This is a genomic window from Streptacidiphilus sp. MAP5-3 (assembly GCF_041262505.1).
Taxonomy (GTDB): domain Bacteria; phylum Actinomycetota; class Actinomycetes; order Streptomycetales; family Streptomycetaceae; genus Streptacidiphilus.
The window spans coordinates 57,672-173,014 of sequence record NZ_JBGCCL010000003.1 but is presented as its reverse complement, the minus strand read 5'-3'; the positions used below and the strand labels follow the sequence as shown (position 1 = coordinate 173,014).

84 protein-coding genes (2 of these 84 cut by a window edge) are annotated in these 115,343 nt (G+C 69.5%); 59 read left to right on the top strand and 25 right to left on the bottom strand.

The genetic code is table 11. The features are described 5' to 3' along the window. Both ABH928_RS07100 and ABH928_RS07095 read left to right on the top strand, forming a co-directional pair. Positions 1-580, top strand: partial view of an N-acetylglucosamine kinase gene (locus ABH928_RS07100; RefSeq protein WP_370063263.1) — the 3' portion only. The gene continues 509 nt to the left of window position 1, outside the view; 580 of the gene's 1,089 nt are visible here — the last part of the coding sequence; its start codon lies beyond the left edge, outside the window; its stop codon occupies positions 578-580. A gap of 98 nt (positions 581-678) precedes the next feature. After that, positions 679-1,647: an alpha/beta hydrolase gene (locus tag ABH928_RS07095; RefSeq protein WP_370063261.1), complete on the top strand. Its 969-nt coding sequence runs from the start codon at positions 679-681 to the stop codon at positions 1,645-1,647. A gap of 67 nt (positions 1,648-1,714) precedes the next feature. On the opposite strand, the gene ABH928_RS07090 is transcribed toward ABH928_RS07095, so the two are convergent. Both ABH928_RS07090 and ABH928_RS07085 read right to left on the bottom strand, forming a co-directional pair. Then, on the bottom strand, positions 1,715-2,302 hold the full coding sequence (locus ABH928_RS07090) for a Uma2 family endonuclease (protein ID WP_370063259.1): 588 nt from the start codon (positions 2,300-2,302) through the stop codon (positions 1,715-1,717). A 96-nt stretch (positions 2,303-2,398) separates the two neighbouring features. After that, positions 2,399-2,773, bottom strand: coding sequence for a cupin domain-containing protein (locus ABH928_RS07085; RefSeq protein ID WP_370063257.1), 375 nt, complete (start codon positions 2,771-2,773; stop codon positions 2,399-2,401). A gap of 86 nt (positions 2,774-2,859) precedes the next feature. Here ABH928_RS07085 and ABH928_RS07080 point away from each other — a divergent pair, with 86 nt between their 5' ends. The 14 genes from ABH928_RS07080 (at position 2,860) to ABH928_RS07015 (ending at position 22,283) form a co-directional block, all read left to right on the top strand. After that, a complete protein-coding gene (locus ABH928_RS07080) occupies positions 2,860-3,315 on the top strand; it encodes a MarR family winged helix-turn-helix transcriptional regulator (protein WP_370063255.1) in 456 nt (151 codons plus the stop codon). Between the two features lie 266 nt (positions 3,316-3,581). Further along, the gene (locus ABH928_RS07075; protein ID WP_370063253.1) at positions 3,582-4,901 is read left to right on the top strand and encodes a hypothetical protein; all 1,320 of its coding nucleotides are present in this window, start codon (positions 3,582-3,584) and stop codon (positions 4,899-4,901) included. Between the two features lie 14 nt (positions 4,902-4,915). After that, positions 4,916-5,956, top strand: coding sequence for a glutamate ABC transporter substrate-binding protein (locus tag ABH928_RS07070; protein ID WP_370063251.1), 1,041 nt, complete (start codon positions 4,916-4,918; stop codon positions 5,954-5,956). Further along, positions 5,953-6,090: a hypothetical protein gene (locus tag ABH928_RS07065; RefSeq protein WP_370063249.1), complete on the top strand. Its 138-nt coding sequence runs from the start codon at positions 5,953-5,955 to the stop codon at positions 6,088-6,090. Before ABH928_RS07070 ends, ABH928_RS07065 begins: the two co-directional genes overlap by 4 nt. A gap of 41 nt (positions 6,091-6,131) precedes the next feature. Further along, positions 6,132-7,499 carry a hypothetical protein gene (locus ABH928_RS07060; protein ID WP_370063247.1) on the top strand — a complete coding sequence of 456 codons (1,368 nt, stop codon included), beginning with the start codon at positions 6,132-6,134 and terminating at the stop codon, positions 7,497-7,499. Between the two features lie 21 nt (positions 7,500-7,520). Further along, on the top strand, positions 7,521-7,658 hold the full coding sequence (locus ABH928_RS07055) for a hypothetical protein (RefSeq protein WP_370063245.1): 138 nt from the start codon (positions 7,521-7,523) through the stop codon (positions 7,656-7,658). Next, positions 7,655-10,297, top strand: coding sequence for a tetratricopeptide repeat protein (locus ABH928_RS07050; protein ID WP_370063243.1), 2,643 nt, complete (start codon positions 7,655-7,657; stop codon positions 10,295-10,297). The genes ABH928_RS07055 and ABH928_RS07050 overlap by 4 nt, the downstream gene beginning before the upstream one ends. Positions 10,298-10,307: 10 nt before the next feature. Continuing rightward, entirely contained in the window at positions 10,308-11,759 is a 1,452-nt protein-coding gene (locus ABH928_RS07045) for a PP2C family serine/threonine-protein phosphatase (protein ID WP_370063241.1), read from the top strand. 4 nt (positions 11,760-11,763) lie between these two features. Beyond that, positions 11,764-13,086, top strand: coding sequence for a VWA domain-containing protein (locus ABH928_RS07040; protein ID WP_370063239.1), 1,323 nt, complete (start codon positions 11,764-11,766; stop codon positions 13,084-13,086). Positions 13,087-13,169: 83 nt separating this feature from the next. Then, positions 13,170-14,240 (top strand): FHA domain-containing protein, encoded by a 1,071-nt coding sequence (locus ABH928_RS07035; protein WP_370063237.1) that lies wholly within the window; start codon positions 13,170-13,172, stop codon positions 14,238-14,240. Positions 14,241-14,383: 143 nt separating this feature from the next. Beyond that, positions 14,384-14,785 (top strand): globin, encoded by a 402-nt coding sequence (locus ABH928_RS07030; protein WP_370063235.1) that lies wholly within the window; start codon positions 14,384-14,386, stop codon positions 14,783-14,785. Between the two features lie 180 nt (positions 14,786-14,965). Continuing rightward, a complete protein-coding gene (locus tag ABH928_RS07025; RefSeq protein WP_370063233.1) occupies positions 14,966-18,478 on the top strand; it encodes an FtsX-like permease family protein in 3,513 nt (1,170 codons plus the stop codon). Then, complete coding sequence (locus tag ABH928_RS07020; protein ID WP_370063231.1) at positions 18,478-21,324, top strand: FtsX-like permease family protein; 2,847 nt, start codon at positions 18,478-18,480, stop codon at positions 21,322-21,324. Before ABH928_RS07025 ends, ABH928_RS07020 begins: the two co-directional genes overlap by 1 nt. Continuing rightward, positions 21,321-22,283, top strand: coding sequence for an ABC transporter ATP-binding protein (locus ABH928_RS07015; RefSeq protein WP_370063229.1), 963 nt, complete (start codon positions 21,321-21,323; stop codon positions 22,281-22,283). The genes ABH928_RS07020 and ABH928_RS07015 overlap by 4 nt, the downstream gene beginning before the upstream one ends. Positions 22,284-22,529: 246 nt before the next feature. Here ABH928_RS07015 and ABH928_RS07010 read toward each other — a convergent pair whose 3' ends face one another. Next, entirely contained in the window at positions 22,530-23,732 is a 1,203-nt protein-coding gene (locus ABH928_RS07010) for a dihydrofolate reductase family protein (RefSeq protein WP_370063227.1), read from the bottom strand. Between the two features lie 223 nt (positions 23,733-23,955). Here ABH928_RS07010 and ABH928_RS07005 point away from each other — a divergent pair, with 223 nt between their 5' ends. From ABH928_RS07005 to ABH928_RS06990, 4 genes are all read left to right on the top strand, one after another. Further along, positions 23,956-27,342 (top strand): efflux RND transporter permease subunit, encoded by a 3,387-nt coding sequence (locus ABH928_RS07005; RefSeq protein ID WP_370063225.1) that lies wholly within the window; start codon positions 23,956-23,958, stop codon positions 27,340-27,342. A 62-nt stretch (positions 27,343-27,404) separates the two neighbouring features. Then, positions 27,405-27,848 carry a hypothetical protein gene (locus ABH928_RS07000; RefSeq protein ID WP_370063223.1) on the top strand — a complete coding sequence of 148 codons (444 nt, stop codon included), beginning with the start codon at positions 27,405-27,407 and terminating at the stop codon, positions 27,846-27,848. Between the two features lie 2 nt (positions 27,849-27,850). Further along, positions 27,851-31,156 (top strand): efflux RND transporter permease subunit, encoded by a 3,306-nt coding sequence (locus ABH928_RS06995; protein WP_370063221.1) that lies wholly within the window; start codon positions 27,851-27,853, stop codon positions 31,154-31,156. A 76-nt stretch (positions 31,157-31,232) separates the two neighbouring features. Further along, positions 31,233-31,973 (top strand): methyltransferase domain-containing protein, encoded by a 741-nt coding sequence (locus tag ABH928_RS06990; protein WP_370063219.1) that lies wholly within the window; start codon positions 31,233-31,235, stop codon positions 31,971-31,973. 8 nt (positions 31,974-31,981) lie between these two features. On the opposite strand, the gene ABH928_RS06985 is transcribed toward ABH928_RS06990, so the two are convergent. The 4 genes from ABH928_RS06985 to ABH928_RS06970 are packed head-to-tail and all read right to left on the bottom strand — an operon-like array spanning position 31,982 to position 35,601. Next, positions 31,982-32,926 (bottom strand): SDR family oxidoreductase, encoded by a 945-nt coding sequence (locus tag ABH928_RS06985; protein ID WP_370063217.1) that lies wholly within the window; start codon positions 32,924-32,926, stop codon positions 31,982-31,984. 1 nt (position 32,927) lies between these two features. Next, positions 32,928-33,761, bottom strand: a complete 834-nt coding sequence (locus tag ABH928_RS06980; RefSeq protein ID WP_370063215.1) for an SDR family oxidoreductase — start codon at positions 33,759-33,761, stop codon at positions 32,928-32,930. A gap of 37 nt (positions 33,762-33,798) precedes the next feature. Further along, positions 33,799-34,956, bottom strand: a complete 1,158-nt coding sequence (locus ABH928_RS06975; RefSeq protein ID WP_370063213.1) for an acetyl-CoA C-acetyltransferase — start codon at positions 34,954-34,956, stop codon at positions 33,799-33,801. Positions 34,957-34,998: 42 nt separating this feature from the next. After that, the gene (locus ABH928_RS06970) at positions 34,999-35,601 is read right to left on the bottom strand and encodes a TetR/AcrR family transcriptional regulator (RefSeq protein WP_370063789.1); all 603 of its coding nucleotides are present in this window, start codon (positions 35,599-35,601) and stop codon (positions 34,999-35,001) included. A 236-nt stretch (positions 35,602-35,837) separates the two neighbouring features. Between ABH928_RS06970 and ABH928_RS06965 the strand changes: the two genes are divergently transcribed. The 8 genes from ABH928_RS06965 (at position 35,838) to ABH928_RS06930 (ending at position 42,390) form a co-directional block, all read left to right on the top strand. Then, positions 35,838-36,770, top strand: coding sequence for an enoyl-CoA hydratase (locus ABH928_RS06965; protein WP_370063211.1), 933 nt, complete (start codon positions 35,838-35,840; stop codon positions 36,768-36,770). Beyond that, entirely contained in the window at positions 36,770-37,906 is a 1,137-nt protein-coding gene (locus ABH928_RS06960; RefSeq protein ID WP_370063209.1) for an acyl-CoA dehydrogenase family protein, read from the top strand. Before ABH928_RS06965 ends, ABH928_RS06960 begins: the two co-directional genes overlap by 1 nt. 2 nt (positions 37,907-37,908) lie before the next feature. Beyond that, the gene (locus ABH928_RS06955; protein WP_370063207.1) at positions 37,909-38,928 is read left to right on the top strand and encodes an acyl-CoA dehydrogenase family protein; all 1,020 of its coding nucleotides are present in this window, start codon (positions 37,909-37,911) and stop codon (positions 38,926-38,928) included. 59 nt (positions 38,929-38,987) lie between these two features. Then, a complete protein-coding gene (locus ABH928_RS06950) occupies positions 38,988-39,743 on the top strand; it encodes a glucose 1-dehydrogenase (protein WP_370063787.1) in 756 nt (251 codons plus the stop codon). Beyond that, a complete protein-coding gene (locus ABH928_RS06945; RefSeq protein WP_370063205.1) occupies positions 39,740-40,738 on the top strand; it encodes an alpha/beta hydrolase in 999 nt (332 codons plus the stop codon). The genes ABH928_RS06950 and ABH928_RS06945 overlap by 4 nt, the downstream gene beginning before the upstream one ends. A 279-nt stretch (positions 40,739-41,017) precedes the next feature. Beyond that, on the top strand, positions 41,018-41,185 hold the full coding sequence (locus ABH928_RS06940; protein ID WP_370063204.1) for a hypothetical protein: 168 nt from the start codon (positions 41,018-41,020) through the stop codon (positions 41,183-41,185). Continuing rightward, positions 41,182-41,913 (top strand): hypothetical protein, encoded by a 732-nt coding sequence (locus tag ABH928_RS06935; RefSeq protein WP_370063202.1) that lies wholly within the window; start codon positions 41,182-41,184, stop codon positions 41,911-41,913. The genes ABH928_RS06940 and ABH928_RS06935 overlap by 4 nt, the downstream gene beginning before the upstream one ends. A gap of 84 nt (positions 41,914-41,997) precedes the next feature. Beyond that, on the top strand, positions 41,998-42,390 hold the full coding sequence (locus ABH928_RS06930) for an RNA-binding S4 domain-containing protein (protein ID WP_370063200.1): 393 nt from the start codon (positions 41,998-42,000) through the stop codon (positions 42,388-42,390). 60 nt (positions 42,391-42,450) lie between these two features. Here ABH928_RS06930 and ABH928_RS06925 read toward each other — a convergent pair whose 3' ends face one another. Further along, a complete protein-coding gene (locus ABH928_RS06925; RefSeq protein ID WP_370063198.1) occupies positions 42,451-43,320 on the bottom strand; it encodes an SAM-dependent methyltransferase in 870 nt (289 codons plus the stop codon). A 128-nt stretch (positions 43,321-43,448) separates the two neighbouring features. Here ABH928_RS06925 and ABH928_RS06920 point away from each other — a divergent pair, with 128 nt between their 5' ends. Next, the gene (locus ABH928_RS06920) at positions 43,449-43,835 is read left to right on the top strand and encodes an MmcQ/YjbR family DNA-binding protein (RefSeq protein WP_370063196.1); all 387 of its coding nucleotides are present in this window, start codon (positions 43,449-43,451) and stop codon (positions 43,833-43,835) included. 162 nt (positions 43,836-43,997) lie between these two features. Then, positions 43,998-44,744: an AIM24 family protein gene (locus tag ABH928_RS06915; protein ID WP_370063194.1), complete on the top strand. Its 747-nt coding sequence runs from the start codon at positions 43,998-44,000 to the stop codon at positions 44,742-44,744. 128 nt (positions 44,745-44,872) lie between these two features. Here the strand turns inward: ABH928_RS06915 and ABH928_RS06910 are convergent, their stop codons facing one another. Next, complete coding sequence (locus ABH928_RS06910; protein WP_370063192.1) at positions 44,873-46,582, bottom strand: glycosyl hydrolase family 8; 1,710 nt, start codon at positions 46,580-46,582, stop codon at positions 44,873-44,875. Between the two features lie 239 nt (positions 46,583-46,821). Between ABH928_RS06910 and ABH928_RS06905 the strand changes: the two genes are divergently transcribed. The 5 genes from ABH928_RS06905 to egtD all read left to right on the top strand — a co-directional run bounded on the left by ABH928_RS06905 (position 46,822) and on the right by egtD (position 53,623). Next, on the top strand, positions 46,822-47,691 hold the full coding sequence (locus ABH928_RS06905; RefSeq protein ID WP_370063190.1) for a RimK family alpha-L-glutamate ligase: 870 nt from the start codon (positions 46,822-46,824) through the stop codon (positions 47,689-47,691). Further along, on the top strand, positions 47,688-48,404 hold the full coding sequence (locus ABH928_RS06900; protein WP_370063188.1) for a 4'-phosphopantetheinyl transferase superfamily protein: 717 nt from the start codon (positions 47,688-47,690) through the stop codon (positions 48,402-48,404). The genes ABH928_RS06905 and ABH928_RS06900 overlap by 4 nt, the downstream gene beginning before the upstream one ends. A gap of 379 nt (positions 48,405-48,783) precedes the next feature. Then, entirely contained in the window at positions 48,784-50,208 is a 1,425-nt protein-coding gene (gene egtA / locus ABH928_RS06895) for an ergothioneine biosynthesis glutamate--cysteine ligase EgtA (RefSeq protein WP_370063186.1), read from the top strand. Further along, the gene (egtB, locus tag ABH928_RS06890; protein WP_370063184.1) at positions 50,205-51,740 is read left to right on the top strand and encodes an ergothioneine biosynthesis protein EgtB; all 1,536 of its coding nucleotides are present in this window, start codon (positions 50,205-50,207) and stop codon (positions 51,738-51,740) included. Before egtA ends, egtB begins: the two co-directional genes overlap by 4 nt. A gap of 893 nt (positions 51,741-52,633) precedes the next feature. Next, positions 52,634-53,623: an L-histidine N(alpha)-methyltransferase gene (gene egtD / locus ABH928_RS06885; RefSeq protein ID WP_370063785.1), complete on the top strand. Its 990-nt coding sequence runs from the start codon at positions 52,634-52,636 to the stop codon at positions 53,621-53,623. 861 nt (positions 53,624-54,484) lie between these two features. Here the strand turns inward: egtD and ABH928_RS06880 are convergent. Both ABH928_RS06880 and ABH928_RS06875 read right to left on the bottom strand, forming a co-directional pair. Next, complete coding sequence (locus tag ABH928_RS06880) at positions 54,485-55,438, bottom strand: WD40 repeat domain-containing protein (protein ID WP_370063182.1); 954 nt, start codon at positions 55,436-55,438, stop codon at positions 54,485-54,487. A gap of 272 nt (positions 55,439-55,710) precedes the next feature. Next, complete coding sequence (locus ABH928_RS06875) at positions 55,711-62,469, bottom strand: RHS repeat-associated core domain-containing protein (protein WP_370063782.1); 6,759 nt, start codon at positions 62,467-62,469, stop codon at positions 55,711-55,713. Positions 62,470-62,966: 497 nt separating this feature from the next. On the opposite strand from ABH928_RS06875, the gene ABH928_RS06870 reads away from it, so the two are divergent. The 3 genes from ABH928_RS06870 to ABH928_RS06860 all read left to right on the top strand — a co-directional run bounded on the left by ABH928_RS06870 (position 62,967) and on the right by ABH928_RS06860 (position 70,116). Beyond that, positions 62,967-67,751, top strand: a complete 4,785-nt coding sequence (locus ABH928_RS06870) for a hypothetical protein (RefSeq protein WP_370063180.1) — start codon at positions 62,967-62,969, stop codon at positions 67,749-67,751. A 308-nt stretch (positions 67,752-68,059) separates the two neighbouring features. Continuing rightward, positions 68,060-68,206 carry a hypothetical protein gene (locus ABH928_RS06865; RefSeq protein ID WP_370063178.1) on the top strand — a complete coding sequence of 49 codons (147 nt, stop codon included), beginning with the start codon at positions 68,060-68,062 and terminating at the stop codon, positions 68,204-68,206. An 842-nt stretch (positions 68,207-69,048) separates the two neighbouring features. After that, on the top strand, positions 69,049-70,116 hold the full coding sequence (locus tag ABH928_RS06860; RefSeq protein ID WP_370063176.1) for a hypothetical protein: 1,068 nt from the start codon (positions 69,049-69,051) through the stop codon (positions 70,114-70,116). Positions 70,117-70,154: 38 nt separating this feature from the next. Here the strand turns inward: ABH928_RS06860 and ABH928_RS06855 are convergent, their stop codons facing one another. The 6 genes from ABH928_RS06855 to ABH928_RS06830 form a co-directional block, all read right to left on the bottom strand. Then, on the bottom strand, positions 70,155-71,588 hold the full coding sequence (locus ABH928_RS06855; RefSeq protein ID WP_370063174.1) for a CBS domain-containing protein: 1,434 nt from the start codon (positions 71,586-71,588) through the stop codon (positions 70,155-70,157). Positions 71,589-71,674: 86 nt separating this feature from the next. Beyond that, entirely contained in the window at positions 71,675-74,005 is a 2,331-nt protein-coding gene (locus ABH928_RS06850) for a UvrD-helicase domain-containing protein (protein ID WP_370063172.1), read from the bottom strand. Next, entirely contained in the window at positions 74,002-80,739 is a 6,738-nt protein-coding gene (locus ABH928_RS06845) for a DEAD/DEAH box helicase (RefSeq protein WP_370063170.1), read from the bottom strand. The genes ABH928_RS06850 and ABH928_RS06845 overlap by 4 nt, the downstream gene beginning before the upstream one ends. Further along, entirely contained in the window at positions 80,736-86,192 is a 5,457-nt protein-coding gene (locus tag ABH928_RS06840) for a hypothetical protein (RefSeq protein WP_370063168.1), read from the bottom strand. Before ABH928_RS06840 ends, ABH928_RS06845 begins: the two co-directional genes overlap by 4 nt. Beyond that, entirely contained in the window at positions 86,189-89,296 is a 3,108-nt protein-coding gene (locus ABH928_RS06835) for a DEAD/DEAH box helicase (protein WP_370063166.1), read from the bottom strand. Before ABH928_RS06835 ends, ABH928_RS06840 begins: the two co-directional genes overlap by 4 nt. Positions 89,297-89,385: 89 nt before the next feature. Next, positions 89,386-90,600: a serine/threonine-protein kinase gene (locus tag ABH928_RS06830; protein WP_370063164.1), complete on the bottom strand. Its 1,215-nt coding sequence runs from the start codon at positions 90,598-90,600 to the stop codon at positions 89,386-89,388. Positions 90,601-91,038: 438 nt separating this feature from the next. Between ABH928_RS06830 and ABH928_RS06825 the strand changes: the two genes are divergently transcribed. After that, entirely contained in the window at positions 91,039-91,851 is an 813-nt protein-coding gene (locus ABH928_RS06825; RefSeq protein WP_370063162.1) for a serine hydrolase, read from the top strand. Between the two features lie 39 nt (positions 91,852-91,890). Further along, positions 91,891-92,844, top strand: a complete 954-nt coding sequence (locus ABH928_RS06820; RefSeq protein ID WP_370063160.1) for a hypothetical protein — start codon at positions 91,891-91,893, stop codon at positions 92,842-92,844. Between the two features lie 52 nt (positions 92,845-92,896). Here the strand turns inward: ABH928_RS06820 and ABH928_RS06815 are convergent, their stop codons facing one another. Further along, complete coding sequence (locus tag ABH928_RS06815) at positions 92,897-93,661, bottom strand: GntR family transcriptional regulator (protein ID WP_370063158.1); 765 nt, start codon at positions 93,659-93,661, stop codon at positions 92,897-92,899. A gap of 144 nt (positions 93,662-93,805) precedes the next feature. On the opposite strand from ABH928_RS06815, the gene ABH928_RS06810 reads away from it, so the two are divergent. Continuing rightward, the gene (locus ABH928_RS06810; protein ID WP_370063156.1) at positions 93,806-94,603 is read left to right on the top strand and encodes an ATP-binding protein; all 798 of its coding nucleotides are present in this window, start codon (positions 93,806-93,808) and stop codon (positions 94,601-94,603) included. A gap of 66 nt (positions 94,604-94,669) precedes the next feature. On the opposite strand, the gene ABH928_RS06805 is transcribed toward ABH928_RS06810, so the two are convergent. The 5 genes from ABH928_RS06805 to ABH928_RS06785 all read right to left on the bottom strand — a co-directional run bounded on the left by ABH928_RS06805 (position 94,670) and on the right by ABH928_RS06785 (position 98,933). Further along, the gene (locus tag ABH928_RS06805; protein WP_370063154.1) at positions 94,670-96,013 is read right to left on the bottom strand and encodes a YrhB domain-containing protein; all 1,344 of its coding nucleotides are present in this window, start codon (positions 96,011-96,013) and stop codon (positions 94,670-94,672) included. Then, the gene (locus ABH928_RS06800; RefSeq protein WP_370063152.1) at positions 95,983-96,288 is read right to left on the bottom strand and encodes a YrhB domain-containing protein; all 306 of its coding nucleotides are present in this window, start codon (positions 96,286-96,288) and stop codon (positions 95,983-95,985) included. Before ABH928_RS06800 ends, ABH928_RS06805 begins: the two co-directional genes overlap by 31 nt. Before the next feature lie 61 nt (positions 96,289-96,349). Beyond that, positions 96,350-97,945 (bottom strand): putative T7SS-secreted protein, encoded by a 1,596-nt coding sequence (locus tag ABH928_RS06795; protein ID WP_370063150.1) that lies wholly within the window; start codon positions 97,943-97,945, stop codon positions 96,350-96,352. Next, positions 97,942-98,508 (bottom strand): hypothetical protein, encoded by a 567-nt coding sequence (locus ABH928_RS06790; protein ID WP_370063148.1) that lies wholly within the window; start codon positions 98,506-98,508, stop codon positions 97,942-97,944. The genes ABH928_RS06795 and ABH928_RS06790 overlap by 4 nt, the downstream gene beginning before the upstream one ends. Next, the gene (locus tag ABH928_RS06785; RefSeq protein WP_370063146.1) at positions 98,505-98,933 is read right to left on the bottom strand and encodes an SseB family protein; all 429 of its coding nucleotides are present in this window, start codon (positions 98,931-98,933) and stop codon (positions 98,505-98,507) included. Before ABH928_RS06785 ends, ABH928_RS06790 begins: the two co-directional genes overlap by 4 nt. A 248-nt stretch (positions 98,934-99,181) precedes the next feature. Here ABH928_RS06785 and ABH928_RS06780 point away from each other — a divergent pair, with 248 nt between their 5' ends. The 7 genes from ABH928_RS06780 to ABH928_RS06750 all read left to right on the top strand — a co-directional run bounded on the left by ABH928_RS06780 (position 99,182) and on the right by ABH928_RS06750 (position 105,924). Next, positions 99,182-99,577 (top strand): hypothetical protein, encoded by a 396-nt coding sequence (locus tag ABH928_RS06780; RefSeq protein ID WP_370063144.1) that lies wholly within the window; start codon positions 99,182-99,184, stop codon positions 99,575-99,577. 5 nt (positions 99,578-99,582) lie between these two features. Next, positions 99,583-101,223, top strand: a complete 1,641-nt coding sequence (locus ABH928_RS06775) for an alpha/beta hydrolase (protein WP_370063142.1) — start codon at positions 99,583-99,585, stop codon at positions 101,221-101,223. Next, positions 101,220-101,798: a hypothetical protein gene (locus ABH928_RS06770; RefSeq protein ID WP_370063140.1), complete on the top strand. Its 579-nt coding sequence runs from the start codon at positions 101,220-101,222 to the stop codon at positions 101,796-101,798. Before ABH928_RS06775 ends, ABH928_RS06770 begins: the two co-directional genes overlap by 4 nt. An 11-nt stretch (positions 101,799-101,809) precedes the next feature. After that, a complete protein-coding gene (locus tag ABH928_RS06765) occupies positions 101,810-102,133 on the top strand; it encodes a hypothetical protein (RefSeq protein WP_370063138.1) in 324 nt (107 codons plus the stop codon). Positions 102,134-103,901: 1,768 nt separating this feature from the next. Further along, positions 103,902-104,951 carry a type VII secretion-associated serine protease mycosin gene (mycP, locus tag ABH928_RS06760; RefSeq protein WP_370063136.1) on the top strand — a complete coding sequence of 350 codons (1,050 nt, stop codon included), beginning with the start codon at positions 103,902-103,904 and terminating at the stop codon, positions 104,949-104,951. Continuing rightward, a complete protein-coding gene (locus tag ABH928_RS06755; RefSeq protein ID WP_370063134.1) occupies positions 104,951-105,388 on the top strand; it encodes a hypothetical protein in 438 nt (145 codons plus the stop codon). The genes mycP and ABH928_RS06755 overlap by 1 nt, the downstream gene beginning before the upstream one ends. Before the next feature lie 236 nt (positions 105,389-105,624). After that, positions 105,625-105,924, top strand: coding sequence for a hypothetical protein (locus ABH928_RS06750; protein WP_370063132.1), 300 nt, complete (start codon positions 105,625-105,627; stop codon positions 105,922-105,924). Positions 105,925-106,063: 139 nt separating this feature from the next. Here ABH928_RS06750 and ABH928_RS06745 read toward each other — a convergent pair whose 3' ends face one another. Together ABH928_RS06745 and ABH928_RS06740 are read right to left on the bottom strand one after the other, a co-directional pair. Further along, entirely contained in the window at positions 106,064-106,345 is a 282-nt protein-coding gene (locus ABH928_RS06745) for a hypothetical protein (RefSeq protein WP_370063130.1), read from the bottom strand. 300 nt (positions 106,346-106,645) lie between these two features. After that, entirely contained in the window at positions 106,646-107,095 is a 450-nt protein-coding gene (locus ABH928_RS06740) for a hypothetical protein (RefSeq protein ID WP_370063128.1), read from the bottom strand. 178 nt (positions 107,096-107,273) lie between these two features. Here ABH928_RS06740 and ABH928_RS06735 point away from each other — a divergent pair, with 178 nt between their 5' ends. The 11 genes from ABH928_RS06735 to ABH928_RS06685 form a co-directional block, all read left to right on the top strand. Beyond that, positions 107,274-107,858, top strand: coding sequence for a hypothetical protein (locus ABH928_RS06735; protein WP_370063126.1), 585 nt, complete (start codon positions 107,274-107,276; stop codon positions 107,856-107,858). 307 nt (positions 107,859-108,165) lie between these two features. Then, on the top strand, positions 108,166-108,720 hold the full coding sequence (locus ABH928_RS06730; RefSeq protein ID WP_370063124.1) for a hypothetical protein: 555 nt from the start codon (positions 108,166-108,168) through the stop codon (positions 108,718-108,720). Positions 108,721-109,010: 290 nt separating this feature from the next. Beyond that, complete coding sequence (locus ABH928_RS06725; protein WP_370063122.1) at positions 109,011-109,607, top strand: hypothetical protein; 597 nt, start codon at positions 109,011-109,013, stop codon at positions 109,605-109,607. 83 nt (positions 109,608-109,690) lie between these two features. Next, positions 109,691-110,389 (top strand): SAF domain-containing protein, encoded by a 699-nt coding sequence (locus tag ABH928_RS06720; RefSeq protein ID WP_370063120.1) that lies wholly within the window; start codon positions 109,691-109,693, stop codon positions 110,387-110,389. Between the two features lie 6 nt (positions 110,390-110,395). Next, positions 110,396-111,208: a hypothetical protein gene (locus ABH928_RS06715; protein ID WP_370063118.1), complete on the top strand. Its 813-nt coding sequence runs from the start codon at positions 110,396-110,398 to the stop codon at positions 111,206-111,208. A gap of 241 nt (positions 111,209-111,449) precedes the next feature. Next, the gene (locus ABH928_RS06710; RefSeq protein WP_370063116.1) at positions 111,450-112,631 is read left to right on the top strand and encodes a CpaF family protein; all 1,182 of its coding nucleotides are present in this window, start codon (positions 111,450-111,452) and stop codon (positions 112,629-112,631) included. Continuing rightward, positions 112,628-113,521 (top strand): type II secretion system F family protein, encoded by an 894-nt coding sequence (locus ABH928_RS06705; protein WP_370063114.1) that lies wholly within the window; start codon positions 112,628-112,630, stop codon positions 113,519-113,521. The genes ABH928_RS06710 and ABH928_RS06705 overlap by 4 nt, the downstream gene beginning before the upstream one ends. Then, positions 113,518-114,429 carry a type II secretion system F family protein gene (locus ABH928_RS06700; RefSeq protein WP_370063112.1) on the top strand — a complete coding sequence of 304 codons (912 nt, stop codon included), beginning with the start codon at positions 113,518-113,520 and terminating at the stop codon, positions 114,427-114,429. The genes ABH928_RS06705 and ABH928_RS06700 overlap by 4 nt, the downstream gene beginning before the upstream one ends. Positions 114,430-114,474: 45 nt before the next feature. After that, positions 114,475-114,711, top strand: coding sequence for a hypothetical protein (locus tag ABH928_RS06695; RefSeq protein ID WP_370063110.1), 237 nt, complete (start codon positions 114,475-114,477; stop codon positions 114,709-114,711). A 43-nt stretch (positions 114,712-114,754) separates the two neighbouring features. Continuing rightward, positions 114,755-115,186, top strand: a complete 432-nt coding sequence (locus ABH928_RS06690) for a TadE/TadG family type IV pilus assembly protein (protein WP_370063108.1) — start codon at positions 114,755-114,757, stop codon at positions 115,184-115,186. A gap of 7 nt (positions 115,187-115,193) precedes the next feature. Continuing rightward, positions 115,194-115,343 carry the 5' end (the start) of a TadE/TadG family type IV pilus assembly protein gene (locus tag ABH928_RS06685; RefSeq protein WP_370063106.1) on the top strand. The gene runs 291 nt beyond the window's last position, so the window shows 150 of its 441 coding nt (coding positions 1-150); the start codon lies at positions 115,194-115,196; the stop codon falls past the right edge of the window.

The window sequence follows — 115,343 nt, the reverse complement described above, 5'->3', positions numbered from 1 at the left end:
CCGGACGGCGCGGTTTCCCGCGCTCGGCCAGATCACCGGGGACTGGGGCGGAGGCGGGGGCATCTCGCTTGAGGTGATGTGGTCCTCCGTCCGTGCGGAGGACGGCCGCGGCGCGGCCACCACGCTGGCGGCGGCGGTCGCGGACCACTTCGGCCTCGACAGCGCCGGCGCGGTCGCAGAGGCGGTCCACCTCGGCGAGCTACCGGAGGGCCGCCTGCACGAACTGGTCCCGGTCCTCTTCCGCTGCGCGGAGGCGGGCGACGCGATCGCCCTGGAGCTGGTCCACCGCCAGGCGGAGGAGATCACCACACTGGCGGGCGTCGCCCTGCAACGCCTGGACCTGCTGGACACCCCGGCCGACGTCGTCCTCGGCGGCGGTGTGCTGGCGGCGAGACAGCCGCTGCTGCTGGACGCCGTCGCGGAACTCCTGGCAGTGCGGGCGCCGTTGGCACGGCCACGCGTGGTCACCACCCCACCGGTGGTGGGCGCGGCGCTCCTGGGACTGGACCACTTGGCCGCAGCGCAGTTGGGCGGCGGTCCTGCGGCGCAGGCGAAGCTGCGGGCAGCGTACGGCGAATAACTGGTGCCCCGCCCGCTCGGGGCGCCAGGCCCTAAATCCCTTGCGGCGCCGAGAACGGGACAACTACCGTGCCCGGCGATCGACAACTGCCAAGGGGGATGACCGTGCCCGTACCGTTCGACGCCGAGCTGCAGCGCGTCTACGACGCCATCATGGCGGAGGAGGAGCCGCCGATCAGCGTCGAACGGCTGGCGGACATCCGCGCCGAGGACACGGCCGGGGTGCCGTCTCACGAGGCGCTGAGCCGCGACGGCCGATTCGCCGTCACCGAGCGGACGGTGCCGGGACTGCCCGGCGATCCCGAGATCGCGCTGCTGATCTGCACGCCGGTCGACTCACCCGCGTCGCGGCCGGTGCTCTACTACAGCCACGGCGGCGGCACCTTCTGCGGTGACCACCGCATCGCCCTCGATCCGATGCTCGACACGGCCGAGCTGCTCGGCGCAACACTGGTCTCGGTCCGCTACCGGCTGACGCCCGAGCACCCGCACCCCGCGCCGATCGACGACGTCTACGCCGGCCTGCTGTGGACGGCGGAGCACGCGGCCGAGCTCGGGATCGACCCGGAGCGGATCGTCGTCGCCGGCCCGAGCGCCGGTGGCGGCCTCAGCGCCGCACTCGCCCTGACCGTGCGGGACAAGGGCGGCCCGCGACTGCGCGGCCAGCTGCTGATGAGCCCGATGCTCGACGACCACAACGACAGCGCCTCAGTGCGGCAGATGGACGGCCTCGACATCTGGGACCGCAGCGACAACGGGTTCGGCTGGGACAGCCTGCTCGGCAGCGCCTGCGGTGGCCCGGACGTCTCCCCGTACGCCGCGCCCGCCCGCGCCACGGACCTGTCCGGGCTGCCGCCCGCCTTCATCGACGCCGGCTCCGCCGAGTGCCTGCGCGACGAGGCCGTCACCTACGCCACCCGCATCTGGGCGGCCGACGGCGAGGCCGAGCTGCACGTCTGGACGGGCGGCTTCCACTGCTTCGACCGGGTCGTGCCCGACGCCGGGATCAGCCGCGCCGCCCGCGAGGCCCGCCACTCCTGGCTGCGCCGCGTCCTGGCCACCGGCTGAGGCCTGCATCAGACGTGCGCGGGTTGCCAGGACTCCCCTGCAACCCGCGCCGGGCGCGGCCGAGAACCTACCGGCGTCCCTTCTCCCCGTAGCGCGGCAGCCCGGTCGTGTCGATGGTGGCGAGGTCGCCGATCCGGATCACGTCCCCGTAGGGATAGGACGTCCGGAGCAGGTACTCGGGCCCCTGGCCCTTGGAGCCGACCTCGGTGGCGTACAAGCAGGTGCCGTCGCGCGGATCGACGATCAGATAGTGCTCGATGCCCATGGCCGCGTAGTCGGCCATCTTCCTGACGTAGTCGTTGTCGGGATTGGACCGGGAGACGATCTCGACGGCCAGGACGAGCTCGCGCGCGTCGACTGCATCCTCGTCGGTGTCGAACGCGGCACGTGGAGCCACCATGATGTCCGGCATGCGCAGCTTGCCGAGGCTGGCGTCATCGGTGTCGGTGTTCTCGACGGCCAGGAGCGGTTCGGGCAGTTGGGCGTCGAGCTGCCGGACCACGTCCTTGGCAGCGAGCCCGTGCTTGGGCACGGGCGACATCATCATGACGATCTCGCCACCGCTGATCTCGGAGCGGACCTCGCGCGGCAGGCCGTTGAACAACTCGGCGCGCATCTCCCTCAGGTGTCGGTAGATGGCGTCCTGGTGACTCATGGAGCCGCTCCTTCGGTCACAACGCCCCGGCCGTCGTCGTCTCCTCCATCCTATGCGGGCGTACTCGCGTCAACCGGGGCACCGGGCCGGGCGGGCTCAGTTCGCCCACGGCGGCGCGAGCCGGGAGCCGTCGGGCAGGACGGCCTCCAGGCCGACCGACGTGCAGGTCCACATCGCCGCCGGGGCGTCGCCCTCGTTGTCGACGCAGAGTGTGCTGCCCGCGTTGACGATCAGGACGTCGCCGGGCGCGAGCTCCGCGCGCTCGCCGTCGAGGGTGACGGTCAGGCGGCCGGCGAGCAGGTGGACGATCTCCTCCTTGGTGACGGTGTGGGCGGTTCCGGCCGTCCCGGCGGGGATCTCACCGCGCCAGGCGGCGAGCTCCTTGGCGCCGGTGGACGGGTTGGCGTACCCCAGGAAGCGGGCGCCGTGGATCTCGTGGGGCTGGGCCTCGGCGCTGCGGATAACGGGCATGACAGGTTCCTTTCTGCAGAGATAGACAAGTGGCTTGTCCATTGCGATACAGACAAGCTACTTGTCCATTGCGCTAAGGTCAACCCATGGACAGCAGCAGCGACGCGACCAGCCTCACCTTCTCCGCACTCGTGCTCGCCCTCGCGGGCGAGCTCGTGGAGGGCATCCACCAGCGGGTGGTCGACGCGGGGTTCGAGGATCTGCGGCCGACGCACGGCTTCGCCTTCGCGCGGATCTCGCACGGCGGCGCCACCACCGCCGACCTCGCGGCGCACCTCGGGGTGACCAAGCAGGCCGCCGCCCAACTCGTCGAGGAACTGGTGAAGAAGGGGTACGTCGAGCGCCACCCGCACCCCACCGACGCCCGCGCGCGGCTGCTGCAGCTGACCGAGCGCGGCTGGGCCTGCACCCGCGCCGCGGACGCCGCGGCCGTCGCCGCCGTCGCACCCTGGCGGGAGACCCTCGGCGCGGAGCGATTCGCCGACCTGACCAGGGATCTGGCGGCGCTCAACCCCAAAGGCCCGATTCGTCCTGCTTGGTGACACCCGATCCGATGATCCCACCCTGCTGACGACTTGTGTCACAGGTCTGCCGCGAAAGCCCAAGATCGCAGCATCAGGGGTGTGCCGGTCGGAGTGGGCGGCCATACTGCTTGCGATACAAGCACAGGCTAGAGGCACAGACAGAGGCACAGCCGTCGGCGGACCGTCCCTAGGCGGATCACGAGGCGCCCAGGGGGAAGGGGGACGCGCACAGTATGGCCACCACGCTGCAGGAACGACCCGTCCAAGGCCGGACCCAAGGCCCGATGCAAGGCCCACCCCAGGGCCGGAGAGTGCGGGAGCGGGCGACCGCCGTGCTGACCGGCACGCCGCCGAGGCGCCTGCGGTCCGGCGCGGTCGGACTGGCGCTGCTCGCGCTGTTGTTCGGCGTGCTGACGGTCTGGCAGGTGGACTCGCGGACCACCGCCGCCGACAACGTCGTCAACCACAGCCAGCCGCTCAGTGACGACGCCGCGCAGATCTTCCGGTCGCTCGCCGACGCCGACACCACCGCCGCGACCGGCTTCCTGCAGGCGGGGGCCGAGACCGCGACCGTGCGCGACCAGTACAACGCCGACATCGCCACCGCGTCCAAGCTGCTCACCCAGGCCGCCGCGCAGACCGATCCGAACGATCCCGGCCAGCAGTGGATCCAGCAGCTCAACACCCAGCTCCCGGTCTACGCGGGCCTGGTGGAGACGGCCAAGGCGGACGACCGGCAGGGCCTGCCGCTCGGCGGCGCGTACCTGCGGTACGGGTCCGGCCAGATGCAGGGTCAGATGCTGCTGGAGGCCCAGAACCTCTACAACGCCGAGACCGCACGGCTGCACGCGGACTACGCGGACGCCCGCTCGCTGCCCTGGGCCGCGCTCGGCCTCGGGGTGGTGCTGCTGATCCTGCTGGTCCGCGCGCAGGTGCTGCTCTACCGGCGGACCAACCGGGTCTTCAACATCGGGCTGGTGCTGGGCACCGCGTGCGCGACGGTCGCGCTGCTGTGGCTGGCGGCCGGTCAGAGCGTCGCCGCGTCATACCTCTCCGACAGCGACACCCAGGGCGCCGCGCCGCTCCAGGTGCTGAACGAGGCGGGCATCGAGGCGCTCAAGTGCCGTGGCGCGGAGAACCTCAACCTGGTGGCCCGTGGCTCGACCACCGTCTACGAGGACACCTGGGAGAAGGAGAGCGCGGCCCTCGGCAACGCGAACGCGACCAGCGGCTACCTCCCCACCGCCCGCAGCATGACCACGGGTGACGCGGTGGCCCAGCAGTCGCTGACCGCCGCACTGAGCGACTGGCACACCTGGCAGTCGCGGCACGACACCGCCTACACCGCCAACCAGGCGGGCGACTACCAGACGGCGCTGAACGACACCATCGGCACCGGGAGCACCACCATCAACGCCTCGTTCACCGCGCTGGAGAGCAGCCTCAACAGTGCCGCCACGCACGAGCAGGCGCAGTTCACCAGCCTCGCCGACGACGGCCGCAACGCCACCACCCTGCTCGCGCCGGGCGCGGGTCTGCTGGCGGTGCTGGCGGCGGTCGGCGCGGTGGCGGGCATCAACCGACGCGTGGCCGAGTACCGGTAGGGAGGAGAGCAGTGATGAGAACCACCGACCGACCGCGCGCCGGACAGGCGTTGCGTACCGGGCAGGCGTTGCGTACCCGACAGGCGTTGCGCATCCTCCGGCGTCCCGGGGTCTGGGCCGCGACCGTGGCGCTGCTGCTGGGCGGCTTCGCCTTCGCGGGCAGCTCGGCGGCGGAGACAGGCGGGCTGCCCGCCGACGCACCCGTGCTCGTCGCCCACGCGCCCGCCCACACCCCGGCGGACACGAGCAGCGGCTGCGACCAGCAGGCCAGCCAGACGCCGAGCACCTCGGACAGCGGCCCTGACATCCAGAAGATCCTGCAGCGCGGCAAGTTGGTCGTCGGCATCGACACCAACAGCTACCTTTGGGGCTTCCGCGACCCGAAGTCGGGTCAGCTGGAGGGCTTCGACATCGATCTCGTGCACGCCATCGCCCAGGCGCTGTTCGGCGACCCGAACGCGGTCGACTTCCTGGCCGTGCCGACGGACCAGCGGATCAACGCCCTGGAGAGCGGCGAGGTCGACATGGTGGTGCGCGCCATGACCATCACCTGCGACCGCGAGCAGCAGGTCTCCTTCTCCGCGCCGTACTTCACCACCGGTCAGCAGCTGATCGTGCCGGGCACCTCCCAGGTGACCGGGTTCGACGCCTCGCTGAAGGGCCAGCGGGTCTGCACCGCCACCGGCTCGACCGGAGAGGCGCAGCTGCAGGCGAGCCCGTACAAGTCGCAGGAGGTGCCGGTCGCCAACCAGCTGGACTGCCTGGTGCTGATGCAGCTGGGCCAGGTCGACGCGACCATCACCGACGGCGCGCTGGCGGCGGGTCAGGCCGCGCAGGACCCGACGCTGAAGCTGCCGGGCGCACTGCTGGACACCGAGTACTACGGCGTCGCCGTCAAACACGGTGCCTGGGACCTGGTCGCCCGGGTCAACGCGGTGATCCAGTCCTACGAGTCGAGCGGCGGCTGGCAGGCGAGTTACCAGCACTGGCTCAAGCAGGGCACCTCGAAGGACGGCACGCCGCCCGTGGCGCACTGGGTCAACGAGCAACCGTGAGCAGCCGTCGCCGAAACCGGCTCACCGCAGCGCTGACCACCGCGCTGACCTGCGAGGACAGGCACACCCGTAGCGAAGACGTCAAGGAATCGACAAAGACCGGCCCCGACTCCCCGACGGCGATCCGCATCTGACAATCTGACCACTGGCACGACCCACAGGGAGACAAGCAAGCATGGCGTTGACCGGACCAGGCGGTCCCGTGATGACCCGCGAGGAGGTGGACCGCGCACTCGCCCGACTCGGCACCGAGCGCGAGGCCGTCGAAGCCTCCCTGCTGGCACTGCAGGACCACCCGGGTCGACGTCTGCTCGAGGGCGCGGAGCTCACCGGCCGTACCCGGGAGCGGTGGGAGGCCGCCGCACCGGGCCTGCAACTGCTGTGGACCTGCTTCGACACCTACTCCGAGGCGTTGGCCGCCGCCCGCGCGGTCCGCTCCCGGCGCAACCGGCCCAGCCAGTCCGAGCTGATCGAGCTGACCGAGCTGCTGCGCGGCAGCGGGGTCACCGTCTCCGGCAGCCAACTGCCGGCCACGGCAGGCTCGCTGACGGGCGGGGCACGGCTCAGCGAACAGGTCAGCCTGGGCGAGCTGGTGGCCCGGATGAACGACTGGTACGCCCGGATCATCGAGGTCGCCTCGGCCGCCGACGCGGTCTGGTCGGCGCTGCCCGCCCGGATCGACCTGCTGCTGGCCGAACTCGGCCGGGTGCAGGCGCTGGCCGGCTCGGTCGGCGTCCACGCCGGCGAGCACCCGGCCGGTGACGCGCTGCACAAGATCGGCAAGGAACTCGCCGCGCTCCGCAGCGAGGTGGTCACCGACCCGCTCGCCTTCTGGACGCCGCGTCCGGCGGCCATGTCCGCGCCCGGCCGCGAGCCGGTCGGCGGGACGGTGGAGACCGGCCGCTACGACCGGGCCGCGCGGACCGTCGACGACATCCGGCTCGAACTCACCGACCTGCTCCGGCTCCGCGACGACGCGGACGAACGGCTGGAGCGCGTCGGCGAGACCCTGGCCCGCGCCGACGCCACCCTGGCCGAGGCGCGCCGGGCCCGTGGCGAGGTGCTCGCGAAGATCGCCGCCACCGAGGTGCCGACGGTGCCGGGACCGGCCAGCGCGATGCGCGAACGGCTGGCCCAGGCCGACCAGTTGCGCCAGCACGGGCAGTGGCACCGGCTGGCGCCGCTGCTGGACACCCTGGAGTCCGCCTCGCTGCGCGAGCTGGAACGCGCCAGGGAGTCGCTCACCGCGGTGACCGCCCCGCTGGCGGTCCGCGCGGAGCTGCGCGGTCGGCTGGACGCCTACAAGGCGATGGCCGCCCGGCGCGGGATGTCCGAGGACCCGGAGCTGATCGAGCGTTACGACCAGGCCCGGCGGATGCTCTGGAGCGCACCCTGCGACCTGCGCGCCGCCGACTACGCGGTGCAGCGCTACCAACAGGCGCTGCACACGGCCCACCAGCAGGCGTCCCAACAGCAGGCGCCCCAGCAGCACGCCGCGCCGCCCGGCGGCGGGCCGGTGGACGGACGGCCCTACGGTGCCTGACAGTCCATGAGGGTAGACAGGGTGAGTACGCACCACCACGCGCAGTACGCCCAGTACGAACAGCGCACACAGCTCGACACGTTCGACAAGCTCAACACGTTCGACAAGTGGAACCAGACGACTTTTGCGGCCCAGACCGCAGGGGGATGGCGGGGATGAACGCGGTACCGTGCACACGGCCGGACTGCACCGGCTCGGGAGTCATCGACGCGGACGGCTACTGCACCGAGTGCGGGCTGGCCCCGCTCCCGGTAGCGACCGGCGTCGGCGGCCGGGCGGGTGGCTCGACGGGCGCCGCGCCCGCATCGGGAGCCGCCGCAGCGTCCGCTGCCCAGGCCCCGGGTGGACCGGGCGCGCCCTGCGTGCGGCCGGACTGCACCGGAACGGGCGTCATCGACGACGACGGCTACTGCAACGAGTGCGGCCTCGCGCCGATGCCGGTCGGGACCGCGCCCATCCCGCCGCAGCACGGCTCGGGCGGCTCCGGCAACACCTCGCGCAGCACCAGCACGTCCCGCAGCTCGCGCAGTTCCCGTTCGATGTCCGGACGTTCACGGTCCAGCCGGACCGGGCGCGGAGGCTCCGTCTCGGTGCGCAGCACCCGCAGCACCAGCCAGGGCACCCGGGGCGCGCTCGGGGCCGGGCTGGTCACCGTGCCGCCGATCCCGCGTCCGGACCCGCGGACGGCGGTGCTGCAGAACCCGGAGGTCCCGGAGCGCAAGCGGTTCTGCAGCAAGTGCGAGTCCCCGGTGGGCCGTTCCCGCAACGGCACGCCGGGGCGTACCGACGGCTTCTGCGCCAAGTGCGGCACCGAGTACTCGTTCACCCCGAAGCTCTTCGCCGGTGACCTGGTCGGCGGCCAGTACGAGGTGCTCGGCTGCCTCGCGCACGGCGGTCTGGGCTGGATCTACCTCGGCATCGACCGGCGCGTCAACGACCGCTGGATCGTGCTGAAGGGCCTGCTGGACACCGGTGACGAGGAGGCGCTGGCGGTCGCCATCGCCGAGCGCCGCTACCTGGCCGAGGTGGACCACCCGAACCTGGTCCGCATCATCAACTTCGTCGAGCACCCGGACGCGCGCAAGGGCACCCGTGACGGCTACATCGTCATGGAGTACGTCGGCGGCAAGTCGCTCAAGGACATCGCCGACGCCCGCCGTACGCCCGACGGCCGCCGCGAGCCGCTGCCGGTCGAACAGGCCATGGCCTACGCACTGGAGGCGCTGCCCGCGCTCGGCTACCTGCACAGCCGGGGCCTGATCTACTGCGACTTCAAGCTGGACAACGTGATCCAGTCCGAGGACCAGCTGAAGATCATCGACATGGGCGCGGTCCGCCGCCAGGACGACGACGGCGCGATCTACGGCACCATCGGCTACCAGGCCCCGGAGATAGCCACGGACGGCGTCTCCCCCGCGTCCGACCTCTACACGGTCGCGCGGGCGCTGGCGGTCATGTCCTTCGACTTCCAGGGCTACTCCACCGTCTACCGCGACTCGCTCCCGGGGCCGGAGGAGGTCGAGGTCTTCGACCGCTACGAGTCGTACTACCGGCTGCTGGTCCGCGCGACCGACGCCGACCCGGGCCGTCGGTTCGCCTCCGCGCAGGAGATGGCCGAGCAGCTGACCGGCGTGCTGCGCGAGGTGCTGGCGCTCCAGGACGGCAAGGCGCGTCCGGCGCTGTCCACCCTGTTCGGCCCGGAACTGCGGGTCGTGGACACCGAGTTGCTCCATGCCGAGCTGGGCGCGCCGGACTCGCTGCGCGGCGGGCGGAAGCGCAAGGGCGCAGCGGCGCTCCCGGCCGCCGCCGTGGCAAACCCGGTTGCCAACCCGGCCGCCGCGCCGCAGGTGCTGCCGCTGGACACCCGGGCGGCGGCGCTGGCGCTGCCGGTGCCGCGGATCGACCCCGGCGACCCCAACGCCGGTTTCCTGGCCGCGCTGATGGCGACCGCCCCGGCCGAGGTGCTGGCCGCCCTGCAGACCGCGCCGGTCAACTCCGTCGAGCTGCGGCTGCGCGGCCTGCGCACGCTGATCGAGGTGGGCGACCTGACGGCTGTGCAGACCGCGCTGGCCGAGCTGTTCGTGGACTTCCCCGACGACTGGCGGGTCGTCTGGTACCGGGGTCTGGCCGCGCTGGTCGCCTCCGCCCAGCCCAACGGCCCCGAGGCACGGGCCGCCCTGCAGACGGCGGCCGAGGCCTTCGACGCGGTCTACGACGCCTTCCCCGGCGAGGCCGCACCCAAGCTGGCGCTCGGCGTCTGCGCCGAGGCGCTCGGTGAGCGCGAGGACGCGGCCGAGTTCTACCGGCTGGTCTGGACGACCGACCGCGCCTACGTCAGCGCGGCGTTCGGGCTGGGCCGGGTGCTGCTCGCGTCCGGCGACCGGACCGGGGCGGTGGCCGCCCTGGAGTCGGTGCCCGAGGCGTCCACGCACTACGTCGCCGCGCGCGTCGCCTCGGTCCGGGCCCGGCTGCGCGACCGCGCGGCGCAGGAACCGCTCCGCGAGGACCTGGACGCGTGCTCCCGCCAGCTGACCGGGCTGGGCCTCGACGCGCGCCGCCGCGAGGAGTTGACCGTCGAGGTGCTGGGCAAGGCACTCGGCTGGGTCCTCGCGGGACGACCCGACGGTCCGGCCGCCGCCGGGCCGGTGAACCTGCTGGGCCACTCCGCCGAGGAGCGCGACCTGCGCTTCGCGCTGGAGCAGTCCTACCGGGTTCTGGCACGACTGTCCGACAGCGCCGACCAGCGCATCGCATGGGTGGAGCGGGCCAACCGCACCCGCCCCAGGACCTGGGTGTGAGAGATCAGGCATGGACCAACTGACGCTTTCCTGCCCGCGCTGCGCCCAACCGGTCGCCGAGGGCGACCTGTTCTGCGAGGAGTGCGGCGCGGACCTCGTCGCCGCGCGCTCCGGCGCCGGTGACCCGCGCGCGGCGGTAGCCGCTCCGTCGGCTCCGGCGGCCGTCCCCGCTCCCGCCCCGGCGCCCGCTGCCGCGTGGCCGGTCGCGCCCCTGGGCGCGGACGAGCAGGGACCCGAGCACTGGGACGACCTCAAGACCGGGCACGGCGCCGACGACTTCGCCCTGGGCGGATCCGGCGTATCCGGCCCGGCGACGGCCCCGGCCACCGCCGGGCCCACGACCGCCGGTACCGGTCAGACCGGCGACTTCGTGCTCGCCGCGCCGCTGCTGGCCACCGAGCTGCCCGACGCCTCCGCCGAGGACGACGGCGTGCCCGCCGGGCCGCCCCACCCCGCCGCCGAGCCGCGCGTCGGCACGCCCGTGGTGCCGGACACCCGGCTCTGCGTCGGCTGCGGGGCGCAGCGGATCGACAACGACGGCTACTGCGAGCTGTGCGGTCGCGCGCAGCCGCGTCCGAGGGACCATCAGGAGCGGGCGCTGGCCAGCGTCTGCGGCGTCAGCGACCGGGGCCACCGGCACCACCGCAACGAGGACGCCTTCGCGGTCGCCGCGACCTCGCGTCCGGGCGGCGGGTCCGCCGTGGTCGCCGTGGTCTGCGACGGCGTCTCCTCGGCGACCCGGCCTGACGAGGCGTCACAGGCCGCCGCCGACTGCGCCAGTGAGTCGCTGCTGGAGCAACTGGAGTCCGGCGCGGCACCGGAGACGGCCATGCACACGGCCATCCTCGCCGCCGCCGAGCGGGTGGACCGGCTGGCCGAGGAGTTCGAGCGCGAGCCCAGCCGCAACTCCCCGGCCTGCACCATCGTCAGCGCGATCGCCACGGACGGCCAGGTGACCCTCGGCTGGGTCGGCGACAGTCGCGGCTACTGGTTCCCCGACGACCGGTCCCGCTCGGTCCGGCTCACCGTGGACGACTCCTGGGCCACCCGGATGGTCTCCGCCGGACTGATGTCCGAGGCGGAGGCCTTCGCCGACCCGCGCGCCCACGCGATCACCGGCTGGCTCGGCGCGGACGCCGTCGAGGTCGAGCCGCACACCCTGAGCTTCGCCCCCGACGCCCCGGGCGTCGTGCTGATCTGCACCGACGGCCTGTGGAACTACTCCGAGGCCGCACCCGACCTGGCCAAGATCGTCCCGCCGGACGCGCGGACGCGTCCGCTGGAGGCGGCGCAGACCCTGGTCCGCTACGCCTGCGACCGGGGCGGCCACGACAACGTGACCGTCGCGGTGCTGCCGCTACAGCCCGCACCGCACCCCGAGGTCGAACCGGACCACGCTCCGACGCTGGTCCCCGGAAGCCTTGACGCACCCACCATTCAGCTACGCGAGGGGGAGAGCTGACGCCATGCCCGCCAACTTCACCAAGTCCGACCTTCCGCAGTTCTCCGTCGACATCTTCCAGAACGAGTACCTGGCGCAGGGCGCGAACGAGGTCAACGCCATCGTCACGGTGACCTCCACCGGCGGCGCGGTCGGCGGCGGCCCTGTCGACGCCCCGGACGCGGCCGTGGTCATCGCCGTCGACTGCTCGGGCTCGATGGACTACCCGCCGACCAAGATCCGCAACGCCCGTGAGGCGACCGCCGCCGCGATCGACGCGGTCCGCGACGGCGTCTGCTTCGCGGTGGTCGCCGGGACGCACGAGGCCAAGGAGGTCTACCCGGGCGGCGGGCAGCTCGCGGTGTCCAGCCCGGGCACCCGCGAGGAGGCCAAGCAGTCGCTGCGCCGCCTCACCCCCGGCGGCGGCACCGCCATCGGCACCTGGCTGACCAAGGCCGACCAGGTCTTCTCCACCCGCCCTGACATCTCCATCCGCCACGCCATCCTGCTGACCGACGGCCGCAACGAGCACGAGAAGCCGGAGCAGCTGCAGCGCACCCTGAACCGGGTGCAGGGCAGGTTCACCGCGGACTGCCGTGGCGTCGGAACCGACTGGGAGGTCGAGGAGCTGCGCCGGATCTCCTCCGCGCTGCTCGGCACCGTCGACATCGTCGCCGACCCGTCCGGCCTGGCCGAGGACTTCCGGTCGATGATGGAGAACGCCATGGGCAAGGCCCTGGCCGACGTGGCGCTGCGGGTCTGGACGCCCGCGAACGCGCAGGTCAAGTTCGTCAAGCAGGTCGCCCCGACCGTCGAGGACCTGACCGGCCGCCGCAAGGAGGCCGGTCCGCGCGCCGGCGACTACCCCACCGGCTCGTGGGGCGACGAGAGCCGCGACTACCACGTCTGCATCGAGGTGCCCCCCGCGGGCGTCGGCGACGAGATGCTGGCGGGCCGGATCAGCCTGGTCGTGCCGCAGGCCGACGGCAGCTCCGAGGTGCTGTCCCAGGGTCTCGTCAAGGCGGTCTGGACGGACGACCTCAACGCCTCCACCAAGATCAACCCGCAGGTGGCCCACTACACCGGCCAGGCGGAGCTCGCCGGGGCGATCCAGGAGGGTCTGGAGGCCCACCGGCGCGGCGACCTGGACAGTGCCACGGCCAAGTTGGGCAAGGCGGTCCAGCTCGCCGCCGAGTCCGGCAACGAGGACACCTTCAGGCTGTTGTCCAAGGTCGTGGACGTGGTCGACGCGAAGGAAGGTACCGTTCGCTTCCGTAAGAACGTGACCGAGGAGGACTCGATGACCCTCGAGACCCGCTCAACGAAGACCGTCAGGGTGAAGAAGTAGCGTTACCCGAGACGGAGAGCGTCCGCTCCCCACCACCTCCTTCGAGCCAGACCTACGAGCCAGACCCTGAGGGGGCTCCCGTAATGCCCATCTGCCCGCACGGCCACCAGTCGCAGACCGCCGACTACTGCGACTACTGCGGCATGCCCATGGGCGCGCCGCCGGCCCCGCACCCGATGCCGGGCGGACAGCCGGGCCCGGGCCCGGGCGTGCCGACGCCGACGGCCGGGTTGCCGATGTGCCCGATCTGCTCCACCCCGCGCACCGGCCAGTACTGCGAGGAGTGCGGCTACAACTGGGACCTGGCGCCGGTGGGCGGCGGTGGCGGGATGCAGCCGCCGCCCCTGCCCACGCCCGAGCCGCAGCCGCGGGTGACGCCCCAGCCGCCGTACCCCGGGGCGCACGTCCCCGGGCTGCAGGTCCCCGGGCCGCAGGTGACGAACCAGCCGCCGTACCCCGGGCCGCAGGTGACGGCTCCTCCGGTCCCGCAGCAGCCGCTCCCGACGCCCCCGGTCCAGGGCACGCCGATGGCGCCGCCGCCCGAGGGCCGGCCCGGTGGTGGTTTCGGCGGCGGCTACGGCAACTACGTGACCGGTGACACCAGCGGTGGTGCGGGTACGGAGTACTTCCTCGCCCCGCCGCAGGGCCCTGGCCAGCCGGGTCAGCCGGGTCAGCCGGATCCGGACTACGGGCATCCGCAGCCCGGCCCCGGCGCTGCTCCGGTGGCCGCGCCGCCTGCCCGGCGCGGCACCTGGATCGCGGTGGTCACCGCCGACCGCGAGTACTTCGGCGACATGATGGCCCGCAGCGGACCGGAGGCGGGCGGCCTCTACTTCCCGCCGTTCTCGCCCGAGCGCCGGGTGCCGATGACCGGGCAGGGCCAGCTCCGCATCGGCCGCCGCAGCCACCAGCGCGGTACGGTCCCGGAGATCGACCTCTCCATCGCACCGGAGGACCCGGGCGCGTCCCACCAGCACGCGCTGCTCCAGGAGCAGCCGGACGGCAGCTGGGTGGTCATCGACCAGGACTCCACCAACGGCACCACCCTCAACGGCGCGGCGGAGTCGCTGTCGCCGTTCGTCCCGGTCGAGCTCCACGACGGCGACCGGATCCACGTCGGCGCCTGGACGACGATCACCGTCCACTGCGCCTGAGTCCGCTGCGTCTGAGGCCGGCGTGCCTGAGCCTGCCGCCCGGGGCCCTTCGACCGGCCCCGGGCGGCGGCGGTGTGCGCGGTCTCGGTCCGGCTGTTCCGTTGGGACGACACGTGACGGTGCCGGTCTGAGAGGATGGACAGGTGGAGATCAGACGAGGCACGCTTTCGACCGAGACCTTCTACGAGCAGGTCGGCGGGGAGCCGACGTTCCGTCGTCTGGTCCGCCGGTTCTACGCCGGTGTCGCCGAGGACCCGATCCTCCGCCCGATGTACCCGGAGCAGGACCTCGGTCCCGCCGAGGAGCGGCTGGTCCTCTTCCTGATGCAGTACTGGGGTGGCCCGACCACCTACAGCGAGGAGCGCGGTCACCCGCGGCTGCGGATGCGGCATGCGCCGTTCACCGTGGACCGCGCCGCGCACGACGCGTGGCTGTCGCACATGCGCGAGGCCGTCACCGAGCTGGGCCTCAGCCCGGAGCACGAGCAGCAGTTGTGGGACTACCTCACCTACGCCGCCAAGTCGATGATCAACACCCCGGAGTAAGTGACCGCCCAGGCGGCCGCGTCAGTGCCCGGGTACGTGCGCGGGCGAGCGGCCGGGTGAGCGGCCAGATAGGTGATCGTGCACCGTCACGCCCACCTCTTCCGTCACCACTGCCACGCGTGACAGGATCGCCCGCGAACATCCGGGGATCAGGTCGTGCACGGAGGCGGGGGACAGCGCGTGGGGGGCTTCGTTCTGCGTCGGCTGCGTGCGCACCGACTGCTGGTCGTCGCCGCGCTGCTGACCATCCTGCTGACCGCCGCCGCCGTCTCCACCCTCGCGGCCTTCAGCCCGGCCGTCGCCGCGGCGGGCGTCCAACGTGCCTTCCAGGTCACCGACCGGAGCCAGACGCCGCTCGTGATGACGGAGTCCACCGGCCGGTCCGGTCTCGACTCCGCGCGCTCCGCGGCGACCGCGACCGCGCACTCCGCGTTTCCCCAGCTTCCGGTCACGCTGGGGCAGTTGGCCGTCTCCGACTCCTACGGCCTGCCGCTGCGGCACGGCCAGAACGCGCAGACCGCCGACCTGACCCTGCTGGCGGACCTCGATCCGTCACGGGTGCGGCTGGTCTCCGGCGCCTGGCCGACGGCCGTCGGCGTCGGCGCTCCCGCCGGTGCTCGCGCCACAGCCGCCGTCGACGTCGCGGTGCCGACGGCGGCCGTGGCGCGACTCGGCGGCGTCGGCACCGTACTGGACCTGACGGACCGTTACACCAGTCACTCGCAGCTGCTCCGCATCGTCGGCGTCTACCTGCCCAGGGCCACCACCGACCCGTACTGGCGGCTCGACCCCCTGGCCGGGCACGGGCTGCAGCCCGGCAGCACCGGCACCAACACCCTCTACGGCCCGCTGCTGGTCCCGGGCAGTGACTTCGCCGGTGGCGCGGTGCCGCAGCAGTCGGTCACCTTCGAGGCCACCGCCGACTTCGGCCGGATCACGGTCGGCCAGCTCGACGCCGTGTCGCGGGCGACCGCAGCCGCCGTCGCCGCGTCCAGCGGCAGCGGGGGCGCAAGCCCGCTGCAGACGACCAGTCAGCTGCCGCAGCTGATCACCCAGGTCCAAAGCGGGCTGCTGGTCGCCCGCGCCGCGCTGCTGGTGGTCTCGCTGCAACTGCTGCTGCTGGCCGCGATGACGCTGCTGCTGGCGGCACGGCTGCTCGCGGAGGAGCGGGAGACGGAGAACGCGCTGCTGCGCGCCCGGGGCGCGGCGCCGCGACGGATCGTGCTGCTGGCAGCGGCCGAGGGGCTGGTCCTCGCTGTCCCCGCCGCCGTCTGCGCACCGCTGCTGAGCGGACCGCTGCTGCGGCTGGTGGACCTGAGCGGCCCGATGCGCCGCGCCGGACTCGACCTGACCGCACCGCCACTCACCTCGGTCTGGTGGGCCGCCGGCCTTGCGGCGCTGGTCGGCGCACTGCTGGTGACCGCGCCGACGCTGGCCCGCTACCGGAGCTTCACCGAGGCCGGCCCGTTGGCGGCCCAGCGCACCCGGCGCGGCGCGCTCCCCGGCGTGCTGCGCGGCGGAGCGGACCTGGCGCTGCTGGCGCTGGCCCTGCTCGGCTATCTGCAGCTGCGGCACTACGGCGACAGCCCCACCGGGTCCGGAGTGATCACCGCGTCGGCCTCGGGCGTCGCGGGCATCGACCCGGTGCTGGTGGCCGCGCCCACGCTGGCCCTCGCGGCCGGGGCGGTGCTGACGCTACGGGTACTGCCGCTGCTCAGCCGCCTCGGTGAGCGGCTGGCCACCCGGGGCCGGGGGCTGCCCGCCGCACTGACGGGCTGGCAGCTGGCCCGGCGTCCGCAGCGCGGGGCAGGACCGGTGCTTTCGCTGGCCCTGGCCACCGCCATCGGCGTGCTTGCGCTCGGGCAGAACAGCAGCTGGCTCCAGTCGCAGAACGACCAGGCCGCCTTCCAGACCGGCGCCGACCTGCGGGTCACCGGCGAGCTGGCCCCCGGCTTCGGCCAGGGCGGCGAACTCGCCGCGCAGCCGGGCGTCTCGGCGGCGCTGCCGGTCCAGCGGGAGACGTTGGCCATGGCCAACGGCAAGATCGCCGAGCTGCTGGCGCTCGACGCCAGGAGCGAGACCGGCCGACTCCCGCTGCGTGCCGACCTGATCGCAGGACCGAAGGGCGCCGACGCCGGCGACCTGCTGCGCTCGCTCCCCGATCCGGCCGTGCCCGCCGACCGGGGAGGCGTCCAACTTCCGGGCCGACCACAGATGTTGACGCTGACCCTGCGGCTCACCACCCGCTCCGGCTCCGCGCAGATCACCCGGGGGCAGGGCCCCGACCCGGTGAGCGTCGACCTGACCGACGGGACCGGCGTGGTCTGGAACTTCCCGCTCGGCTCGGCCCCCGAGGACGGCGTCGCGCACAGCTACACGCTGGACCTGGCCGGTGCGGCGGGCAGCGGCAGTCCGGCGTACCCGCTCACGCTCAGCGGCCTCTCGATCAGCATGCCCTGGGACCTGGACGGCCCCACCTACGACCCGACCGCCACCCCGGGGAACGCCGACAGCTCCGGGCCGCCGCAGGCCCAGGGCCGGACCGTCACCGCCGCCCTGCTCTCGGTCGGCACCGACGCCGGACCGGCGAACTTCCCGTCAGGGCTGGTCTGGCGCAGCCAGGTGGACTGGGGTCTGTCCGGCCTCTACGACCCCTCGCTCTGGTGCAGCCAGGGGGCGGTGCGGACGGCGGCGCCGACCACCGCCGTCCCCGTCCAAGCGACCGTGGCGGGCGGAGTCTGCCGAGGCCTGGTGGTCGAGCAGATCGGCGCGACGCCGACCGCTCAGGTGTCGCTGACGCCGGCTCCGGCCCCGGGCTCGGGCTCGGGCTCTGGCTCGGGCGGGCCGTTGGCCGCCGTGGTCGACCAGCAGTTCCTGACGGCCACGCAGAGCCGGATCGGCTCGGTGGTCGCGCTGCCCGCCGACCTGCCGGGGCTGCGGATCCGGGTGGTCGGTGTGGTCTCCAGCCTCCCCGGCACCGGCAGTGCGGCCGAGCAGGGCCTCGGCGGGTCCGGCGGCTACGGCGCCTCCGACAGCGCGGACGACGCCGGGGCCGTCCTGGTCGACCTGCCCTCCTACGACCACCGTTACCTCGACTCCGGTCCCAACGGCACGGTGTCCGCCGACCCGCAGCCGACCGAGTGGTGGCTGGCCGCCGCGCCCGGCGCCTCGGGGCGGGTCGCCGCCGAGCTGCGCGCGCGTCCCGACACCGGACAGGTCTTCGCCCGGGACGAGGTGGTCGCGGCCGAGTTGGGCGACCCGCTCGGCAGCGGGCCGCAGGCCGCCCTCTTCGGGACGCTGGCCCTGTCGATCGTGCTCTCCGCGATCGGCTTCGGCGTGGACGCGGCGGGCGCCACCCGACGCCGCGCGGGCGAGTTCGCGCTGCTGAGCGCCCTCGGACTCCGCCGCCGCGCGATGGCACGGGCGACGGCGGTCGAACTGGCGCTGCCCGTGGCGCTGGGCGTCGGCGTCGGCCTGCTGCTCGGCGAGTTGCTCACCCGGCTGATCGTGCCGCTGCTGGTACTCACCCCGGCGGCGACCCGGCCCACCCCGCCGGTCCAGGTGTCGGTGCCAGGAGGCTCGTTGCTGCTGCTGACCGCTTCGATCGCGGCGGTGCCACTGCTGGTGGCCGTCCTGGCCGGGCTCCGCGGCGGGGACCCCGCCCGCCGCCTGCGCGGATCGGAGGAGTCGTGATGCGGTCCTCGGTCCCGTGGCTGTGGCCCCGGTTGCGTCACCGTCCCGCCGCCACGGTGTGGACGGGGGTACTGGTGGCCGCGCTGGTCTTCCTGACCACCGCGCTGCCGCTGACGCTCGCCCGCTACCAGGACACCGCGCTCGACACGACGCTGCGTCAGGCACCGGTCACCGGCCGGTCGGTGGAGGCCTCGCCCCCCGAGGGCGTGGGCATCGGGATCGTCCCCGGCGAGACCGCGCAGACCACCGTCGGCCCGGCCGGCGGAGCGGCCATGCAGGCGGCCATGGCGACCGCAGCCGACCAGGTCGAGGCACAGATCGGCGCACCGCTGCGGATCGACACGTCCCAGGTCAGCTGGGGCATCCAGGCGGTCCAGCACGCGGGCAACGAGACCGGCGCGGCTGTCTCGGCCCCACCCGGCCAGTCCCCCGGCCCCGCGCCGGACGGCGTTCCGCCGCATCTGTCGGTGGTCTGGCAGCCGACCGGTCAACTGACCCTGATGACAGGACGGTTGCCCGCTGCTCCCGCCGGGGCCGGTGCGGGCAGCCTGGAGGTGGCTGTCAGCCAGGCGACCGCGCGGACCATGGGCTGGCACGTCGGCACCCGGCTGCTCGTCCCGGTGCCCTCCGTCTACCGGGGCCAGGAGCAGCTCACCGTCGTCGGGACCTTCCGCGACCCGACCGCAGCGGAGTCCCGACTCCCGTACTGGGCGGGCGCGTCGCTGCTCGGCGCTCCCTCCCTGTACAGCATCCCCGCCCCGGGCCAGACCCTGCACTACTGGGAGGCGGAGGTCCTGGTCGCGCCGGGCGCGGTACGGGCGCTGCCGCAGATCGCGCCGCCCGAGCCCTACTGGTGGTTCCCGGTGGCCTCCGGGTCGCTGAACGCCGGTCAGGTCGGCCCGGCGCTGGACATGCTGGCCTCGCTCACCAACGGCGACCGCGCCTCCACCCTGCTGACCACCGACGATCCCGTCTCCAGCGGTCTCACGGTCCAGTCGGACCTGACCGGGCTGCTCACCCAGTTCAGCGCCCAACGCGACGCGCTGGAACCGGTGGTGACCATCGGCGTCGCCGGAACCGCCGGGACGGCCGCGGCGGTGCTGCTGATGGTCTTCGGTCTCGCCACCGAACGCCGGACCGCCGAACTGGCCCTGCTCCGGGCCCGGGGAGCGGGACTGCGGCTGCTCTTCGGGCGCCTGACCGTCGAGAGCGCCGCCGCCACCGTTCCGGGCGCGCTGGTCGGGATCGGCGCGGCGCTGCTGCTCCTGCCCAGCCGGGTCTGGGCTACCGCCCTCGGCTACGGCCTGGCCGTCCTGCTTGCGGCCACGCTCGCCGGACCGCTGCGCATGCTGGCCCGTCACCGTGGCCTGCGACCGGCCCGGACGGACCTGCGGACGGATCTGGTGCGGGCCAGGCCCTCGCGGCGAAGGACGGTCGTCGAGCTGTTCCTGCTGGTGCTGACGGTCGCGGCCGTGGTCGCGCTGCGCAGCCGGGGGCTGGCCCCGACCGGCGGCGGGCTGGATCCGCTGACCGCCGTGGCCCCGGTACTGCTGGGGCTGACCGGCGCGCTGCTGCTCGTCCGCTGCTACCCGCTGCCGTTGCGCCTGGCCGCCCGCCCGGTGACCCGCCGGTCCGGCGCGGTGGGCTTCCTGGGCCTGGCCCGTGCGGGACGAGGAGGCGCGACCGGCAGCCTGCTGCCGCTGCTCGCCCTGCTGTTGGCGCTGACCACCACGGTCTTCGGCGCCACGGTGCTGAGCGGCGTCACCGAGCGCCGCGCCGCGCTCACCACGCAGCTGGTCGGCGCGGACGTCCGCGTCGACGCGGTCGGGTCCGGCGTCCCCGCGCAACTCGCCACGGCGCTGCAGCGGCTGCCCGGAGTCCGAGCCGGGACGGGCGTGCTGACGGACCCGCTGGCCCAGCTCGGCACCGGCCAGACGGTCGTCCCGCTGGGCCTGGCCGACCCCGCCTCCTACGCCAGGGTGTCGGCGTCGATCGGCCTCGGGCCCTTCGTTCCGTCGCTGCTGACCGCCCGCACCGCCGGAACAGGCAGTGCGGGCGCGGTCCCGGTGCTGGCCTCGCCCGGAGCGGCGGCCGAGATCGGCTCGGCGCCCACCACGCTCACCAGCCTGTTCGGCACGATGCGGATCCGGCTGGCCGGGGTGCTGCCGTCCACGCCGTTCACGCCCGGCGGGGACTTCGTGATCGCCGCCCAGAGCCCGGCCCTCGCCGCCGTGCACTGGTCCTCCGCCGCCGCGGCCACCCCGAGCGCCGTGCTGCTGACCGGACCGGTGCAATCCTCCGCCGTCAAGGCGCTGATCGCCGCCTCCGGGGCGCAGAGCCAGGTCGACGTGCTGGACCGGAGCGACGCCGAGGCCTCGCTGGACGCGCAGCCGCTGCCGTCCGGCGCCGTCTCCCTCTACCAGGCGGCGGCGCTGGCCGCGACGCTGCTGGCGCTGCTGGCGGTGGTGCTGGCGCTGCTCCAGGCCGCGCCGGAGCGGGCCGCGCTGCTGGCCCGGCTGCGCACGATGGGTCTGCGCCCGCGGCAGGGCTACGCGCTGATCCTGACCGAGACGCTGCCGATGCTGCTCCTGGCCGCCGTCGCCGGATCGGCGCTCGGGGCGGCGTCGGTGCCGCTGCTCGGCTCCGCCGTGGACCTGGGCCCGCTGGTCGGCTCCCTGGACGGAACGGCGGCGGTCACCCACGCGAGCCCGGCGCTCCAGCTGCTGCCGGTCGTGCTTCCGGCGGCCGTACTGCTGGTCCTGGCCGTCGCGGTGGTGCTGGCCGAGGCGGCGGTGATCGGACGACGCCAGATCGGCGTCCAACTGAGGGCAGGTGACGAGGCATGAGTACCGGGATGGATGACCTCACGCTGGACGAGCTGCGCCGTCAGGTGGCCGGTGACCAGGGCCGTCCCCGGTTCGGCCAGGACGCGCTGATCGTCTGCGAGCGCGTGGTCCGGATCTACCAGGCCGAGGGCGTCGAGGTACAGGCGCTCCAGGGCCTGGATCTGACCGTCGCCAAGGGTGAGTTGATGGCCCTGGTCGGCGCGTCCGGCAGCGGCAAGTCGACGCTGCTGCAGATCCTGGCCGGCCTCGACGTCCCGACGGCGGGCAAGGCGCGGGTCGGCGAGAGCGACCTGCTCGCCATGGACGCGAAGGCACGGCTGCGCTACCGCCGCGAGGTGGTCGGCTTCGTCTGGCAGCAGACCGCACGCAACCTGCTGCCGTTTCTGACTGCACGTCAGAACGTGCAGCTGCCGATGCAGTTGGCCGGAACGCACAGATCCGGCGGGCGGCGGGCTGCGCGGGCACGTGCGGTGGAGCTGCTGGAGCTGCTCGGCGTCGCCGAGTGCCGCGACCGCCGACCACACCAGATGTCCGGCGGCCAGCAGCAGCGCGTCGCGATCGCGGTGGCCCTGGCCAACCGCCCCGACGTGCTCCTTGCGGACGAGCCGACGGGCGAGCTGGACTCCGAGACCGGCGCGCTGATCTTCGACGCCTTCCGCACGGTGAACGCCGAGCTCGGCGCGACGGTGGTGATCGTCACCCACGACCCGATGGTCGCCGGCGAGGTCCGCAGGACCGTCGCGGTCCGCGACGGCCGCGCCGCGACGGAGGTGCTGCGTCGCACGGCGACCGAGGCGGACGGCACCGAGACGGTCACCGAGCACGAGTACGCGATGCTGGACAGCGCGGGGCGCGTGCAGTTTCCCCGGCAGTTCCTGGAGGCTCTCGGGATGGAACACCGGGTGGAACTCCTGCTGGAACGGGACCACATCCAGGTCCGGCCGGAGGAGAGCCAATGATCAAAGGGCCAGTTGCAAACGTCTAGGGGCGCGGGGCTCTGCTGATCTCCGGCCCCGCCGCGTGGGCGCGACAAGGTGCCTGTTGGCTGCGGCAGGTGGTTGCACTATCCAGGGGCGCGGGGAACTGCGCGACAAGCCACCCACACAGGTGGAGCACGGAACGCGCAGGGCCATCCGCATGTCAGTGGTTACTCGCGCAGTTCCCCGCGCCCCTGGACGTTTGCAACTGGCCCTTCTGTAAAAGATTCAGGAAACGAGGTGGGCGTTCACCGCCCGCGCCTCAGCGGCAAGCTCGGGCAGTTCCAGCACCGTCGCGCCCGCGGCGGCAAGCAGTTCGACCCCCTGGCAGTCCGCGACGAACAGCGCGGGCTCCCGCCACGCCAGCACCACGCGTCCCACCCCCGCCGCGCGGATCAGCTCGGCGCACGGGGACGGGCGGGACGCGCGGACCGAGCACGGTTCCAGCGTCGAGTAGATCGTCGCCGTCCGCAGTCGCGGATCCGAAGCGTCCAGCTTCCCCAGCGCCGACTCCTCCGCGTGGACTTTGTCGTCGCCGCCCTCGCGCGAGAAGCCCGGGGCCAGCTCCGTGCCGTCGGCGGCGACGACGATCGCGCCGACCGAGTACGCCGTCTCCGAGCGCGGACAGCTGTGCGAGAGCTCGATCGCCCGCCGCATCCAGGCGATGTCGTCCCGCGTCACCACGTCCGCGTCGCTGCGCCGGGCGGCGTAGCGCAGCACCACGATGTCGCCGCCCAGCACCTCCGTGCCGAGCAGGGTCATCCGGCGCAAGGTGTCCTGCGGGAACACGACGCCCGCACGGGGCGGAGCGAAGCGCGGCGCCTCGGCGTCGCCGACGAAGAACGGGGCGACGGCGAGCTGGATCTCGTCGACCAGTCCCGCCGTCAGGAACAGCGACTGGATCGCGCCGCCGCCCTCGACCATCAGCCGCCGGACGCCCCGTTCCGCCAGCGCGTCCAGGACGCGCGCAGGGTCCAGCTCCGGGCCGGTGCCGAGGACCTCCGCCCGCGCGCCGAGCTGCGTGCGCAGCGCCGGGGCCGCCGCGTCCGGGGCGAGGACGAGCTTGTCGCCGCCGCTCTGCCACAGGCGCAGCTCCGGGTCGAGGCCGCCGTGGCCGACCAGGGCCACCTTGAGCGGGTGCTCCGGCAGCCCGCGCCCCTGCCGCGCGCCACGGCGCTCGGCGGAACGGACCTCCAGGCGTGGGTCGTCCGCACGCAGGGTGCCCGCGCCGACGAGGATCGCGTCGCCCGCCGCGCGCAGCTCGTCCACCCGGTCGAAGTCCTCCGGGGAGGAGAGCAGCAGCCGTTCAGGTGACGTGTCGTCGATATGGCCGTCGACGGACATCGCCGCGCTGACCAGGACGTGCGGCCGGCGCGCGGGACGGTCGCCCGGCGCCCCTGCGGTGGCCGCTGCGGCGGACTCGGTGTTCATGACCTGCTCCAACGACCGATGCGGCCCCGGTAATCCCCGGCCACCGTCCGTGCTCGGCCGAACGTGGGTTGTTACGTGTGGCGCACACCTTCATCGGGGACGTTCGGCAGGTCACCCGCCCGACGAGCGTCGTCATGTCGCACCACGCAGTCATACGAGCACATGACATGACCAATCGTCAGCCGGATGCCGTCGCAGAGGACCGACCGAACGGGGGCCGTACGTGCGTTGGCTGATCTCGTCGAGCCTGCGGCTCGCCGCCGTGGTCGTGGTCGCTGCCCTGGTCGTGATGGCCCTGGGCATCGGCTCGCTGCGCCATGCCGCAGTGGACACGCTGCCGGAGTTCCTCCCACCCCAGGTCCAGGTACAGACCGCAGCGGTGGGCCTGTCCACCAACGAGGTGGAACAGCTGATCACCGTGCCGATGGAGGACCAGCTCAACGGGGTGGCCTTCCTGGACCACATGCGCTCCCAGTCGGTCCCCGGCCTGTCCACGATCCAGCTGACCTTCAAGCCGGGCACCGACGTCTACCAGGCCCGTCAGCTGGTCCAGGAGCGGGTCACCCAGGGCCCGGCCGTGGTCAACGTCGGCACGCCGCCGGTGATGATCCAGCCGCTCTCCGCCGAGTCGCGGGCCATGATGATCGGGCTCTCGTCCACCTCGGTCAGCCCGCTCAACCTGTCCACGCTGGCGCGTTGGCGGATCCGCCCACGGCTGCTGGCCGTGCCGGGCGTCGCCAACGTCACCATCTGGGGCCAGCGCGACCAGCAGCTCCAGGTCCTGGTCGACCCCGCGAAGCTGCACGCCCACGGAGCGACGCTCACCCAGGTCATCAACACCGCCAGCGACGCGATGTGGACCTCGCCGCTGACCTTCGTCGAGGCCTCGACGCCGGGCGCGGACGGCTTCGTCGACACACCCAACCAGCGCCTGTCCGTCCAGCACATCCTGCCCATCTCCACCCCGCAGCAGCTGGGCCGGGTCCCGCTGGAGGTGGACACCGGCATCAGCAAGCTGAAGCTGGGCGACATCACCACCGTGGTCGAGGACCATCCGGCGCTGGCCGGTGACGCGGTGCTCACCACGCAGGCCGGAGCCGGGACCGGGTTCCTGCTGGTGGTGGAGAAGTTCCCCGGCGCCAACACCCTGGCCGTGGACCGCGGCGTGCGGCAGGCCATGTCCGAGCTCTCGCCGGGCCTGTCCGGCGTCACCGTGGACACGCAGGTCTACCGGCCGGCCTCCTACCTCGACTCCGCCCTGCGCAACCTCGGCTGGGCCGCGGTGGCCGGGCTGGTCCTGCTGATGCTCTGGCTCGGACTGGTCTGGCGCTCCTGGCGGGTCGCCGTGGTGGCGTTCGTCGCCATCGGGCTGCCGCTGGTCGTCGCCGCCTGGGTGCTCGAACTGCGCGGCGAGACGTTCAGCCTGCTGACCCTGTCCGGGCTGGCCGTCGCCCTGGCCGTCGTGGTGGACGACGCGGTCTCCGCCGTCGCCGCGCTGCGGACAGGGCTCGACACCGCCGGAGCCGACGCCGCTGTGCCCGATACCGACGGGCGCGACGGGCGGGCGCACGCGATCACCGAGGCGCTGCTCGGTGTGCGGCGGCCGCTCGGCTTCGCGCTGGCGGTGATCCTGCTGGCGGGCGTGCCGCTGCTGCTCGTGCCCGGCAGCAACGGCGAGCTGACCCGGCCGATGCTCTTTACCTACCTGCTCACCGTCGTCGCCGCCACGGCGGTCGCGCTGACGGTCACCCCGGCGCTCAGCCTCCTGCTGCTGCGCCGCACGCCCGAGCAGCGCGGGGCGCCTCCCGTGGTGCGCTGGATCCACACCGGATACGACCGGGTCGGCCCCGCCCTCGCGGGCAAGCGCGGTGCGGCCGTCGGTCTGGCCGTGGTGCTCGGGCTGGCCGCGCTGGCGATCATTCCGCAGTTCGGCTCCGGCGGACTGCTGCCGGTGCTGCAGGACCGCACCCTGATCGTCCAGTGGAGCGCCGCGCCCGGCACCTCACTGCCCGCGATGCGCCAGGTCACCCAGACCGCCGGGGCCGAGCTGCAGCAGGTCGGCGGCGTCACCGACGTCGCCAGTGACATCGGCCAGGCGCTGATGGGCGACCAGATCGTCGACGTCGACACGGCCCAGACCTGGATCACCGTCTCCGGCAACGCCTCCCTGGAGCGCGCCAGGGACGCGATCCAGACGGTGCTCGGCCACTACCCGTCGCTCAGGCACCAGTTGCTCACGTACTCGCAGAGCGCCGTGGCCCAGGCCCCGCGCTCGGACACCGGCCCCGGCGGCTCCGCGCCGCTCACCGTCCGGCTCTACGGCACCGACTGGACCACCCTCAGCACGGAGGCGCAGAGGCTGGCGGGCGTCGTCGACCGCGTCCCCGGGGTCAGCGGGGCGACGTTCCGCACGCCCATCCAGGAGCCGTCGATCCTGATCGACACCAATGTGGACAACGCCGCCAAGTACGGCCTCAAGCCGGGCGACGTGCGGCGCGCGACGGCGGTGCTGATCTCCGGCATCCCGGTCGGCAGCTACTACCAGCAGCAGCAGATCTTCGACGTCGCGGTGTGGAGCGTCCCGACGGTCCGGGCCAACCTCGGCGACATCCAGAACCTGTTGCTGGACACCCCGAGCGGCGGCACGGTCCCGCTCAAGGACGTCGCCTCGGTCACCATCGCGCCGGCCCCCAAGGAGATCGACCACGACCAGGCGTCCCGCTACCTGGACATCACCGCGAACGTCCACGGCCAGGACCTGGGCACCACGGTGTCCCGGGTGCAGAACGCGGTGCAGGGCGTCGCGCTGCCGCTCGGCTACCACGCCGAGGCGTCCAGCGGGCTGAGCGAGCAGCAGAACGGCGCACTGCGGATCATCCTGGTCGCCCTCGGCTGCCTGATCGGCACGCTGCTGCTGTTCCAGGCCGCTTTCCGGAACTGGAGCCGGGCCGCGCTGCTGCTCCTCTCGCTTCCGCTGTCGCTGGCCGGTGGTGCGCTGACCGCGCTGTTCGCGGGCCGGACGCTGACGACGGGCACGCTGATCGGGTTTCTCGGCGTCTTCGCCTTCGCGGTCCGGGGCGGGCTTCTGGTGCTGCGCCGCGCCCAGCAGTTGGACGGCCAGGGCCGCCTCGAGCCGGCCCTGGCCGCGGCCCGGGAGGCCTCGGTGCCGCTGGTCGCCTCGGCGGTCGGGCTGATCCTGCTGGTGCTGCCGTTCACGGTGCGCGGGGACGTCGCCGGGACCGAGCTGGTCCGCCCGCTGTCGCTGGTGCTGATCGGCGGCGTGATCACCGCAACCGTGGTGACACTCCTGCTGCTGCCGGCCTTCGCGGGTCGGGGCCGCCGCGACGAGGTCGGCCTGCCGCCCGGCGGCGGCTTCGGCGGGAGCTTCGGCGGCGCGACCCCGGCCGTGGCCGGTACGGGGCAAGCGGGTGCCGGGCAGACAGGCACGGGCTACAGCAACGGGTCGGACGGCCGGAGCGCGACCGCGCTGGGTGGCCGACCCGGTGACGGATCCGGTGGCTTGCCCGGTGACGGATCCGGCGAGGGCAGAGTCGACCGATCCGGCGCGGAACCCGACGGTCCGCAGGGCACGGAAGGCAAGCGGCGGTGACCGCCCGAACGGTGATCAGCCGTCAGGTCCGGACGCACCAGGCGCGGACATCCCGTAGCCGCGTGTTGGCCGCGGTCGGATGCGCCGTGCTGAGCTTCGCCCTCGCCGCGTGCGGGCCCAAGAACGACCCCCCCGCCGAACCCGACCCCGCCTCCCTGGCGCCCGCGCCGTCCATGCCCGGCGTGACCACCGCGAACAACGTCCACCGGGTCGTGCTGACCCCGCTGGCGGCGCGGCAGATCGGCGTGCGGACCGTGCCGGTGCAGGCGGCGAGCGGCGGCAAGGGCGAGCAGGTCCCGATCACGGCGGTGGTCTACGACCCGGAGGGCGTCCCCTGGGTCTACGTCCCCGACGGGAAGCTGACCTACCTGCGCCGGCCCATCACCGTCCAGGGCTACGACGGCGACACGGTCGTGCTGTCCACCGGTCCGGCCGTGGGCACCCCGGTGGCCGTGCAGGGAGTCGCCGAGCTGCTCGGCACCGAGTACGGCGTGGGGGAGGAGTAGTCGTGGCGCGCACCGCACAACCGCAGACGGCGGGCGGCCGGGGGCCGCGCGGCGGCGTGATGCGGGCGATCGTGGCCTGGAGCCTGAACTTCAGGTTCCTGGTCGTCGCCGCGGCGGTCGCACTGATGACCGTCGGCATCGCCACCATGCCCAGCACGCCGATGGACGTGTTCCCCGAGTTCGCTCCCCCGCAGGTGGAGATCCAGACCGACAGCATCGGTCTGTCCACCTCGGACGTGGAGAGCCTGGTCACCGTGCCGCTCGAGTACGCCATGAACGGGATGCCCGGCCTCACCCAGCTGCGCTCCACCTCGGTGCCGCAGCTGTCGGACATCGTGATGGTCTTCTCCCCGAACACCGACCTGCTGCACGCCCGGCAGCTGGTGCAGGAGCGGCTGACCAACGTCCGGCCCTCGCTGCCCTCCTGGGCCAGCCCGCCGGTCATCCTGGCCCCGGTCTCCGCCACCGCGCGCGCGGTCCAGATCGGCATGACCGCCAGCGGCAACGGGCCCAACGGCAAGCCGCTGACGCCGATGGACCTGTACCAGCAGGCCTACTGGACCGTCCGGCCGCGGCTGATGCACGTGGACGGGGTCGCCGACGTGTCGATCTGGAACGACCGCTCGGAGACGTTCCAGGTCCAGGTGGACCCGGCCAAGATGGCGGCGCAGAAGGTCACCCTGGACAACGTCGAACGGACCACCGCCGACGCCCTGGACTCCGGCGCGCTGCAGTTCTCCAACGGCGCGGTGGTCGGCTCGGGAGGCTTCCTCGACGGCATGCCGCAACTGCCGAACCAGCGGCTCTCGATCGTGCACCAGCTCGCCGTGCAGTCCCCCGCCGACCTCGCCAGGATCCCGCTGGAGGACCAGGCTGCCAACGGCCAGAACCTGCCGCTGAGTCAGATCGGCACCGTCACCGAGGGCTACATGCCGCTGATCGGCGACGCCATCATCAACGGCCAGCCGGGCATCCTGCTCGTGGTCGAGAAGTTGCCCTGGGGCAACACGCTCAAGGTCACCGCGGGCGTCGACCAGGCGCTGAAGGCCCTGCAGCCCGGCATGCACGGCATCACCTTCGACGCGCACATCTTCCGGCCGGCCGACTTCATCAACGACTCCATCCACAACCTGCTGGACTCGCTGCTGCTGGGCTTCGTGCTGGTCGTGGTGATCCTGGTGCTCTTCCTCTTCGAGTGGCGGGTCGCGCTGATCAGTCTGATCACCATCCCGCTCTCGCTGACGGCGGCGGTGCTGGTGCTGCGGGCGCTCGGGACCACCGTCAACACCATGGTGCTGGCCGGTCTGATCATCGCCCTCGGCGCGGTCGTCGACGACGCGATCATCGACGTCGAGAACATCCTGCGCCGACTGCGCATCGCCCGGCACACGGTTGCCGAGGGCGGCCAGGCGCCGTCGACCGCGCAGATCATCCTGCGCGCCTCGATCGAGGTCCGCAGTCCGATCGTCTACGCCACCCTGATCATCGTCGCCGCTGCCGTCCCGATCTTCATGCTCCAGGGTCTGACGGCGGCGTTCTTCCGTCCGTTGGCCTTCGCCTACACACTCGCCATCCTCGCCTCCATGGCCGTCGCCCTGACGGTCACCCCGGCGCTGACGCTGATCATGCTGCGCCGGGCGCCGCTCAAGCGGTTCCAGTCGCCGCTGGTGCGGTGGCTGCGGCGCTGGTACGGCCGGTTTCTGCGGCGGATCATGGCCAGGCCGCGCGCCGCCTACGCGGTCTTCGCCGCCGTGGTCGTCTGCGGTGCGCTGATCGCCCCGCAGTTGGGCCAGTCGCTCTTCCCCACCTTCCAGCAGCGCGACCTGCTGATCCACTGGGACTCCATCCCCGGCACCTCCGACCAGGAGGTCATCCGGACCACCACCCAGCTCTACAACCAGCTCAAGGCGATTCCCGGCGTCGAGGACTTCGGCACGCACATCGGCCGTGCCCCGCAGGGTGAGGAGATCGTCGGCATCGACGCGGCCGAGACCTGGATCCACATCTCGCCGAACGTCGACTACAACGCGACGCTGGACAAGGTCCGCGCCGTGGTCGACAGCTACCCGGGCCTCTACCGGGATGTCGAGACCTACCTCAACGAGCGCATCGAGGAGGTGCTCAGCGGCTCCAAGGAGGCCATCACCGTCCGCGTCTACGGCCAGGACCTGACGCAGATGCGGACTACGGCCCAGTCGGTGCTGACCCGGGTCGCCTCCGTCCCCGGCGTGGTCGACCCACACATGGACCTCTCCGTCGACACCCCGCAGGTCAACGTGGAGGTGAACCTGGCCAAGGCCGCGCAGTACGGGCTCAAGCCCGGCGATGTCCGCCGCCAGGCGGCGACGATTGTGGCCGGGACGGAGGTGGGCAACGTCTTCGAGGACAACCACGTCTACGGCGTGGACGTGTGGAGCATCCCGTCCGCGCGCAACAACGCAGGCGCGATCAGCAACATGCAGTTGGACACCCCGGGCGGCGGCCACGTCCGCCTCGGCGACCTGGCCGCGGTCAGCTTCGGGCCCGACCCCTACCAGATCACCCGTCAGGACAGCTCCCGCTACATCGACGTGGGCGCCAACGTCCAGGGCCGCGACCTGGGCACGGTGGTCAACGACATCCAGGGGAAGCTGAAGTCGGTCACCGTCCCGCAGGGTTCGCACTACTCGCTGCTCGGCGAGTACCAGGAGCGCCAGCAGGCGCAGAACAGCCTGCTGACCACCGCGCTGCTGGCGGGGGTGGCGATCCTGTTGCTGCTGCAACTCTCCTTCGGCTCCTGGCGGCTGGCCGCGCTGCTCTTCGTGACCCTGCCGATGGCGTTGATCGGCGGCCTGATCGCGATCTGGTTCGGCGGCGCGCAGGTCACCATCGGTGCGCTGGTCGGCTTCTTCACGGTCTTCGGCATCGCCGCCCGCAACGGCATTCTGATGATCAACCACTGCCAGCACCTGGAACGCGAGGAGGGCATGGAGTTCGGCCCCGACCTCGTGGTGCGCGGCGCGAGCGAACGGCTCGCCCCGATCCTGATGACCTCGCTGGCGACGGCCCTGGCCCTGGTCCCGCTGGTCGTCGCGGGCAACCAGCCCGGCCGGGAGATCGAGTACCCGCTGGCCGTCGTCATCCTCGGCGGTCTGGTGAGCTCGACGCTGCTGACGCTGTTCGTGGTCCCGTCGCTCTACCTGCGCTTCGGACGGCGCGGGCGCCCGGACCGGCCGGCAGCGCCGACCGCCGCTCCGGGGACATCACCGGGAGGGTCACCGGGGGCCTCGCCGGGAGGGTCCCCTGGGGCGTCCCCGGCAGCCCCGTAGGAGCAGGGTGAGGGTTTCGCCCGGTCGGCCTTTCGGGCGGGAACGCTTGGTTCTGGGCCGCGCCTACAAGACCAGGATGCTGGACGAACTGGACGCGCGCCCCGGCCAGACCGTGGTCGACCTCGGCTGCGGCCCCGGCACCGACCTGGACGCCCTGGCCGACGCGGTCGTCGACGGCGGGTCCGGGGCCGAGGGCGCGGGGGTCGGGAGCACGGCGGTCGGGAGTGTTGTGGTCAGGGGCGCGGTGGTCGGGGTGGACCACGACCAGGCCGCGGTCGCCAAGGCGCGGGAGCGCACGGCCGGACGGCCCGGCGTGACCGTCCAGCAGGCGGACCTCCACCATCTGCCGCTGCCCGACGGCTTCGCCGACCGGGCCCGGACCGATCGGGTCCTCCAGCACGTCGCCGACCCCGCGCAGGCGCTGCGCGAGATGCGCCGCGTGCTGCGTCCCGGCGGGCGGATCGTGCTGGGCGAGCCGGACTGGGCGACGCTGGCCGTCGACCACCCCGAGAGCGAACTCTCCGACGCCTACACGCGGTTCGTCAGCACCCAGGTGGTGCGGAACGGCCGGATCGGTCGGCAGCTCCCCCGGCTGGCCGTCGAGGCCGGGTTCCGCGTGCCCGCCGTCCTGCCGGTCACCCCGGTCTTCCGGGACGTGCGCGAGGCCGACGCGATCCTGGGCTTGGAACGCACCACCCGACGGGCCGTCACCGCGGGGTACTTCACCGAGGACGAGGCGCAGCGCTGGCTCGACCACCTGACCCGCGGCCCGTTCCTGGCCACGGTGACCTTCCAGATCGTCGTCGGAGCCCGCTGAGCGTGCTCTTACCGTGCGCCGTAGGCGGGGAGCGGTAGCTGCGACAGGGCGAGCAGCTTCAGCGTCGCGTCGCCCGCCTCGGACGGCGTCCAGCGCGCGCCCCAGTCGACCGTCGGGCCGGGACGCCAGCCGTCCATGACGGTGATCCGCCCGCCCTCGACCTCGAAGACCCGGCCGGTCACACCCTCGGACGCGTCCGCGCCCAGCCAGACGACCAGCGGCGAAACGTTCTCCGGCGCCATCGCGTCGAAGTCGCCCTCCCCCGGAGTGGCCATCATGTCGGCGAAGGTGTGCTCCGTCATCCGGGTCCGGGCGGCGGGCGCGATGGCGTTGACGGCCACGCCGTAGCGGCCCATCTCCGCCGCCGCGACGAGGGTGAGGCCGAGGATCCCGGCCTTGGCCGCGCTGTAGTTGCCCTGTCCGACGGAGCCCAACAGGCCTGCCCCCGAGCTGGTGTTGACCACGCGGGCGACAACCTCCCTGCCGGTCTTGGCCTCTGCACGCCACCACGCCGCCGCGTACTTCAACGGCAGGAAATGGCCCTTGAGATGGACCCGCATCACCGCGTCCCAGTCGTCCTCGTCGAGGTTGACCAGCATCCGGTCGCGCAGGAAGCCGGCGTTGTTGACCAGGGTGTCTATTCGCCCGAAGGTGTCGACCGCCGCCGCGATCAGCGACTCGGCACCCGCCGAGGTGGCGATGTCACCGCCGTGGGCGATCGCCTCGCCGCCCGCCTCGCGGATCTCGGCCGCCACCTGCTCGGCGGGCGAAATCGCACGTCCCTCCGTGCGTCCGTCCATGCCCCCGTCCGTGCCTCCGTTCAGCCCGACGCCGAGGTCGTTGACGACGACCTTGGCCCCCTCTGCGGCGAAGGCCAACGCGTGTGCCCGACCGAGCCCGCGACCCGCTCCGGTGACCACGACGACCCGGCCCGCAACCAGTCCTGATGTCACGTCATATCTCCTTTGTCGTTTCGCGAGTGACAGTGGCTTTGCCCTCAGCCGCCTGTGTATCGGCCGTGTTCACCGTCGCGGCGTCCAGGAACGCGGGGCGTTCGCCGCCGCCGTGGACGTGCAGGGTCGCGCCCGTGACGTAGGCGGCGCGGTCCGAGGCCAGGAAGACGCAGGCGTCCCCGACCTCGTCGGGCTGAGCCAGGCGGCCGAGCGGGACCGTCCGGCCCACGGCGGCGACGCCCTCCTCGTCGCCGTAGTGCAGGTGCGCCAACTCGGTCTGCACCAGGCCCAGTACGAGGGTGTTCACTCGGACCTCCGGGGCCCACTCGACGGCCATGGACGCCGCCAGGTTCGCCAGCCCCGCCTTCGCCGCCCCGTAGGCGGCCGAGCCCGGTGACGGACGAGTGCCACTGACACTGCCGACCATGACCACCGATCCGCGACTGCGCCGCAGCAGCGGCCGGGCGGCGAGCGAAACCGTCAGCGGGACCAGCAGGTTGAGCTCGATCACGCGCGCGTGCCGGGCCGCGTCGCCGTCGTCGAGCAGCCGGAACGGCGTCCCTCCCGCGTTGTTGACCAAGAGGTCGAGCCGTCCGAACCGCGACGCGACGGTGTCGAAGAACGCTGTCACCGCCGCCTGATCACGCAGGTCCACCGGTACGTACTCGGCCCTGCGCCCCTCGGCGTCGACCACCGGCGCGACCGGCGGTCTGCGGGCGCAGACCAGGACCTCCGCTCCTGCCTGCAGCAACGCCCTTGCGATGCCCGCACCGACGCCGCGCGTCCCGCCGGTGACGACGGCGACGTGACCGGCCAGATCCACCGTGATGCTCAAGCGATCCCCTCCCCGCGACACCTGCAGCCGACTCCGACTACAGCCTCTCGATGATCGTCACGTTCGCCTGGCCGCCGCCCTCGCACATGGTCTGCAGACCGTAGCGGCCGCCGGTGCGCTCCAACTCGTGCAGCAGCGTCGTCATCAGCTTCACCCCGGTGGCACCCAGCGGGTGGCCCAGGGCGATCGCACCGCCGTTCACGTTGACGCGGGCCGGGTCCGCTCCCGTCTCCTTGAGCCAGGCCAGCACCACCGGGGCGAAGGCCTCGTTGATCTCCACCAGGTCGATGTCGTCCATCGACATGCCCGTCTTCTTCAACGCGTACGCCGTCGCCGGGATCGGCGCGGAGAGCATCCGGATCGGGTCCTCACCGCGCACCGAGAGGTGGTGGATCCGGGCGCGAGGGGTCAGCCCGTGCTCGCGGACCGCCCGCTCGGAGGCGATCAGCATCGCCGCCGCGCCGTCGGAGACCTGCGAGGAGCAGGCCGCCGTGATCGTGCCCTCCGGCAGGACCGGGGCCAGCGTGGCCATCTTCTCCAGCGTCGTGTCGCGACGCGGGCCCTCGTCCGTCGTCACCGCACCGAGCGGGACCAACTCCCGCTCGAAACGGCCCTCGTCGATCGCCCGGACCGCGCGCTGGTGCGAGCGGAGAGCGAACCGCTCCATGTCCTCGCGGGTGATGCCCCACTTCTTCGCGATCAGCTGGGCGCCGTGGAACTGGTTGACCGGAGCGTCACCATAACGGGCCTGCCAGCCCTGGCTGCCCAGGAACGGACCCTCCGTCAGCCCCAGCGGCTCCCCTGCTTGACGGCTGGCGAAGGCGATGGGTATCTGGCTCATGTTCTGCACCCCGCCGGCCACCACGAGGTCCTGCGTACCGGACATGACGCCCTGCGTCGCGAAGTGCACCGCCTGCTGCGAGGAACCGCACTGCCGGTCGACGGTGACACCGGGCACCTCCTCCGGCAGCCCGGCCGCCAGCCAGCAGGTGCGGGCGATGTCGCCCGCCTGCGGACCGACCGCGTCGAGGCAGCCGAAGACGACGTCCTCAACGGCCGCCGGGTCGACGTCGCTGCGACTCATCAGGGCGGACAGCACGTGTGCGCCGAGATCGGCGGGGTGGACGGCCGCCAGGCCGCCGTTACGGCGTCCGACGGGGGTGCGCAGCGCATCGATGATGTAGGCCTCGGCCATGACGGCAGCTCCTCGGGCAGGTAGCGAGGTTCAGCCGACGGATCAGTCGGCTGATGGACCACCCCGTGCGGCGATGCCGTCCAGCACCATCGAAAGGTACTGCCGGGCGATCTCCTCGGGGCTGTGGTGACCTCCGGGGCGGTACCAGGACGCCGCGACCCAGACGGTGTCGCGGACGAATCGGTAGGTGAGCCGGATGTCGAGGTCGGCGCGGAAGATCTGGGCCTCCACGCCGCGTTCCAGCGTGCGCAACCAGGCCTTCTCGAACTTCTGCTGCGAGTCGGCGAGGAAGGCGAACCGTGGCTGGGGCGCCAGGTGTTTGGACTCCTTCTGGTAGATCGCGACGGCGGCACGGTGCCGGTCGATCTCCCGGAAGGACTCGGTGACCAGGGCCGCCAAGGTCTCCCTCGGGCCCAGATCGGATTCCAGTACGGCGTCGTAGCCTGCCCAGAGTTCGTCCAGGAAGGCAGCGAGGATCTCCTCCAGCATCGACTCCTTGGAGTCGAAGTGGTAGTAGAGGCTGCCGGCGAGCATGCCGGCCTGATCGGCGATCTTGCGGACGGTGGTGGCGTCGTAACCCTGCTCGGCGAAGACCTCGGCGGCAGTGTCCAGCAACTCCCGCCGCCTCGCCGGTGAGGCACTCACGTCCTGCTTCTTCGTGGACTTGCTGGTCGGCTTGTCGGTCGGCTTGCTCGGCGACTTGTCGGTCGACTTCTTGGTGGACCTGCTTGTGGTCCTGTTCGTACTCGGCACCGTCTCATTCTCGCCTCACCGCCCGGCCGAGCTCCCAGGGCTCGGCGTAGAGCCCTCGGAGCAACCTGTCGACGTCTGTCATGCGGGTACGTTAACCTACCAAACACTTGTTAGGGAAGGAGCCACTGATGCCCGCCACCCGAACTGATGACCAGCAAGATCCGGTTGACGCCTCAGGACCGGAACGGCCCGACACCGCCCGGCCGGCCGACGCGCCGCCCGCGGAGCAGGTCGTCCTCTACGACCGCCGCGGCCCGGTCGCCTACGTCACCATGAACCGCCCGCGCTACCGCAACGCACAGAACTCGGCGATGACCTACGCCCTCGACGCCGCCTTCTACCGCGCCGCCGAGGACGGCGACGTCAAGGTCGTGGTCCTGGGCGGCGCGGGCGACCACTTCTCGGCGGGCCACGACATCGGGACGCCGGGCCGCGACGCCCATCTCCCGTTCGAGCGCCGCGCCGGGCTCTGGTGGGACCACTCCGACAAGCAGGGCGCCGAGTCCCGCTACGCCCGCGAGTCCGAGGTCTACCTCGGCATGTGCCGCCGCTGGCGCGAGCTGCCCAAACCCGTCGTCGCGTCGGTGCAAGGAGCCTGCGTCGCAGGCGGGTTGATGCTGGCCTGGGTCTGCGACCTGATCGTCGCCGCCGACGACGCCTTCTTCGCCGACCCGGTCGTGCGGATGGGCATCCCCGGCGTCGAGTACTTCGCCCACCCCTGGGTGATGCCGCCCCGGATCGCCAAGGAGTTCCTCTTCACCGGCGACCGCATGAGCGCCCAGCGCGCCCATGAGATCAGCATGGTCAACCGCGTCGTCCCCCGTGCCGAACTCGCCGACCGCACCCGCGAACTCGCCGAGCAGATCGCCGAGATGCCCCGCCTGGGCCTCGCCCTCACCAAACGCGCCGTCAACCAGGCGGAGGACCTCCAGGGCCTGCACGCCGGCATGGACTCGGTCTTCGGTCTGCACCACCTCGCGCACGCCCACAACGCGGAGGTCGCCACCGACTCGCTCGGCGGCATGGACATCGCCTCGATGAAGAAGAAGGCCGGCGCCTAGTGGACCTGCGACACTCCCCCGAGGTCGAGGCCTTCCGCGCCGAGGCCCGCGCCTGGCTGCGCGCCCACGTCCCGACCGTCCCGCTGCCGTCCCTGGAGACCCGCGAGGGCTTCGCCGCCCACCACACGTGGGAGGCCGAACTCCACGCCGACGGCTGGTCGGTGGTCTCCTGGCCGCAGGAGTTCGGCGGTCGTGGCCTCGACATCATGCACTGGCTGGTCCTCGAGGAGGAGTACTACGCCGCCGGTGCGCCGGGTCGGGTCTCCCAGAACGGCATCAACCTGCTCGCCCCCACCCTCTTCGACCACGGCACGGCCGAGCAGCGGGCCCGCGTCCTGCCCGCCATGGCCAGCGGACAGACCATCTGGGCGCAGGCCTGGTCCGAGCCCGAGTCCGGCTCCGACCTGGCGTCACTGCGCTCCGTCGCCGAACGGACCGACGGCGGCTGGCTGCTCAGCGGCCAGAAGACCTGGTCCTCCCGGGCCGCCTTCGCGGACCGCGCGTTCGGCCTCTTCCGCAGCGAACCGGGCCTGCCCAAACCGCACCAGGGCCTCACCTACCTGATGTTCGATCTTCGCGCACCGGGTGTGACGGTCCGTCCGATCGGGCGGCTGGACGGCAAACCGGCCTTCGCCGAGCTCTTCCTCGACCAGGTCTTCGTCCCCGACGAGGACGTCATCGGCGCTCCGGGTCAGGGCTGGCGCGTCGCGATGAGCACAGCGGGCAACGAGCGCGGCCTGACGCTCCGCTCCCCCGGCCGGTTCCTCGCCTCCGCGCAGCGGCTGGCCGCGCTGTGGCGGGAGAGCGGCGATCCGGAGCTCGCACCGCGCGTCGCGGACGCGCTGATCGGCGCCCGCGCCTACCAGCTTTTCACCTACGCCAACGCCTCACGCTTCGCCGCAGGCGCGGAGATCGGCGCGGAGTCCAGCCTCAACAAGGTCTTCTGGTCCGAGTTCGACATCGCCCTGCACGAGACCGCACTCGACCTGCTCGGCCCCGAGGCCGAACTGGCCTCCGGGCCTTGGGCGGAGAGCTGGGTCTTCTCCCTGGCCGGGCCGATCTACGCAGGGACCAACGAGATCCAGCGCGACATCATCGCCGAGCGGCTGCTCGGCCTGCCGAAGGGACGGCGGTAGCTGTGCGGTTCCTCCTCGACGACCAACAACGCGACTTCGTCCGCTCCCTGGACGCGCTGCTGGCCGCCTCCGACACCCCGGCCGTCGCCCGCTCCTGGGCGCTCGGGGACACGGCTCCGGGCCACGCGCTCCGGCTCCGGCTCGCCGACGCCGGCGTCTTCGCCCTGGCGGTGCCGGAGGAGTTCGACGGCGTCGGCCTCCTGCCGGTGGAGACGGCCCTGGCCTTCGAGCGCTTGGGCCGCCACGCGGTGCCGGGCCCGGCGGTCGAGACGGTGGCATCCGCCGTACTGCTGGCCGAGTTGGGTGATCCGGACCTGGGAAAGAGCTGGCTGCCGCGTCTCGCCTCCGGCCAGGCCTCGGCCACGCTACAGCTGTCCCACGGTTCTGACGCTGCGCCATTCCCCTTCGCCTCCGCCTGGGCGCTCGACGCCGACTCGGCAGACGTCGTGCTGCTGGTCCGTGGCCACGAGCTGTTCCTCGCCACGCCCTCGGGCGCCGCCCTCGCCTCGCTGGATCCGACGCGTCGGCTCTTCGCAGTCGAGCCCGCCGGTCCGGCCGTGGCGTCCGGCCCACGGGTTCGAGTCGCCGCCGAACGGGCGGGCCGCTGGGCCGCGTTGGCGACGGCAGCGCAGTCGCTCGGCGTCGGCCGTGCGCTGCTGGAGCAGACCGTCGCCTATGCGGGCCAACGCCGTCAGTTCGGCACTGCGATCGGCTCGTTCCAGGCGGTCAAGCACCGGCTCGCTGACGCGCTGCTCGCGCTGGAGTTCGCGCAGCCGCTGGTCCACGCCGCCGCGCTCTCTCTCGACCCCGTCGACATCGCCATGGCCAAGGTCGCCGCGGGCGAGGCCGGATACACCGCGGCCCGCGCCGCCCTGCAACTGCACGGCGCCGTCGGCTACACCGAGGAGCTTGACCTCTCACTCGGGCTGCGCAAGTCCCGACCGCTGCGCGACGCCTGGGGCGCACCCGCCGCCTGCCGCGCGCTGGTCCTCGCCGCCGGTCCGACGGAGGTCCGCGCGTGAGCGGAAACGACATGGCCGCCGGTAGGGGCACGGCCGGAAGAGACATGGCCGGTGGGGGCATGACCGGCAAAGACCTGGCCGGAGGCGATCCGACGCTCGACGGCAAGGTCGTGGTGATCACCGGGGCCGCACGCGGTCAAGGCGCGGTCGAGGCCCGGCTCTGCGCTGAGTCCGGCGCCCGGGTGGTGCTCACCGACGTGCTGGAGGAGCAGGGCCGGGCGACGGCCGCCGAGCTCGGCAGGGCCGCCGTGTTCGTCCCGCACGACGTGACCGACGCGTCCGGGTGGGCGGAGGTCGTCGCGACCGCCCTCGCGACCTTCGGCCGGGTGGACGCGCTGGTCAACAACGCCGCGCTGTGGCGGACGGCTTCGGTCGAGACCCAGACCCGGGCCGGCTTCGAGCAGCTGCTCCAGGTCAACCTGATCGGCCCGTTCCTCGGTATCCAGGCCGTCGTACCGGAGTTGAAGCGGGTCGACGGCGGGTCGATCGTCAACATCTCCTCCACCGCCGGGCTGGTCGGCATACCCGGCCACGCGGCTTACGGCTCCAGCAAGTTCGCCCTGCGCGGCCTGACCCGCTCCAGCGCCCTCGACCTCGGCCCGCACGGGATCCGGGTCAACTCCGTCCACCCGGGCGCGATCCGGACGCCGATGGTCGGCGAGGCGGTCGCCGGGCGCGACTGGTCGCACCTGGCCCTCGGGCGGATCGGCCAACCCGAGGAGGTGGCGGGCCTGGTGCGTTTCCTGGTCTCCGACGCGGCCTCCTACATCACCGGAGCCGAGTTCACCGTCGACGGAGGGATGACCACGGCATGACCCCCACTCCCGATCTGCTCTCCCCCACCGCCCGCGTGCTCTGCGACGCCATGGCCGCCCGCTTCCCCGACCCGGCCCGGGCCCCGCTGTCGGTGGCGTCCATGCGTGCCGCGTCCAAGGCCGGTGCCGCGCCTGGAGAGAAGCCGCCGGGCCCGGAGCTTGCCGAGGTCCGCGACCTGGTCCCCGGCGGCCCGGAGGACGTGCCGGTCCGGATGCGGCTGTACCGGCCGAACGGGCCGAGCGCAGGCGCCTCCGTCGGCGGGCCGCTGCTGCTCTTCTTTCACGGCGGCGGCTTCGTCATCTGCGACCTGGACACCCACGACCGCACCTCCCGGGAGTTGGCCCACCGCAGCGGCGCGACGGTCCTCTCCGTGGAGTACCGGCTGGCGCCCGAGCATCCCTTCCCCGCCGCGACGGAGGACGCCCGCGCCGCGCTGGCGTGGACGCTGTGCCACGCCGATGAGTTGGGCTGCGACCAGTCCCGGATCTTCGTCGGCGGCGACTCGGCGGGCGGCAATCTGGCGGCGGGCGCGGCGCTGAGCCTGGCCGTTGAGCGTAGGCAGGACGGCCGGCGCGGCCCTGCTCTGGCCGGCCAACTCCTCATCTACCCCTGCGTCGAGCAGCGTCTCCTCGGCGAGTCCGCCGAACTCTTCGGCGAGGGCTACTTCATGACCCTCGACCACCTGCGCTGGTTCACCGAGCAGTACCTGGGCCCGGCGGCGACGGGTCCGGCCGCACTCGGACCACTCGCCTCCCCGGGCCTCGCCCCGGACCTGTCCGGCATGCCGCCCGCGCTCCTCGTCGTCGCCGACTGCGACGTCCTCCGCGACCAGAGCCTCGCCTACGCACGCCGCCTGGCCGCCGTCGGCGTCCCGGTGGAGGTCCACCTGTATCCCGGCGCCTTCCACGGCTTCCTCGGCGTCCTCGACCACCTCCCTGCGGCGGACACCGCCCTCACCGACGCGGCGACCTGGCTGCGCGAACGGGGAGCGTAGCCCCCCAGGCCCTGTCGTCAAACTCCCGCCGGGCCCGGCTCGCCTGGCACGGGCCGCTGCTGCGTTGTCGGATCGCCCAAGTACGGCCCAGTACGAGGGCGATCCTCCGCCTTGCAGCTGTCCGCACCAGACGACCCGGGCTGACCCGACGCGAGTTTGACGACAGGGCCCAGCCCCCCGTTCAGCGGGTCTCCTCTTCCGTCCTCGCCGTCGCTGGGCCACCATGGGAGCACGAACCGTCACCAGCAGTTCAGACACGACACCGGGCAAGGAGTCGTCATGAGGTTGGGCAAACTGGTCGCAACGGGCGTCGCGGAGGACGTGCTCGTCGAGGAGACGCACGAGGAAGCCCCGCAGCTCGACACCGCTGAACAGCTCAGCAGTACCCGTCCGGACGCTGTTCCGGAGACCGTCCCGGCGCGGGCGGGTTCGAGCGCGGAGCAGTGAGTCCTTTCGGCCGGTCCCGTACTCCCCGCGAGTCCCCGGACCGGCCGCCCGTCGGCTACAAGATCGCCCGCCCGCTGCTGTCCGCCGACGGCGCCAGGCTGGGTTTCCGCGGGGTGTCGCTCGGCGCGGACATCGTCTACGGTCCCGTCGACGACGCCCGCTGCGGCTACGAGCGACGTCACAAGCCACCGTCACGCTGGTGCGCCTGCGGCTTCTACGCCGTGCACGACCTGGCCACCGCCTTGGAGCTGGGCTGCGCCACGGAGTACCGGGAGACCGTCGTGCTCGAGGTGGCGGTGATCGGCGCGTACCTGCGCCACGAGCACGGACTGCGCTTCGAGCGCCAGCGCGTGCGCCGGATCCTGCTGCCGCGCTGCGTGTGCGGCCGTCCGTCCGAGGGCGTGCTGGACACCGGCGAGGGCCTGATCGGCTGGCGCGCGATCACCGGCAGTTGCGCGGTCTGCGCCGCCAACCGCCCGCTGCTGCGCTTCGACGCCTACGCCCGCCTGGCCGGGCGCGGGGTCACGGCGGCGTACGACGAACGCATCGCGCCCCCGATCCGCTCCCCGTTCGCGCCGCCGCCGCTCACGCCCGGCCCGTTCGACGAGTCGGTGACCGGCACGGACGCGGTCGTGCCGCAGCTCGCGGCGGAAGCCGCCCTGCTCCAGGCCCGCCTGGACTGGTTCCAGCTCCAGATCGACCGCCTGACCGGCACCGCCAACGACTGACGTCGACGGCCTGGACGCCTGCACGCCTGCACGGCCCCATCGGGCGCGCCTGGATCCGTCAGACCCCCGCGCTAGGGTTTCCCCATGGTGGACACGGCGGACACGACGGTGCAGAGCGCGCCCGTACGGGTGGATGCGTGGATCTGGTCGGTACGGCTGGCCAAGACCCGTTCCGCCGCCGGTGCCGCCTGCCGGGCCGGGCATGTCCGGGTGAACGGCGAGCGAGCCAAGCCCGCGCAGCCGGTCAAACCGGGTGACGAGGTCCGACTCCGCCAGGAGGGCCGCGAGCGGATCGTGGTCGTCACGAGGACGATCAGCAAGCGCGTCGGTGCGCCCGTCGCCGCCGAGTGCCTCGTCGACAAGAGCCCGCCGCCCCCGCCCCGCGAGCTGCTCGCCGCGGTCCCGGTGCGGGACCGCGGCGCCGGCCGTCCGACCAAGCGGGACCGCCGCGAGATCAACAAGCTCAGAGGATCGTGACAGCTCAGACAGTCTTGTTCAGGGGCCCTTGCTCAGGGGCCCTTGTTCGGAGGCCCTTGTTCAGCGGGTCTTGACCGACACCGACGCGTAGCCGGCGACCTCCTCGCGGGTGATCGTCAGGTCCTCCTCGTCGACGCCCTCCCCGTCGGCCTGCCACTCGTTCAGGGCGACCACGCCCGGTCCGACCGGCTGCCAGCCGGGGCCCAGCGCAAAGCGTTCCACCTCGTCGTGCGATCGCGACATGATGTGCATGCCGGACGCGGCGTAGACCTGGGTCACCGCCTCGGCCACCTCGGGCGAGACGTAGTCGCCGCTGCCGTGTGAGAGGATCAGCATGCTGCCGGGCGCCAACTCCCGCTTGTAGCGGTCCAGCAGGCCGTACGGGTCGTCACTCTCCGGCAGGAAGTGCAGCAGTGCGACCACCAGCACCGCGACGGGCTGCCCCAGGTCGAGCAGCTCCTTGGTCGCCGGGGCGTTGAGGATCGCTGACGGGTCGTGGAAGTCGGCGTCCACGTACGCGGTCCGACCCTGGGGTGTGCTGCTGAGCAGCGCCCTGGCGTGGGTCAGCACCATCGGGTCGTTGTCGACGTAGACCACGCGCGCGTCGGGTGCGACCTGCTGGGCGACCTCATGGGTGTTGTTGGACGTCGGGATACCGGTCCCGATGTCGAGGAACTGACGGATGCCCGCCCGTGCCGCATGCCTGACGGCGCGTCCCAGGAACCGGCGGTTGGCGCGGGCCGCGGTCGGTGCACTCGGCAGCAGCCGGACGACCTGCTCGGCAGCGGCGCGATCCGCCGGGAAGTTGTCCTTGCCGCCCAGGTAGTAGTCGTACATCCGCGCCGGATGCGGCACGTCCGTCCGCAGCTCGGGTGTCCGCTCCACGTCCCCGTCCGGTCCCTCCGCCCAGTCCCAGCTCTTGTCCTGCATCACGTGAGCCCCCTCTCTCGTGCGCTCAGACTACTCAGAGCACCCCGACAGCAGCACCCCGACACGTGGTGACATTCCATCGCCCCGCCGGTCCAAATCATGCTATCTGTGGGCGGCAGACTGAGAGCATGGATCACGGATCATTCACCCCCGGCCAACTCCGGTCCTTCTGTCTCGAATTCAACGGCGCAGAGGAAACATTCCCGTTCAATCCGGAGACCTCGGTCTTCAAGGTGGGCGGCAAGATCTTCGCCATCTCCGAACTCGACGCCGCACGGCTGCAGATCAGTCTCAAGTGCGACCCCGAGCTCGCCGTCCGGCTGCGCGCCGAGCACCCGGAGATCACCGGCGGCTGGCACCTCAACAAGAAGCACTGGAACACGGTCAAGTTGGACGGCTCGCTGAACGACCCGCTGGTCAGGGAGATGATCGAGGACTCCTACGACCTCGTCGTCTCCTCGCTCCCCCGCAGACAGCAACTCCTCCTCGACTGGCCGGGACTTCGCGCGAAGTGACGGAACCGTCCCGGTCCTGCCACAGTGCGCGCGGGTGACAGCACCGGGGGTGACTGCGCGCGGATTCGGGGGCACGCTAACGTGCGGAGCAGAGAACGTGCGCAGCAGAGAGCGTGCGCAACAGCGACAGACACCAGGTCCAGGACAAGGGGGGCAGCCACCATGCAGGCTGATGTCAAGGGCAGCACTCTGCCGGTGCTCGAGGTGCAGTTGGCACCCGGGGAGCTGGTCGTCACGCCGCACGGCGAGCTCTCGTGGATGTCGGCGAACGTGCAGATGACGCAGACCGTCGGCGGCCAGCAGGGCGGCGGTGGCGGCTTCATGGGCGCGATGAAGCGCGTGCTCGGCGGCGGCGGGCTGTTCCTGACGCAGTATCAGGCCCAGGGGGGACCGGCACTGGTGGCGTTCGCCGCCAAGGTGCCCGGCCACATCGTGCCGGTGGACATCATGCCCGGCCGCAGCTTCATGGTGCACCGTCACGGCTGGCTCTGCGGCACCCCCGGCATCACGCCCTCGGTCGGCCTGCAGCAGTCCTTCCGTGGCGGCCTCTGGGGCGGCGACGGCTTCGTGCTGCAGAAGCTGGAGGGCCAGGGCCGCGCCTGGATCGAGCTCTCCGGTGAGCTCACCACCTACACCCTCGGCCCCGGCCAGACCATGCTGGTGCACCCGGGCCATGTCGGCATGTTCGAACAGTCGGTGTCGTTCACCATCACCCGGATCCCCGGTATCGCCAACAAGATCTTCGGCGGCGACGGCTACCACCTGGTCGCCCTGACGGGTCCGGGCCAGATCTGGCTGCAGAGCATGACCCTGCCCGGCCTCGCCCACGCCCTGGCTCCCTACATGCCCGCCAACGAGGCCGCTCCGGCCGCAGGCGGCGGCATCGTCGGCAGCATGCTGCGTTCCTGACGAGCGATCAGCAGACGCCCCCAACCTTCCCTCACCTTTCCCTCCAACGCGTCTGATCCCGCGACACGCACGGTGCCGGTCCGGTGCCCCGCCCCTGAAGGAGCGGTCGGCACCGGACCGGCTCTGCGTCAGACGCGCACGCAGTCCACGTCGGGAGCACGGGACGACGCGTTGGAGAACTCGATCGTGTTGGCGCTGCCCGCGCTGAGCGTGACGTCGACAGTGACCGTCTGCGGCTGCGCCGCGCTGAACGTCCCCTTCGGCGGCACGCCCACCGTGTGGGCGACGCCGTCGACCGTCACCGTGACGCTGCGGGTGCTGCTTGCGCCGTTGATCAGACTGATCGCCAGCGGATAGGTGCCGTTGGCGACGGCCTTGACCCCCGTGATGGTCAACGTGCCCGACCCGGACGTGCCCGTGCCGATGTAGCCGACCCGCGCGCCGCCGGAGCAACCGCTCGCGCAGGTCACGACACGGGCGCCGCCCGCGAGGGTGTTGCCCGACGCCTCGGCCTCGTAGAGCGTGGGCTGCTGCGTGGGCGTGGGGCTGGGGCTCGGGCTGGCCGAACTGGAGGGCGAGGGAGTGGAGTTGGTGGCGGCCGGGTTCCAGTAGTCACCCGCCATCACGATGTAGACGATCATCTTGATCGTCTCGCCGTAGTAGGCGTCCCCGAACGGGTTGGTCGCCAACTGCTTCCAGATGGCGTCCGTCCAGGCCTGGTCGCCGGCGGCCATGGCGGCCGGACCGACCGAGTCGCCCGCCTCCTCCGCCTGGGTGTCGTTGGAGATGTTGGCGTTGGCGCAGTTCAGCTTGATGTGCGGCTGGACGTCGGCCGGATTGCCACCGGAGAGGCTCTTGGTGCAGGCCGACTCCTTCTTCGCGGTCTGGTAGGAGACCGACGCCGTGGTCGAGCCGTAGAGCAGCGCGTCGGTGCCCAGGTGCCAGGGCACGCGGATGGAGTTGTAGCCGACGATGTTGTCCGGCTGGTCCTCCTGGTAGTTGGCCGGAGCCGGGGAGGGGGAGGTGGTGTCGGCGTGGATGACGAAGTCCGACAGCAGGCCCGCGCTCGACGAGTACGTCGCGGTGTACTCACTGACGACCGCCTGCATCCGGTTCACGACCTTGGACCAGTCGTGGGCGGTGTCGTAGGCGGCGAAGGCGCGCAGGTGGTCGAGCATGTTGTCGGACGGACGGGTGTCGGTGTTCGGCCCGTCGTCCTCGCACTTCAAGTGGCCGTCGGGGGCAACGTCGTTGGCGTAGACCTTGGCCAACCAGGCCTTGGCGTCGGCCGTGTAGCCGCCCCATTGCTTGTCGGCCAGGATCAGCCCGTAGCCGATGTCGAGGTCCCCGTCGGTGGCCGCGTCGGGGGTTCCGGAGCTGTAGTACTTGCAGGTCTTGCCGTCCAACTGCCATTGCATCAGGCCCCACTGGTCCAGGTGGTCCTTGACCAGCTGCCAGAGACCGTTGAACTCGGTCTGGGCGTTGGAGTCGTAACCCGCCATCAGCGGCACGATGTTCATTCCGTAGCCCTGGGCCTCGGAGACCGTGCCGTTGTTGGTCGCGTCGTCGTCGCCCTTGGTGGAGACGTAGTACTCGTTCGAGGCGCAGCCGTGGACGAGGTAGGTGCTCTTCCACGAGTTGAACTGCTTCTCCACGGCGGCGTCGCGCGCGGACTGCGACGCGGAGGGCATCACGCCGACCTTGTACGTCTGGTGCTGCGGGAACGGCATCGCCGGCGTGGCGGCAGCGGTGGCGCTGCCCCCGCCCACAGCCACACCCACGGCGACGGTGGCCAGGGCGGCCACGCTCACAAGAGCGCGTTGCGGAGTACGGACCATCGACACTCCTTGCACGAGGAGTAAAGTTAGGAAAGTTTCCTAACCTGTTTTCCCGGGAGTCTTTCGCTTGGCCGTGAGCGCGTCAAGATGTCCCGCAAGATCCTCTACGGACGACTCACCCGATAGGCTCACTGAGCAGTCGAGTCCTCGGAATCGATCGCGGAATCACTCGCCGAGCGAGTCGCTGAGCCACTCGCTGAGCCGCTCGCCGAGCCACTCGCAGACGGAGGCAGCCGCCCATGCCCGACATCGCCCTGCTCACCGGTCGCACCATGCCCCGGGACGTCCCGGAGAACGACCTGCTGGTGGACGAGCTGCGACAGCTGGGCATCCGGGCCGAGGTCCACCCCTGGGACGAGCCGCTGGACTGGCCCTCCTTCGGCCTGGCCCTGGTCCGCACCACCTGGGACTACTGGGACCGCCTTGAGGAGTTCCTCTCCTTCGCCGACCACGCGGACGGCCGGACCGCCCTGCGCAACCCCGCCCAGGTGATCCGCTGGAACTGCCACAAGGGCTACCTGGTCGAACTCGCCGGACACGGCGTCCCGTCCATACCGACGCAGGTGCTCCGCCGGGGCGCCGACGGCAGGGCGGTCGACGCGGCGCTCGCCGCCTTCCGGGAGCAGCACGGCGAGGTGGAGGTCGTCGCCAAGCCCGCCGTCTCCGCCGGGGCGCGCGGCGCCCTTCGCGCGCTCCCCTCCGCGCCCGGCACAGCCGCCCATCTCGCGGACCTGCTGGAGCGCGGCGACGCCCTGCTGCAGCCGCTGGTCGAGTCGATCCTGACGCGGGGCGAGACCTCCCTGATCTTCTTCGGCGAGGAGTACAGCCACGCGGTCCGCAAGGTCCCCGCGCAGGGCGAGTACCGGATCCACGAGCACCACGGCGGCACGGTCCAGGCGCACAGCCCCTCCGACGCCGAACTCGCGACCGCACGCGCCGCGCTGGCCGCCGCCCCGGCGGCGACCGCATACGGGCGGGTCGACCTGGTCGAGCTGCCGTCCGGCCCGGCCGTGATGGAGCTGGAGCTGATCGAGCCCGAGCTCTTCCTGCCCTACGCGGACGGCGCGACCACGCGCTACGCCCGCCATCTCGCGGCCCTGCTGCCGTGACCACCAACCCGTCGGGCCCCGCGGCCGTCGACGTCGACCTCTGGCTGATCGACGCCCGCGCACCGGAGGCCGCCCCCGGCGCCGCCTCCGACCTGCTGGACGACGACGAACGCCAGCGGGCCGAGCGCTTCGTCCACGCGGCGGACCGACTGCTGTACGAAGTGGCGCATGTGACGCTCCGTCAAGTCCTGGGCTCGCACCTCGGCGTCGACCCCGCAGCGCTGGCCTTCGAGCGCGAACCCTGCCCCTGCTGCGACGCGCTCCACGGTCGGCCGCGGGTGGCCGCCAGGTCCGTTCCCGCTGGCCGGTCGCTGCCGCACTTCAACCTTTCCCACGGCGGCGACCTGGTGATGCTCGGGCTGGCCACCGTGCCGATCGGTGTCGACGTCGAACAGACCGCGTCCGCACGTGCGGTGGGCGAGGTCCGCGGCCTGCTCCACCCTGCCGAGCAGCAGGAGCTCGCCGCCGAGCGGACGTCGACCGAAGGCGAGGCCTTCTCCCGGATCTGGACCCGCAAGGAGGCCTACCTCAAGGGCCTGGGCACCGGCCTCGGCCGCGACCTGTCCGAGGACTACCTCGGCACCACCGGCGCCGCGCCCGGACCGTCCGGTTGGACCGTCCTCGACATCCCGGCCGGCCCCGACCATGCCGCCGCCGTCGCCGTCCAGGCTCCCGCCGCCCGCTACACACTGCGGCGCAGCGTCTCCGCCTGACGCGCCGCTCCCGCCGCTCCGTCTGCGGAGCCCCGGCGACCTCAGCGGATGCCGGGACCCCCTCCGGCCGGAGGGGCGCTGGGCACCTCGATGCCGATGCCCGGGAAGCCGTCCTCGGAAGAGATCCTTACCAGCCAGCAGTCGCCGTTTTCGAACGTTTATTTCCAGCCAAATCCGGATTTCTTCGGTTCGCACACGTCACGCGCCCGTGCGGGCGCGCCCGCACGCGGACGCACCGCTCCCACCACGGGCCCTTCCCGCTCCCGAACGGCTCAGACCGTGCTGTCGCCCGCTCCTCAGGCCCACAGAGGATGGACGCGCTCGGCGTGCCGCCAGGGCCGCCGAGGGGTTAGGTGGAACCTGGAAGGAGGAGTGAACCGTGGGCATTGAGCTGTCGCGCGAGCGAGCCGCAGACCACATCCACGGAGTCTGCTTCAAGACCGGCCCGCCCCGGCATGTGGGTGTCGAGCTCGAATGGCTCGTGCACGACCGCAACCGGCCGCACAGTCCGGTCACCCTGGAGCGACTCGACGCCGCGCTGGCGCCGATCACCGAGGGAACGACCGCAGGAGGGCCGGCCCGGGCGGCGAACGGATCCCGTCACAACGGCGTCCGCCCCGGCGGTGTCCGTTCCGGCGATGTTCGTTCCGGCGGCGGACTTCCGCATCGCACCGCCCTGACCCGTGAGCCGGGTGGGCAGTTGGAGCTCAGCGCTCCGCCCGCCCCCGACGTGGTCGCCTGCGTGGCCACCGCGGCGGAGGATCTGGACGTGGTCAGGCGCACGCTCGCAGACAAGGGTCTGCAACTCCGCGGCTACGGGCTCGACCCGTTCCGCAACCCGCCGCGGGTACTCGACCATCCCCGCTATGCGGCGATGGAGACCTATCTCGACCGCATCGGCCCGTGGGGCCGGATGATGATGCGCGCCACGGCCGCCGTCCAGGTCAACTTGGACGCGGGCACCGAGGGCGCGGGGCCGACCGGGTATCGCGAGCGGTGGCAACTGGTGCACCGGCTCGGGCCGGTGCTCGTCGCCGCCTTCGCCAACTCCCCGCTCTGGCACGGGAAGCCCACCGGTTGGCGGTCCACCCGCCAGGCCGCCTGGGAACACCTCGACCCGAGCCGTACCCGTCCGCCGGGACCGGCCGTGAACGGTGAGCGCCCGGTCGGCGGGTGGCACGGCGGGCCGTCCGACGAGGGGCCGGACGGGGATCCGCGCTCCGCATGGGTGCGGTACGCGATGAGCGCCGGGCTGCTCTGCCTGCGCCGCGACGCCCCGAAGGACTGGACCTCGCCGCCCGGACACACCTTCGCCTCCTGGTTGGCGGGCCGCATCGCCGAACGTCCGCCGACCCTGGACGACCTCGACTACCACCTCAGCACCCTCTTCCCGCCGGTCCGACCGCGCGGGTACCTGGAGCTGCGCATGATCGATGCCCAACCCGGGGACGGCTGGATCGTCCCGGCGCTGGTCGCGGCCACCCTGATGGACGACCCGGCCGCCGCGCAGGTGGCCTGGGCGGCGACCGAGCCGCTCTGCCCGAACGGCTCCACGATGCCGCCGCGCACGATGTGGACCCGCGCCGCACGCATGGGCCTGTCCGCACCCGAGCTCGCCAAGGCCGCTCTGACCTGCTTCGCCGCCGTGGACTCGGCGCTGTCCCGCCCCGATGTCCCCACCGCACTGCGCGGTGCCGTCGCGGCCTTCGCGCAGCGCTACCCCGAACGCGGGCGATGTCCGGCCGACGACCTGCTGGACGACCGCGTGGCCCGGCCGAACCGCCTGGAAGGAAGCCACCGATGACCGACACCTTCCCGACTTCGACCAACAGCCCGACGCCGGATAGCCAAGCGAAGCCCGATCAGAATCTGACATCCGGCCAGGAGCTGACGCCGGATCAGCAGTCGACGCCGGCCGCCGACACCGAAGCGCTGCGGGCCCGTGCCCGCGAGGCGCTGGAGCGGGCGCGCCGCCGCACCCTCGCGCTCACCGACTGCCTCGACGACGAAGGGCTGAGCGCCCAGCACTCGCCGCTGATGTCCCCGCTGGTCTGGGACCTGGCGCACATCGGCAACCAAGAGGAGATCTGGCTGGTCCGCGAGGGCGGCGGCCGTCCCGCACTGCGACCCGATCTCGACCCGCTCTACGACGCGTTCCAGCACCCGCGCGCCGACCGTCCGGCGCTGCCGCTGCTCCCGCCCGACCCGGCCCGCCACTACACCGCCGCCGTCCGCCGGCAGGCGTTCGAGGTCCTGGACGGCGCGGACCTCGGGCCGGAGCAGGATCCCTTGCTGGCACGGGGGTTCGTCTTCGGCATGCTGGCCCAGCACGAGCAGCAGCACGACGAGACCATGCTGGCCACCCACCAACTGCGGCGCGGACCCGCCGTGTTGCACGCGCCCGCACCGGCGCCCGCTCCGGCCGACACCGCCTCGCTCCCGGCCGAAGTCCTCATCCCCGGCGGCCCGTTCACCATGGGGACCGGCGGCCCGGAGACGCGTGGCGGCTCGTTCCACGCGTCAGAAGACGCCGCCGACCCGTGGGCGTTGGACAACGAACGTCCCGCGCACCAGGTCCAGGTGGCCTCGTTCTGGCTGGACACGGTCCCGGTGAGCAACGCTGCCTACCAGCGGTTCATCGCCGACGGCGGCTACCACGAGGCCCGTTGGTGGTCCACCGCCGGCTGGGCGCACCGGCTCCAGGCCGGTCTCGAAGCACCGCTGTTCTGGTCCCGTGACGACAGCGTTCCCGGCGGCTGGGTCCGCCGTCGGTTCGGCGTCACCGAGCCGGTGCCGGACGACGAGCCGGTCATGCACGTCTGCTGGTACGAGGCCGACGCGTACGCGCGTTGGGCCGGACGACGACTGCCGACCGAGGCCGAGTGGGAGAAGGCCGCCCGGCACGATCCCGCCACCGGCCGCTCGCGCCGCTACCCGTGGGGTGACGCCGACCCGACCCCGGAGCGGGCCAACCTCGGTCAACGCCACCTTCAGCCGGCTCCGGTCGGCAGCTATCCGGCGGGCGCATCGCCGTACGGGGCACGGCAGTTGATCGGAGACGTCTGGGAGTGGACCTCCGGCGACTTCCTGCCGCACCCGGGCTTCGTCGCGTTCCCGTACAAGGAGTACTCGGAGGTCTTCTTCGGCCCCGACTACAAGGTGCTGCGCGGCGGCGCATTCGGCGTCGGCCCGGTGGCCTGCCGCGGCACCTTCCGCAACTGGGACTACCCGATCCGCCGCCAGATCTTCTGCGGCTTCCGGACGGCGCGGGACGCCGGAACGGACAGCCTGCGGGCCGACGAGCTTCCGAACCAGCCCGAGGAGCACATGCCCTGATGTGCCGTCATCTCGCATACCTCGGCCCGTCCGTGACCCTGGAGGCGCTGCTGCTGCGGCCCGGTCACGGGCTCTACCAGCAGTCCTGGGAACCACGACGGCAGACCCACGGAACCGTCAACGCCGATGGCTTCGGCGTCGGTTGGTATCCGGACATCGCGGCACCGGGCGTGGCGGAGGAAGGTACGGCCGAGGCGGGCGCGGCCGAGGAGGGCGCGGACGCGCCCGTCCCTTCCCGCTACCGGCGGTCCGTGCCGATCTGGGCCGACGCCAACCTGCCCGACCTGGTCCGCTCGGTCCGCAGCCCCGCCGCGCTGGCCGCGGTCCGCTCGGCCACGGCGGGCACCAGCCCGGACGAGTCCGCTGCCGCACCCTTCCGCGACGGCCGCCACTTGTTCAGTCACAACGGCGCGGTCCCCGAGTGGACCCGGCTCCCCGACGCGATCGCGGCGGGTCGCGGCCCGGGCGCGGGCGCCCCGCTGGGTGCCGCCGACCTGCTCGCCCTGGAGGCCCACAGCGACGCGGCGCTGCTCTGGGCCATGCTGGTCCGCCGCCTGCGCCGTGGCGAGCCCGCGGGCGGAGCGCTGGCCGCGCTGGTCCGGCAGGTGGCGTCGGTCCGCCCTGAGGCGCGGTTGAACCTGCTGCTCACCGACGGCGAGGCCATCGCCGCCACCCGCTTCGGCGACACCCTCTGGTACCGGCACGCGCCGGGCCGCGTGCTCGTCGCCTCCGAGCCGGACGACGAACCGGCGAGCGCGACCACGGGCCACTGGCAGGAAGTCCCCGACCGCTCCCTCCTGCTCGCCACCCGGGCGCGGGTCCGCATCGTCCCGCTCAGGCCCGTCAGACGACCCCGACGAACCCTCGTCAGGAACGAACCGGAGACGCACCGCATGATCACGGATCGCCCGCGCTTCACCCTGGACAACCGGCTCCCGGCCGATCACCTCACCAACGCCCTGCGCAAGGACGTCACTGAGGGCCTGACCGCCCGTCCGAAGACGTTGCCGCCCAAGTGGTTCTACGACGCGCACGGGAGCGAGCTGTTCGAGCAGATCACCGGGCTCCCCGAGTACTACCCGACCCGCGCCGAGCAGGAGATCCTCACCCGCCGCGCGCCCGAGATCGCGGCCCTGACCCGCGCCGCGACCCTCTTCGAACTCGGCTCCGGCTCCTCACGCAAGACCCGGCTCCTGCTCGACGCGCTCACCACGGCGGGGACGCTCTCCTGTTACGCACCGCTCGACGTCAGCCCGAGCGCGCTGGAGCAGGCAGGGGCCGCCCTGGTCCGCGACTACCCCGGGCTGCGCGTCGCCGCGACCGTCACCGACTTCGAGGCCGACCTCGCCCTCCCGCCGGACGCACCCGGGCCTCGCTTGGTCGCGTTCCTCGGCAGCACCATCGGCAACCTCGACCCGGAACAGCGCGCATCCTTCTACCGCTCCCTGCGCCGCACGCTCAGTGCCGACGACGTGCTGCTCCTCGGCGCCGACCTGGTCAAGGACCGGGGCGTGCTCGTCCGCGCGTACGACGACAGCGCGGGCGTGACGGCGGAGTTCAACAAGAACGTGCTCAACGTCATCGACCGTGAGCTCGAAGCCGACTTCGACCCCGACGCCTTCGCCCACGTCGCGCTCTGGAACGCACAGGAGGAGCGCATCGAGATGCACCTGCGCTCCCTGCGTGCCCAGTCCGTCAAGGTGCCCGCGCTCGACCTCTCGGTCGACTTCGCACCGGACGAGCTGATGCGCACGGAGATCTCCTGCAAGTTCCGCCGCGACTCCCTCACCGCGGAGCTGGCCGCCCAAGGCCTCACCGTCCGCCACTGGTGGACCGACGAGGCCGAACGCTTCGCCCTCCTCCTGGCGGTCCCCAGCCGCTGACCCCTGCCCGCACGCCGGCAGCCCGACGGGAAGGCCAGATGGGAAGGGCCCGGCCGGAGATTCCGGCCGGCCCTTGCGCCGTTCTCCGGGGTTCACGGGTTCCGGAGTTCCGGGTCTCCCGGAACTCCCCGCCGTCCGGCGGGAACTGTGCGGGAACCGTATTCCGTTTGACATCCGACTGCCCCTGTTGCCAGTGGCACACGTTTGGTAATGTACACGCCAGCGCAGTTCAACCCCTGAACTGCGGAAACGTCGCCATGATCGCGCAACTGCCCAGGGGTTGTTTCAGTGCGCCCCCGGCAGGAGCCCAGGACGTCGGGTGGTGGAGACCCCTGGGCGCAACGCCCACGGCGGCGGTTGGTGATTAGCCAGAGCGTGGGCATCGGAGACCCGAGGTCGCGGCGCAGCACGCTGTGAGGTGCTCCATGTCCGTCCGTCCCCGTCCCGGTGAGCGCTCCGCCACTGACCGCGCAGGTCGCACGGGCGAGCAATCCGGGCGGGAAGACGGCGATGTGGGTGCGGGACCGGCTCAAGGGAATACCGGATCGACGAGCGCGGCTGGCGCACTCCCGAGGACGGGGGCTGCCGCCATCCGATAACGCGATCGTGTCTCCCTGCGACCCCCCGCTACAGCCGCGGGGACACGCCACCTGCTGGAAGGGATACCTGACGCACGTCACCGAGAGCTGCAACGACGACGCGGTCAACGTGATCACGAATGTGGCGCCCACCGAGGCCCCCGACTCCGACTCCCGTGCCATGCCTGCGCAGCACCTGATCGGCACCGGCTACACCACACTCGTCCACCAGGAAAACGAGTGCTCACCGTTAAAAAATCGAGGTCAGTCAGGCTGAGATGCCCTACCGTGACTTCACCAAGATATCACCCGCCAGTGTGCCTACCGCTAGAACGCTCATTCCATCACCCAAAGGCGCGCTGGACGCGGAAATTCCGACCAGGGAATCGTCAACCAGTTCGCCGGATGCCAGGTCCCATTGACGCAACACCTCATCATCACAAGCTGTAATAATCTGACCCCAGGTTTGAGGTGTTGCGAGCGAGGTCACGACGGCATCAACCTGAATCACAGGACCCAGGGGCTCACTCGTAAGAATGTCCCTGCAATGGATTTGTCCTTCAATATCTACTGCAGCAATCGCCGCACGCTGCCCAACATGACAGAATGCCAAATTCCTCACAGCGTCTCCCCCGACAATCACCGGCGTATTCACAGCAGATCCCGAGTCCGCCTCCCAAAACATGACCGTCCCAGTATCATCACCCGAAGCAATCAAGTGAGTACCATCTGGGAGGGCTCCGAACGCAACCGACATCACACTCCCCTCATGGCCCTTCAGAGGGGCACCAAAAAGTCGGCCGTCCGCTGGATCTAGGCGATACACCATCCCGTCGTGGCCAGCCGCCACAAGCATTGCTTGACCACGCCGGGAAACGCCGCCGCAAATACCCCAGAAATGCATATTGGGGGCGTCAATGGACGTGTCGAGCCGCCTTCCATTTGCCGCCTCCCATCGAAAGACGCCGGAATCCGTCGCGGTCGCGACAACTACTCGACTTCCCCGCTGAACGAGAGAGGCAATTCCATTGCACTCGTAGCTGGAAAAGAAATCACCTGCACGCCATACCGGTTCACCGGTCTTCGCGTTCCAGCATCGGAGATTTGCCCCCTCCCCGGGTCCTGCAGAGTAGAGCAAGACTTCCCCGTCAGGCGTGTTCATGATGTTCAGTGGCCAAGGTGGGCCGTCGTGGGCTCCACTGATTCGCACCTCAGCCGGCATGATCGAATGGGACATTTCGCCTCTTTGTGTACATTTGAGCGCTTTTCAATGCGCCATCTGGCGAGCGGCGCGCACGGATGCCACGACGGGAACTGTATCTCACACACCAGCCCACGAACACCGTTAGGCGTGAACAACTCCCGAAGTCAACTCGCCCACGAGAAGTCTAGGAACCCTCGTGGGCGAGTTGTTCTGGAGATGACTGCTACCTCAAGTCAATGACTGTTTCGACAATGCCCCCATCCAGATGCCCTCAACGACGAGCTACCAGATCCAAGGCCCTGGGATCAGTGATCGCCTTCTCCTGCACCTGGATCGTCATCCAGCCCAGACTCTGGATTGACTGCCCCCAACGGCTGACTGCGCATCCACCGGAGCACAACATTAGGGGCCGTCCCGGGGCCATTCTGTTCCCTCTGACTATCAAGGAAAGCGTCATCAATGACCGTTCCGTCGATGAATCCGCTGTCCTTTTCATTCACATCGTCTGCCGCCGAGCCGGCGAAATGCTTGAATGCTGTCAGGCAACCAGCACTGCATATCTTTACGGTTGAATAGGCGGCGCGCACCCGTGTGATCACACCACCCAACCCGTCTATCTGAGCTTGGGTGTCCTCCCGGAAGGCTGCGGCGGCGCCCTCTGCATGGCCCTTCAGAACAGAAGGATCTGCCTTGTATACCGGAATGCCCAGCTCGTCTAGTGCTGCCTGAAGATTAGGTGCACTCTTGAGTCCCGCCTTGCTCACAAAACCAACCACTCTCGGAACTACGGAGGTTCCATCACTTACGTCAACAAGCGAGAAGACCATCGTGAAGTTCCCCCTGGCCCAGCCGCTGGTGTTGTTGTAGTAGTCCGCAAATGCCGACATCGCACCTTCGTACTGTTCCCATGCGGCGATTTCCGGCGCATTCCCGCTCTGAGGATTGAGGAGGAGGGAGCGAATCGGGACAGGGTTATTGACCCGCACCAGGCGATAGGTCTCCGGATCGAAACCATATTCTTCGGTGAGGCTCTGGAGATGTTCCCTGTTCTGTTGATCGACTTCCGCGCCCGTGCCGTTAGCGCCAGTCTCAGGGTCATAGAACCGAAGACCGGTTGGGTCACTGTCCGTCGCGGGGTTGCCGCCAGCGTAGCTGTAGCCGTTGAGCTGTTGAGGGCTGGTGGTTTCCAGGATGGGGTCGTCGCTGATGAAGCGACCGAGGGTGGGGTCGTACTTGCGTGCACCGATGTCGGTGTAGCCGGTGTTGGTGTCCTGGGGTTTGTCGAGGAAGCCTCGGGTGGGGTCGTTCCAGGCGGTGCCGTTGGCGTTGGCTCGGGGCGCGCCATAGGGAGTGAACTCCTGGCGGGCGACCTTTTGGGTGGTGGCGTCCATCTCCAGGGTGGCGGTGCCGTGGGGATCGGTGAACTCGTAGTCAACTAGCTGGGTGCTGCCCAGGGAGGAGCGGATTGCTACGGGGTTACCGGTGCCGCCGTTGGTGTAGGAGCGCACAGCTCCGGTCAAGGTGGCGGGGGTGACTGCGCTGTCGATGACGATCTCGGTGTCACCAGCGAACAGCGTGGTCTGGCCGGGGTCGCGCCGGATCAGTTCGTTCCCGTTGGCGTCGTAGACGTAGTTGGTCTTGGCGGTGGTGGTGCCCGTCGTGTCGACGTTGTCCACCTCGGACAGCTGGCCCTGGTCGTTGAAGGTGAGCTTCTGGCCGCTGCCGGTGGTGGGGGTACGTGTGGCCAGGTTGCCGTCGGCGTCGTAGGTGAAGGTGGTGGGGGTTGTGCCGCCGGTGGTGGATGTAAGTGTGTGCGGCTGGGTCCCCGTGGGGGTGCAGTTGCTGGTGCAGCCGTTGATGTAGTTGGTGGTGGTCCCGGTGCCGGTGGTGGTGCTGTAGTCGGTCTCGGTCTGGCGATCTCCGACGGCGTCGTAGCTGTACGCCTGCCAGTAGCTGCCCGTACCGGTCGCCAGGTCGCCACCAGTGCCGGCGGCCGGAGCGGTAGCGCAGTTGCCGTTGGCTGTCCAGGCGGTGGTGAGCCGGTCGAGGGCGTCGTAGCTGTAACACTGCTGATCGGTGACCGTGTTGCCGGTTTCGGACTGGGCGTCAGTGTCCGAGGTCAGGTTCCCGGCTGCGTCGTAGGTGTAGTTGGTGTTGTCAACGGCTGGCCCGGGGGCTTGCGTCCGCGAAATCAGCGCGTTGGTCAATTGGCGGGTCTGGTCGTCGTAGCTGTAGGTGGCGTAGGCGGGGTTACTGGTGGTGCCGTACGTGACCTTGGAGGGCTGGCCGAAGTTGGTGTAGACGGTCGCGCCGATGTAGGTGTCGGAGTTGGAGGAGGTGACGGTTGGGTTGCCCAGGGCGTCGCGCTGGTAGCTGATCTTCTCGCTGGACAGGTAGCCCGCGCTGGGGTCGGACTGGGTGGCCAAGAGTTGGTCGTTGGCTGTGTAGGTGTAGGTGGTGGTGTAACTGGTCGGGAGCGGCGCCTCGGAGGCGGGCAGGGTGATCTTCGAACCAAGCGGCTTGCCCAGGTTGGTGTAGCCGGTGGTGGCCACGGTGTAGCCACCACTCACGCCTGGGGAATAGCTGGTGGACGAGGTCAGCTGGCCGATCTGCAGCGTGTCGTACAACCAAGAGCTGAACTCGAAGCCGGTTGCTTTGTCGGTCCCGGTCAGCTTTCGGCCCAATAGGTCGTATGTGTAGTCCAGTTCGATGCCTCGAGCATCCGTGCTGGAGACTTGGTTGCCAGCGTCGTCGAAGGCGAAGTTGGTGGTACCGGTGTCCGGGTCGGACTGTGAGGTCTCGTTACCGAGAAGGTCGTAGCCGAAGGCCCACTTGGAGTTGTCCGGCCCAGTCATTCCGATTTGTTTGCCGGCAGCGTTATAGCTGTAGGCGGTTGCCTTTGCAGTGCCGTTGGTGGCGGAGTAGCCCGTGGTGGCGGATCCGCTGATGGTGGGCCAGGTGGTGTACTGGTCTAGCTCGGTGGTTTGCCCCCGAGCGTTGGTCTTGGTCGTGGTGGCGACCGAACCCATGGGCTGGGTGGCGCTCAGTACACCGTTCACGTAAGGGACTGTGGGCAGGACTGTGGTGGCGTCACCGGTGTAGACGGTCCGGGTGGACCACGTGGGAACGCTGTCGTGCTCCTCGGTCACCTCGGTCGCTCGGCCGAGACCGTCATGGTCGGTAACCGTGGTATCCGGCATCGACAATGCAGACACTGACACGAGGGTGTTGCTCGGGGTGGTCTCGACGTCGTAGGAGTTGTCGGTCGAGACCGTCCAGCCGTGCGAGTCGTACTGGGTGTCGGAGACCAGGATGTAGCCGTTTTCCGCGGTGGTCTGTGTCTGGATCGGCTTTTCAAGCGCGTCGTAGAGTGTCTCACTCGTCCCGTATGTCCCGTTGTCCAGCAGCGTGTTGGTCGCCGTCACGGTGGGGCCGGTCTGAGAGACCGTGTAGCTGTAGGTCAGGTTCGCGGGGGCAGCTGCCGACTGGCTCTCGTCCGGTTCCCAGACTGAAGTCAGTCGGCCAAGACCGTCGTAGACAAGTGTTGTCTTCAACCCAGCCGCGCTCACCTTCGCCACCGGCTGGGCTCGGGCCGGGTCCACTGTCGCACTGCTCACCTGACAGGCCGCGGTCGACGTGGTGGTCGTGGTCAGTGCCGGACAGGCGGTGCCCGGTGCGGCCTGGACGTCGATCGCCACACTGGTCGGCAGGCCCCCGGAGGCGGGGGTATACAGGGTCTGGGTTGTCTGGGCGAGGCTCGTCTGGTTCGGTGCCTTCGAATCGGGAGTCCGAGTGGTTGAGACGACCCTTCCGTAGGAGTCGTAGGAAGTATTGGACTCCGTGACGAACGCAGTCGTCGTCGCACCGCTCGAGGCGGATGCCTTCTGTACCTCAGTCGCGTTGCCGACCGTGGGCAGGGTGCACGTCGTGCCACACGTTGCATCGGTGGCGAAGGCGTTGCCGTCGTAGGACGTGCGAGTGTCCGAGACCAGACTGCCGCTCGCCGTAGCTCCAGCTGTGCTGCAGTCCTGGTCTGTGACGACTGTCTCGGCGGTCAGCGCTAGCACCGCCGTGGGGTTGCTGAGATAGCTGATGAATGTGCAGTTGGGGATGTTGCTGATCTCGCCACGGTCATCGCTCTGCACGACCATGCCGGTGGTGTTCTGGCCGAGCGTGGTGTTGTAGAAGGTGTCGGTCTCGGTGACACGCCAGCCGTAGGAGACGGCCTGACGGGTGACGGTCTTCGCGGTACGGACCATGTTCGCGGTCAAGTCCGGCAAGCCGGACAGCGACTGCGAGGCGGTTGGGCCGATGATCATCGGCACAATGACAACGGCCTTGTTCACCGTGTTGCTGGTGGCGTTGGTATAGGTGTCGGTCTCGAACAGCTGCCCATTCAGGGCGTTACTGTCGGTAACACTGATGCTCCCGTCCTGGCTTGTCAGATTCGGCACACTGCGAGTCTTGCCGCCAGGCAGAGTGTCGCCGTTCATGCCCTGGAAGTAGTACGCCTTGGTCAGGGTCTGCTGGTCGTAGACCTTCTCAGACCCGTTCATGTGGAACACCGTCGGGTCACCGGTCGTGGTGTCGACCTCTGCGTATCCGCGGAACTGGCCCCAGGTGCGGTACTTGGCCTTGACGACCGGGTTGTCGTCGTAGTGCCATGCCGGGGTCTTGTACGAGTACGCAGTGACCGTCTCGGGGAAGGTCCCGTCTGCGTACCTGTTGTTCAAGTCGGCGCTGGTCACCGATGCCACGGTGTGTAGATAGAACCAGTCCATCATCGGTGCCGGCTGCCCGGTTGGGGTCCAGTACACCGGGAAGCAGGAGAGAGTATTCGTCGACGCGAAGCTCTGCGCGGCAGCGTCTGTCGGATCGTTGGGGTCGGATGCAGGGGCGCTGGAGCAGTCCGGGGTGTTGTAGGTGATCGTGGTCTGTGCGCCGGTCTCGCTGACGATGGTCCCGATGCGGTTGTGGTACATGGACGGCATTCCCGGGATGGTGCCAACACGGTTTGGCAGTTGGTCCGGGCTGAAAGTAACGGTCAGCTTCGGGGAGGCAGCGGCAGTGCCCCCAAGGGTGTCCAGGCCTTGGTGCGTGATGCTGTCCAACCACAGGGTTGGGGCGTTGTCGCCGTTGGTGGGGAAGGACTGACTAAGGGTGTACTGGTCGACCTGGTGGGTTGCCCCTCCGGACTGGATCTGTGTGGTGATCTGGGTCAGCATTCTGCGGGACCAGAACGAGGGTCCGTGGTTGGTGCAGGACGCGCCCGAGGCGCAGTTCAGGTCGACGGGGACGTCGGGCCAGGCGGCTGCGTTGGCCACGGTGAACTGCGAGTCTGCGCAGGTGTCCGTGGACGTGGGTTGGCCAGGGATGCAGCGCTCTGCGGTGGCGTAGACGATCTGCTCCGGCGCTGTGGCGGAGTAGATGGTCGAGGAGGTCATGCCGTAGTCGATCCGCGACAGGGTTCCGCCGCGTGTGTACGCCACGCCGGTGTTGGCCATGTCGGCGCCGTAGTAGTTGGTCTCCGGGGTGTAGTAGTACGCCATCGCGTTGCCATGGGTGTCGACCACGTAGTCCAGGTTGAGTCGCCACGGTAGGACGCACGAGGTCGACCCGAAGGTGGCGGAGGAGGGGCATGCAGAGACGCCCGAGTGGGCCTCGTACACCGGCACCGTCCACGCCGACTGCGTTGCGGCGTCACCTGACGCCCACCCTGGCAGGTGGTTCAGGCCGAAGAAGTACTGGATCCCGTCCTCTGTGACCTTGAAGTACTCGCCGTCCGCTGTACCGTTGCTGGCGCCGGTCAGCATCTCGACCTTGGTGGTGGCCGAGTCCTGGGCCAACCTGAATGTCCCGTCGTCGTCGACGATCGGCGTCGAGGTTCCGTTGAGTGACAGTGTCAGCTGTTGTCCGTCCCAGCACTCATCACCGTCACCCGTCGGCGCTCCGGCCGTCGAGTTGTCCGAACAGGACTCGTAGGTCCGTTCCACATAGTTGCTGTTAGAGTCCCAGCCGTCACCGATCCAGGAGGACTGGTCATTCGTCCCCTCGGTCCGCGCGTCCTGTGAGGACGAGCTGTAGGACAGGTTCACCTGCGGGGCAAGGCCACCGACTGCTGGCGGTGCCTGGATCGGGTAGGAGTACGTGAACCCGCCTGTGTTGCCCGACTCAGACCAGGTGCCACCCGGGGAGAGGCTGGTGGCACTGTAAGTGCCCGATGAGCCGGAGACCCCGGAGGTGGCCGCCACAACCACCAGCGGCGACGCGGTCGCTGTGGCGCCCGATGGCATCGGTGCCGAGGACACGGCCCCAGTCTTAGCTACCGGGGTGGAACCGACTGCGGAGGTGGGGAGGGTGACCTGGGTCGACAGTTGGCCGGGGGCAGTGGATTCCAGCGGGGTCTGCTTCTGACAGGCGGCCACAGAGGGTGCGGTCAGTGCACATGCCGGGAGCTCAACGAGGTGCAGCCTCGAGGCGTAGTCACCGCCGTAGGCGAACTCGAACGACGAGGGGTCGACTCTGACCCCCACCGTTCCACCGGTGCCCTGTGTGTGAAGGGTCATCAAGAGTCCGTGTACTCCGACTGCGGTGGCTGCGGCCTGACTGGTGACCGAGACTTTCACCTGGCCGGCGGCGCCGGACTTCACCGGGGTCAGCCAGACCGGGAGGTTCCCGGCTTGATGACCGCTTGCAGCCGTCTCGGCGGTCGGCGCCTTGGCGGGGGCGGAACCTCTCACCGACGAGGCATCCGCCGCGACGGGCGGCGCCAGGGTGACGTTGGCGCTGCCGGCAGCCGGGAGCGACGTGTGGCCAGTGGGGCTGAACTCCTTTGGAGGGTTGGGCTTGGGAGTTGCCCTGGGGGTGGCATGGGTGAACGGGATGGTCTTGTCCTTGGGCGCAGCCGGTGCCGCGAAGTGTGGCTTGTCGACCGTGGTCGCAACCGCAGTGCCCGATGGAGCCAGCGCGGTCAATGCCAGCGCGCCGACGGCCGCCAGCGCGGGTCCGCGCAGGGCCCACCGCGTCCCGGTTCTCTTTCGACCCCAGCCCGTTATTCGCACCATGGTGCGCACCCCTCCCGATACGCACCCGGCCCCAGAGGGCATACGGGCGCACTCCAGCCGCGCCATGGTGATCCACGGCGCTTGCCGATGATCACCGTAGGGCCCAGCAGTTGCTTCGGAAAGCAAAGAGAACGTCAAATCGCCGCATACGAAGCCTTGCTGACGATGCGCATGTCACGACAACACATCAGAATTCGGCAAATCGCGCTCAGTACCACTGCGACCCTCCATGGACCGCCACGACTTGCTCCGCCCACAATGCGTGGCGGCGCGGAACCCAAATTGGGGACTGCGAATCCACTGAAAGGGCGCATTCCACCGCGATGACCACAAAGCTTCGAGCGCTGAGACCAGGAGCCGCGGCTGTCGCCGCGCTTGCGGCCACCGCCGCTCTGATCCAGTCAGCACCCGCGCAGGCGGCGGCGCTGGCACCCCAGAGCTCAACTGTCCCCTCCGCATCGGCCTCGGCAACGGGCACGCCTGCCAAGCACGCGCCGATGGGACACACCTCTCGCAGCGTCCTCGACCAGGCGGCGCACGACGACAACGCCAGCGATCCGGCATCACAAGCGTTGCGGCAGGCCGCCACCACCGGCAAGCCGGTGACCATCAACTCGCTGACCAACACCGGCACCCTGGTGCAGGCGAACCCGGATGGCACGCTGACCCGCACCCTGTCGTCGATGCCCCAACGGGTAGAGCAGAACAGCGCCTGGGTACCGATCAACACCACCCTGAGCGAGAAGAACGGTCTGCTCGCGCCAGCTGCAACGGCCACTACCGTGAGTTTCTCCCCGGGTGGCACGAACACGATGGCCACTTTGGGCGCCGGTGCGGACACCCTCAGCTTCACCTGGCCCACAGCCCTGCCCACCCCGGTGATCACCGGGAGTACAGCCATCTATCCCGACGTCTTCCCGCATGTGGACCTGCAGCTGACGGCCAACGCCTCCGGCTACAGCTCCATCCTGATCCTCAAAGCCCCGGCTGCGGCCGACGATCCGCAACTCAAGGATCTGTCCCTGGGCACCACCACCAAGAACGTCACCCTCAGCACCACCCCCGACGGCGGCACCGAGGCCGTGGACAGCGCGACCAAGCAGGTCGTCTTCCACAGCGACACCGCCCTCATGTGGGACAGCAGTAACACCGGGGCGGCACCCTCCACCCCAGCAATCCCGGCCTCTGGCGCCATCAGTGGAGTCGGAGCCTCGGCAGACCTTGCCCAGCTGACCGGCACCGCGCGCGTCACCGCGGCGAAGTCGGAACTCCAATCCGGCCAGCGGGTCGGCGCCCACCAGGCGAAGCTCGGAGTGACGCTCCAGAAGGGACGCCAGTTCCTCACTCTCAACAAGGCACTGCTTTCCGCCAAATCCACGAAGTACCCCGTCTTCGTCGACCCGGAATGGACCGGGCACCCGTCTCAGCTGGACTGGGCCCGCATTTCCGACAATGGAGACAACGTCTACAACTCGACCTCGAACAGTGGGGACGCCAACGCCCGCGAGGGCTGGGACAACAACAGCCCCGGCAACGGCGAACGCGCCCGCACCTACTACCAGATGAACACCAGCTTCATCGACAGCGCCACCATCACCGGCGCGACCCTGTCGGTCGTGCAACTGTCAGCGGCCTCCTGCTCCCTCACCCCAGCGACTGTGTACGGGACCACCTACCCCGGCGGCTGGAACTCCGGCTCTCTGTACTGGGGTCATGAACCAACCGTTCAAACAGGCGAGTTGGGTACGCCCCCCACAAGTGAAGAAGCCGGCGTCTGCCCAGTGACGAACGGCACCGGCTCCTATGTCAGCCCGCCCGACCTCAGCTTCAACGTCACCTCGCGCGTTCAGTCTGCCGCGAGGGGCGACTGGAGCAGCATGACGCTGATGGTGGAGTCGGTGAACATGAACGACGCCACCCAGTGGAAGGAACTCGGCTACGGGGGCGGCGCCACCCTGTCGATCACCTATAGCTTCCCGCCTCAGCTCACCAGCGGGACCGGTGTCCCCAAGCTGACCCCGGTGGCAGCCGACTTCGGCCAGACCGTCACCTGGACCCATACCCCGACGCTGTCCGCGACTGCCTTCGAACACGCCGGCGACCCGGACCTGCTCCGGATGGACTACCACGTGTACAACTCCGCTGGCACTCAGGTCGCTGCGGGGCTGGGCCCGTCCAGCGGCTACAACGCCCACGGCAGTCCATACACCACCTCGTCGCTGCCAGACGGTACCTACACGTGGAAGGCCACGGCCGAGAACGCCTCGGGGCTCTGGGTGGGTACGGGTGCGGGCATCTGGACGCCAACCCAGAAGTTCACGATCAACACCTCCTCGCCGACACCGCCCACCGTTTCCTCACCTCAGTTTCCGGCCGGCCAGATCGGGGCCAGCTACGGCACGAGCGGGTCGTTCACCTTCAACAACGACCGTTCCAACACCGTCGTGGGCTACATGTTCTCGCTCGGCGGTGACCTTTCGAACACTGCCTACACCACCAGCGTCCCGAAGCTCACCAGTGCGACCGCGATCGCTGCGAACACCACCTACTTCGCGTCCGCCGACAACGCCAACGGCACCGGGACTGGAGTCAGCAACGGCATTGCGACGGTCCCCATCAAGGTGCCTAACGACGGCCCGAACACCCTGTACGTCAAGGCCGTGAACAACGCCGGCACCACCTCCGCCGAGGCTTCGTACCTCTTCTACGCCGGGACCTCGGCACCGGTGTACGCGTACGGCGACAAGATGATCAACGGGTTCACCGCGACCAACAACGACAACACCATCACGACAGTCCCGGCCGCGACCACCACAAGCACGGGTGGCCACCTGATCACTCAGAATTCTGTCGCCGGCGTCACCTGGGCCGACGGCGCGCAGGGCATGCTGGCCAACAACAACACGGCCAAGACCACGGTCGCCTCCGGGGACACGGCTGTCTTCTCCTTCGACATCCCGGCCACCGGCTCCTGGGACATCGGTGCCAACCTGACCAAAGCCACCGACTACGGCGACTACAACCTCACACTTGACGCAGGCGGCACCAACCCAGCGCTGCTGACCCCCACACCCTTCGACGCCTACAGCCCCTTCGTCACCACCCAGTACGAGGACTTCGGCTTCCCCGAGGACGCCAGTGACAACCCGATCATCCTCACCCAGGGCGCCCACACCCTGACGGTGACCCTCACCGGGAAGGACGCCGGCTCGACCGGCTACCAAGCCGGCATCGACGTACTTCGGCTCGCGCCCGAGCTGACCTGCACCATCAGCGACACCTCCGGGTGCCGCAACAACACCGCGTTCAGCACCTACACCGCCAGCCCGGCAAAGGTGACTACCGCCGACGCGGACGGGTACGGCTACAGCTTCAACGAGCCAGACCTGGCCGTGACCGGTTGGCCCACAAACAGCGGGGTGAGCAGCCCCTACGGCAGCGGCACCAGCGGCAACATCACCGTGGACGGCGCCTCGATCACCTTGCCCAACCTCGGCACCGGCAAGTACGACAACATGCTCGCCTCCGGGCAGACTGTTTCCGTACCCACCACGGGTGTCGTCAACACTGGCGACGCGCTCGTCTTCCTCGCGTTCGCGACGGACGGCATGGCACCCCAGGCCACCGGCAACATCTTCTACCAAGCCGACAAGAGCTGTGCGAGCAGCCAGGGCTACACCCTGGACACCGTCCCGGACTGGGCGACCGGTCCTGCGAGCCAAGCCCTGATCACGCTGCCCCACCGCAATGCCGCCAGCAACAACTCCGAGAGCAACACCCCAGAACACATCTACGCCATCAGCATTCCGCTGGCCTGCCCTGGAGTCCCCGTCACCAGCATCAGCCTGCCGACGTGGTCCGACGGTGTCGAGGGAGACATCAACTCCATCCACATCCTGGGAATGGGCATCCGCCCGACTTCCAGCACCTGGGACAGCGGCGGGAACCTCACCACACACTTCACCGGCACCTGGGAGGCCGTCAACGACACCCCGGCAGTCACCACCTCATCCGGGGCGAGCGTTACCGTGAGCGACCAAACGCTGCGCATCCCCGCGCACCTCAGCATCGGGACCGACACCGGCAATCTCGTACGGATCCGCCTCTCCAACGCGGACGGCACCGGTCCAGTCACCATCAACACGGCCAGCATCGCATTGCAGGACCCCACAGCAGGCGGCGCCAACACCACCGGCACGATCATGCCCCTCACCTTCGGTGGCAGCGCGAGCGTCACGCTCGACGCCGGTACTGACGCCGTCAGTGACCCGGTCACCCTCGCCGTGGCCTCACAGTCCACGGCGCTGGTCAGCCTCGACATCAACGGCAACATGTCCCAGATGGCGGGTCACGCAGCCTCCCAGTCACCTCTCTACATCAGCGCGGCCGGCAGCGGCGACGTCACACTGAACTCAGGAAGCTCGTACACCGCTACCTCCGTCACCGGAGTGCCCTACCTGAGCGGAATCGACGTCTCCACCGCCGCCAGTGGAGTCGGAGCGCTTGTCCTCTACGGGGACCAGACCGTGAACTCCGACACCGCAGCCAGTGACGGGCAGAGCCACCTCAGCGACGACATCGCCCGCGCCATGGTCGCTAGCAGCACCGGTGACGGGCAGGTCGACTACGGCATCCTCAACGGTGGCACCAACAGCTCGAGCGCTGGCAACAACCTGCTCCCAGGAGCCAACGCCCCCAGTCCCACCAACGCGTTCGGCCCGGTGGACCGAGCTGTACTGGAACAGGCGAACGTCCGAACCGTCCTGATCTCCACCGGCACCAGCGACTTGCTCGCCTGTCCCACCACCCAGACGTACGCCGCCTGTGCCGACAGTGTGGAGGCCAAGCTCTCCCAACTCGCCTCGGAGATCAGCGCCTACTACAACGACGACAGCGAGAACCCGAGTTCACCAGCGACGCAGCAGGCAATCACCGTCTACATCGCAACCATCCCCCCGTCAGCCACACCACTGACCGGAATCCGGGAGCAGGCCCGCGAACAGATCAACACCGACCTGCTTAGCTTGACGACCTCCGCGGTCTGCGGCAGTGCCGCACCCGGCTCCAACCTCGGTGCGGACGGCGTCATCGACTTCGCCTCCGCTGTGTCCAGCGACGGCAGCGCCACCGACGCCACCAGCAACACCGTCAAAGCCGCCGACCTTTCGGGGACAAGCCCCGACAACCAGTACTACGTCGATCTGGCCAACGCCTACGAGAACGATGTCACCACGGTCAACTCGGCCGGCAGCAACTGCATGGTAGGCGTCAACCCCAACTAACAAACCCATAAGCGGAACCGGACGGAATCGATAGGGCGGGAAGGGAGAGTGCCGTGCCGTCCAAGCAGGCGTCGCGGCCCTCCCCATCCCGTCACCTCACCCGCACCGTAGGGGGCCAACGGCCCCGACTCGAGCGGGACTGAAGTCTCTCGCGGTCATCTCCGACGCGGGCCTGTCCAGCAAGGACGGCGGGCAGATGGTCGAACTCGACGAACTCCTCTGTCGCATCGGCGATGACGCCGACGGTCACCTGGCGTTCCAGGGATCCTTCCCAATCCACAGCCTCACAGAAGGGAGGGCAACCCACCGTGGTGATCAGCCCCGACGGCCCCGGCCAGACCCCCCAGCCCCGCCGAGGTGGCGGCATCATCGCGCTGGCCGTGCTGAGCGGCGTATGGCCGGACAACCACACTTCGCAGATCCTACTCACCGCCTGGGTCCTGGCACAGCGGTGACGGGCGCACGCGAGTGGCGGCAGGCTGCGCCGGGAGACAGAGGGACACTGATCGCACTGGCCCCCTGGGCACGCTGTTGTGGGCAGGCGCCCGCTGCTGGCACGCGTGGAAAGCCCTGCGGCGCTGACCCGACGCCCGCAAGCGCCCGTTCCCGTCCAGCGCGGCCGGGGACGGGCGCGGCACGGTACGGGCTGTTCCTGGCGGTACGCCATGCAAGTGCCTAGGCGGGCGTGTTCCGGCGGGAGCCATTGGCGAGCGGCGGGCGGCTCCGCTCACGACGCCACCGACCTTGGCGATGCGCTCGTAGATCGCCCGTCGGTCGTGGCCAGCCAGAAAATCCCGCTTGGCGACCGCCCGTGGAGCGCGAGCTCCTCGAAGACGCCTCTACATCCTCGGCGCCACCCACGACCCGCGGCCCAGCCGCTGATCGAGCCGTTCCTCCGCCACCCCAACCACCGTTGGAGGGCCCCACCCACAACTCTTGACTATTGCTCATCCCGTACCCCGCCAAACCCACTACTCCGAGTCGCCCGGCGTCAGCGGAGCGATACGCTGGATCACGCTTGGGGTGGGACGAACCGACACAAGGGGCTTGCGTGCAACGTGATCTGACGAGGGCTACGTTCCTCTTCGTCTCCTTCGCCTTGCTCGGAGCACTGACAAGCTGCGCTCCCGGCAGCTCCCCATCGGCCAGTGAGGACGCTGCCGCCCCCTCCCCCACGCCGACCCTGAAGAGCTTCGATCCGCCAACCCGGTTCAGCACGACCGGGGTCCACCTACCCGACGCTGTCTCGGACGGGAAGGTCACGCTCGGCGGTAAGGTCGTCGGCTCACTCCCCGTAGTGCTCAAGGGGACAACCGCCTACATCGCCGCAGCCGACAGCATGCAGGTCGTCGACACGCGCAGCGGTCGCGGGCTCCTCACCGTGGCACCCAGCTACGCCTCCACCGTCTCCAACGACACCGGCGTGAACGAGAGTCCGATCCAAGCCCCAGGCCTCACGGTCGTGGACGGCAAGACCTTGGCGATCACACCGTTCGCCGTATCGGTCCCCGGCCACGGAACATCATCCGGATATGACGCCGTCCAGATCGTCGCGGTCGACACAACGCTCAACCAGCAAGCATGGACTGCGACCTTTCCCGACATCCCGGGGTCGGCCTGGGGTGAGTCGGGGATGGGCCTGGCCGTCACACTGCTCGGAGTTGACGGCACCATCGCCGTCATCAGTGTGACCACCGAGGACCACTCATCCGTCTATGCCTTCGACCTCTCCGCGCGCAAACTGGTCTGGCAGCAGGACAACTTCATGGCCATGACGCTCGCTGCCGGCAACGTGATCGGCAGTGGCGGAGCATCCGCCTCCAGCTCCTACACCCGCCAGCAGGTCACCGCGCTCAACATCAGCACCGGCCACCAGAGCTGGAGCGCGCTCGACGTCTACGGCCTACAGGCCTCCACCGCCAGTCCGACCCTGGTCGCGATCGCCGCCAACGACTACAACAGCGGCGACAGCTTCTTCAAACTGCTCAATGCGACAACCGGGGCCACCGTCCAGACCTGGAGCAGTGATGGGACAGACACAACGACCTGCACCTTCGACGACATCGACACCACCGTCTGCAGCGGCAGCTCGACCGTCCTCGCCATCAACCCCACGACCGGCGCGACCCTGTGGCAGCTCCCGGACGCCGCGACCAACCGCATCGCCCCCACCGTGACCGACGTCTGGCACGGCCTGATCTACGGCACCACTCCCAACGGACCGGTCGTCCTTGACGCCAAGACGGGCAAGGACCGAAACGACACCCCCGGTGTAGCCCCCAGCCTCGTCGACAGCAACGTCGCCCTTGCCTTGGACCCCGCCGGCACGGACAACTCCATCCACGCCTACGCCGCCATCGGCTAATCGATGGAAGGTTCCCACCAGCGTGCTGGTGGAGTCGGTCACCCTCCGTATTCGCGGAGAAGGCTGTTCATGTGTCGGATCCGCTGGACGGCGTCTTCTTGCAGCGGATCGGGATTGAAGTGCATGAGATCGTTCCGGATCTTCCGTATGGCGTCGATCCGCTCGACGAACGCCTTCCGGTCCAATGGCCATCCGAGCTTGCTCCAGGCATCCGCATTCCTGAAGACGCTCTGGTAGTGACCGATGGACAGATCGTCAAAGGAGCCGATCCTCGCCGCTTGGCCTTCCTCGCACAGAGACTTGACGTGATCCAGAGTGAAGTTCTTGACGATGATGCTGCGGAGCAGCCGATCGAACTCGCCGACGAGGAAGAACGGCGTCGCCATCGCTCCGTACTCGATTGCCACGTCGATCGCAGTCACGATCCCGGAGACCTTGTTGGTCGGATCCCGGACGATCACGAAGCCTGACTTGGCCAGTAGCGGCAGGACGTCGATCAGGTGCCGGTCGTAGGGGACCTCGTCTGCAGGGATGATCGCGTCCGAGAAGGGCGCCGCAGGGTCAGCATGTCGTGCCTTGGCAATCGACTTCCAGGTGACCGCGCCCTTGACGGTCCGCACGCCGTCCATCACTGGAAGCTGCGAGTAGTCGTCCATGGACATCTTGGTGATGGCCTCTTCGAAGGACGACGCCGAGGTGACTGAGACGACGGTGCTGAACGCCGAACGAAGGTTGCCTACAACCAAGCTGGTCACCGGCTCGATGTCGTCGTCGTCCGATATGGGTTCGGCCGGTTCCGATATGGAGTTGGTCGAGAGCGTCTCTTCAAGGATCTCGTCCTCCTGTTCGATGGTGACGAGCTGCACGCTCGTGTCGATGTGCACAGCATCGAAGTCAGGAGCGGTGGTGAGACTGTGATTGGCCAGCTCGGCGACAATCTGTTGGCTGATCAGGTAGCCGCGCCGCTGGGCATCCCACCACCCCAAAAGCTCGCGGACTGTGAGCGACATCGGGTGGCCAGCTTCCGCCGCCTCCCTCGCCTGCTTGAGTCGCTCATGGCGCCGAAGCGGGACCGAGCCGGAGGAATCGCCCTCGCTGGGCGCGGCAGAGTCAGCTGCTGTGTCAAGGAGCCTCTGTCGCAAAGTGTCCAACACAGTGCCGCCAGGCAGGCACCAGGCATGCCATCCGTCGAACGTGCCACCACCAACCGCTGCCGCTGCTGCACGCGACGGGGACCTGAACAGCCTGCCTCCTGGAAGCTCCAGTCGGCCGTCGGGTGTGACCACGGCTGTGTGACTGGTACCGATCCTGACCCGCTCGAACTTCAGTGTCGTTCCTGGTTCGAGCAGGCCGGTCTCAACAAGATCCGCGACGGTGACCCGACGTCCTTCGTACGAGTAGCTGGCTCGCCCGATGGTGTAGCCCACCATGGAGCCGGACTCGAAGTCGTCTTCGGAGTATACGTCGGTCACGTCGCCCTGATCCTCCATGCGCTCACGGGTTGTCAGAAGAAAACGATGTCATGTTCGAAGCTGTGGATGGGGGTGTTCAGGCGAACTCATGCGGGCACAGGCAGGAATGGGCTGGGGGCTCCGTGCCAGGAGATCAGCAGGCCGTCGCGGGCGCGGGTGGCGGCGACGAAGAGCTGACTTCGGCTCTTCTTCAACTCCCGTTCGTAGCGCTTGGGGTCGGTCTGAGCGAATTTCTCGGTCACGGAGGCGCGGGGCAGAATCCCGTCGCTGGCACCGATGATGGCGAGCTTCTGGTACTCGAGGCCCTTGAACCGGTGCATGGTGCCGATATGGACCTCGCCGTCGCCCTGAAGGCCGTCCTTGGTGAGCTTCACGGTGGTGATGCCGTGCTTGAACGTCAGGTCGTCGGCGATGCGGTCCACCATTTCACTGTCTGCGACACAGACGCCCATGGTGCCGCTGGGGTCGCGTCCGATGCCGTCCTCGCCGGCTCGGGTGATCTCCTCGCGCCAGGACTTCAGCTTCGCGGCGAGACGGGTGACCTCATCGTCCCAGTCGGTGCAGGCGACAAGCTCCGGCACCGGGCCGTGGAGCAGCGAGTGGTAACCGCTGAGGTTGTCGATGCCATCGTCGAGGTCGTCGTACGTCGCGTCGCCGACAACCCTGGCCGCCTGGTTCAGAATCTCCTGGGTCGTGCGGTAACTCAGGGTCAGCTTGGAAGCGCGCCCGCGAATGTTGATACCGACCGTGGAGAGGGTGACCTGACGATCGTAGATCCGCTGGTGTGTGTCACTGGCAATGAACAGGTCGTCAGGTCCGTCGGCGACCATGGCGCGCAGCATTTTCCAGTGAGCGGCGCTCAGGTCCTGGGCCTCGTCGACGACGATGTGCTGGTAACGGTGGCGCACGTAGCGCACGGCGGAGCTGTGCGCATCCAGGTGGATCAGGTCACCGCCCCCGATCTCTGCCTTCCGCTCGGCACGCTGCTGGATCTTGCGTGCTCGCTCCATCTCGTACCGCGCGGCGCGTTCCGCGGACTGGGCCCAGGTCTCGCGCTCCATATTGTTGAGTCGCAGGGTGAACTGCTCCAGCAGTTGCCAGACGGCCGCACGATCAGGGCGGCTCAGGGCCCGGCCCATCCCGGGGCGTCGGGCCTTGAAGTAGGCCTGCCTGGTATTGAGGGACTGGCCCAGGATCACCTGCTCCCATTCGTCGAAGAGGAAATCCGCGTCCCAGCGGCGCTGCTCGTCGTACTCGAACAGGACTTCGCTCAGGATCTCCTTCGCAGGAGCGTCAAGGATCGTGCTTCGCTGTGCCGCGGGCGAGCTGCTCTCGTTGATGACCGTCTGCGCGAGGAGGTCGATGTGCTGGATGTCCACCCGGGCCAGCAGGTCGGGCGTGATCAGAGAGCTCAGCCGGGCCCGCAGGTCGGCGGTGAGGTTCTTGGTGTAGGTCGTCAACAGGATGGGCTTGCTGTGCCCCGGAGGCAGCTGAGCGGCGAGCCGAGCGGTTCGGTGCAGCGCCACGATGGTCTTGCCGGTCCCAGGGCCACCGCTGACACGGGCCGGTCCGTTGTACTTACGCTCGACGATCTTGCGCTGGGTGGGGTGGAGATAGACCTTCCAGGCACGGAAGTCGCCCTCGGCAAGTACGCTGCGGATGTCGTCGTCGACGGTCGTGACCGCAGTGCGGGTCAGTGCCGCCCCCATGTCCTCCTCGAAGCCGGGTTCGAGGACGGCGGCTGCGGGCTGGGTGATCTCGCGCTCCACCTCCTCGACACTCATACCGGCACCAAGTCCGGTGAGTACCTCTGCGGTAAGACGCGGTGCTCCGGCGATGAGCTGGTCGAGTTCGTCCTCGGTGGTGACCTGGAGCGCCACATCGACCAGAGCTTCGGCGACGCCCAGCCGACGAAGGTCGTCAGGGCTGAAGGCGGCGAGCAGCGCAGCGGCGGCACGCGGGTCCTCCGCATCGGGCTCACTGACCGCAGCCGCAGACGCGCTGGGTGAGCCTTGCTCAGCCTCTTCCGCCGAGGACGGGGTGAGCTGGATCCCGGCCCGCTGCAGCACACTCGGGCCGACGGTGCTGAGGTCGACGAATTCGATCTCGCCAGTGATCCGGTTGATGGCGACGGTGAGCTCTTCGTAGACGTGCTTGCGGTGTCGCACGGCGACGAGTAGCCACTGTTCGACCCCGTCCGGTCCGACCCCGGCAGGGGCGAGCAGGGCCCGATAGGACGGGTCGATCTTGGCCCGGAAGATCCTGCGGTCGCCCTTGAGCGGCTTGAGGTCGAGTTTGGGGTGGCCGGGGTCGTTCCGGAACAGGTGGCAGAAGTCATAGAACTTGGTCTTCACCGACGAGTCCATCTTGTAGAGCTCGTTCTCGGCCTTCTGATACAGCTTCAGGCGTGCGGTCATCGTGAGGCACTCAGTTCGTCGGCGTCGGGGCGGTCGGAGGTGTCGGCGGCATCGGGGAGTGCCGAGAGCAGGGCGTCGAGGTCGTCGAGCCATTCCTCGGCGGAACGCACGGTGAAGCCTGCGTCGCGGTAGGCCTGCCAGGTCCTGCTCTGCTCCTCGTCCTCGCCGTCGCACGGCTCGGCCATCGCGACGATGCGCAACTCCGAGTCCTGCCAGGCCAGGTCGGCAAGCCAGCCCCGCTCGCCGAGTTCGTATCCGTAGGCGGGCGCTCGTTTGCCGCGGTCGGCGAGAGCATGCGCCAGGCGGGTGATGGCGGCGTCGGGCTCATCCTCGTCCAGGTAGCCGAGGATCTCCTGATCCCAGACCAGGTCCCGCACTGCGGCCTCCACCGGGGTGTCGCCCAACAGGTCGTCGAGGGCGGACCGCAGTGCGGGCGCGGGTTCGCCGTACCGGGCGACGAGGGAGGCGAGCTCGCCGTCGCCGCCGAGGGCCTTGAGCACGTCGAGGTCGAAAGTCGCCGCGGTGGAGGTGGTGAGCTGGATGCCGTCACCGCCGTCGTGGTCAAGGAACTGCAGCAGGTTGGACCACTGGAGCCAGGACCGCCAGCGCGTCTTGTGCTCAGCAGTGCCGAGTTGGTCCTCGGCGGTGTCGTCCAGGCACGCCAGAGCGGTCCAGCGGCGCGTGGCGCCATCGATCATGAAGGCGAGCGGGAGGCCTGACTGGTCGCAGCCGCGGAAAAGATTGAGCGTGCCACCACCAACCTCCACCACGGGATCGATGCCGTCGGTCCGTCCCCAGGCTTCGAGAAACAAGGAGAGCATCCGGCGGGCCTTTCCAGGATCGCCGTTGCCGACGAGTGGCGAGGGTTCGGCTCCGAGCAAGCCGCCCACCACGGCTGAGGCCCGTTGTCCCCAGGCGGCGTCGTCGGGGCTGCGCAGGTAGGCGAGGAGCTGACTCATCGGATCAAGGAAGGCCGTCGTGTCCAGGTCGTCACCACCGACTTCGGCATGCAACTGCTTGGCCAGGTCACGAGCGCTGTGCGGGTACGGCGGCCACACCGGTGCGGCGGAACCGCGTTCCGCTGCGCGCAATCCGGCCCGTTGCTCGAAAAGGATCAGGTCGTCCCAGGTGAGCTGGAACACGGCGTGCTTCTGCGCGCGCAGCCTGTTGCGCTTGTCGGCGTCGCCGGCAAGCCGGTTGTGACGGCGGGTGGCATGGAAGCGGTGACCGTCCAGAAAGACCGTCACCTTCTTCTTCATGCCTTCCTCACGCTCGAAGGTGAAGTCGGTGCGGGTGAAGCCCTCGTTCCGCTGCGCGGTGAGACGCCAGCGGTGGACCGGCTCGCCGTCCTGGAGAAGCAAGTAGCCGCTGTTGCTGCCGCTCTCCTCGAGAGCTGTGTCCTTCTGGTCCTTCCGGCTGTCGGCAAAGGCGCGCAGCACCCTGAGGAACCGTGCTTCGAGGTCGGACTCCACCTGCCCGTCCAGACCGATGAGGTCGGTGTTGCCTACCTCGCAGGTGGCCCAGGCATCGGTGCCCTCCGGACCGAGGAGGTCGTCGAGGATGTCCAGGGCCGCCTGCTTGGACACGGCCTCGATGTGTTGCTCGTCGGTGTAGCGGTGCAGGCAGCGGTGGCAGGCCAGTCGGCCCTCCTGGGTGCACGGGCACTCCATCAGCAGCCTGCGCGCGTCCTCCAGGACCTGGTGGAAGGCGTCCGGGGCGGTCAGACGGTCGAGGTAGCCCGTGCCGTGCGGAAGACGGTCGTAGAGAACGAGGAAGTGCCGTGTCTCGGCGGTGTTCCGATCGGGCATGGTGGCAATGGTGGAATCCAGGTGTTGCGGATCGCCGCCGAAAGCGTGGTCGACGCCCAGACGCAGCGCGGCTTGGAACGAGTAGACCTTCTCCTCGGCCAGGACGGTCGCTGCGGGCAGCAGGATGCGCAGCGCCTCGGTCTCCAACTCATGGGCGAGGAGCACCTGTTCCTGCGGCACCGGTCCCTTGCCGCGACGGAGTGGGCACCAGGGGGCGTGGTGCTTCAGCAGCTGCTGACGATTGGCCGAGTTGTCGACAGCGTCGCGGTCGTCATCGAACACCGGCTGCCCGTCTGCGCTGGTCGCACCGCAGGCGGTGCACACCCGGAACGGTGAGATCCGCACGGACTGCCCGCCGAGTCGGTCGCTGTCCTGTGCTCCGATACGGAGCGGTCCGAGGTTCACCCGGCGGATTACGGCGTGACGGGTGTAATCGACGCCGAAGGTCTGGTGCACGTGTCGCCAGGAAGTCCCGCGGACGAAGGCGTCGGGGGCGATGTCGACCGTGTCGATGACGCTGTAGAAGCGCCGGTCCCGGTCGTCGCTCTCGTCGCCGATGCGGGCGTCCTCACGCTTCGCCCGGGCGGTGACCGTGGTCGGCTGGACGATCTGCCACAGACTTCCGGAGTCGGCGATGCCGCTCTCACCGCACCGCGGACAGGCGGAGATGTCTTGCTGCGCGTTCTGCGTGCGCACGTGCCCGCACGAGGGGCAGAACCGCCAGTACCGCCAGTCCTGGTCCTGGCCGGTGACGATGTCGACGCCCGTGATGCGGTGCTTGTAGCCCTCCGCGTAGAAGGTGTTCCCGGGGGCCAGCTCGGCAATGGCGTAGGAACGCGGCCGGTCGTAGGTGTAGGTCTTCGACTTGTACCGGTCCTTGCCCGACTCGGTCTTTCCTTCCGGCCAGTAGAGCGTGGCGGAAAGGGTGGTTGTGGAGTCGATCAGCGCGTAGTTCGGCAGCAGTCCCAGGTCGCACAGCACGGTCTGAGCCGGTTGCCGCAGGCGGGCGCCGCCCTTCTTCGACAGGCCCAGTGCCTCGGCTTCCAACTCGGCCTTGGTACGGGCTTGTTCGTCGTCGCCCTCCTTCAGTTCGTCGATGGCCGCACGGACGGTGCGGATGCGATCGCGCAGCCTCTGGCTGTCGCGCTCCCACTCTCGCTCGGCCCGTTCAACGGCGCTGCGGAGGCCACGCACCGCGTACCGCTTCAGATCCTCCTGCGCGCTCTCGTTCACACCCCTCGGAAATAGGGAGAGGAAGCCAGCGACCAGCTCCTCCCCGTGGGTAAGAGCGGCAGCGGTGAAATCGACAAGGTAGCCGGAAGGCCCGAACAGCTCGTCCACCCGACGTGGCAGAGCGCTCAGGGGCTTGCCGTCTTCGCGGAAGAGTCGGCCACGTGCCGCCAGGTCCAATAGGTGCGCGGTGTACTGGCGGCGCAGGATCTCGATGGCCGACAAGTACGAACCTGGCGGCACGATCCGACCGTCGATCATGTCCCGCGGCCGGTCCAGGAAGTACAGGTCGCGCCGGGAGCGGTCGGGGATGGTGAGCAGGAAGGCGTTGCCGGTGCGCCGGCCGGCCCGGCCGGCCTGTTGCGCGTAGTTGGCAGGGCGACGCGGCAGGGCTCCGAGCACCACGGCGGACAGGTCGCCGATGTCGATGCCCATCTCCAGAGTGGGCGTGCAGGAGAGCACATTGGGGTCGTTGAAGCCCTCGCCCTTGCGGAAGGCCTCCTCGATGCGCTCGCGCTTGCCGCGGGAGAGCAGCCCGGTGTGCTCGGCGGTGATCACCTGGTACGTGCCGGCCCGCCGGTAGAGGGTGCGGTAGTAGTCGTCGCGGTAGTCGCGGTCGCGATCGTGCCGGTCCACGGCCTCCTGCCAGCGGTCGCCGGCGACCAACCGTCCGGAGGTGCAGCGGTACGCCGGGCAGGGTTGCCCGTGGTACTGGTCGAGCAGCGACGGGTGCACGGTCTGCTCCCAGAAGCACCTGGGGCAGCGCACGTACGCCTGGTTCACCACGTCGTCGGAGAGCAGCTGCAGGCGCAGAGCGCCCGGTTGGAGCCCGTAGATCCGGGCCGTCGAGTCCTGCGGGGCACGGGCGGCCAGCAGCCCGGCGTCGGCGAGCTTCGGCAGCAGATGCAGCCAGAACTGATCCGCCTGCTCACGAGTCAGCTCGAAGCAGCACTGCGCCCAGGTCTCGAACCAGGACAGACGCCCGGCCGCGATGTCGAACTCGCTGCCCGGCTTGGGCTTGGCGAGGAGGAACACCGGGGCGGAGACGCCCTTGGGGAAGGCCTTCATGCCACGCGGGCGACCGCCCCAGATGTAGAACCGACTGGTGCCCGCCTCGTCGAGATACTTCCCTAGCCAGCGGTGCCCTATCGCGCCGCGGGTGCGCAGCCGGTCGAGGAAGCCGCGCAGGAAAACCAGGTAGCGCGCGTCATCGTGGTCGGTGAGGGCACGGCCCTTGCTGGTCGCTTCCTCGTGGGCCGCCCGCACCATGGCGATCGCGGCCTGCTCGTCCGGGATGTCCACGAACGCGGCTGCGGTGCGGGTGAGTTCGAGCGTGCGGCCGTTGCGCGAGCGGTGCCCGAACTCCATCACGGCCTCGAAAGCGAACCGCTCACCGATCAGGTCCCAGGTCCGCTTGTCCCCGCCACGGCCCCGGCCGGACAGCAGCCGGGCCACGCCGGCGTCGTCGTGCAGGTCCGGCGGGACGACGGCGGCCAGCGTCTCGCGGTCCGTGGTGGCCTCAACGACGTCTGCCACCAGATCGTTGAGTGCAGTGGGCTGACGTTCGCTCAGGTGCTTGGTGAACAGCGCCCGCAGCGAGAACGTGTACGAGCGGGACGCGACGAACCCGGCGCGGTGCGCGGCATCCTGCACCGAGTCGTTGAACATCAGCGTCTTTGTCTCGCGCTGCTCCTTGTCCATCTCCCCGCCGGTGAACAGCTGGGTGACGGATGCGGCGGCGAGCGCGGCAGCGCCGGTGCCGAGGAAGCGGATCGCGTTGTGCGTGCCGCAGGCCGGACACCAGTCGTCCTTGGCGGCGCGCTCGGCCCGCTCCCCCAGCTGAGCGAGCACGAACGCCGAGTCTGCGGCGTGGAGTCGGGGATCACCCTCGGCTGTGTAGTCGTCGACCGGGTCCGGCAGGCGGAGGCGGCGAGCAGCGCCGTCGAGAACCATGAGCGTGCCCGCGCCGCCGGTGGTCAGCGACTTCTGCACCGCAGGGTCCATCGCGGTGCGGCCGTTGCCCTCCAGCGCCTCCTTGTCGGTGGCCGCGATCAGCGTGCGGGTCTTCGCCTTGTCGGAAGTTACCGACGCACGACGGACCTTGTGCGACTCGAGGGTCAGCTCCTCGACGTCCGACTCCGGCGCAAGCACCGACCAGCCGGACCGTCCGCACTCACGGCAATACACCGCCGGCAGGAAGAGACTCGTTTCGCGGTAAGCGGTGGTGTCCGGCGTCGACCGTGACCGGGTCTTGGTTCCAGCGGCATCCCACGCAAAGGACGCCTGCGGCCAAGGCTGCACACCGCGCAGCATCCGCGTCACCGAACGCGCCCACTGGTGCAGCTCCACCTGCACCAAGGGACGGCTCACCCCAGCGGGCGCATCGGGATCGCGGGCCACCGACAGCAGGGCAACGAAGCGCGCCAGAGCGAGCGCGGCCACCTCTGGGCGAGTGGTGACCACCTCGTCCCAGCTGTTGGCGCCGTTGCGCCGCATGACGTCGAGGATCTCGTCGTAACTGCGCACCGTGCCGTCGAAGGCGGTCAGGACCGCATAGGTGAGCTTGTTGCGCTTGAGTGCAGCCCCGAGCGTCCGGGGATCGACCGGGTCGGTTGCACTGATGGCACCACCGATGACCGCCGCGGCGAGGGCTGGCAAGGCTTCAGGAGTGGAGGCGGGGTCGGGCAGCACCGTGATCGCCTCAGCCGCCGCCACCTCATCCGGGAGGAGACTGACGTCGGAGTAGGTGTCGCCGAGGATGAACTCGTCGACTGTCTGGCGGTCTTCACCGATGATCGCGTCCTCGGTGAACTCGGCGCCGAACACGTGCGCGGCAACGTCCAGCAGTTGGCGCACCCCGTCCTCGTCGGTGCCGGAGGCGAGGGTCGCCGAGGTGGCGACCGGGGTGATCGAGCCCAGCGGACGGCCTGGTTGCGTCGCGCCGACCGCAACGGCCAGACGGCGCAGCAGCATCGCCACGTCGGTGCCCTGCGCTCCGTCGTAGGTGTGGAACTCGTCCACCACGACGTAGCGGATGTCGCTGCCCTCCCACAGCGACGCGTCGGCGGCGCGCTGGAGAAGGAGGTCGAGCATCTTGTAGTTGGTGATCAGGATGTCCGGCGGGGACAGCTGCATGTCCTGGCGACGGGTGTAGACCCGGTCGTAGTGGGTCGCCGCCTTGTCGCCGATGTACAGGCCGGCCCGAACGCCGAACAGCGCAGTCTGCTCGACGAGCAGGTCGTTGATGCGCGCCGCCTGATCAGTCGCCAGCGCGTTCATCGGGTAGAGGAAGACCGCCTTGACCCCCGTCCCCCCGGCGGCGCGCTCCCGCGCGCAGTGGTCCAGCACCGGGTAGAGGAACGACTCCGTCTTGCCGGAGCCGGTGCCGGTGGTGACCAGGGTGGGCTGCGGGGTGTGACCGTCCTTCGTCGTGAGCCGGGCGAACGCGCGGGCTTGGTGCGCGTACGGCGACCAATCGTCGGCGCGGCGCCAGTCCAGGTGCTGCTCCCAGCTGTCCGTGGCACGGGTGAAAGGCGTGCGCAGGCGCAGGAACGGGCCACGGAACATGCCGGTGGTCTCGTCCCCCAGGAAGGAGTGCAGCGCCTTGCGCGCGCCCTCGTCGGCCAGGCCGTAGGTGGTGGAGAGGTACTGGAGCAGGCTCTCCTTCAGCCCCTGCGCTTCGAGTGTCGGCCTCACTTACCCGGAACCTCCATCTTCTCTGGGTCCCAAAGACCCTTGGCCACGGCGTCGTTCAGGCGCTCGGCGAAGTGGGCGTGGGCGAGGCCCATCTCCTTCACGCGGTCGGCCTTGTGGAAGGGAGCGGTGTATCCGTCGGGGACCGAGTTGGCGGCCGGGTCCTTGAGGTAGGCCTCGAACTGCGTCCAGTGCTCCTTGGTCTGGTCGAAGCCGTAGGTGTACCGATCGCCCGCGATCTTGCGCTCGTTGGAGTCGAAGTGGGTCACCAGATCGAAGTCCTGCATGATCGGGAACCGGGCCCGGTACATGGCGGTGAGCGTCGTTGCGTCGATGCCCAGCCAGACGGCGACGAGCGCGTCGATCTCGACGAGCGCGGCGCGACGGGCGTACTCCGTGCGGAGCGGCGTGTCGCGCTGCCAGGTGGGCGTGACGGCGTTGAGATTGGTCGTCATGTGCGGCCACTTGATTGCCCAGGGCTCGTGGGAAAGCCAGGCGGGGTCGTATAGGTCTGCCCAGAGGCCGGCATAGGCGGTTGTGAGGCAGTTGAGGCGGAGGGTCCGGAGGAGCAGGGCGGAGGCGAGGGGGTGGTCGGCATGCGGTGCTGGCATACCCATAGCGCGCGAGGGATTGAGGTGACTGACGCCGCTAGTCCGCAATAGATAATCACTGGGGATGCCCGACCATAGACCAGCAGTCAAGACGTCCATGCGAGGTTCCCCAACAGAAGCACTACACATCCCGTCAATGTGCAACGCGCCGCGGGGCACCAAAGAAACATAGAGGCTGCGCTCGGTGTCAGGTGCGATCATTCTCCGCCAAGCAACTCGATAGTAGTCACCATACGGCCTGACGGCCTTGGCTTCTAGGAACTTGTCAACCTGATCATCCGCAACTTCCTCTGCCTGCAAGTTGTACTTGTCTGCAAGTCGGAGCCGAGCCTGGTCCCGTTCCTCGGAAGAGCTGATCATTGCCCTATATTTCGTCCGATCGAACCATTTATCCTGCGCATCCAGATACGTTTCAATCGAAGCTACTCGCCGATATTCAGACTCAGGCACCGTGTCATCCCCGAGCGTTCTTGCATCAAGTCCGCAAACCTCGCCGCTTCCCTGACTGGGCTGCTTGAACATCGGGTTCGCCACGCCAATCTGTGGCCCCTTGAGGATGACATTGTCCCACGAACCCGCATAATAGTCTGCCTGATCATCCACGCCCGAGTTGTAGTCAATGAGCCGCTGATCCTTATTCGGCCCGAACTGGGCCTTCTTAGACGCGCCTTCATCAAATCCAACAGAGATTTCAGGCTTCAACGTTCCGAACCGCGCAGGATACTCGCCCAATGCATCGATCGCCGAGTCCTCTGCCGTACTCACCGGCGTAAGCAGACGTGTGCGCTCCAGTGGACCGGCGTCGCCAGCTAGGCGCTGCCAGCGACGGAGCGTCTCTGAAGTAACACGAATGACGCGCTTGGGGTGCGGGCGCTCATCCCACCCTCCTTTGTGTTTCACCCCGGGATCTTCGCTACCTACTTCCACGGAGGCGCTCGCTGACATCCGCAATGTATCCACGGTGAATAGCCAAGACAACGAATCGAAGGCAATCTCCCGGACGCTACCGTAGATATGGACGCCGAAGTGACTTGACCGACCGACCGGCGGCGGAAAGAACCGGTTTCCTGCGTTCACGAAATCCCCGTGCACCCGCAACCGCGCATAGGCCGCCGCTCGCAGGTTCGCTTCCTTATCTCCGGCGAAGTGCGTATCCGGGTGCACCATGCCCGCCGCTCCCCTACTGCTGGCATGTCCCCACACTTCACACATGAAGGCCCGGTACAGGTCAGGTCGAGTGCCCGCGACCAGCGGATACACAGGCTCCGCCGCCAGGAACGACGCCGTCGTCAGCGTGTTGGTGGCCTGGCCCAGCAGATACTCCCGAACCCGCTGGTGCCCCAGTTCGATCTCCCGACGCTGCGCCTTGTCCTCCGCCTTCGGCTTCTCCGTGAGCATGAACCACGGCTCGAACTCCGCGAGGACCGGGTCCTCCTTCCACTCCGGACGCACCCACGGCGGGTTCCCGACCTGGAGATCGAACCCGCCCGCCTGCCCTGCGAAGATCCCGGCAAACTCCAACTCCCAGTGCAGGAAGCCCTGTTCCGCAGCAATGTCCCGAACTGTCCGCATCCACGGGTACCGCGTCTCGACGGCGTGACGGGCATCGTCCATGCCCATCTCGCCCTCGACCAGCTGCTCCAGCTCCTTGAGCTTCGTCAGGTCCTCGATGGACGCCGAGAAGGTGCCCTCCTCCGGGACCGGGCCCGTGCCCAGGATCGACTCCAGGAATGCTAGCCAGTCGTCGAGGTTGGCCAGCGGGATGACCCTGCGACGCTGAGAGGAGCTGCCCGGCCTCGGCCGCTTGGGCGAGGCCGCCACGGCCTTCTTGATCTCTCGCCGTTCGACCAGGTCTTCCGCGGCGTCGTCTCCGCCCTCGCCGAAGGCCAACTGCTCCCCCGGCAAGGCGAACAGCACCCCATGCTCCACGTACGACGGCTCCGTGCTCTGGCCCGGAACCGTCGCCGGGACCGAAGGCAACTGCGACGCCAGCAGCGCATCCAAGGACGCCGCATCACCGGAGTACTCCGGGTCCGACCCGTCGAGCAGCCCCACCTTGTCCAGCGGCCAGAACCACAGCGCGCACCAGGCGTCCATGACCTGCTTGAGCCGCCAGTACGGCGATCCCTCCGCCTCGAAGAGGTCCTTGAATACCTGCTCCTTGGTCAGCGGCACCGCGCCGACTGCACGCTCCTTGTCGCAACGCAGAAAGGCGTACTCCTCCGCGTCCTCCGGACGGTCCGCGCCCCAGACATCTATCGTCCGGGCGATCTCCCGCTCGCTCAGTTCCAGTCGCTTGGCGACCAGGCCCCACAGGTATTCCACCCGCGCTGCCGCGGCCTGGAGTCGGGCCAGCTGACTGCTCTTGCCACCTGTGGTCTTCGGCTTGGTTCCGACCGCCTTGCGCCATGCTTTCAGGGCCGCCATCTGCCCGCCCGCGAGCTGGTCGACCAGCTTCTTCGCGTCCCCGCCGGCGTCCGTCACCGCGCCCCACCCGGGCGAGGGCAGCAGGAACTGGTGCACCGCGCCTGTTGGAAGCGGCTGCTCCGCGCCGTCCTCGGGCGAGCGGAACGGCAGCTTGGTCGGCGTGTGGGCGGCCACCGACCGTTCCTTCTTGAGGCGCTCTGCCTCGTACACCCAACGCCGGGCCCCGATGAGCGAGTTGCCGCGACGAAGGTGCAGGCCGAACCAGGGAGCGCGCATGCCGGGGTGCATGGTGTTCAGCCACAGCGACACCTCGGCGAGTTCGACGCCCGTGGCATTGAGGTCCACGCCGTAGGCGTTGTGCAGGGCGATGTATGCCTTGACCTTCTGCTCGGCCTCCAGCGCCTGCGAGGTGTCAAGGGTGACACCCACCTCATCCTGACGGCGCTTCAGATACTCTGCGGCGACCTGATTGATCGCCTCATTGAGGAACGCGCCCGACCCCAGGGCAGGCTCGCAGATGCTGTACTTCAGCAGCTCGCTGGCCCGTGTCCGAACGGTGGTGCCGTCAGCGTCCGTTTCCTGGTCGAGACGGTGCTTCAGCGCGAGCTCGACGGTGACCTTGGTCAGCGACTCGGGGGTGTAGTACGAGGCCGAGGTCTCGCGGTCGCGTCCAGCGAGACGGTAGACGAAGGTGCCGGGAGCGTACTTCTTCGGGCCGCGCAGACCGTACTGCTCGGTGTCCTGAGCGGAGTAGACGACGTGCGTGTTCGCCGGGTAGTCGTTCAGGCGGTCGGCGGGGATGAGCCAGGAGCCCTTCTCCGGGTCGCCGTGCTGGGCGCTGCCCTTCTTCTGGTCGGGCTTGGCGACCTCGGCCTTCTCCTCGTCCGCGATGATGCCGGTGTACGACATCAGTCCCTCGTAGACCGCGCCGAGTTGGTTGATGCCGAGGTTCCGGTAGGAGATGAAGCCACCCTGGCGGCCCTTGGCGCCCGCCTCCTTCATGGTGAGCAGACGCAGCACCTGGTGCAGGGCCTCGTTGCGCAGCCGCAGGTCGAGCCACTTGGGCTGCTCGTCGCCGCTGCCGTCGTCCTCACTGCGCGGATCGCGGACACGGCGACCGATGAGGGTGATGGCCTTTGGATCGAACAGCTCGCTACGAAGCGGCTCGAACCGCAAGCCCCGCTGTTCGCTTCGCTCGCCTTCGGGCTGGAGATCGCCGGCCTCAGTGCCATGCGGTCGATGGCCGTAGTTGACCTTGTTGAACAGAACATCGAGCGAGGCATAGAGGTGGAAACCGTTGCGGCTCTCCTCCTCCACCAGCTTACGGTCGCGGGCGACGAGTTCACGCAACCGGGCGACGGAGTATCCGGCTTCGTAGGTGGAGTCGTCGGAGGGCAGGATGCCGAGCTCGGGCCGCGCCTCGGCATACAGCAGGAACAGGATGCGATACAGGTAGCGCAGCGACTCACGGGTGAGCTGCTTGGCGAACGGGCCGTGACGCTCAGGGTCTTCGATCTCCCGTGGCGTCAGACCGTGCCTCTTCAAGCGGGCCAGGACCTCGTTCGCGATGATCTCGACGGACCGCTGGAGCCCCTTGCGCAGCTCGGAGTTGACGCCTACGGCGTTGTCTCGCGACGCCTTGAGCAGGTCGTCCATGCGCCGGCCCTTGCCATCGGGGCGCGGGGCCAGCATGTCGTGTGAGAACAGCGCGGCCAGGAGGGCGAGTTCACCGGTCTGGTTGGTGTTGTTGCGCTGCAGTGCGGCGTCGACGTTGACGGCGAGGTAGCGGCCTTCGGACCAGGTCGTGCGGTCAGCGAGGACGATCACACCGCCGCAGAGCAGCAGCACGAAGCGAGGTGAAGCTCCGTCGGCCTCTGCCAACTCGCTCTGGAAGAGCCAGCCCGCCAACTTCTCGCCGGTCGTGATCACGCCCTCGTGTGTCTTGACCGGCTCCTTCAGGCGACCTGCCCCCTCGGCGTCCAAAGCGTCGTCAAGCTTGACGGTCCACCCGCAGTCGAGGGCAACGATGCCGTCACCGTGCCAGGCGACGGCCACCTCATAGGCGTGTCCGGCATTGTGGAGCGACAGCGTCGTGTCCGACGGGCCGTAGCCGAGGGCGGCGAGCAGCTCGGCGTGCCAGGCGGTGAGGCGCTCGGCTTCCGCTCCCGTGCGGTCTTCTTCGACCTCAGCGGCAAGGGTCGGACGGACCGAGCTGGTGTACCGGTTGTGCAGCTTGAAGAGGCTCTGACGTGGAGTGGGCCGCTCATCATGGGCGTCCGTCTCACGGTTGGTCCAGGTGGTGAACAGGCCCTCGTCGTCCGTGGACTTCCTCTTGAGGGTGTTCTCCAACTCTTCGCTGAAGTAGTGCGCCGAGAGGTACTCGCCGCGATTGGCGAAGGAGTCGAAGGCGTAGCTCATCGGGACGACTCCTCGGCACGAGCAGGGTTGGTTACGGCGGGATGGAGAGGTTCGAGAACGGCGAGGACCCGGAGCATCGGATCACCGGCAGTACGCAGATTGCGGACAAGCCGCCGGCGCTCATTCGCCGTACCCTGGACCGCTTCACGACGACGCTGCTGTTTTCCGACGACGACCAGCGCATCCTGCTCCCAGACCTGGACCCGGTTCTCGTAGGGAGCGAGGTAACCGTCGATCAACCGGTCGTACTCGACCCGGCGTGCCCGCAGATAGGACTCGGCCGCGTCGACGGCGGCTGGGACGAGGGCTTGCAGACCGTCCTTGTCGAGGATCCGGTCGCGCCCAGGCATCTGCGGTCCAACCCCGCAGGCGGCAAGGAACGCCGAGTCCATCCGCCAGACTCTGGGGGTGCCACTGTCCAGGCCGGTGACGGCCATCCACTCGACGACGGTCGGCTTCCCCGCGGCGTTGGAGTAGACGCCCTGCACCAGGTAGACGGGTCCGTTCAGTGCGGCGGGAAGGTCTGCGGCAATCCGGGCGGCCTTCGCCGCATCGGGCTGATAGGCGAGCACAAAGGCCTCGTCGTACTTGAGCTTGGCCAGGACCTTGTCCGTCACCCAGTCGAGGACCGGGTGGATGGCGGACACGTACGAGACGTTCGGCCACTGCGACGCTACTTGCTCGCTCTTGCCGCGCTTGGCGTCGCGAGCGGCTTCGAGACGCTCCGCGGCGTACTTCTGGTTGAAGGTGATGCTCAGCTTGCCGTCGTACTTGGAGGTGGTGAGGATCTTCTCCTGGTCCAGGTACGACGCGGGCAGTTGGCGGAAGCGGTACTGGAGGTCGTCCGGCGGGGTGAACTCGATCCGGCCCTTGTCGGTGACCGGCTTCCAGTTCATGGCGTCCCGGTCGGCCTGCGAGAACACCAGGTCCATCGCCGCGTGGAAGTAGGCCTCGGTGTCCGCGAAGAGATACGGCACGTCCGCGGTGGGAACAGGCGCGGTCCCGGCAGCGACGTGGGCCGCCGTCGGGTCGGCGATCAGTGCGTTGACGTTCGCAAGCAATCCGGCCAGGACGCCGCCCGACTCCTGCTGGGACTGCTGGATGGACCGGTCGACGGTGCTGCCCTTGATGAGGTCGCGGGTCAGCCGGTCCTCCTCCTTCTTGGCGTCGTACAGGCCGGTGACGGCCTCGGCGCACCCCTCGCCCGTCTCGATCTCGTGCGCTTGCTCCTCACGGCGCAGCAGGCGAGCGCCGACCAGCCGGTCGTCCAGGGTGAGCGTCTCACCCGAGGCCTCGTCATGCCGCCACGGAACATCGGCGGTGAGAGTGATCGCGCGGAACTCGGGGCTGACGGCCTGTCCGTAACGGTCGATGCGACCGTTGCGCTGCTCGATCCGGATCAGTGACCATGGCAGGTCGTAGTGGACCAGGTCGTGGCACTGGTGGTGCAGGTTGACGCCCTCGGAGGCGATGTCACCGGTGAACAGCAGCCGAACCGGCTCGTCACGGCGCCCGAAGCGGTCGACGATCTCCCGCTGCTGATCCTCGTTGGTGGTGTCGCCGTGCATGACCTCGACGGCACCACCGTAGGCCTTCCAGGGTCGGGCCTCGTCCGCCGTCCCTGACGTCGCCTTGAAACCGAGACGCTCCGGGACGACCTGCGCGAGCCACCCCAGGGTGGCGATGCGCTCCGAGAAGACCACGACCCGCCGCTCGAAGCGCGGGCCCACACCCAGGTCGCTCAGGAGCTCGATGAGCGCGTCCAGCTTGGCGGAATCCTTGTCGTCCATCTCGGCGACCAACGCTTCGAGTTCGGTGAGTGCCGTCTTCTCGACAGCGAGCGCGGCACGGCGCTCAGGTGGCGCACTGGCACGCTCCGGGTTCTCCAGATACTCGCGGCGCTTGCCGAGCGAGGCGCGCAGCGCAACGTGGGAGGAGAGGAACGCCTTGAGGAAGTTGTACGCCGTCAGCGGGTCCGAGCACATCGAGGAGCGGGCAGGGTCGCCGGGCGTCCAGTCGGCGGCCAGCTTCTCCAGCACAGCCACCTCCTTCTGCGTCGCGCTGGCGGTGATCGGCAGGGAGGCGCCGCGCTCCGCCCAGGGCTTGCCCTTGAGGCCGTCGCGAACCTCGCGGTCGTTCTTGGTACGGCGGATGTAGAGGTGGTCGAGATCGGAGACCTCGTAGTTCTTCGGGTCGGCAATCGCCGCCGGGTCGAGCATCCGGATCAGCTCGGCGAAGGACTCGGCGTCGCCGTTGTGCGGAGTCGCAGACGCCAGAACGAGCGCGTCGGTCTGCTCGGCGAGCCGTCTCGCGAGGCGGTTGTTCTGCGTGCCCTTGTTGACGAGGTTGTGCGACTCGTCGATCACCACCGCATCCCATCGGATGTTCTCCAGATGGTGCGCATAGGTGGCCGACTTCAGTGTGTCCACGGAAACGATGACTCGTCGGAAGTGCGCGAACGGGTTGCGTCCGGCCGGGATCTCCTGCTGGATGCGCTGGATGCCGGAGGAGTCCAGGCGCACCAGGGGCAGCGAGAAGCGGGTCCACAGCTCGCGTTGGAACTGTTCCAGGACGTGTGCGGGAGTGACGACCATGATCCGCTCACCGCGGCCCCGGCGGATCAACTCCGCAAGGATCACGCCGATCTCCACGGTCTTGCCGAGGCCGACCACGTCGGCGACGAGCAGCCGTGGCTGCGGGTTCCGCATGGACAACGCCAGTTCAGCCGGCCGCAGTTGGTGTTCCTGGCGGTCCATCAGGAATGAGTCGGCGAGCGCGATCCCGTGCTCGGTCTGCGGCAGTGCCGTCTTGCGGATCACCGCCTCCAAGTAGAGACGGGCCTTGGCGTGCTTGGAGGTCTCGTCCGCCACGAGACGGGTCCTGCGCGGGTCGAGGACATCGATCTGGTCGAGATCCTCGTAGAAGACCGCATCCGTGCCACGCACAAAGGCGGACACGCCGCTCACCTCCACCATCAACCCGTCATGGCTCTCACTGACCGACTTGACCAGCCACTGCTCATCCCGGATGCGGACCTGGGCGCCGGCCGCGAAGGCTGGCTTCGAGCCTGCCGGAAACTCCTGGGGCAGTGGCGCCGTGTTCACGTGTGATGCTCCTCGATGAAATACACAGGTGGGGCAGCAGAGAGACCGCCCTCATATCTATCCCAGGGTGCAGGGTTGAGTGGGCCGACTCAGGTCCTGCTGCTGCGCTCAGACCATGTCAGCTGCCCGCTCATCGCATACCGCTTCCGGAGCTCCTCGGCGACCCGACGCGACGCCGGCGGACGGCCAGGTTTGGCATTCGGCGGCCGCGTGTCGGCGGCAGAGGCGTGCCTCGGCGAGGGCGTTGCCTGGATCGGCATATCGGGTTCGACGTCGTGGTCACCCAGCACGGGGCTGACGTCCTCCCCCGCTGCGGCATCGGCCTCGACTTCGTCCCCCAGCTGCTGCACGCGCAGCTGCTTGTCGAGGGCTTCGAGGCGCTCCAGCATTTCAGCGTCCGGCTGCGGCGTCATCCCGGACAGGCGGCGGTCCTCCGACTCCGCCAGCAGGATCAGCGAGAGACGGGCCTCGGTCGGGCTGATACCCAGCCTGTCCAAGAGGTCAGTGCATTGCCGAGTTACCTGCTCAAGAGTGGGTCGATCCCCGGGCGTGAAGGCAAGCATCGAGGCCACCAACGGCTTCAGTTCCTCAGGCAGACCGGAGAGGTCAGGGTTGATATCCGGATTGGTGATCCTCAGCACAATGCTTTGCCAAGGCCCCCCGCCATACGGCGTGTGGCCGGCCGCAGCGTGCAGCAGGACGGTCCCTAGTCCGTACACATCTGCCGCGCCAGTCACATCGGTCTCGCCACGGGCCTGCTCGGGCGGCATGTAGGGGACGGAGCCGAGGAACGTCCCGGGCTGACTCATCGAACCCTTCGACGCCTCCAGAAAGGCACCAAGGCCGAAATCGATGATCACGGGCCCGAAGGCGCCGAGCATGACGTTCGACGCCTTCAGGTCACGATGCACCAACCCGGCGTTGTGTACCGCGGAGAGACCTTCAGCAAGCAGCTCACCCAGGCTCGCCACCAGTGGTACCGCAAGGACACCCTGCGTCGCGACGACCTCCGCGAGTGAACGCCCGGGAACATAGTCCATGGCCAACCAGGGCTGCTCAGCCAGCGGGTCCGCATCAAGAAAGCGTGCCACCCGGCCCGTACCGGAGATGGTGCGGGCGATCTCCGCCTCCCGCTCAAAGCGGGCACGAGTGTGCGGGTCGGTCCTGTCCGGGCGGATCACTTTGATCGCAACGGGATCGGCATCGACGGAATAGCCCAGGTACACCGCGCCCATGCCGCCGGCCCCAAGGCGCCGCTCGATGGCGTAGGGACCGATGCACTCCGGCTCGTCGTCGTGTGTCACCTGGTTCCCCCTGGCTTCTCCGCTGCCCTTGCGATCGCGGTCGAGGTGACCGCACGGACCAGCACAGCAGGCGCTTCAGAACAGCGCTAGCATCAGCAGATCACGGGTACAGCGTACTGATCAGCGCCGCTCTCCTGGTGCCACATAGAGTAATAGTCAGCAGGCACATGCCCATTCGATCAGAGCTTCGGTCGGTATACGTCCGAGCAGGCCTGGTCAGAGACGCGGCACTTCATCGGGCACTCGCCACGCCCGTGGACACGTTCCGAGCTCGGCCAGACAGCGCCGAAGCCTTGACCCCATCGCGACCGCACCCTGCAGTTCTGCAATCGCGGCCAATGGACCCGAACTGCGGGTAGAGCTCCGCGCATGGAACCGCCCCCATCAGGAAGTCTCGACCTATAGCTTGGTCCTAAGACTTCGACGGAGGAGCGATCAATGACCGACGGTGCCGCGACGCAACGGATCCAGGAGGCCGTGGAAGCCCAGGTCCAGGCGTTCGCTGCAGCAAGCGCCGACGGCTCGCGCCGCGTCGTCGTCAAGACTCTGGGCTCCCCCGCGGTCTACGTCGCCCACGAGGCTCAGCGGGTCACTCCGGCGGCCAGCGTCGCCAAGCTGATCCTGGCTGTCGGGCTCTTCGAAGCGGCGCGCCGGGGCGAGATCGACCTGGATCAGCGCGTCCGGGTGGGCGACCTCAGCCGGACGATGTACCCAAGTGTGATTCAGGCGCTCGACGCCGATACGACGCTCTCGGTCCGCGAAATCTGCGGGTTCGCCATGGTCAGCAGTGACAATCCGGCGACCGAGTACATCCGGCATCTCCTCGGGCAGGAGCGGATCGACGCCGTCATCAAGGACCTGAAGCTGGAGTCCACCGTCATGCCCGTCGGCTTCTCCGAGGCCGAGCTCGGCCCCGTCGGGCGGGCCAACACCACGACGGCGGAGGACATGCTCCGTCTCGTGGAGTACATCCACGATTCCGAACACCTGGATGTCCTGCGCCGCTTCCTGACCAACTACCAGCGCAACGACCGGATCCCGGCTCGACTCGACGACGAGGTGCCCGTCGAGCACAAGACGGGAAGTCTCCGCGGCATCGTCAACGATGCTGGAGTCGTACTTCACCCCCAAGTTCCCATCGCTATGGTGTTTCTGACTAGCCAGCAGACCGATAACGTGCGTACTGCGACAGAGATCGGGGAGGTCTCTGAGCGGATCGTCCGGATCATCACAGAGGGTGCCGCCTACTGACCGAGATGCGCGCCCGCGTCCTCGGGGGGTGAGCGCTTCGTGCAGCGCGGACAGCAGCTCCGCAAGATCCTGGTGCTCGTCAACGTGCTTGCGCTGACAGTGGGCATGGTGTGTGTGGTCACCGCGTCATTACTGTCGCACCAACAGATCGCATCGACGGTGCTCAGCCTCATCGGCGGTGCCTTCGTCTCCGCTGCGGTCGTTACCCTAGCCATCGGCTCCTTGACGGTCCGGGAGACCACCGAGCAGGTTGACAGCGCGGTTCTGCGCGGCCTGCAGGATGTCCTCGGGCCGGCACGCGACCCCCTGTTCGCCGGGGCGCTGTCCTCGTACCGCTGGGACTGCCTGCTCACCTGCCCGTCACCCGCGGATGCTCACCCGGACTACCTCTACCAGAACTTCCGAATCTCGTACCGCATCGAGAACCTGCCCAGGGCGATGCGGCTCGTCTGCATCGCCTCGAACGATGATGCTGCTCTGACCGGTTTCACCGGTCCCGAGTACCTGCTCCGCTGGATGATCGACGACAACCTCGATGTCGACGATCCAGAGATCTTCACGATCGGCGCGGTTCGGGTCGACAACCGGGATCTGGAGCGCAAGCCCCCGACCCACGAAACCGTGGCGGGCGGCAAAGCACGCATCGATCAGTTCGCCGTGCCCCACGAGATTCAGGTGACCGCCGGGCACACGGTTGAGCTGCTCGTCACAGCGCGTAAGTACATCGGCAATGACCGACGCCTGCGCATCCAGGCTCAGGTCTTCGGCCACCTCACCGATGCCGAGTACCGGCTGACGCTTGATCCTCGGCTCAAGCCTTCCCGTCTTCGCGCCAACGCGAGCGAGATCAGCGCGCTGGGCGCGAGTCGTGGGATCCGCACAGGCGCGACGTTCCCTGAACCGTTCGAAAACCTGTCGGGCACGGTGCAGCTGCCGTTCCCGCTCCAGCCGGGCAGCGTGATCAGCTTCACCTTCGACCGGGAGAGCTCGTGAGCGAGGACGGCTGCCCGTGGGGTTACTCGAAACGCGACGACCAGGTCGTGCACTACCCCAAGTCGACCGTGGTCTCCCAGATGGTCCTATCCGCACGGCGCACGATGGGGTGGCCGACTTCGACGGCCTGGCCTTGCTGGTCGAGCATGCGCCGCGTCCAACGCAGTACGGGAACACCCGCCCCTATGAGCAAGGCTTCCGCTTCGTCCTCCGTCGGCATGCCAGCGCTGAGCGACTCCTCGACACGGGCCACCATCACGCCGAGCGAAGCAAGTTGAGCGACCGGCCCACCCGGCCAGGGCTCGTTGATGGGGTCTGCTGCCGAGGTGCCCGCGACGGTCGACCAGCGTACGTAGCTGGTGCCGAGTTCAATCGGCACGCCCGCCTCGTGGTTGACGTAGTGACGGGCCAACAGCGGGTGCCCTTGCAATTCGCCGAACAACGTGGCCAGCTCTGCTGATGCCTTCGTGCGCACGTAGCGGACCTGAACGTGACGTTCGAGCCAGTCGCTGGAACCGTCCGTACCCGCCGCGAGGCCTTCCAAGTCGGCCGAGTGCCGGTAGCGGTCAGGCGACAACCGCTGCACCGGCCACTGCTCGCGCACTCGGTGTCCCGCCCGCGTGCGGGACTCGATCAACCCTTCGTTGCGCAATACTCCGAGCGCGTTGCGGACGGTTGTGAGCGAGACCTCGTACTGACGCTCCAGCTCCGGGAGCGTCGGCAACTGACTGCCCGGCGGGTAAGTCCCGTCGAGGATCCGCGAGCGCAGATCGGCAGCGATCCGCAGGTACCCGGGCCGCTGCTCGTCGAGCGTCACCGCCATCAACTCCCGCTTCGCTGAACGCCGTTTCTGTACTCACGAATTGTGCCGTGTCGGTTGACCCACGCCAAGCATCGAGCCATTCTGAGTACAGAACTTCGTTTCAGTACGTGCAATGAAGGCGGATCGCCCATGCCCACGATGCCCGTGGCCGCGATTTCGAGCCGCTCCTGGCAGACCACGGTCCCCGGCGGCTGGCCGGAGGCATCGCAACTACGTCAATGGGTCCGACGTCGGCTGGAGCCGTCAGTCGGACCGTCGGGCGCCCTCGACGACGCCGTCCTGTTAACCCATCAACTCTTCGTCGCGGTGCTGGCCTCGGCACCCGAGCGCGCCCTGGTCACACTCGCCCTCTGTTCCGGCCGCCTGCGGATCAGCGTCGTCGGACCGAACCCGCTCCCGCCCTGGTCACGCGCCGACTGGGGAATCACCCGCGCCCTGGCCACGGCATACGGGCGAAGCCTGTGCGCCGTCTGGGCCGAAGTCCATCTGCGAAAGGGAGAAGCACCCATGAATCCCACGCCGACGAAGGCTGCCGATGCCGACCTCCGCTTGGACTGGCAACGCAGCTACCCGCTCAGCACCCGAAGCGCGCACACCGCCCGACGAGAGGCCAGGGTCTTCCTCGAGCACGTCCAGGTCGCGGCAGCGAAGCTGGAAGACGCCGTGCTGGTGCTGTCCGAGCTCGCTTCCAACGCCGTACGGCATGGCTACGTCTCGGGGCGTCACCTGCTGGTGCGCATCCGTGTCGAAGGGGACACCGTCCGTTTGGAGGTGTCCGACCCGAGCCCGGTCCTGCCCGCACCAGCCTGCGCGTTGGCCGATGACGAGGGGCGGCGTGGGCTCGTCATCGTCGACGCTCTCTCGACGCGCTGGGGCGTGAGGCACCGTCCCGTCGGCAAGACGGTTTGGGCTGTGATCGGCGGGGAGTTGCAGTGACTGGGTGCGGTTGCGGGCCGATCCTCTGCGCTCCGCACCGCCCCGTGGACGACGCGTGAGAACCGCTCAGCGGTATCGGATCAGTCGGATCGAGATGATCCCCTCGGCGTCGAGCTCCACCGCGCCTTCGCGGGACGGGTCGAGCAGGACGAGTCCCCGCGCCGCCGTGTTGGCCGCCGTGATGAGGCGGCCGACGGACTCACGCCCACGCCGGTCGCGACGCCGGACCCAGGCCAACATACGTGCACCCTGCGGCGCGCGGCCGACGACCGTCAGCGCGGACATCCAGTCGGGGACCTCCACGATCTCCATCGGCTGCCCGAGTTGGGCGATGGTCGGCCCAAACCAGGCTGCCGGACCGGGGGCGGGCGGCAGCGGGAGCCCGTCGACCCCCGGAACGCCTCCGGCCAGCCACTGGTCGAGCCAGCGCCACGGGTCGGTGTTGGGGAGCCCGAACGGAGCGCTGTCGTCCTTCGGGACCAGGAGCGCAGCGTCCAGCATTCCCTCGTGCCAGTCCCCGCCGGCGAGCAGCGCACGGGTGTTGCAGGCGAAGAGCCAGCCGCGACCGAGGTCATCGGCCGGGTCGGGTGCCACCAGGGCGACCTGCCCGCGGTAGGTCTCGCCGAGCCATGCCTCCGCCTTGCGGACGGCCGAGGCCAGGTCCGGCGCGGCGCGGCGCCACTCCGGTGCGGCTACGGCGGCCTCGCCGCGCGGGCGGTGGAGACGAGCGAGGCTGAGCCTGCGCACGCCAGCGGTGTCCAGGCGCGCCAGGCCGCCGGTCTGGCCGTCCAGGACGAAGACTCCGTCGCCGTCGTTGAAGGCGTAGAGCAGGTGGCCGGTGGCCTCCAAACCGCCGAGTTCGCGCTGGACCCAAACCACGCCGCGGGTATCGACGCCTCCCGCGTCGATGGCGGCGAGGACCTGGTTCCAGTCCTCGCAGACCGCAACCTGCGCACCGGAGAAGTAACGGCGGATCAGACGGCTCCACCAGCCCGGCGCCTCGTGGGCCGGCTGCCAAGGCAGCACGGTGGCGGTAGCGCCGGTGATCGCCGCATCCACGGTCAGGACGCAGCCGCGCGCGTTGACGCGGTCCTCCCAGTCGCGACGCAGGCGCGGGCGTGGGTCCTGTTCCAGGGCCATGGCATCGCCCCACGGGTCGGCGTTTCCGGGGTGGAACGGAACGGAACCGTCCTTCGGGACGACGACGGAGGCGTTCAGCATCGGGGTGGTCGGGTAGCCGGGCTGTGCCAGCGGGCGCACCGAGTACCACCACGCTTGGGGGGTCTCGGCGACCGGATCGGGGGCGGCAAGTTCGACGACCGGCCCGTAGAGCTCGTGCAGCCAGGCACGAGCGTGGTCAGTGGGGGAGGCCCAGGTGTTCAACGTCCCGCCCCCGGGCCGTACGGCCATACCCCGGTCTCCAAGTAGCGATCGGCGACCAGGCTCGGCATCGCATCAGGGAGGTAGTCGACTGCGCCAGTGTCCTTGCGGACGTACAGGGCTCGGGACATCGGCCGGTGGTACTCGTCCCCCGTCTCCAGGTACTCCTGGACGTCGAAGGCCACTCGCCAGGCCCAGGCATGCTCCCTGGTCCACTCGGCCCGCAGCACGATCGTCGGCGGAGCGCTGGGGTACTCCTTCTTCAAGAAGGCCCGAACTGCCTCGATCGCTTCATCCCTGTTCACGGCTTGCTGCTCCTTCAGTCATGCAGACGGTAACGCGCTTGGGGCGGATGCGTCGTTGCCGCTATCGGTACGGCATGTACGCCAGGTCGGTGATGTTGTAGCTCTCGAGGTCTGCGAGTTTCCCGGACTGTCCGTCGAGGTAGATGACCCGACCCCCATCGTTGATCACGTTGAACACATGCGCCGAATTGCCGCCTCGGACAAGGATCACCGCGCCACGTGACCCCGGCCCCCGGGCCGCGATGTCCTCGCTGATCGTGTCGTAGCCGTTGACCTGACGGAACTGGGCGTTGGGATCACCCAGTTCCTTCTGGAACAGCTCCTGAGTCTGCGGGATCGAGCGACCTTGCGTGAGCGGAGCGGTGTCCACCTCAACACCGTCGAGCCGACGGTCGACGGTGATCACATTGTTGGTGCAGTTCCGGTTGAAGCCAGGCGTGCCGTCATCGAAGCGTGGTCGGTTGATCTCGTTCATCCAGGGGAACTCTTTGTCGATCAACGCCTGGGCGGCCTCCGGCGACATCGAGCCGGCGTGCAATGCCGGGTAGTTGGTGCGCGTGTCCGGTCGCCACGGCTCGGGCGGCTTGTCGAGGATGCTGTTCAGGTTGTTCAGGTCCGCCGCGCTGCTGTCCAGCATGGCGTTCTCGGTGGCGTCGGCGGTGACGGTCTCGGCCGCTCCGCCCCCGTCGGTTGCCACCGTCTGTACGACGTTGGGGATGAGGTTGCCGAAGGCCTGCGAAGGGTCGGAGGTCCAACCGGACCCGAGCATGGACGCGGTCGCCTTGATCGGGTGTGTGCTCATGTTGAGCAGCCCCGCGACCGTCGTCGACATCCCGTCGAGGTAGGAGGCGGGGTGGGTGAGGTTGTACGGGTCGATCGGGTCCATCGAGCGCGCGAACTTGACGATTCCGAGGGTGCCCTTGAGGATCCCGCCGTCCAGGTGCAAGACCTCGTTCGGCAGGTCCTGGGCGATGTCGTGCGCGTCGTCGTACATCTGCTGGAGGAAGCTCGGCTTCGCCGGTGCCATCGAGGTGGCAGCCGTGATCTTGGCTGCTGCCGTCTCAGCCATGCTGTCGCGCTGTCGACGGGCCTCCGCGAGCGTGGCCTTCGCCGCCTCGCGGTCCGCCTCGCCAGGGTCCTGGAACGGCCGCGGCTGTGTTGGCTTGCTGCCTGGGTTTTGACCGTTTGCCACGGCCTGGTTGTAGGCGCTGGCTTGGGAGTTGTAGGTGTTCACCTCTGCGTCGTAGGCGGTCTTGGCCGTCTGCGTGGCCTGCTGACCCCGGTTGTAGAGCGCGACGGCCTGCTTGGCCTGGCCCTGGGCCCAGGTCACGGTGGACCCGTAGTCCTCCAGAGCGCCCGCAGCGTCGCTGCAGGCGTCAGACGCGTGGCCCCACTGCGGCGGATGGGGAGCGAACTTCGCACGGAAGTTGTCTGCGGCCTTGCCCTGCCAGTGTTCGGTGTCGAGCTTGGTCAGCCCCTGGTGCGTCTCCTCGAAAGCGCCCTCGAAGGAGCGCAGATGGCCAGCAGCCGTGGAGATCACATCGGGGTCACCCCAGATGAGTTCCTTCTCGTCGTCGGTCTCGCCGAGCTCGGCTTCACTGCCCCACCCCGGAAAACCGGGCAGCCGACCTGCCAACGAACCAGGGAGAGGGCTCACTTGAGTTCCCCGGGGACGTTCTCGATGTCCTTGAGGTTCGACGCAGCTGCCCCCAGCGGATTGACCAACGGGCTGCTCTTGGCGAAGTCCTTGCCCTCGTTCGCCCAGGTCGTCTTGGCGTCCTTGGCCGCCTTCTCGAAGGACTTGGCTGAATAGTCAGGCGCGTTGGCCTGTGCGATCTGGGCCAACGACATCTGTTCTGCCTGCTGGTTGGACAGGTGCGGGTCGCTCACTGCTGCCGTGACAGCGTCCTTCATCAAGCCCTTGACGTACTCCTCCTGCTCGTAATAGGCGCCGGCGGAGAGGCCGAGCTTCCCTGCGAAGGTGTTGCCGTCCTGCACCAACGTACGGACGCCCCAGCCCCAGCGGTCGCAGAAGCCGGAGAAGGCCTGGTGGAGGGCATCGTGACCCATCTGCCCGGCTGAGACGTCGATGTTGCCGAAGCCACGGCCCTCCGTCGCCTCGCCCTCGAAGCCGAGCGTCTTCAGCTCGGCGATAGTGTCGTTGAGGCCCTTGGCTGTGCCGTTCAGCGCGTTGATGTCCACCTGGTAGTGGTCGCTCACAGCCCCACACTCCTACGAGCCGAGACGGCCCCGTTCTTCTCGTCGACAGCCGCCCGATCGGGCACGATTCCCCGCACCGGCGGCAGGAGCAACGGCCGATCGCTTCCGACATCGACCGCCACCCCGCAGGGGGAGCCGACCTCCGGGGCCGCCACGTCCAGCAGGAGCGCGCCGTCGATGCGCGCGAACTCCCATGTCACCGCACCGTCACCGCGCGCCACGGCCCATCGGGCGAGCGCAGCAGGGGTGGTGAAGGCGAGCAGCCAGGTGATCCCGCGGTCATCGACCGCGAGTGGCTCGCGATCCTCCGTCGGACAGAGCAGGACGGCACGTCGGAAGGCGTCCACGAGTCGCTCCGGATCGGTGTGCCCCGCGTAGATCGCGGCGACCTCGTCCAAGAGTTCGTCGCTCTCCTGACCGTCCAAGGCTCCCCCAGGCCGTCGTTCCGTTAGTCGCGTCGTGCACTCCTGTATCGGCGCGCTCGCTCACCTTACGTGCTGTCAATGCGCAGGTCAGGGCGCCCACGTGTGGGTCGTAGATCACGGGCAGCACTCTGAGCTGCAGATTCGCAACTTGTCCGTGGCCACGAAATTGAGTACGAATACCTATGCCGGTCCCTGCTTCGCGTCCGTAGCATCATCATTCACGGGGGTCTCGGAGCACAGGGGGGACAGTGAGCGCAGCCACGGGCACGGATCCGTTCTGGCCGCTTTCTCCGGGCACGTCCGCGCCGACCGCTGGGGGTGGCACGGTCTGCGTCGATCCGGCTGCGCTGGAGGCGGAGAGCAAGGTCCTCCAGGAGGTCGGTTCGGCGATCCCCGGGCAGGCAGTGCGGCTCTATGGTCCGTCAGACGACGCCGTCTTCCAGCTCTACGGTTGGCGCATCGCCGCCGCGCTGGACGCCTGCACGGAGGCGTGGGTCGACCTGCTGAGGAAGTTCGGCACCGGCCTCGACCAGAGCGGTGAGAAGCTGCACGCCACGGCGACCAACTACCGCGCCTCCGACACCTCGGCCACGAAGAACTTCCAGAACCTGCTCAACGGGCCCGGCCTCGGGGACGGAGCCTGAGCACAATGGTCACCTTCGCGGAGCTCCTGGACGCCCGGTTTGCCGCCCTCGGGCACGCCGGAGACGCTTACGACGCACTCTCGGCTGCGTTCGAGGGCCACGTGAACGAGGTCGCCACCGTGGCCAACGGCCTCGAACAGAACTGGACGGGACTGGCGGCCATCGAGGCCGCGGCTGCGTTGGGCAAGCAGCAGAACGATCTGACTGCGGCACACGAGGAAATGCTGGGCGTCGGCGTCATCCTCCACGAGGCGGTCGCGGCCTTCACCGTGGCGCAGACCGAGCTGACGGCCGCACTGGAGGCAGCCCGCGCGGCCGACTGCACCGTCGAGCCCGACGGAACCGTGACCGGGCCGCCGATGACCGAGGCCGAGCACCACGACATCGATGCTGCGGAGCAGCGGGGCATCTTGGTCGAGCAGATCGCCGCGCGGATCAGCCAGGCCGTCCAGGCCGCGGACGAGGCCGACGTCCAGTTCGCCGCCCAGCTCAACGCCCTTGCCGGGCACGGACGTGACGGCAGCGGCTTGAACATCGCCACCGCGAACTCCGACCTGAGCAAGCTGGTGCCCGGGAAGTCCGGGCCCAAGGCCGTCAACGCCTGGTGGAACGGCCTGTCCGCCGCCGAGCAGCAGTCCTTCATCCACGATCAGCCGGGCGTCTACGGCAACCTCGACGGCATCCCTGCCGTCGCCCGCAACCAGGCGAACCGGATCTATCTCGGGCAGCTGATCAACCAGTACCAGGCCAACCAGCCGCTCTCGGACATCGACAGCCGCAAGCTCCAGGGCTTCCTCGCGATCCAGTCCAGGCTGGACCACTACCACGAGACGAACCCGCCTCTGCTGCTCATGGGCGTCAACGATCAGGGCCAGGGCCACGGAATCCTGTCCTACGGCAACCCTGACACCGCGGCCAACGTGAGCGTCTACGTGCCGGGACTCGGCACGACACTCTCCGACGTCGGGGGCGGGGACGGCGACCGCGCGATGTACGTGTGGCAGGCCGCGCACGAACTTCCCGGCGCGGGCAGCACCGCCTCCATGGTCTGGCTGGGCTACGACCCTCCCCCGGGGCCCGGCACCGATCCGTCGGTCGTGGAGGTCGCGAGCTCCGAACGCGCTGCCAGCGGGGCGCCGACCTACGATCAGTTCCTGTCCGGCATCCGTGCGACCCACGAGGGTCCGGTGCGGCTTTCCGCCGTCGGCCACAGCTACGGCTCCTACCTGGTAGGACTTGCCGCCCAGCGCCAGGGCGGTACTGGGGCCGACAACATCATCCTGGTTGGCTCGCCCGGCACGGGCGCATCGCACGCGAGCCAACTCGGTGTCGGCAGCGGGCATGTCTGGGTCGGGGCAGCCGCGAACGACCCGGTCACCCAAGTGCCGTCGAAGCTCGATGTCGGCGGCAGCGCGGTCCTCGGGCCCGAACTGGCGCCGATCGTGGCCTCGACGGACCCCCACCAGCTCTGGTTCGGCACCGACCCGGCAAGCGCCCAGTTCGGGGCCCGACGATTCGAGGTCGCCCCTGGCCCCCTGGGCTTGGCCTCGCACTCGGACTACTTCAACCCGAACAGCATGTCCCTGCACAACATGGCAGAGATCGTCACCGGCACCGGGGCGGTCTCAACGGAGGCTCCCCGATGATCCATCCGCGTTTGACCGTTGCCCTGGGTCTCGTCGTACTCGGCCTGACGGGATGCTCAGCGATCGGCAACGCCGCGGGGCAGCCGGCTCCGGTCACGACGACTGCTCAACAAGCCCGTACGAAGGCCGAGGCACTGGTTGACGCCACCGTGGCTCAGGTCCGCCCGGCGATGGACTGGCAGGCCAGCACGGTCACGGCCACCCCGAACTACACCGGAATCGATGGACATTACGACGGCACCGCTCTGGTCTCGCTCGCCAGGTACGCCCCGGTCCAGGTCGCGCGGGACCGCTTGCCCACCTTGGAAGCGGCCATCACCAGGTTTTGGAAAGACAAGGGCTTCCGGGTACAGGTGAGCCATTCGTCGGGGGGAAACACCTTCTGGGCGGACGGCTACGGCTCCCAGATTCACCTCCAGGCCCACAGCGAGGGCAACGACGGCGTGACGGTCTCCGCTGACGTCGGCAACTTCAAGGGACCGGCGAACATCCAGGACCTCGACTCCCTGTTCGGGGGTTCAGTTGGCGGTTCGGCCCCTCCCAAACCGACCGGCGACCCGTACTGGTCGCACTGAGGAGTTTCATCATGAGTCAGGGCTACGAGGTGAACCTCGATCAACTCGAGGTGGTCGTCCGCGGTCTGCGGGCGGTCGCCGACAGCTTGGAGCACCCCAAGAGCAGTGCGCGCTACGACACCACCGTGCCGCCCGGCATGCTCGGCACCGGCTTCGACGGCGCGGCCTCACTGACGACCCAGCACGGCACGATGCAGGACTGGCTCGAAGGCGTCATCGGCCAGCTCCAGGACTTCATCAACACGCACGCGGGCCAGACGAAGCAGGCTGCCGACGCCTACGGCGAACAGGAGTATCAGACCAAGCAGGACCTGTACTCCGCCGGAGGCAACTGAGCAACAGCACCGCGTTCTACGAGGCATTGACACCAGGGGAGAAGAGAAGTGGGCGGCGCGCCGTCACAGAGCGGACAGTCCGCGGCAGGGAACTACTGCACGGACTTCGAGTCGTCCGGCATCGGCGGACTGGTCGGCCTGCGGCAGATGATCCAGGATGCGGATCCCGCCGGGCTGGAGAACGTCTCGTACAAGTGGCGCGTGATACACGACGCCCTGGTGGAGGCGCAGCAGGCTCTGGGTGACCATACGCGAGCTGCGACCGAGCACTGGTCCGGCAGTGCGTCGGATGCGTTCTCCGCGCGGGCGGACGAGCTGGCCCAGTCGCTCGGCAACGGAGCGGACTACGCACTGAACGCCGCTGACGGTACTTCCATGGCTGCGAGGGCCCTGCGCGATGCCCAGGGCAGGATGCCGAGCGTGCCGAACACGGTCGACGAGTTCAAGCGGTGGGCGACGAGCGAGACTTCGGACAGCCAGTTCAAGTCGGATCTGGCGAGCGGCATGAGCCGTTCAGCCGCGCTCCAGCGCGACGGCAGCCAGCTCTCGTTGTTGGAAGAGCGTCACCAGCAGGCCATCGTGGTCATGCAGGAGTTGGAGGGCGAGTACGAGTCGGCCGCAGCCAGGATCGGACAGCCAGCCTCTCCAACAGTGCGGACGGACTCGAGTGTCTTCCCACCTCCTCCGAGCAACAAACCGGTCGCGAGCACCCCTCGATCGTCCGTTAACCGTGTCGAGGAAGCCCCGGTGGCTCCTGGCCAGGAGGCACCGGCAGGGTCTACCTGGGTCGGTGGCGGTCAGGCGCGGACCCGAACCTCGGCCGCCTCGCCGGAAACGTCGACCTCTCAACTCGACGGAGCCACGGGAATCGGTGAGCCGACCGGATCAACCACCTCTCGTACGGGCTCCGGCGGTACAGCCCCGGGAGCAGGCCCTGGCGGGCGTCGGCCGGGTCCAGCAGGTGCTGAGGCGGCTGACTCTCTCGCGGTGAGGGGCAGGCCCGGCCGGCGCAGCGAGAACTCCGAGGTCTCCCAGGCCGGTGAGGACGTGAAGGGCGTTCAAGGCACAGGGGCAGAGATCCCGACGGACTCCGCTCAGGCACCGTCGGACAGTCAGATCCCCACGGAGGACACCGCACGCCCGGGTAGCGGTTCTCCCACTGCCTACACAGAGTCGTCGACTTCGACGAGCGCCACAGCCGCACCTGGCACTGAAGACCCAACGGGCTCCGAGGGCATACCCTCCGGACTGGGTGGAGCGGGCGCGCTCGGTCCGGGCCGAAAGGTGAACCGGCGCCGGAGACGGCGACGGCACTACGGCCTGGAGGAGGACGGACCACTCGGCGACGAGCTCAACGGACACGACGGGATCAACGAACGATTCGAACCTCCGGTCATAGAGCCCTGCGACGGCGTGAAAGGCGGCTCGGCTTCGTATCGGCCGTTGCCGCCCGATGACGGGAAGGACATCTCCGCACCCGTGGTCCACATGCTCGGCGGCAGGCGTCCGTCCCGTGGGAAAGCAGGTCCTGGCCCGGCAACCGGCCAGGATCCGGGGGACGGGTCCACGGCTAATCCGTCTGTGATCGAATAGCACGTGCTGCAAGTGGTTGGGGCGGGCTCCGGTCTCGCGCGGAACGGCAAGGAACTGGCTGAGGGAGACGATGCGTAGCACCACCACACTGGGGGCCGCGTTCGCTGGGCTCGGACTCCTGATGACCGCAGCCGCGCCGGCAGGGGCAGACCAAGTCCGCAGCGCTGAGTGGCCGTTGACCGTCTTCCACGCCGCCGATCGCGTCTGGCCCCACTCCACCGGCAACGGTGTAGTCGTCGCCGTCATCGACACCGGCGTGCGCGCCGCGCACCAGGACCTCACCGGCCATGTTCTGTCGGGCAAGGACTTCAGCACCGGAGGAGACGGCCACACCGATCGCGACCCGGAGGGCCACGGCACCGCCATGGCCAGCCTCATCGCGGGCCAGGGGCATGGCCCCGATCATGGTGAGGGCATCGAGGGGCTCGCACCCGGCGCCGAGATCATGCCGCTGGGCGTCGACAGTACGGGGACAGCCAACCTTGACACCCAGGAGATTCCCGACGCCATCTACTACGCGGTGGGCCACGGTGCGCAGGTCATCAGCATGAGCCTCGCGAGCCCGGCGCCGGAAGCTGCCATGGAGCAAGCCATCGCTGACGCCGAAGCCCACAACGTGGTGGTTGTCGCGGCTGCGGGGAACGAAGGTGGTAGCCAACTCGACTGGCCAGCCGCCTACCCCGGCGTCATCTCCGTCGGCGCGGCCGATCGCAACGGCGTGCTCTGGCCCGACTCCAACACCGGAGCCCAGCTCACGCTCACTGCACCCGGCGTCCGCGTGGTCGCCGCCGCATCGAGCAGCGACTCCGCCTACACAATCGCGGACGGTACGAGTAACTCCACCGCCTACGTCGCGGCCACGGCAGCTCTTGTCCGGTCAGCATTCCCGAACCTAACGGCGGGGCAGGTGGTCAACCGGCTCATCAAGTCCGCCATTAACCCTGACGGTGTGACCCACGACAGCAAGTACGGCTACGGCATCATCCGCCCCGACGCGGCGCTGACGTTCAACATTCCGCCGGGCCCTGCAGCCGGTCCGCTGCCGCAGGCGACCGGCTCGGCCCCCACCAGCAGCGCCGCGCCCCCGCAGGCAGCGAGCCAGAACACCGCCCACCAGGCGTCCGTCTGGACCTACGGCGGGATCGCCGCCGCGCTGGTCGCGCTTATCGCTGGAGGAGCGGCCCTGGTCTGGCGGCGCACGCGGCGTCGGCAGAGTGCGTACTGATGGTGGGCCTCCTCGACGATCCCCGCCTGTTGTGGATCTTCTCCGGCCCCGAGGGCGAGGACATCGGCCTGACCCTGGACGGCTTCGCACAGGCACTCTCCGTCCGCGAGCCTGAACCCTTCACCAGCATCTGGGACAGCCCGGCAGACGGGCCCTACGCGGGAACCACGATGACGTTCGCCATCACCCTCGCCGGGGAGCTCGTTGAGGGCATCGTCAGCACTCGCAGCGAAGGAGTCTCGCTGCGGGAAGCGACCGCGACTGAGGCGGTCGAGTTCGCCATCTGGATGCGCGACGCGCTCGTCGCCGACCGCGCGGTGCTGACGGTGAACACCCGACAGGGAACGGAAGACGACCTACCCGATATCCCGGTCACCGGCCGGCCCGACAGCCAGCTCGCCGAAGGATTCAACGAACACGCACGGGCAGTCGCGTAGAGAGCATGGGTTGTCCCGTAAAGGCAGATGAGCCCGGACGAAAGCGCGGTACGGTCCCGGGCGTGGAGCCCTCGGATCCTGGATGCCCAGCTCACGGACCCGGAATCGATCCGCGGTCGCTGGTCGGCCGCCGGCTGGTCCGCCTGGCGGCGTCCTGGCATGTGTACCAGGGCCGGAGGAACGGCGCACCGGTTGACTTATGGCTGGTCGATGATCACGGCGCAACCACCCACGTGATGAGCGGAACGGACTGGTGCCTCGTGGTCGACCAGGCCGAGCCCTACGAGGGCTACGACATGGGCGACTGGGGTCGAATCGACGTCCAGCTCGACTCCGACGAAACCCCCTTCGCGCGTCACCTCGGTGAAACTGTGCTCGCCACCCGGGAGGAGTGGGAGCCGATCACGGGACGCACCGCGCTTGAGCTGGACTTCGAATCAGGGACCGTCCGCTGCGAGAGCTGGGCCGGCGACCTCCGCATCACTCCCCTCACTCCCCTCGACCGGCCCAGAGGCCCAAGCACATCGGCGCCGTGATCTTGTCGCGGCAGCCACGCTCTCGATCGCGGCGGCGACCACCCGGTTGACGCGCGTTGGTCGTCTGCACGCTGCAGTCCCGTTCAGCTCAGCTGAGCGGGCTTCTCCCGTCCCGGCGTCCATCCCCGCAGTTGGGAACTCACTGTGGTGCAGGGGTCGCGAAGACGCTCCCGATGGCGGCGACCGCGAGCAGAGGCGACACAGCGGCCAACAGCAATCGGCCCTTGCGAGGCATCCAGTAGGCGGGCAGCCACTGCAGCACCGCCATGACCACACTGGCGATGATGAGCCACCCCGTGCGTGCGAGAGCCGCAAACGCGCTTGGGCAGTCGGCTGCTGAGTCACACGTGTCGGTCGTCCCCATCCCCGACAACATGCACAAAAAGATTGCGATCGGCAGCACGATGGAGGCGACGGCCATGGACGCCAACGGTGGCTGCCACCAGCTGGCGGGACGTTTCGTGGTGTGCGCGCCGGGTGCGACGGACGTAGACATGCCGCCACGATCGTCCATGGGCTCCAGGTTCGGCATCTGCACAGGTACTCAAGTCTCCTGAGTCATCCGCGTCATCAGAGGTCTTCAGGCGTGAATCGCGGGGGGGTCGGTCCAGCGGTGGCTGGTAGGCGCTGCCTCATTCCGTCTCCTGGGCGCACGACGTTGCCGCGGCAGCCTCACCGTTGACGAGTAGCGGCCGTGGTCTTCCTCGACGGCGACGGGTGTCTACGCCACCATGCGCGCGTGGTCGGCGAACGCCTCCAGTAGTTGCTCGTCGGTCCGGCCGCTGATCTGGATGTCGGAGAGTTCGTCTTCCATCCCCTGCCGGGTGTTCGCCGTGAGCGTCCTTCCCTCGGCGATCAAGGCGTCGCGCATCCACGCGGCGAACTCCACGGCCTCGGCGACGGTGGCGTCCTGGATCGACGCGCCCTGGCCGCGCACGCTGACGACGCCTTCGATGTCCTGGCCGGCCAAGGTGATGCCGAAGGTCATCGTGGTGCCCTCATACGCTCCATCCGCTGGGTCGTCCCACATACTGGTGAACGGCTCGAGCTCACGAGCGGCCAGCGCTTCGGCGAAGCCGGTCAAAGTGAGCCCGGTGTCCTCGCCTTCGGGCCCGGAGAAGATCCACAACAGGCGGAGATCGTCGAGGACGTCGGCGGTGCTAGCGGACACGGCTGGGACCTTTCGCTGCGGTTCACGGGACGTAGCGGGCGTAGCCTTTGAGACCGTACGCGGCCATCATGACGCGCCAGGGCGGGAGCCTTGTCCACCGGACAGGCCGCACAAGGATGCCAAGCCGCTGAGGCGATGAGTGGGAGACAGGACCGACGGGGCAATCTCTGCCCCCAGCGTGAACACCGGCACGCCCGTACCCACCGACTGGGCGCTGATGGGTGAGCTCCTCTGCGAGCACCGAGGTCGTGCTGCGGCACTGGCCATGCTCGTGAGCGCGGCGCTCGTAGCCCGGATCGGAGAATGCCCCCAACTCGTCCTCGACATCTGCGTCCTGGGTGTGCTCGGACCAATCCTCAGCATTGTGGACCTACGGCTGCAACGTCTGCCGGATGCTGTCGTGCTTCCCGGTGCTGTCCTCGTCGCTGTGCAGGTGCTGATCGCTGCCTTCCTCGAGCTCAACGGAGCGGGCCTTCTCCTCCGCGAGGCCTTCGGGGTCGTCATCACCCTGGCCCTGCTCGGCGTACTCGCTGCCCTGCCGGGAGACCACCTCGGGTGGGGAGACGTGAAGGTCAGCGCGGGGCTGCTCGCGCCCGTCTGTGCCTGCACGAGCCTCTCGGCCTTGCTCGAAGCCGCGCTTCTCGCGTTCGGGAGCGCCGCGGTGGGACTGGTCACTTCCCGGCGGCAGGCGGCCCGTAGAGCACTCGGGCCGTACCTCTTCCTCGGCACGCTCGTAGTCGTCCTCTGGCATGGAGCGCGCTGACCGGGAGTGGAGCCATCCCTCGAACGTGTGTCAACGGGTCACTCTTCGGAGCGGTTGTAGAAGCTCGCCAAAGTTCCAGCTCACGGCGGTTGGGCGGGTCGACTGCTGTCGCTCGTAGGAGTGAGGTTCCGGCCCTGGGGGATCCCTTCGACCACGGAGAGCTTCTAAACATGTAGCTCACGGTTAGCCATATGCCACTGACACAGCCGAGGTTCGAGGGATGCACATGAACGGATGGGGAAGCCGCCAGCGCCTGACCGGGATGCTTGTCGGCGGGGCCTTGGTAATCACCGTTCTGACGGGCTGCGTGAGCGCTAGTCAGCCTGCTGCTTCGAGTACGACGTCGTCCGGGACACCGGCGGCGGCAAGCTCACCGACGAAGGCAGCCTCGGCTGACAGCGCTCTGCCCAGCCCCTGGGCTTCGCAGAGCGGCAGCCCGGCTCAGCAAGCCGCCGCTGCCGACGCGCTCGCCGCCTACCGCGGGATGTGGTCCGACCTCGCCGCGCTTGGTCAGACACCGGACGGCTACAAGAATCCGAAGCTGGCCACTCACATGCTCTACGCCCCGCTGAGCCAGTGGTCCCAGGAGCTGGCCGACAACGCCAAGCTCGACGAGATCACGACCGGGGCTCCGAGCATCGACCCCGAGGTGGTGAAGGTCGGCGCAGGGGCGAAGCCGACGCAGGTCGAGATCGCGGACTGCTTCGACAACAGCAGCTGGCCGGTCGTGAACGCCAAGACACGCAAGCCGACGGACAACAAGCCGGCCGTCCGGGAGCGCAGTGAGGCGATGGTCACGCTCGACACGGACGGGTACTGGAAGGTGACGCAGCAGGTGTTCGCGCAGGCCGGCTCATGCTGAGGCGCCCAGTCGGGCGGGTGGCGACTGCCCTGGTCGGAACCGTGGTTGCGTTGTTGCCGCTCGGACACCGGGCGGACGCGCATGGCAACGGGCCGGCCGGGTCTGCCACCGTCTCCTGCGGGTCGGGGCAAGGCGGTTGCGATCTCGGGGCCCAGATGAACTGGCAGAGTCCGTCTGGTTCGAGTTCGTCCGGAGGGGCATCCGGATCCGGAACGGGTGGGTCATCCGGCTCCCAGTGCGAGATCGATCCGGTGGGCACTCCCACGACGGCCCCTGACGGAACGAAGTGGATGTTCTACCGGCGAAACTGCGGTGGCTATGAGGAGGGACTCCTCAACGGCCCCGCGCTGCCGAACTGGGCACCCGTGGGCCAGCCTTCGGCGCCGCCACCGCCCGTGGACCCGCAGGTGGTGGCCCTGCAAGCGGAGAAGCAGCTGGTGCTGCCCAAGCCGGTTGTGGCGATGAGCCCTTCGGGATTCCAGGTGGTGAACGTCCCGACCTGGTTCTGGCTGGCGTCCGCGAGCTGGTCGCCGGTTTCGTCGACCGCCCAGGTGCCGGGTGTGGCTGTGACGGCGACGGCGACGCCGGTGTCGGCGGACTGGGATCCGGGCGACGGAGGTTCCTCCGTCCACTGCGTGGGTGCCGGGACGCCGTTCGCCAGAGGGGATGACCCTTCGAAGCCGTCGCCGGACTGCGGCCACGTCTACAGGCACGGGTCCGCGTCGGCGTCTGGCGGGACGTACACCGTGACGACCACCGTCCATTGGCGGGTCGCCTGGAACGGAGCCGGGCAGAGCGGAGTGTTCCCCGACCTGGCGTCGACGAGCCAGGTGACGGCGCAGGTGCGTGAGGTGCAGGCGCTCGTGAACGGGCATCCGGGCGCGTAATCGGAAGGCAGCCCGGTCCCGGGCGATCCCGGACGGGCGAACTCAACAGTCAGGTGAAGAGATTGTTGGTGAAGAAGCAGTCGGTGAGCGCTGAGCTGCCAGGCCGGCGGCGCAGCTCCGAGAACGGCGACGACGTCGGAGGGCGCACTACGAAAGGCGCGCGCATCGCGCCCGTCGCCGGGCGGAGGAATCTGCGGTTGGCGTGGATGGCGGCGGGCCTGCTGGTGGTGTCCGCGCTCGGGGTGCAGTGGCGGGTTGCGTCGGCGGGTGAGCGGGTTCGGCTCCTGGCGCTGGCCCACCCGGTCTCGGCGGGCCACGTGCTCAGCGCGTCGGATCTGACCGAGGTGGCCGTCCCACCGGGAAGCGGTGTGGCCGGGATCCCGGCGGATGAGGAGTCGTCCCTGGTGGGCAGGCGAGTCGCGGTCTCCCTGTGGGCGGGCGCACCGCTATCACGTGCGGCGTTGGCTGATCCGGCTCCCGCGCCCGGGGTTCAGGTGACCGGGCTGCTGGTGAAGGAAGGCCACTATCCGGCTCAGCTGGCGGCCGGGGACAGCGTGGTCGTCTACGACCGGGGCTCTGACTCACCGGCTACCCAGACCGGCGGCGCGAGCTCCGCAGCGAGCACGGCCAGCTCTCCGCCTCAAGGGCTGGTGCTGTCGGTACTGCCGGCGAGCGAGCCTGGAGAGGTCGTCGTCACGGTGCAGGCGTCGCCTGCCGACGCCGCGCAGATGGCTCAAGTAACGGAGCCACAGCTGGCGTTGACTGCACCGGACGGGAGGTGAGTGGCCATGGCACTCGTGGTGGTCGGCTCCGCCAAGGGCGGTGCCGGGGCGACGGCGACGGGGCTCGGCTTGGCCGCCATGTCGGGCGACGGACTGGACGGCGTGTTCGTCGAGGCGGACATCCTCGGCGGTGACGTGCAGCTCCACTTCGGGGTCCGGGACGCGCCGGGTCTGGTCTCGCTCGCGGCTGCGGCGCACCGGTCCGGGCTTTCCGGGGCCCTGCTTCGCGAGCACGCGCAGGCGCTGCCCGGTGGCGCGCTGGTAGTGGCGGCCCCGGCGGCCGTCGAGCAGGCGGGTGCGGCGGTGGAGTTGCTGGACTCCGCATGGTCCGAGGCCGAGTTGGACGACGTGCTGGTCTTCGCGGATGCCGGTGCACTCGCTCGGCACCCCGCGCCGGGGCTGCTGGCGCGGGCGGACGCGGTGGTGCTGGTGTGCTCGGGGTTGCCCGCGTCGCTGGCGCACGCGGCGGACGTCGCCTCCCGGTGGACGGCGACCGGGAAGCCCGTGGTCCTGGCTGTGCGCGGTGCTTGTTCCTACACGCCGGAACGGCTCTCGGCGCAGCTGGATGTGAGCGTCTGTGCGCTGCTTCCGGAGGACCCGGTGGACGCACTGCTACTGCGCGGGGCACGTGTTCCGCCCCGGGGCCGGTTGCCGTGGCGGCGGCCGGACCACGCGCTGATGACCGCGCTCAAAGCGCTCCATACGAGCTTGCTAGACCTCCTTCCGCAGGTCATGGACGCGGGCGTTGATCCCGCGGCCACTGAGCCGGTCGCCATGGCGGAGCCGCTGGATCAAGCGATGACCGCCCTGGGCCGCTGAACCGCGCCGTCGATCCTCTTCCCCAACCTGAAAGACGTTCATGACGATCCAACAACCAACGCTTCCCGCACCCGGGTCGGTCCCACCGGAGGGTGAGGAGTCGAGCCTCGCGGACGAGCTGCGGTCGCGAGTGGCGGCCCGACTCGTCACAGCAGCGCGCCAACGAGAGGCTTCCGAGCTGGCGTTCTCGCCGGTCGAGCGGCGCTCGCTGGGACAACGACTGCTCGGCGAGGAACTGGAGATGGAGACCGCACAACGGCTGCTCCGGGGCGAGGGAGCGCTTGCCCACGAGGTGGAGCAGCGGGTTCTGCGCCGCGCCGAGGACGCGCTGTTCGGCCTGGAGGGCCTGCAGCAGCTGCTGGACGATCCGGAGATCGAGAACATCGACGTGATCGGGCACGACCAGGTCTTCGTGTGCTACGCCGACGGACGGCGGGCGCGCCTGGGAGCGATCGCCTCCTCGGACGCCGCCTTGGTCGAGCTGATCCGCGAGGTGGCCGCGCGCAGCGGGCAGGAGGAGCGGCGCTTCGACCGGGCGGTGCCGAGGTTGAACCTGTGCCTGCCGGACGGCTCGCGGCTCTTCGCCCTGATGGCGGTCTGCGAACGCCCGGCCCTGTCCGTCCGGCGACACCGGTTCCCTCAGGTGTCGCTGGGCGAGCTGCGCGGCCTGGGAATGGTGGACCGGGAAGTCGAGGAGTTCCTGCGGTTGGCGGTGCAGGCGCGCCGCAACATCGTGGTCTCCGGCGGGACGAACGTCGGCAAGACCACGATGGCCCGGGCTCTCATCTCGGAGATCGATCCGGCCGAGCGCCTGGTCACGATCGAGGACACCTTCGAGCTCGGAGTGCACCTCGACGGCCGCCACCCGAACACGGTCGCCCTCCAGGCGCGTGAGGCGAATCTTGAGGGCGTCGGCGCGGTCGACCAGGCGGAGCTGGTGCGTTGGGGGCTGCGCATGTCGCCGGATCGCGTGATCGTCGGTGAGGTGCGCGGCGCCGAGGTCGTGCCGATGTTCAACGCGATGTCCCAGGGCAACGACGGGTCCATCTCGACGGTTCACTCCTCGTCCTCCCGTGGGGTGTTCACCAAGTTCGCCGCCTACACCGCGCAGGCGCCGGAGCGGCTGTCGCTGGAGGCAACCAACCTGCTGGTCGCCTCGGCCGTGCACTTCGTGGTGCACCTGGAGCGCGACACGGACGGTCAGCGCTGCGTCGCGTCGATCCGCGAGGTGGTCGGAGCGGACGGAGTCCACGTGGTGTCCAACGAGGTGTTCGCACCGGGACCGGACCGCCGGGCGGTCCGAGCCTGTCAGCTGCTGGAGGAGACACAGGCGCTCTTCGACCGCGCCGCCGAAACTTCAGCAACGGGGCACGTGCGCACGGGTCTTGGAGCTGGTTCGACCGGGATCGGGTGGTCGATGTGAGCAACGTGGACCCGTGGGCGCTGGCCTGCGCGGGCGGGCTCGCAGGCGGTGTGACCTTGCTCGTCTCGGCGCTGACTTCCGCCGCACCCGCAGGCGAAGGACTACGGGCGCGTGCCGCCGATTGGTTCGAGCGGTTCGGCGGCGAGCGCCCCGGTCGGCGCGTGCTGGGCGCGGCGGCTGGCGCCGGGGCTGGGCTGGTGCTCACCGGCTGGCCGGTGATGGCTCCGCTCGGGGCGCTCGCCGCCTGGAAGCTGCCCGCACTGCTCGGCCCGGACCGGCGTTTCGACGAACGAGTAGCCCGGATCCAGGCACTGGCGTCCTGGACGGAACAGCTGCGGGACACCCTGGCCGCAGCGGCCGGGCTGGAGCAAGGCATCCGTGCCACCGCCGAACTCGCCCCAGCCCCGTTGCGCCCGTACCTGGCCACCCTGGTCGTGCGTCTGGACTCCTGCGTGCGGCTTCCCGACGCGCTGACCGCCTTCGGCGAAGAGCTGGCGGACCCGGTCGCGGACCTGGTCGTGATCGCGCTCATCGGGGCCGGCGGGCGTCAGGCGGGCCGACTCGGCGAACTACTGACGGCGCTGGCGTCCGCCGCTCGGGCGCAAGTGACGGCCCGCGTGAGGACAGCCGCTTCCCGGGCACGGATCCGCACCGCGACCCGGGTGATCACGGCAACCACGCTGCTGCTGGCGCTCGCGCTCAGCGTCATCAACCATGACTATCTGGCCCCGTACCAGACGGGCACCGGACAGTTGGCGCTGCTCGGGGTCGGCGGCCTCTTCGCGCTAGGTCTGCACTGGATCGCGAAGATCGGGTCCTTTCCCGAACCACCGCGCCTGCTGCGCCGGACTCCCAAGGGCGCGCCGCAGGGCGAAGGAGGCGTGCGGTGATCCTCGATCTGCTCTACGCCGCGGGGATTGCGCTCGGCGTGTGGCTACTCGTCGTCGCCCTGCAACCTGCCCGTGAGGACGCCTTGAGCGTGGCGCTGGCTCGGCTTGCACCTCAGCCCCCACAACCGAACCCCAAGGTCGAAACTCCGGGAGCGACGGAAGGCGAGGGCTGGGCGGTACGGGCAGGACGTCCGCTTGTGCCGCTGCTTGTCGCGTGTGGCCTCCCGGGGAAGCGGACGGCCGCTGACCTGACGACACTGGAGATCAGTCCGCAGCGACACCTGGCGGAGAAGGCGACCGGTACGCTGGCCGGACTCGTCCTCCCGTACGTCTGCGTCCTGCTGCCTGCACTGCTCGGAGCTGCGGCCAGCTGGTCACCCTGGGCGTGGATGTCTCCGGTGCTGGGCGCGGCTGGATTCCTTGCTCCGGACCTGACCGTCCGCGCTCGTGCGAAGGAGACCCGGGCCGAGGCGCGCCACGCACTGTCGCTGTTCCTGGAGCTGACCGTGATTGCGCTGTCCGGCGGGGCAGGCGTGCTGCAGTCCTTGGAGCAGGCGGCGGCCAGCGGACAAGGCCCGGCGTTCGCCGACTTCCGCCAGGCGCTGACCGAGGCGGCGATCACCCGCACCCCGCCGTGGGGCCCACTCGCCCGGCTTGGACAGCGCCTCGGCGTTGGCGAGTTGGAGGAACTCGCCTGCACTGCGCAGCTCGCCGGGAGCGAGGGTGCCAAGGTCCGGGCCTCGCTGACCGCCATGTCCGCCTCACTCCGCGTGCGCCTGCTCGCCGACGACGAGGCCCACGCCAGCGCCGCCACGGAACGGATGAGCCTGCCCGTCGTACTGCTCCTCGCCGGCTTCCTTCTCTTCATCGGCTTCCCGGCCGCAGTGAACGCCTTCCGCGGCCTGTAGCCATCCACTCCGATCCACGAACCAATCACAGGAAGACCCCCGCCAATGACCGAGTTCCTCTCCGCCGCCGCCCTGCGCGCCGTCAGCCGCACGCACCTCGCCTGTCGCACCGTCAAGGCGAAGCTCACCGCCTCGTCCGACCCAGTCCGGCGGAAGCCCGCCGACGGCGGCTACAGCACGGAGATGGGCGTGATCACCGCCCTGCTCGTCCTCATCGCGATCGCGGTCGTCACCGCGCTCGGCAACAAGCTGATGGCCAAGGTCAACTCCATCAACATGTAGCCAACTCCCAAGCCGCACAAGCAGTCAGGAATGGGAGAGAGATATGAGGTTGCCCGGAGGGCGGACGATCACGGCGCGGCGTCCCGGAGAGCCGTCGGACCGGGGCGCGGCGACGGCCGAACTCGTCGTCGCGATGCCGCTGTTGCTGCTGATCCTGCTCGGGATCGTTCAGTTCGCAGTCGCCGAGCACGCTGAGCACATCGCGCAGGCGGTCGCCGACCGGGCACTCGCCGTCGCCCGGGCCGAAGGAGCATCCGCAGGCGACGGGCGCAACGAGGCGAGTGCACAGCTGGCTGCGCTCGCCGGCGGGAGCCTGCGCAATCCGCAGGTCGACGTCACCCGCGACGCCGACCGTGTCCGCGTGGACATCAGCGGAGTGGCCACCGCCGTGATCCCCGGCGTGCACCTGCACGTCAGCGCGCAGGCCGACGGCAGCGTCGAGCAGTTCACCACGCCCACCGCGTCGGGAGGATGAGCCGGGCATGGCCCCACCGCAGATCCACAGCAAGCAGGCTGACCGGGGCTCGGCCAGTACGGAACTGGTGCTGGTCACCCCGCTGTTACTCGTCCTCCTCCTGGTGACCGTTGGCTTGGGACGTGCTGTCTCCACCCACCTGGAGGTCGCCGACGCT

Coding starts and splice junctions, on each gene's coding strand:
- ABH928_RS06905 (WP_370063190.1), top strand. CDS start 46,822: ATGCCCGACATCGCCCTGCTCACCGGTCGCACCATGCCCCGGGACGTC.
- ABH928_RS06810 (WP_370063156.1), top strand. CDS start 93,806: ATGCCCGTGGCCGCGATTTCGAGCCGCTCCTGGCAGACCACGGTCCCC.
- ABH928_RS06745 (WP_370063130.1), bottom strand. CDS start 106,345: ATGGCCGTCGCCTCCATCGTGCTGCCGATCGCAATCTTTTTGTGCATG.
- ABH928_RS07085 (WP_370063257.1), bottom strand. CDS start 2,773: ATGCCCGTTATCCGCAGCGCCGAGGCCCAGCCCCACGAGATCCACGGC.
- ABH928_RS07060 (WP_370063247.1), top strand. CDS start 6,132: ATGGCGTTGACCGGACCAGGCGGTCCCGTGATGACCCGCGAGGAGGTG.
- ABH928_RS06805 (WP_370063154.1), bottom strand. CDS start 96,013: ATGGCCGTACGGCCCGGGGGCGGGACGTTGAACACCTGGGCCTCCCCC.
- ABH928_RS06945 (WP_370063205.1), top strand. CDS start 39,740: ATGACCCCCACTCCCGATCTGCTCTCCCCCACCGCCCGCGTGCTCTGC.
- ABH928_RS06690 (WP_370063108.1), top strand. CDS start 114,755: ATGAGGTTGCCCGGAGGGCGGACGATCACGGCGCGGCGTCCCGGAGAG.
- ABH928_RS06775 (WP_370063142.1), top strand. CDS start 99,583: ATGGTCACCTTCGCGGAGCTCCTGGACGCCCGGTTTGCCGCCCTCGGG.
- ABH928_RS06695 (WP_370063110.1), top strand. CDS start 114,475: ATGACCGAGTTCCTCTCCGCCGCCGCCCTGCGCGCCGTCAGCCGCACG.
- egtB (WP_370063184.1), top strand. CDS start 50,205: ATGACCGACACCTTCCCGACTTCGACCAACAGCCCGACGCCGGATAGC.
- ABH928_RS06725 (WP_370063122.1), top strand. CDS start 109,011: ATGTTCTACCGGCGAAACTGCGGTGGCTATGAGGAGGGACTCCTCAAC.
- ABH928_RS07080 (WP_370063255.1), top strand. CDS start 2,860: ATGGACAGCAGCAGCGACGCGACCAGCCTCACCTTCTCCGCACTCGTG.
- ABH928_RS06840 (WP_370063168.1), bottom strand. CDS start 86,192: ATGAGCTACGCCTTCGACTCCTTCGCCAATCGCGGCGAGTACCTCTCG.
- ABH928_RS07015 (WP_370063229.1), top strand. CDS start 21,321: ATGAGTACCGGGATGGATGACCTCACGCTGGACGAGCTGCGCCGTCAG.
- ABH928_RS06950 (WP_370063787.1), top strand. CDS start 38,988: ATGACCGGCAAAGACCTGGCCGGAGGCGATCCGACGCTCGACGGCAAG.
- ABH928_RS06925 (WP_370063198.1), bottom strand. CDS start 43,320: ATGCAGGACAAGAGCTGGGACTGGGCGGAGGGACCGGACGGGGACGTG.
- ABH928_RS07020 (WP_370063231.1), top strand. CDS start 18,478: ATGCGGTCCTCGGTCCCGTGGCTGTGGCCCCGGTTGCGTCACCGTCCC.
- ABH928_RS06920 (WP_370063196.1), top strand. CDS start 43,449: ATGGATCACGGATCATTCACCCCCGGCCAACTCCGGTCCTTCTGTCTC.
- ABH928_RS07070 (WP_370063251.1), top strand. CDS start 4,916: ATGAGAACCACCGACCGACCGCGCGCCGGACAGGCGTTGCGTACCGGG.
- ABH928_RS06755 (WP_370063134.1), top strand. CDS start 104,951: ATGGTGGGCCTCCTCGACGATCCCCGCCTGTTGTGGATCTTCTCCGGC.
- ABH928_RS06975 (WP_370063213.1), bottom strand. CDS start 34,956: ATGGCCGAGGCCTACATCATCGATGCGCTGCGCACCCCCGTCGGACGC.
- ABH928_RS06870 (WP_370063180.1), top strand. CDS start 62,967: ATGGGACACACCTCTCGCAGCGTCCTCGACCAGGCGGCGCACGACGAC.
- ABH928_RS06930 (WP_370063200.1), top strand. CDS start 41,998: ATGGTGGACACGGCGGACACGACGGTGCAGAGCGCGCCCGTACGGGTG.
- ABH928_RS06715 (WP_370063118.1), top strand. CDS start 110,396: ATGGCACTCGTGGTGGTCGGCTCCGCCAAGGGCGGTGCCGGGGCGACG.
- ABH928_RS07045 (WP_370063241.1), top strand. CDS start 10,308: ATGGACCAACTGACGCTTTCCTGCCCGCGCTGCGCCCAACCGGTCGCC.
- ABH928_RS07075 (WP_370063253.1), top strand. CDS start 3,582: ATGCAAGGCCCACCCCAGGGCCGGAGAGTGCGGGAGCGGGCGACCGCC.
- ABH928_RS07035 (WP_370063237.1), top strand. CDS start 13,170: ATGCCCATCTGCCCGCACGGCCACCAGTCGCAGACCGCCGACTACTGC.
- ABH928_RS06750 (WP_370063132.1), top strand. CDS start 105,625: ATGAGCGGAACGGACTGGTGCCTCGTGGTCGACCAGGCCGAGCCCTAC.
- ABH928_RS07010 (WP_370063227.1), bottom strand. CDS start 23,732: ATGAACACCGAGTCCGCCGCAGCGGCCACCGCAGGGGCGCCGGGCGAC.
- ABH928_RS06940 (WP_370063204.1), top strand. CDS start 41,018: ATGAGGTTGGGCAAACTGGTCGCAACGGGCGTCGCGGAGGACGTGCTC.
- ABH928_RS06825 (WP_370063162.1), top strand. CDS start 91,039: ATGACCGACGGTGCCGCGACGCAACGGATCCAGGAGGCCGTGGAAGCC.
- ABH928_RS07050 (WP_370063243.1), top strand. CDS start 7,655: ATGAACGCGGTACCGTGCACACGGCCGGACTGCACCGGCTCGGGAGTC.
- ABH928_RS07095 (WP_370063261.1), top strand. CDS start 679: ATGACCGTGCCCGTACCGTTCGACGCCGAGCTGCAGCGCGTCTACGAC.
- ABH928_RS06915 (WP_370063194.1), top strand. CDS start 43,998: ATGCAGGCTGATGTCAAGGGCAGCACTCTGCCGGTGCTCGAGGTGCAG.
- ABH928_RS07040 (WP_370063239.1), top strand. CDS start 11,764: ATGCCCGCCAACTTCACCAAGTCCGACCTTCCGCAGTTCTCCGTCGAC.
- ABH928_RS06965 (WP_370063211.1), top strand. CDS start 35,838: ATGCCCGCCACCCGAACTGATGACCAGCAAGATCCGGTTGACGCCTCA.
- ABH928_RS06850 (WP_370063172.1), bottom strand. CDS start 74,005: ATGACCGCACGCCTGAAGCTGTATCAGAAGGCCGAGAACGAGCTCTAC.
- ABH928_RS06765 (WP_370063138.1), top strand. CDS start 101,810: ATGAGTCAGGGCTACGAGGTGAACCTCGATCAACTCGAGGTGGTCGTC.
- ABH928_RS06770 (WP_370063140.1), top strand. CDS start 101,220: ATGATCCATCCGCGTTTGACCGTTGCCCTGGGTCTCGTCGTACTCGGC.
- ABH928_RS06710 (WP_370063116.1), top strand. CDS start 111,450: ATGGAGACCGCACAACGGCTGCTCCGGGGCGAGGGAGCGCTTGCCCAC.
- ABH928_RS06910 (WP_370063192.1), bottom strand. CDS start 46,582: ATGGTCCGTACTCCGCAACGCGCTCTTGTGAGCGTGGCCGCCCTGGCC.
- ABH928_RS06875 (WP_370063782.1), bottom strand. CDS start 62,469: ATGGTGCGAATAACGGGCTGGGGTCGAAAGAGAACCGGGACGCGGTGG.
- egtD (WP_370063785.1), top strand. CDS start 52,634: ATGATCACGGATCGCCCGCGCTTCACCCTGGACAACCGGCTCCCGGCC.
- ABH928_RS06990 (WP_370063219.1), top strand. CDS start 31,233: ATGCTGGACGAACTGGACGCGCGCCCCGGCCAGACCGTGGTCGACCTC.
- ABH928_RS06880 (WP_370063182.1), bottom strand. CDS start 55,438: ATGTCCCATTCGATCATGCCGGCTGAGGTGCGAATCAGTGGAGCCCAC.
- ABH928_RS07090 (WP_370063259.1), bottom strand. CDS start 2,302: ATGAGTCACCAGGACGCCATCTACCGACACCTGAGGGAGATGCGCGCC.